Raw genomic sequence first — 115,343 nt, 5'->3', positions numbered from 1 at the left:
GTTCCGGAGCATATTGCAGGCTGTTTCGATGTAGCCACAGAAATGGTTAAAGCCTGCGGCTTTACTCACTATGCAAAGTTCAGTCAAAGAAAGCAGGAGTTCATCAAACTCTAAGTCCTAAAGCTTTGTTATGAAGTACTCCTCTGCCATCTCAGTTTCTTTCTCATAGAGCATGTCCTGTAGCTGTATCAGATGCAGGCTCTTTGGGAAAGTAAGCTGTTTCTGCGCTGTGCCAAGAACTTTCAATCTTTTCTTTATTTTCCCGCACATTACCACATACCTGTATACAAAAATACCTGCCGGTATCAGTAATGCCACAATCACCGCGTATAATATCATCATGTCACCTCTTTTTGACATTATACTGTAAAACATCTATTACATGCATGATTTTCCGAATAATTTAAAATATCTTTAGCAATAGTTAATGGTTTCGCATTTTCATTAAACTGCCTATCCTTTATAATATTTAAATAAGAAAATATGCTATTATCGGCTTTTGAAGGGAGCGCAAATGCCTTACAAACGCAGCATGATAAAAAAAATACGACTCGCCAAGATCATAATGATGGCGATTTTAATAATACTTAGCATCTCATATCTTCTGATCCTGATTTTAAATTCCGAATTCAGGGCTTCTGTCACAGGCGACATAATCTTTATGATCACATTCATAATCACATGGCTATGCCTTATAATCGGCTTCCTTGCGATTCTAATGGATTTTATTTTGATGAAGAAAAATATAGATTTTGTAAAAGACTTAAGTGACCTGTCCTTCCTTGATAAGCTCACCAGTCTCCCCAACAGATTCAGTATCGACAGAATCTCATCAAAATACGATTCTCCGGAAAAGCTTCTTCACCTTGGCTGTGTGCTGATGCAACTTGATAACCTGAAGGAGCTGAACGACAAAAACGGACGCGCAGGCGGTGATAAAGCAATCTCCACCTTCTGCACCATACTTGAATCCGTTGGTATGCAGTATGGTCTTATAGGCAGAAACAGCGGTAATGAATTCATAGTTGTTATTGAAAACTGCACCCAGACTTCCATCGATTCATTTTTGGAATTACTGGGCAAAAGACTTCACAACCACAATACCCTAAATTCCGAGATTCCCATTCGCCTGAGATATTCACAGATTCTTGGGGATGAGATCTCTCCTGAGCATTTCTATGTGCTCATCGCAGCAGTTTACAGAAAATACGAATCAGACTCAAAGGTTCTTGACTAGGAGCATTTTATGTTTAGCAAAGACCATTCCGGAGAATTACAAAAGCTCGTAATGGACATGTGGAATGACGATACCGAGAGCTTTGCAAAGCTCTACTGTCTCACCGTGGATGACACCTTCAATTACTGCAGGCATGTTTTCGGTGATGACAAGGAAGCCCTTGAAGCCGTTACGGAAATATATGAAAATGTCTTAAATGACATATTATCATTAAAGGATCCTTCTTTATTCAGCGCATGGCTTCGAAGGATATCCTTTGATGTATGCTACAGGAAAACCATGAACGGCTGCAGCAGCGAAGTCTATGAGCTGTTCAATCCCGATGATTTTTCATCCCTTCCCTTTTTAGAACAACAGATTATTTTTTTATATGACATAAGAGAGCTTGATGAAAAAGCTATAGCAAATGCTCTCGGAGTCAGCAAAAACCTTGTAAAAACCCATCTTTTATCAGCAAGGAATCATATACTACAGCTTCACGAAGCAGATAATGGCACAGAATGAAATATGAGAAAAATCGCAAACACAAATTTCATATAAAAGAAGAAGACGTCATCGGCGCCCTTGCGGAGGTGATAGGCTCCCAGGGGAAGGATACTCACTTCCTGCTTTCCTTTGACGGCGCAGTGTATGACACATCTCTAAAATCCAGAATGGATACTATGGATTTTTGTATCTGCTTATGCCTTTCCATGCTGATACTTATCCTCACTTCACCAATCCTGCTTTTTGCTCTTCCTGAAGGACACGCCATTGATGTGGACAGGAAGCACGCAGCTGAGGTAATGGCGGATTCCACTAATTACGATACATCGCTACTGGTAAAGGGAAGCCGTGACAATACTCCGCTATGTCTTGTTCCAACAGCTGATGGCAAGGAAGTCTACGAGAATCAATATGCTCATGTAGATGCATCCAACACTAATCAGGGCTACGTAATCATTCATTACACCGGAGAATCAGGAAAAGTTAAGCTTAGGATCACGGGCCCGGATGAGATCACCTACACCTACGATATGGCGACGGATGGCGGAAAAGATGAGGTATTCCCTCTTCAGGCAGGTAACGGAACCTATCTGATATCAGTATTTGAGAACATCGAAGGTCTCCAGTACGCAACCGTATTTACCCAGGAGATAGAGGCTACGCTGGATGATGAATTTTTACCCTTCCTCTATCCCAATCAGTACGTAACCTTTAATGCGGACAATCAGGCTATAGATTATGCCGAGTACCTGGCTTATAGCGCCAATACCGATCTCGATGTGGTGTCCAATGTTTATAACGCACTTATCACCAGCATGACCTACGACTATCACGAAGCAGAAACCGTTGAAAGCGGATATCTTCCTAAGATCGACGAAGTTCTCACCACAGGAAAAGGAATCTGTATCGACTACGCAGTTCTGATGACAGCCATGTTAAGGAGCCAGAAAATCCCCACCAGAATGGAGGTCGGTTATGCAGGTACCGCATATCACGCATGGCTCAGCACTTATATAAAGGATATAGGCTGGATAAACGGAATGATCCAATTTGACGGTAAAGAGTGGTCTCTTATGGATCCCACCTTTGCTTCAACCACAGACACCAAGAAACTGGCCAACTTCATCGGCGATGGAGAAAATTACAAGACAAAATATATTTATTAGGGAGACACGATATGAAAGCCTCTTCAAAACAATTCTCAGAATATGAAATATCAGTTTTTTGCAGACAGATGGCTCTTCTTATAAAAGCAGGAATAGCCCCTGCAGAAAGCATCGAGATCATGCTTCAGGACTTTAAGTTTGAGGGTGATGATGCAATTCTTAAGACCATTTTGCAGATACTTCATTCAGGAGAAAAATTCCACATCGCTTTGCAGATGTCGGGAGCTTTCCCGGGCTATGTTATTCACATGGTCACGATAGGCGAAGAGTCCGGAGATCTTGATCTTGTCATGGACTCCCTTGCAGATTACTACGAGCGTGAAGATACCATCAGACAGAACATCATAGGAGCAATCTCCTATCCTCTTATCATGATCGGTATGATGCTTGTGGTTATCATTGTTCTGATCACCCGTGTACTCCCTGTATTCGGTCAGGTTTTTGCGCAGCTTGGAACCAGCATGAACAGTTTTTCCAACTCCCTTCTCAGTATCGGAGTTACCCTAAAAAACTATTCCGCTGTTTTCATAATCGTTCTGGCATTAAATGCAGCCCTGTGCGTATTCTTTGTTAAAACCAATAAGGGCCGCGAAGTTTTCCATAAAATAGGAATGCATATACCGCCCATCAGAAAACTCTATGAGGAGGTGGCAACCACAAGATTTGCCAACGGCATGGTTTTGACTCTTTCCAGCGGCATGGATACCTACGAAGGCTTAAGGCTTGTAAGTAACCTTGTTGATTCTGAGTCAATGAGCGCCAAAATAGATACCTGCCGTTCCCTCATAGCAAACGGCAGCAGCTTCCCTGAGGCACTGCAGGCATCCGGAATCCTTAACCGCTTCTACTCCAGAATGGTTTCCATCGGTTTTACCACCGGCTCCATGGACGTCGTAATGAAGCAGATTGCCAACCGCTATGCCGAGGAAACACAGCGCAAAATGTATGCTTTTATTGCAGTACTTGAGCCCACTCTCGTAATCATTCTCTCATTGGTAGTTGGAATGATACTGTTATCGGTAATTCTTCCTCTTATGGGAATCATGTCATCTATAGGTTAAGATAGGAAATTAAATGGAAGAGATTTATATCGGAAAACGAGCCAACAGAATATCCGGAGCCGTCTCAAAGATTGGTTATACTCTTATAATCGTCGTTCTTATTTTCATATTCTGGAACGGCGTAAATGAGCTTAGCACCTCCAATATCGACAAGCAGGAAACCAGCCTGTCCGAGGCTATAGATAGGGACATAATCCAGTGCTACTGCCTTGAAGGAGTCTATCCTCCAAGTCTTGATTACCTTGAGCAGCACTATGGTCTTATCTACGACAAGGAGCTGTTCTTTGTGGACTACAGGCCCATAGGTGCAAATATCTACCCTGATGTCACAATCATCCGCATACAGGGTGATGCAAAGAAGGATTTGTAATTATTTATGAAAAAGGAAAGCCACGAAAGACACATAATCGATATGATCTTCGTCGTAGCTCTGCTGTTTTTGTTTGCCATGAGCGCTCTCATGCTGATCGCCATCGGCTCAAGCATTTACAGCAGGGGTGTTTCCGTCATGCAAAAAAACTATGACAGAAGAACCGCTTATGCTTATATCACAGAAAAACTAAGACAGAACGATTCAGAGGGCAATGTTTCAACAGATACCTTCAACAAATCAGGTGCCATCCGCATCGACAGTACGGAAGGCGGAAAAGACTATGTAACCTATATCTATGACTACGATGGCGCTCTTATGGAAATAAAAGCCAGAGCCGACGTAGAAAATCTCATGCCGGAAACCGGTCAGAAAATTATGGATATCGACAGCCTTGAGATTGATACCTTAGGAGGCGGAATTCTCCGCATAACTGTGGTATTAACCGATGGCGAAGAAATAACCTTTGTAACTTCCAAAAGGTCTGAAAAAGGACAAGTAGACGCATGAACAGTAATCAGCACAACAAAACAAGTCTCTTTCTTATGGAGCTCATAATAGCCATTTTGTTTTTTGCTGTTTCCAGCACTATTTGCGTGCGCCTTTTTGTGTCTGCCCATCTCCTGTCTCAGGAATCAATCGGCATAAACAATTCTGTATTGTGGGTTCAGAATCTGGCAGAGGTATTCAATGGCAAAAAAGGGAATCTTCGTGATATAGCTGACTTTTACTCAGAATCATCCGTAATCCTTGTTTCCTTTGAAGAGAATCCAGAAATCGGGACTCTGGTTATGTTTTTTGATGAAGACTGGGAAATCATTGAACTTCCCCTGAGCGATGGTGCTCCGGAGGGGGCAAAATATGAGCTTTTGCTGACAGTTTCACAGCTCCCCGCTTCAGAAGTTTACAGCGACTGCGGTGGCAGCACAACTGAATATAAAGGCAACGCCCTTAAGGGAGATATTTACATTCTAAATTTCCCGGGTGATGAGATAATCGCTGAAGCTCCTTCTCTTTCAGATCCATTACTTATTATGTCCAGGAGCGTTGACTACTACATAGGAGATATGGAGGCAGAAACAGATGGGCCGTAATTCAATAAATTCAACACATATAGGCGCAGCTTCCATAATGCTGATTTTCATGGTTCTGGGCCTTATATCCTTTGCCACCCTGACTCTTGTTAATTCCAGGGCGGATTTTGTTCTTAGCAGTAAAATGAAGCAGCGCTGTAACAGCTACTATGATGCCTGTCATGAAGCCAATGCCTTCATAGCAAGAACAGGATCATCCTTAACCAACAGTTATATGCTCTCATCTTCAGAGGATGCCTTCTACAACATGGTTGGCGCAGAAAGCTTCTCAGAGAGCTTCCCCATAAACGATACTCAGACTCTGGATATCACAATAATACCCACTTATCCGGATTCCATGGATGAGCCCGCATACAAGGTCACATCCTATCGCGTTGTCACCCATGATGACCGCATTGAGCTTGATCAAAGACTTCCTGTAATGAAATGATCAACCCTCTAATTCTCCAAAACTAAAAGCCTCTGTACCTTTAGGATATTTTCCTTAAGGCACAGAGGCTTTAATTTTGCTATTCTTTTTTATACTCGGGCTTTAAGCTGTAACCATCTCAGGCTTGTTACCGGTGTAAAGCTGATAGTAACGCTGCTTTTTAGCGATAAGCTCGTCGTGGTTACCCATTTCTACGATGCGGCCCTGCTCAAGTACCACGATAACATCACTGTTCTTTACGGTGGACAGACGGTGAGCAATGACAAAGGTTGTTCTGTTACTCATGAGCTTGTCCATACCGTCCTGAACGATTTTCTCTGTACGGGTATCAATTGAGCTTGTAGCTTCATCAAGAATAAGTACAGGGGGATTGGCAATAGCCGCTCTTGCAATTGCAAGGAGCTGTCTCTGACCCTGTGAAAGATTTGCGCCGTCACCTGTAAGCATGGTATCGTAACCTTCCGGCAGTCGCTTTATGAAGCTGTGGGCGTTTGCAAGCTTTGCAGCTGCAACTACCTCTTCATGGGTGGCATCAAGCTTACCGTAGCGGATATTCTCCTCAACAGTACCTGTGAAAAGATGTGTATCCTGAAGTACTATGCCAAGAGATTTTCTAAGGTCAGGCTTCTTGATCTTGTTGATATTGATATTGTCATATCTGATCTTACCATCCTGAATATCGTAGAAACGGTTGATCAGATTAGTAATTGTGGTCTTACCTGCACCGGTAGATCCGACAAGTGCTATCTTCTGTCCGGGCTTAGCATGAAGCACGATGTTGTGAAGAACCATCTTTTCATCGGTATAACCAAAGTCCACATCGTTAAATGTAACATCACCTTCCATGGGCTGATATGTGGTTGTCCCTTCAGCCTTGTGGTAATGCTTCCATGCCCAGTGTCCTGTGAATTCATCAGACTCTACGATCTTGCCATCTACCATCTTGGAATTAACCAGCATTACGTAGCCTTCATCTGTCTCAGGCTTTTCATCAAGAAGAGCGAAAATTCTCTCAGCACCCGCAAGAGCCATGATTATACTGTTAAACTGCATGGACACCTGGTTTATAGGCATTGAGAAGTTCTTATTAAATGTCAAAAAGCTTGCAAGTCCGCCAACTGTGAATCCAAGATACTGATTAAGAGCAATGGCGCCACCCACAATAGCACATACTACATAGCTCAGGTTACCCAGCTGAGTATTTATAGGGCCAAGGATATTTGAAAATACGTTAGCCTTGTATGCACTCTGGAAAAGTTCTTCGTTAAGTTCGTCAAACTTCTCTATAGCCTGCTGCTCATGACAGAATACCTTAACTACCTTCTGTCCAGTCATCATCTCTTCAATATATCCGTTAAGTGTACCCAGGTTCTTCTGCTGTGCTACGAAGTTTTTACCTGAAGCGCCCGTTGCTTTTGCAGTTACAAAAAGCATGATGGCAACCATCAAGATAGTTACTATCGTAAGTGGAACACTGAGGATTACCATTGAGATAAACACGCTGACAATAGTGATGGCACTATTGAGCATCTGAGGAATACTCATAGAGATCATCTGTCTCAGGGTATCAATATCGTTGGTGTAGATTGACATGATATCGCCGTGAGCGTGAGTATCAAAGTATTTGATTGGAAGTGATTCCATGTGTTCAAAAAGCTCAAGTCTGAGATTCTTGAGGGTTCCCTGGCCCACATAGATCATCAGTCTGGCCTGAACAAATGCTGCAATTACGCCAAGTGCGTAGAATATTACTACCCTGCCGATAGCTCCTGCAAGAGGTCCGAAATCAGGATTCTCCTGCCCTATCATAGGGGTAATGTAGCTGTCGATAAGGGTCTTTGTGAACATAGTTCCCTGTACACTTGCAACAACCGTAAGGATGATGCAGACAACTACCAGTATCATGTGAATGCCGTAGTCTTTAAATACATAAGACATCAGCCTTTTAAACAATTTTCCTGGATTTTTTATCTTGGGTCTTGGTCCCATTCCGCGTCTTGCGCCGGGGCCTCGTACCTCTTTTACCTTCTCTTCTGCCATGTGGAAATTCCTCCTATGTAAACAATGAAGTAATGATTATCTTGCAGGTTCCTATCAGTTTGGCTCATCAAAATCCGCATCGCCGCTGCTGCCAACCTGGGATTCATAAACTTCCTTGTAAATCTCATTGTTCTTAACAAGCTCATCATGTGTTCCGAATCCGTTAACCTTACCATCATCCATAACAATGATTCGGTCGCACTCCTGAACACTGGAAATTCTCTGTGCGATAATAAGCTTGGTTGTACCGGGGATTTCCTCCGCAAAAGCCTTTCTTATCTTGGCATCTGTAGCTGTATCAACAGCACTTGTAGAATCATCCAGGATAAGGATCTTGGGCTTTTTAAGAAGAGCTCTTGCTATACAAAGTCTCTGTCTCTGTCCACCTGATACGTTTGTTCCGCCCTGTTCTATAACTGTGTTGTAACCGTCAGGGAATCTCTCTATAAACTCATCTGCGCAGGCAAGCTTGCAGGCTCTCTTAATCTCTTCCTCGCTTGCATTTGCATCGCCCCAGCGAAGGTTATCGTAGATTGTTCCGCTAAAGAGAACGTTTTTCTGAAGAACTACGGAAACCTGATTTCTAAGAGCTTCCATATCGTAGTCTCTTACGTCAACTCCGCCTACCTTGATGCTTCCCTTGGTGACATCGTAAAGTCTGCTTATAAGGTTAACCAGAGATGATTTTGCAGAACCTGTTCCGCCGATGATTCCGATGGTCTCACCTGATTTGATACTTATGTTTATATCCTTAAGTACAGGCTCCTCTGAATCGCTTGAATATGCAAAATCAACATGCTCAAAGTCAATGCTTCCATCCTTAACTTCCGTAATGGGATCAGAAGGATTGCCAAGGCTTGTCTTTTCATCTATAACCTCTGCAATTCTCTTGGCACTTGCCTGTGACATGGTAACCATTACGAAGATCATGGACAGCATCATAAGACTCATTAGGATGTTCATACAGTAGGTAAGAAGACTCATCATCTCACCTGTAGTAAGCTCTCCTGCAACTATCATGTGTGCACCAACCCAGCTGATAAGAAGGATGCAGGCATATACGGTACCTGTCATGATAGGGCTGTTCAGTGTAACGATCTTCTCTGCTCTTACAAACATCTCGTAGATATTAAGAGCAGCTATCTTGAATTTATTGTTTTCATACTCTTCACGAACGTATGCCTTAACTACTCTGATGGCTGATACGTTCTCCTGAACGCTTTCATTAAGGCTGTCATATTTTTCAAATACCTGCTTGAAGTACTTGGTGGCATTATTCATGATAAACACGATCACTATGGCAAGAAAAATAACAGCAACCAGATAAATGCTTGCAAGCTTTGCGCTGATGATAAATGACATCACCATAGCTACGATCATGGAAGCTGGTGCTCTCATTGCCATACGAAGTATCATCTGGAATGCGTTCTGAATGTTCGTAACATCTGTTGTAAGTCTTGTTACAAGACCTGAAGATGAGAATTTATCGATATTTGCAAAAGAAAATGTCTGAACGTTATCAAACATTTTTTTACGAAGGTTGCGGGCAAAGCCTGTGGATGCCTTTGCTCCGAATACCGCACCGCCTATACCGGATAAAAGGCCAAACAGCGCAACAAGAATCATTATGACACCCGTCTTTACGATGTATGCCATATCCCCGCCGTTTATTCCCAGATCTACCATTCTTCCCATGAGTACAGGGATGATCATCTCTGCGATAACCTCACCTATCATACAAATGGGAGTAAGAATACTGGGAAGCTTAAATTCATGTAATTCCCCTAAAAGTTTTTTTACCATACTCAAGTCCTCTCTTTACTGTCCCTGAAGAATCGTCCTTACGTTAATGCCATTTACCTCGATATGGTCATCTACTGCAATAACAAGGCACTGTCTTCCATCTATTATTCTGGACTCCACCAGATCTGTCCTGTCGGGATTGACCTTGATCACAACATCCGGTGCCTTGATGTCGAATTTCCTTGTGTTTGCAATATTTGATGCAAGAAGAGGCATCTCAATCTCACCGGCGATCTTCTCGTAATTCTGATCAAAATATTCCATGCGCTCTTCTGATACACCGCTGTCCTTGAGAAGATGCTTAACATCCTCTTTTCCCAGTTCGAAGGGCTCATCATCGTCCTCATGATCCTCCATCATGGATGCAAGATTCTCGTGGACATTACGCATCACATCATAATCTGCCTGATCCCCGATGGTCTCCTCAACAAGTGAATTGAAAAGATCCTTCTGCTGCGGAGCAGACATAGGTGATCTGCCGCCAAAAAGGGCCTCCACAAATTCCGGCTGAAGGTCCTCGGGCTTTTTGGTAAAGTAAAGCATATTGTGGATATCAGCATTTCTCTCAATAAATGCAGGGAAAAGGAATCCCTTTGTAGGGCCGTCTACAACCCAGTCACGGAATCTGTCCTCTATCTCATTTGTCTTTTCGTTGTAGCCAAGAGCAGCCTTGGACAGGTTAACAGGACAGATGCTGCAAAGGATGTAGTCATAGATATTATCAGAGGAATCCTCCATCTCTATTCCATCCTTAGTGATACCCGGAATATCATAAATCGCATGTACAAGGATTATTAAATAATTCTCGCCGTAGAAATAATTAGCTATTATTTTGTCGTAGAATTCATCAATGAGTGAATCATCCTCAAGATGGCTGTCACGAAGGCGCAGTAAAAACTCCTGTGTTCCACCTTCAACCTCCTGATCAACCGGGAATTCAAGACCTATAAGACTTCTTCCGAAGACACCTGAAAGAGTATGCTTGAAGATATCAAGATATTTAAACATCTCCTCTTCCGGAATAGAACCAAACGCCTTTTTGAAAACAAGACGCTTATTTTTCTCGTAATCAACATAACACCCGCAGATGTGATCGATCGTGCATCTGTCGGGTGTGAATTGTTTACGTATTTCAAGTACTTCTGCTTTGTTCATTAAAATCAACTCTCCGCTTCATTTGCCATAAATTTCGCGCACATCTCACGGGCAAACTGAACCGGATAAAGCTGAACCATAACTGAATCTATAAGATCTCCGATAGTAATTCTGAAAGCTATTTTTACAAAATACTCATATTCCGTTTCAAAACTCTTTTCAAAAATCTTAACACTGTCTACATCAATCTTATTTACAATAGGCGTGCTGATGTCGGTAGGAACACCAAGCATCATTGAAAGAGATGTGGCACTTGCTCCCATCATCTGATTCATCGCTTCAGAAGCTGCACTAAGGTGAAGTTCTGAAATATCACCGGCGGTATTGGTACCGTCTCCGCCCATCATCAGATCTGTCATTACTTTGACATCATTTTCTTTCAAAATGAGAACGTTATTACCTGTAAGTCCCTTTACATAATGAATCTGAACAAACACACAGGTCTTCGCATAATCATCAAGTGATTCACTTCTTTTTATGACAGAAACGTTAGGTGTCGTAATATCAACCTTACGATTAACCATCATACTAAGGGTAGTCGCAGAATTACCCATACTGATATTGGCGATTTCTCCAATAGTATCGATTTGTTCATTAGACAATGCCTGATCCATATAATACCCCTCTATTTTAGTTTCTGTTTTCGATTCAGAACCGCGTAAGAACTCGCGTATACATATATTTTAGTCTACCGACTAAAAAGTGTAAAGAAAGTTTCGGGATATTAAATATAAATTTTCTATTACCTAATCGGGCGAAAAAGTTCATATTTATGCCCTTATTTGGACCTTCACTGTTCAAAAAGCTGCTTAAGTTCTAAGAGATTATTCATCTTCTTATAATAAAGCCCGCCAATTGCCGCTTCGTCATCATTGGTATCAGGTATATAAATGGTTCTGATGCCTGCTGCCGCCGCAGATTTTACACCGTTTGGCGCATCCTCAACGGCTATGCACTCATCCTTTGAAAAGCCTACCTGCTCAGCTGCATACAAATACAGCTCAGGGGAAGGTTTGCCCTCTTTTACCTGTGTAGCACAGCAAATCTTATCAAAATAGTCAAGAAGTCCCACCTTTGTAAGATACCTGGTGGTGCGCTCCTCGTCTGTAGCTGTGGCGGTGGAAATCATCACTCCGCGCTCCTTAAGGTACTTAAGGATTTCCTCCGCGTAGGGCTTTAACTTAAGGCCTTCCCTTGCAATCAGCTCTTCGAAAAGCGCCTTCCTGTAGGCCCTTACTTCATCGTAATTAAAGCTGTCACCATACCACTCTTTAAACTGTCTTGGTGCAAAGGGTCTTCCAAGGCTTCTTAGCATAAGTGCCTGCTCCCTTGTCATCTCAAAGCCAAAGTGGGCTACTGCCTTGGGCCAGACTATCTGATAACATCTCTCTGTATCTATAAGTGTTCCGTCAAGGTCAAATAATACTGCTTTTATACTCATTACTTACCGCCTTATTTTTTCTTAAAGCATCATTCTGCCCTCGAGCAGCTCGTAATTTATATCGTACTGCGCTTTATTTGAGACTCCGTCTGCTAAAGTTATGCTTACAGATCCGTAAGCTCCTGTCATGTCCTTGTCTGAGTATACGATCTCCTTTATAGGGAAAAGCTCATCCTCACCAAAATCTTCATGGCTCTCTTTTGTGATGGTCTGTGAGATCAGTACATAATCCTCCGAGCTGTCATAGAGGTTTTTCTTATAATACTTTCCATATATAATAACAGATTTTTCACTGTCGGGATTGGTGCCGGTGCTCTTTATGATTTCAAGATCATAGAAGCCGGTATAAACAGTCATGGCAAGCTGCTTCTCTCTGCCCTGACTATCATGCCCCTTAAGGATTATTGCCTTTGCCGTTATTTCCTTTGCTTCGCCTGTTATGCCTGATGATATCTTAACCTTCTTTTCTCTGCGTATCGCCTGTGTGCTTCCATTATCAGGAAAACCGTATGCTCCAAGAGTTATTGTCACATCCGGTCTGAAAAGCCTTAGCTTGTCTGCTCTTATAATGCCGTAGTTTACAGGAAAATCTGCAAGATTAACCGCATTAAACCAGTGGCACTCAGTCTCAAGCCTGTAATTGAAGAACTGTCTTCTATATAAAACTCCGTCCTTTTCACCACCCCAGAATGTCACATTGCATCTGTCCATATCTCCCGTTGTGCCATCGGTAAGCACATACTGCATGGACTCTACATCCTCAGCAGGAGCAGACTCCCAGGGATATTTTGAATTAAAGGAAAGCTTACTGTAATTCCACATTCCGTGGATGTCGCTTCCATCCTTAACAACCTTGCCTGTTCTTAAGATTGTTGTCTTGTTTTTAGGATGATTTGAAAAGCTAAGGGCAGGGCCATCAAGGGTAGTTACTTTAACACTGTCTTTATCCCAGTCACCGTTATTTTCTTTTGCCGTCCAGAAAGGATGATCTGCTGGCAGATGCAGGCAAAGGAACGCTTTTCCAATCCAGTAAACGGACTCTGCGCAGGAATATCCCTGTACAAGAGGAGTAAACTGCCCATAAAAACCAAGGGCAGGAACCATGTTCTCCAAAAAGTCATCCCTTGTGAGGAACTGCAAAAGTGAACCCGATGAGATTCTTCTTGCTCTTCCGGGATCTGCCTTAGGGTTCTTCAGAAGGAAATTTGCATCAAGAGGACTTACTGCCGCAAAGCGGTAAATACAGCTTCTTCCCCACATCATGGTATAGCCATCCCCGTCAAAGAAGTCGGGATAGGTCTCCATCAGCTTATTTGAAGCTTCTTCAAATTTCTCAGCGATATAGGGCTCATTTTCATAGCCATACCATAGATTCCATATAGGCGCATATACATTAAATGCCCAGCAGGAATAGTAATCAAAGCTGTGGCCATCCCTAAACCAGCCATCCCTTACATAATAGGAAAGAATTGCCTGTGCATGCTCTCTCATCACATGCTCGTCGATCTCATATCCTTCCATATAAAGGAATGCCATATCCAGCATATTGAAAAGACGCCAGTTCTGAGGAACGGTTGCAGCATGGGCATAGCCTTTAAGAAAAGTTGCTATAGAATCTCTTTCTTCCTTAGAATATCTGTCCCAGATTTCTTCCTTGCAGGCCCAAAGACCTATTACCAGAGCACAGGTCTCAACAGTCTGCTGGAAACAGTTTGTGGGATCTTTACTTCCCGTTATGGCCATAAGCTCCTCATAGGTGCTCACATATTCATCACTGTCCTTAATTGTAAGCGCACGAAGAATATGCTCACTGTAGTAATCCCTGAGCTTTATTCCGCCAATCTCGATTTCAGGATTTTCATGAATAAGTACAGAGCCTATGAAAAAAGTACGGGTAAGTCCCTCGAAAATCTCAGCTCTTCTCTCAGCATCGCGCCTTCCTTCATCTGAGTTCAGGTGAGGATATGTCACCTCTGTTTCCGTTCTTGGCACAACAGGTGCATCGTCTATACTCTTTAGATTTTCAAAAAGTCCTCTTAAAAGATAGACTCCTGCATCTATCCAGTGCTTTCTTGTAACTCCCGTATAGGGGCTCAGCTCATAATCAGGCTCTTTTACCTGAAATACTTCTTTGGAATTCATGTTCAAATCTTCAGTCATAATTCTCCTCCGGGTAATCTATGCAAGCTCTAAGTCACCACAAATACTCGCCTCTTCCCAAAAGATAAAGAAGGGCTTCTATATAGTAGTAGTCACCGTAAATGATGGGGAAATGATGCTCCTTGTCATGGTAAGCCGCTGTACAGTTAATAAGAAGCTCATCATGTTCAGGATCAAAATCGCAGCGTTTCTCTGTAAGAGTCTTAAGTATTTTTATGGCTGCATCGCTGTATTTTACCCCGTGAGCGTTTTTGATCATTTCAGGAAGCTCTGAACTATCTGCACTTTCTAAAGCTTTTGAAAGCTCATCTGCAAGATGCATTAGTCCGCAGGCACCTATTGCAGCAGCTGTCGAATCCTCATAGGCAGGTTCCGCCGGTTGCAGGAAATCAACAGGGATCAGCCCGCTTTCAGGAATATGCGCTACAAAGAAATCAGCCACATTCATTGCAGTCTCAAGATATCTGAAATCACCTGTATGAATATAGCTCATTACAAAGCCATAAATTGCCCAGGTCTGACCTCTTGTCCAGGCTGTACCTTCAGCGTAGCCCTGACCTCCATGCTCTCTGACAAAACCTTCGCCGTTTAAACCAAACTCAACGATGTGTCTTGATGAACCATCCTCTCTGATAAACCAGTCCATGGCAGTGTCAGCATGTCTTACGGCTATCTGTCTGAATCTCGGATCATCCACCGTATCGCTTGCCCAATAAAGAAGCGGTAAATTCATCATACAGTCAATTATGGCGTAGCCCCTCGTATCCCTGTCATCGCCCCAGTCATTCCAGGCGCGGATAAACTCTCCTTCTACATTAAAACGACCTGCCAGATTTGCTGCAGCAAGAAGTCCTCTGTTTTTTGACTGCTCATTTCCTGTAAACCTGTAATTGGCAACAGCTGTAAGGAGCCACTTAAAGCCGCTGTCATGATCCATTCCGTTGTACTGAAGGAAATTGGCATCAAGCTTTTCCTCAATCCTCTTAGCTGCTCTCTCATATTCCTCATCACCGGTTTCCCTAAATAGCTGCCACAGCATTCCACCATAGAAACCATTGGTCCACCAGCACACGTTATCCTCTGATTTATCATCAAAAACGTGGTTTTTAGCAGTGTAAGGAAGCTTATCATAATTTCTTCCTACCACCTGCTTTTCTTTTTTAATCACCTTTGAAAGGGCATCTTCAGCCCAGGTAAGATTTCCCATTTTTGTACTCCTTCTCTAATGTAAAAAGTTCATGCCTACCTCATTGTATATTTTAAATGTTTTAAAACCTTAATGTATAGAAAAAGCTTTCACTATTATCGATTATTTTGTCCTGAGTTAATTTTGAGCGTTAGTGATTATTTATAATCTTTTCTGATAATTTTGGTTATTTTTATTCGCGTATATTGATTTTCTTTGATTGACTTTGATTATTTGTGATGCTATTCTGATTTCAGAGTATGAATATTGAATAGGGGATGATCAAAAATGCTCACAGAAGAAAGACGAAACGAAATCGTAGCTTATATAGAAAAGCATAATGCTGCTACCGTTCAGGAACTGGTTGATGCTCTTGATGCATCTGCAGCAACCATACGCAGAGATTTGTCAGTACTTCATGATGAACGCAGGATTATCAAGGTTTTCGGGGGTGCTACTTCTCTTAAGGCCAAGGATGTCAACACCGTTGAACCTACCGTTGCTGAAAAGGCAAGCCGCAACACTCAGGAAAAGGATCTGATTTCAGAGTATGCCGCATCACTCATACAGGACAACGACTTTGTCTACATTGATTCCGGTACCACTACTCTGCATCTTATCGATCACATCACCAATAAAAATGCAAAGTACATAACAAACGGAATCGTACATGCAAAGAGAATGCTTGAGCTAGGACTTTCAACCATGATAATAGGCGGACGAATCAAGCCCGTTACAGAGGCGGTTATCGGTCCTGACTGCGTGGAGGCACTTTCAAGATTCCATTTTACCAAGTCATTTATGGGCACTAACGGAATCTCCGTTCCTGCAGGTTTTACCACACCTGATGTGGACGAGGCACTGGTCAAGGCTGAGGCAATCAAGCACACCTACCTCTCCTACGTCCTGGCAGATCACACCAAGTTTGGTGTTGTAAGCTCCGTTACTTTTTCAGATCTTCGAAGCTGCTGCATCATCACCGACACTGCTCCAAGCAAAAAGTATTCTGACCAGACAATCATAAAAGCTGTCATTCAGAAATAAACTTCATTTAAAACCATAAGGAGGTTCAAATGATTTACACTGTAACTTTTAATCCGGCAATCGACTATATTGTTCGCATGGACAAGCCGCTTGATCCCGGGATGACCAACAGATCCGTATCCGAGGATTGCTTCTTTGGCGGTAAGGGAATAAATGTCTCCACTGTCCTTAAGAACCTTGGAATCGAGAATACAGCCCTTGGCTTTGCTGCTGGTTTCACCGGAGAAGCAATAGTTGAAAGCGTTGTAAAAAAAGGTATTATTGCAGACTTTATCATGCTTAAGGAAGGAATTTCCAGAATCAATGTAAAGATCAAGTCCGATGAAGAGACCGAGATCAACGCTCAGGGTCCTGCAATCAGCCAGGATGCATTGGATGAGCTTTTACTTAAGCTTGATAAGCTTGAAAAGGATGACATTCTCATTCTTGCAGGAAGTATTCCAAGCACTCTTCCGAGCAATGTCTACGAGATAATTCTTGAGAGACTTGAAAGCAAAGGCGTTATTTTCGTAGTTGATGCTACAAAGGATCTTCTTATGAATGTCCTTAAGTATAAGCCCTTCCTCATTAAGCCCAACAATCACGAGCTTGGTGAGATGTTCGGTACAGTTCTTAAAACTGACGATGAAATCGAGGAGCATGCCAAGAAGCTTCAGGCTATGGGTGCAAGAAACGTACTTATTTCCATGGCTGGTGACGGAGCAATGCTCATAACAGAAGACGGAGAAAGATTCCGCGTAGGTGTTCCAAAGGGAACAGTTAAAAACTCAGTTGGCGCAGGTGATTCAATGGTAGCAGGCTTTGTTGCAGGCTACATGAAAACAAAGGATTACCGCACAGCTCTCAATATGGGAACTGCAGCAGGCAGTGCCACTGCTTTTTCCGATGATCTCGCAACAGGCGAGCTTATCAACAGTATTTACGAAACTCTGTAGGTATTTCACCGGGTAGTTTCGTCAATATATAAGACACAGGTTATTGGGGATGACCTCAAAATTCAAATGCGCTAAGCGTAGAAAGGGAGAAAACATGAAAATCACAGATTTACTCAAAAAAGAAGGGGTAAGCCTGAATCAGACAGTTGCTGATCAGAACGCAGCAATTGACCTGATGGTGGCTCTTCATGACAAGGTAGGCAACTTAAACGACAAGGCTGCTTTCAAGGCAGCTATCGAGGCAAGAGAAGCAAAAGGCTCAACTGCGGTTGGTATGGGGATAGCCGTTCCGCACGCAAAGTCTGCTGCAGTTAAGCAGCCGGGTCTCGTAGCAATCACAGTTCCTTCAGGCGTTGATTACAAGTCACTGGACGGAAAAGAAAGCAATCTACTTTTCATGATCGCTGCACCTGAAGGCGCTGCTGACACACACCTTGAAGTTCTTTCAAAGCTTATGACCATGCTTATGGATGTAAACTTCACAAAGTCACTTGTTGAAGCAAAAACCGCAGATGAGTTCTTATCACTCATTGACAAGCAGGAAGCTGAAAGAGACAAGAAGGAAGCTGAAAAAGAAGCCGGAAAGGCTCCTGCTGCTTCAGCTGCACCTGCTAAAAAGACCTGCAACATTCTTGCAGTTACAGCATGTCCTACAGGTATCGCTCATACCTACATGGCTGCTGAAGCACTTGAGCAGAGCGCAAATGACAATGGCATTTCAATCAAGGTTGAGACTGATGGATCAGGCGGTGCCAAGAATGTTCTCACAGATGCTGAGATCAAGGCAGCTGACATCATTATCGTTGCAGCTGATAAGAATGTAGAGATGGCTCGTTTCAACGGCAAGAAGGTTATCAAGGCTTCCACAGCCGATGCAATTCATCACTCAGCCGATCTCATCAATCGTGCTATCGCAGGGGATGCTGCTGTTTATCAGCACTCAGGTCCTGTTGAAGCAGGTGCATCATTCGACAATGAGAGCGCAGGAAGAAAAGCATACAAGCACCTTATGAATGGTGTATCACACATGCTTCCCTTCGTTATCGGCGGCGGTATCCTTATAGCAATTGCATTCCTTTTGGATGACTATTCAATCGATCCCGGCAATTTCGGTTCAAATACACCTATTGCTGCATGGTTTAAGTCAATCGGCGGAACAGCATTCGGATTCATGCTTCCTATCCTTGCTGGATTCATTGCTCAGAGTATTGCTGACCGTCCTGGTCTTGCAGTCGGTTTCGTAGGTGGTGCTCTCGCTGCATCAGGCGCAACTTTTGCAGCTCCCGGCGGAAATGTTCCTTCTGCTTTCCTTGGAGCTCTTGTAGCTGGTTTTGCAGCAGGTTACCTCGTAAATGGTCTTAAGAAGATTACAGCAGGACTTCCTGCAGCCCTTGAGGGAATTAAGCCCGTTCTTATCTACCCTCTCTGCGGTATCCTCATCATTGGCCTTGTAATGTGTGCAATCAACCCTATCGTTGGTGCTCTTAACAACTGGATTTATGACATCCTCGAGGGAATGGGCACAGGATCAACACTTATCCTTGGTGCACTTCTTGGTGCAATGATGGCAACTGACATGGGTGGCCCTCTCAACAAAGCAGCTTATGCATTCGGTCTTGCTTCACTTGCAGCACAGAATGAGACAGGATTCATGATCATGGCAGCAATCATGGTTGGTGGTATGGTTCCTCCCATCGCAATTGCACTTGCAACTATCTTCTTTAAGAAAAAGTTCACAGTAGCTGAGAGAAAGTCAGGTCCCGTTAACTTCATCATGGGTCTTAGCTTTATCACAGAGGGTGCAATCCCCTTCGCAGCAGCAGATCCTCTTCACGTAATCCCTTCACTTATGGTTGGATCAGCTGTTTCAGGTGCTCTGTCAATGCTCTTTAAGTGCTCACTCAGAGCTCCTCACGGCGGAATCTTTGTATTCCCTGTAGTAGGCAACGTTGCTATGTATCTCGTAGCACTCCTTGCAGGTTCTCTTGTTGGATGCTTTATGCTTGGTATCCTCAAAAAGGATGTAGAGCAGTAAAAAGAAAGGAAAAAATATGGTATCAAAGAATATTACAGTAAAAAACGAACAGGGTATGCACATGCGTCCCGCAAGTCTTCTTTCACAGAAGGCAACACCCTTTGAAAGCAGCGTAAAAATCATGTTCAACGGAAACAGCTATGACGCAAAGAGCGTTATGTTCCTTATGAGCGCTTGCATCAAATGCGGTTCAGAGATTGAACTTGTTTGCGATGGCCCCGATGAAGAGAAAGCTCTTGCAGAGATTTCAGAGTTCATCGAATCAGGAATGGGTGACTAAGCTGAGAGCCCCTGACGAATTACCATTTGTTCTGCTATCGCACTGAGTGCGATAGCAGAACTTCACTATTATAATCATTTGGAGGCATAAAATGTATAAAGGAATTGCAGCATCACGAGGAATCGGCATTGGAAGTATCTGCCGCATAATTGAACATGATCTTTCTTTTGAGGCAAAACAGGTAACTGACACAGCTGCTGAGAAGGAACGTTTTCACAAGGCTATTGCTGACTTCGTAGAAGAAACAAATGCCATGGCTGAAGATATCAAAAAACGCATAGGTCCCAAGGAAGCTGAAATTCTCATGGGTCATGCAGTTATGATCTCCGACCCTGCCATGTCAGGCGAAATGGATAAAATGATTGACTCAGGTCAGTGCGCAGAATCAGCTCTTACCGCTGTCTGCGATATGTTCATCGGAATGTTTTCCAAAATGGACGATGACATGATGCGTCAGAGAGCTTCAGATATCTCTGATGTAAAGGTAAGCGTACTTAAAAAGCTCCTTGGCATCGAGGACATCGATATAAGCAAGGTATCACCCGGAACTGTGCTTGTATGTAAGGATCTGACACCTTCCATGACATCACAGATAGTAAAAGAGAATGTAACAGGAATCATCACAGAAATCGGTGGCAAAACATCTCACTCTGCCATCCTCGCCAGGGCTCTTGAAATCCCTGCTGTCCTCTCCGTTCCCGGAATCGTGGACGAGGTTAAGGACAAGGATACAGCCATAATCGATGGCACAGAGGGCGATGTTTACATCAATCCCGACGGTGATATTCTGTCAAAATATATGTTAAAGCGCGAGGAGTTCATCAAAAAGCAGGCTGAACTTAAGACCTTTGTAGGCAAAGAAACCGTAAATGCAGATGGTACAAAGCTTGATCTTTTCTGCAACATAGGAACACCCAAGGATGCCAAAAAAGCTATGGAATGCGACGGCGAAGGTATCGGTCTTTTCCGCTCAGAATTCCTTTTTATGGACAATACACACCTTCCTACAGAGGACGAGCAGTTTGAAGCCTATAAAGAGGCTGTAGAGACCATGGAGGGCAAAACAGTCATTATAAGAACTCTGGATATCGGCGGTGATAAGGATATCCCTTATCTTGGACTTGAGAAGGAGGAAAATCCTTTCCTTGGTTACAGAGCTGTTAGATATTGCCTTGGCAATTCCGATATGTACAGAACTCAGCTCCGTGCCATTACAAGGGCAAGTGCCTTTGGTAAGGTTAAGATCATGATTCCTCTTGTAACCACAGTGGATGAAGTAAGAAGCGTAAAGAACCTTGTAGCTGAGATTAAGGACGAGCTCAAAAATGAAGGAATCGCTTTTGATAATGACATAGAAGTAGGCTGCATGATTGAGACTGCATCAGCATCACTTATAGCTGATCTTCTTGCAAAGGAAGCCGCATTCTTCTCAATCGGCACAAATGACCTCACACAGTACACCATGAGCGTAGACAGAGGAAATCCCAAGGTCGCATACCTCTATTCCTCTTTCCAACCCTCAGTATTAAGATCAATTAAGCACATTATAGAGTGTGCTAATGAAGCAGGAATTCCTGTTGGAATGTGCGGAGAAGCCGCAGCAGATCCTCTTATGATTCCTCTTCTTATGTCCTTTGGTCTTGATGAATACAGCGTAAATCCTGTGCTTGTTCTCACAGCCCGCTGCATCATCTCCAAATGGTCCAAGGAGGAAGCAGATGCCCTCACAGCCAAAGTCATGGCTATGGACACCGAGGAAGAGATCGTAGCAGCCCTTAAAGAGGCAGCAAAAGAATAATATACTATTAAAGGGTAGGTAGCGTCTCCTCCGCTGCTTACCCTTTTCAATTGGATTTTTAATGAAATATGCGCCATTAGGCGCAAAAAAGCCCGTACGAACTAATTCGTACGGGCAATTATTTTAACATTTAATACCTGCTATCAGGCATTCTGAATGCTTTTTAACATCTCAATAGCTGTTCTACCCTCAGCGACTGTAATCGTGGTAGTATTGCTATCATACTTACCAAGTAATCTGCTACGCATCTCCTCGGGGTGATTGTACAGCTGGTCCATGATGCGATCAAAAGCTTTTTTCCATTCCATAATTCTCTCCTTGCTAATCTGAAGGTCCCCGCCATCAGATCTTGAAACACGCGTCAGTATCTCCTCCCAATAAAGATATCGCTTTTTTCAAGTGCAGTGTTTATATTAAAGCAAGAAAAGGCTTAAATCAAGGGAAAAAGATTAAGAAAATCTTAAAATTCTGTGATTTATCTATGTTGTACAACATCTAGTGTAAGCCCTGTTTTTCTCTATACTAAATGCACTATTGAAAAAATTTTGTTTCTTCCGGATGACGCCAAAATGGAGAAAAATTTTATGATTTTGGTTAAAATGCTTCTTCTAAATTTCGCATCAATGTATTCAAAATTTCATCAACCAAATTTATTTTTCTTTTGCTCCAAAGGTCTTAACCAGCAACAGACAAACTACCATAAGCGCAATTGAAACAGGCAGGCATACAAGCCAGTTCCTTACCCAACCTGCAATCACATAAGCAACTACTGAAACTGCTGCAGCTGTGATAGCGTAAGGGAGCTGAGTTGATACGTGCTTGATGTGATTACACTGTGCACCTGCACTGGCCATGATGGTGGTATCAGAAATAGGTGAGCAGTGATCTCCGCAAACAGCACCTGCCATGCAGGCAGAGATAGCGATGATCATAAGCTCATTGTTCATATCTGATCCAAATACCTTGGCAACTATAGGAATAAGAATACCAAAGGTTCCCCAGGATGTACCTGTTGCAAATGCAAGGAAAGCACCGATAATGAACACGATTGCGGGAAGCAGACTCATAAGCGCGTTATTGTCTGCAATATTAGCCACAAGACCGCCTACATAATCTGCTGCGCCAAGGGAATCTGTCATTGATTTAAGTGTCCATGCAAAGGTAAGAATAAGGATTGCAGGCACCATGCTCTTAAAGCCCTCAGGAATAGCATTCATGCACTCATTAAAGCTAAGAACCTTTGTAGCCACCATAAATATAACTGTTACAACCAAAGCCACTACAGAGCCATATACGAGGCCTACAGAGGCATCTGAATTTGCAAAGGCATCTACAAAGCTTTCGCCTTCAAAGAATCCACCTGTGTAGATCATTCCTATTACGCAGAAAAGAATAAGTGAAATGATAGGCAGTACAAGGTGTATAACCTTACCTTTTCCAGAAACAGGAGGATTAGGCTGATCCTCAGCACCTGTCATACTTGAATGACCTGTCACCTCATCTACCTTAGCTGACTTTGAGCTCTTCATGGCATCTTCTGCTTTTCTCATGGGGCCATAATCAAGACCCGTGAAGGTCAGTGTCAGCATCATTACGATAGTAAGAAGTGCATAGAAGTTATAAGGGATAGCTCTTACGAAAAGTGTAAGACCATTAGCTCCGTCAACAAAGCCTGTTACAGCAGCAGCCCATGAAGATATGGGAGCGATGATACAAACAGGAGCAGCTGTGGCATCAATAAGGTATGCCAGCTTTTCTCTTGATATCTTATGTTTGTCGGTAACCGGCCTCATAACAGAACCTACTGTAAGGCAGTTAAAATAGTCATCTATGAAAATAAGGCATCCAAGAACAATTGTCGCAACCTGCGCACCTGCCTTGGTCTTAACATGCTCTACTGCCCATCTTCCAAAAGCAGCAGAACCACCCGCTCTGTTCATGAGCATGACCATACTTCCCAAAATAACCAGGAATATCAGAATACCTACATTCCAGCTGTCAGAAAGCTGTCCAATCATGCCATCAACAAAAACATGCTGCATAGTTCCTGTGAAGCTAAAATTAGTGTAGAGAAGCCCTCCCACAACAATTCCGATAAACAGGGATGAATAGACCTCTTTTGTGATCAGCGCCAGAGCTATCGCGATAATAGCCGGAACCAGTGCCCAAAAACTGTTAGCAAACATAGAATTCCCCTCCTAAACTTTTTTCTTATTAAAGGAATACCGCACCAGGTAGTACTGATGCGGTATTAGTTTTAAACATTATACTATATTACGTTAAAGTAATAAACTAAATTCTAATTTAGTCAGATTTGTAATTCAAGACTCGCAAGCGAGTCTTGAGCGCCGGATTCGGGTCTGCAATGGCAGACATATTCCTATCCGAATCCGTGCGCATCCTTGCGGAGCATGTAACTTAGTTGGAGTTAGATCTCCAACTAAGTTACACAATACCCTGAGCCTTCATAGCCTCTGCAACCTTAAGGAAGCCTGCGATGTTAGCACCTGCAACATAGTTGCCTTCCATGCCGTACTTTCTGGCAGCATCATCAATGTTGTGATAGATGTTAACCATGATCTGCTGAAGCTTAGCGTCTACTTCTTCGAAGGACCAGCTAAGTCTCTCAGAGTTCTGGCTCATCTCAAGAGCTGATGTAGCAACACCACCTGCGTTTGCAGCCTTACCACCTACGAACATAACCTTGTTAGCCTGTAAGTACTCTGTAGCCTCGATTGTTGTAGGCATGTTAGCACCTTCACATACAGCCTGAACGCCGTTAGCAACGAGCTGCTTAGCATCCTCAAGATCAAGCTCGTTCTGAGTTGCGCAAGGAAGAGCAACATCACACTTGATGCTCCATACGCCTCTGCCCTCATGGTATTCAGCTGACTTTCTAGCTGCTGCATACTCTGTAAGACGTGCTCTCTTAACTTCCTTAACCTCTTTAAGAAGTGCAACATCGATTCCTTCGGGATCATAGATCCAACCTGTAGAATCAGAACATGTAACAGGCTTTGCACCAAGCTGCTGAGCCTTCTCGATAGCGTAGATAGCAACGTTACCTGCACCTGAAACAACTACTGTCTTGCCCTTAATGTCAGAGCCGTTGCACTTAAGAAGCTCCTGTGTAAGGTAAAGAAGACCATATCCTGTAGCCTGTGTACGAGCAAGTGATCCACCGTATGTAAGACCCTTTCCTGTAAGAACGCCTTCATATGAATCACGGATTCTCTTGTACTGACCAAACATATAACCAATCTCACGTCCGCCTACACCGATATCACCTGCAGGTACATCAGTATCAGCACCGATGTGTCTGTAAAGCTCATTCATGAAGCTCTGGCAGAATGCCATTACTTCTCTGTCAGACTTGCCCTTAGGATCGAAGTCTGAACCACCCTTACCACCGCCGATAGGAAGGCTTGTAAGTGAGTTCTTGAAGATCTGCTCGAAGCCAAGGAACTTGATGATACCAAGGTTTACTGAAGGATGGAAACGCAGTCCTCCCTTGTAAGGTCCGATTGCTGAGTTAAACTGTACACGGAAACCGTTGTTAACCTGTACCTGTCCCTTATCATCTACCCAAGGAACTCTGAAAAGGATCTGTCTCTCAGGTGTTACAAGTCTCTCAAGAAGAGCGTCTTTTCTGTACTCCTCCTCGTTAGCCTCGATAACAACTCTAAGTGAATCAAGTACCTCCTTAACTGCCTGGTGGAATTCCGGCTGAGCGGGATTCTTCTCTACTACATAGTTGTAGACTTCATCAACGTAAGACATTTTTCTTTCCTCCTGTTTTTAAAAAAAGTGTACAAATAGGATTATGCTTGCAGAATCCTCGCGCGCGAGCAGAATTGCGAAGCAATTATCTTCGTTTCTGCGAGCTGCGCATCCTGCGGAGCACTTTTTTATTACCCAAAATTATTTTTGGGTAATAAAAAAGAGCGTAAAGATATAAAGGTCTTTACGCTCCCTTGCGCAGACACCACTGTCTGTCAAGTATTATTCCACATACCTCAAAAATCGTCAAGCACTTTATTGCTTTAAATCGAAAAAATTTTATTCTTCAGACTTTTCCTCTGCTTCGTCACCGGAGTTTTCGGTGTTCTCAGCCTCTGCAACTACTTCATCAGAATTATCTGTAACGCCTTCTCTTTCTGCTTCGTCATTGGAATCATTTTCTACTGAGCTGTCCTCAGACACTTCCTCAGAGAGATTCTCTGTTACTTCATCAATGATCTCTTCGACTGTTTCAGCAGTTTCTGCCGTGTCATTACTCTCTGATGTCTCGGTCTGATCTTCATCAAGATTATCATCATCCTGAGGGAATTTAACGTCTATCTGCTCTCTGATGAAATCCATCATCTTCATGATCTCAAGAGACTGAGCCTTAGGCATCTCAGGGCATTCCTTCCAATTCTCGTTAAGAGAATTGATAGCAGACATAACCTCATACTCATAGCCGGTTATCTGCTTCTCCTTCTTGTAGTAGCCCTCTTTAATACCGGCGTTGTTATATACCGTAATGCTCTCAAAATTATTGATATTCTCAACCTCGATATGACCATTAGTACCAAAGATGAAGCCCTTACCGCTTCCGCAGGAAATAGCTGAGCATGTAATAACGGCAATCTGACCGTCTCTGTAGCTGAGAGTAATGCTATCCTGCATATCCATGCCACCGTCACCCTTCTTGGAAACTGCGGAGATATTAACAACATCATTACCCAAAACCATGGATGCGAAATTCAGTCCATAGACACCCAGATCAAGAAGTGCACCGCCACCAAGGGAAGCATCGGTTATTCTCTGCTTCCATGCAATATTATAACTAAGGTCGGCAGTAACCATCATTATATCGCCGATCTTATTGCTGGAGAGAATCTCCTTAAGCTTACCCGCAAGAGGTATAAATCTTGTCCACATAGCTTCAGCAAGGAACAGATCCTTCTCAGCTGCCATTTTAAACATCTCAGCTGCCTGCTTCTCATTTAATGCAAAAGCCTTCTCACAAAGAACAGGCTTGCCATATTCAAGAGCAAGACAGGTATTCTCAAAATGAGCAGAATGGGGCGTAGCTACATATATGAGATCCACCTTGGAATCCATGCACATCTCCTGATATGAGCCATAGGCACGCTTCACCTTGTTTTCCTTGGCAAAAGCCTCTGCCTTCTCATATGTCCTTGATGCTACCGCATAGCAGGTTACTCCCTTCATTCCCTTGAGAGTCCTTGCCATAGTTCCGGCAATACTACCGGTGCCCATTATACCTACTCTTTTTGAATTAAACATACAGCTCCTTACTCGGTAAGATACTCAGCCATAATATAGCCTGTATCACCCTTATATTCTACTTTTGCCCATCCGTTAGCGTACTGCTGCTTAACATCTACTGTATCACCGGCATAGATTGTATGAAGAATATCTGAATCAGTACTCTGAGACTTACGAAGTCTTACTGTCTCCGATACTCTCATCTTACCGGTTGCACTGGAATCAACCTTGGACTTATTCTCGGTATTCTCAGCGGTTTCAGTCTGAGTCTCCTCTGTATTCTCCTCGGTGGTCTCTTCTGTAGTTTCTTCTGTCTCAGCGGTATCGCCCTCTTCTGCTACTTCTTCGAAATACTCGGTTTTAACAAAAGCGGTGCCGCCATTGTACTCGATCTTACTCCATCCGTTTGCACGTGCTTCAAGCTGTGTGTAAACATCGCCAATCTCTGTCTTGGCAAGCTTATCAGCTGTTTCTGAATCAGAGCTTCTGATGTTTACTACATCTTTTGCTTTTATCTTAATTACAGCAGGAGTACTCTCTTCTTCTGCAGTCTCCTCTGTGGTTTCAGCCTCTGCAGCATCAGTCTCCTGAGCCTCTGCTGTCTCCTCAGTAGTCTCTTCTGCAGACTCGCCTTCCTGTGCTTCTCCTTCTTCAGAAACTGTCTCAGCTGCAGGTACTTCACCTGACTCAATTGCTGCCAGGGCTTCTCCAACAGATACTTGGATATTGGCACTCATGTCTGAAAGGAATGTGGCAAGATTCTCATGCGCTGCGATAATGTCGTTGTACTGCGCAGCTACAGAATTATTAAGATCAACCACATCCGCCTGCAATGAAATGTTACTGATATAATCTGTCACACGGTCATCAACCACATCTCCATTAATATAGAGATTACCTGCTTCATTGGTGCAAACATACATAGTCTGCATTCCGGGAAGCGCGGTTGTATAGCCTTCAAACAGGACCTCTGTGTAAACATAAGCCACATAACTTCCCTCTACAGGACCGGGCTTAGTATAAACATCAACAACAGGAATACTTGAGATATACTTGGAAACCTCGCTTAATCTAAGCTCCTCGGTACTCTCCAGGCCCTGATAAATGGACTTGAGAGTATCCATATCACCTGAAGCATAGGCACTAAAATACGTATTCATAAGCGAATTAACATCATCATACGCATTCTTCTCAAGCTCTACCTCAGGAACTATATAGCTTCCATCCTCAGCTACTGATGTAACTGCATTCTCAGGCTCAGTAGCCACGTCACTCTTGTTTGCCTTGAGGGCAAGTACAATGGTAAGAACCACTGCCACCACGAGAACAAGCGGCATTACCAGCTTTTTATTATCTGAGATGTACTCAAAAAAAGTCCTCTTATCCTGTGCTGCGAACGGATTAGACTCCTTCTTATTACCTTTAAAGTTCATTTTCTTAAAATTCATTTCCTAATTCCTTATCCACCGCCACATTTTCGTAAAATATGCACCCGACAGGAATCGAACCTGCATTAAAGGCGTCGGAGGCCTCCGTTCTATCCATTAGACTACGGGTGCGGAAAATGTTACGGATTTATTACGTACCCGATTATAATACCATAGCCCCACTTGCTTGTTCAACCTTTTTCACATTATTTTCATCTTCTCTATCATAGTAATAGACGCTGTTTGAAAGAAAATCCTCATCCGGAACACAGCTGTTATTTACCTCTCTGATCATGCTTCTGAGATCTTCTATTCCGGGAGCAAATCGCTCCGGTAAAAGTATAGTCTCATGAATGGAACTGGGAATAATATAGAAGTTACTGTTATACTTCTCTGCAACTTCCTTAAGGAGTCCCGGATAGAGAATTACCGCTGAACCCTGAATCTTCCTGTTGTTGGTTGCAACAATAAATCCGTCATCCGGAAGGTGTGCCCAAAACTCATCATCACACTCATACTCATAACCGATCCTGGTATCTTCTGTGCCACTCTTTGCAAGCTTTGCACAGAACTCCCACATCGAATAGCATGCCGCAGGAAAAAGCCTTGGAGTATTGTCCATGGCTGCTTCATAGAGATCCTCCTCGGACACATCCCACATATCTGCATGCTCATTGGTGATAAGGACAGAGCCACTCTCTCCTGCAACTTCAAGTGACACCATATAGACCACGGCTATATCTCCCATCATGCGATGCGGCAATTCCTGAAGTCTCTCTGCATTCCTCTCTCCGGAAATAAGCTTAAAGCAAATCTTTGGAAGCACCTTTTCTATATCCTCAAAGAAGGAGACATCCACTTCTTTATCAACAAGATGTTCATTAAAAATACCAATCGCCGCATTGGCCATAGCCTCTACATTCTCATCACCCATATAGTTCTGATACAGATCATCCAAATATATTGTAGGAGCGCAGTTACTACCGCTCTTCCTTACGCAGAGGCCATACTTCTTAAGTCCGTTGTTCTTACACACTTCATGTGCAGAAACATCTGCGCTGTCACCATAATATGCGCTAATGCGCTCAAATACCTTTTCAAAAAATTCTTCTTTTTTCATGCCTAAAATTCTCCTTTTTCTAAAAAATAACGACAAAAAAGGCAATGAAAAAATTAAATTCTTCATTGCCTTACAAGTCTATACATTATGTTTCAGAAAAAACGGTAAATTAAACTCTGGAGAGATATTCTCCTGATCTTGTGTCGATCTTGATCACGTCACCCTCGTTAACGAAGAGAGGAACCTGAACAACTGCACCTGTCTCAACAGTAGCAGGCTTTGTAGCACCTGTAGCTGTATCACCCTTGAAGCCGGGCTCTGTCTCAGTAATAGCGAGCTCTACGAAAAGCGGAGGCTCAACAGCGAATACGTTGCCATTGTAAGAATGAATCTGAACTGTCTCATTCTCCTTAACATATTTCATTGAATCGCCAACCTGATCCTGTGTAAGAGAGATCTGCTCATAAGTCTCATTATCCATGAAGTTGAAAAGATCTCCATCAGCATAAAGATACTGCATATCCTTACGATCAATACGTGCAGCAGGGAACTTCTCAGTAGGACGGAAAGTTGTTTCCTTAACACCACCATTGATGATGTCCTTAAGCTTTGTTCTTACGAAAGCTGCTCCCTTACCGGGCTTAACATGCTGGAATTCGATTATCTGACATACATTACCATCTATTTCGATAGTCATACCGTTTCTGAAATCACTTGCAGAAATCATAAAAATCCTCCTAATAATTACAAATCAAACAACTACATAATATTATACTAATGTTTTCTTTTTTTCAATACCCTTTTTTCAAAGCTTTATCATTTTTTAATGATATCAGCTATATAATCCATGGCCATAAGATATCCGTCAAGTCCATGTCCATAAATCTGTTTATCGCAGGCAGGGGCTGTAACTGAATTAGCTCTGAAAGCCTCTCTGTTTGTAATATCCGATATATGAACCTCCACCTTTATGATGTTCTCAAGACTCTTAAGAGCATCATGTATGGCGTAGCTGTAATGGGTATAGGCTCCGGGATTTATTACGATTCCATCGGTGCCGTTAAAATATGCCTCCTGAAGCTTATCTATAATAGCTCCCTCGTGATTGGACTGCCAGCTTTCCACCTCTGCTCCAAGCTCGTTTGCCTTATCGCTTATCATCTTAAGCAGATAATCATAATCCTGATTTCCATAGACAGCTTTCTCTCTGATACCAAGGAAATTCAGATTTGGTCCGTTTATTACAAGTATCTTCATAAGTCGCATCTCCCCAAATGATATTTACAGAACAGTCTCTGCCACCTCTACCGCTACTCTTCTTATATTTTTTCCATCGGTCGAAACCACCACATCTGCGGCAGCCTCATAAATATCTTTCCTTGAATCAAGGAGTTCCCTGATCCTTGTAAGCTTATCATCAGTATTAAGAAGTGGTCTTGAGGTATCCCTCTTTACTCTTTTATATACTGTCTCAGGAGTAGCCTTCAGATAAACAACAGTGCCTATCTTTTTAAGAAGCTCTCTGTTCTTTGCTCTTAAAGGGAGCCCGCCGCCTACAGCCAGCACCATGTTCCTTCTGCCGGATTCTATGAGCTTTTCAAGATACCTGGTCTCTGTGTCCCTGAAGTATTCCTCGCCGTCTGTTGCAAAAATTTCTTTGATCTTTCTGCCCTGTTCCTTCTCAATAGCTGCATCGGAGTCAATTTTCTCATAGCCAAAAAACTTGGATACAGCTCTTGAAACAGCACTTTTGCCGCTTCCCATAAATCCCACAAGAATGATATTCTCGCCATTAAGCAGCGTCTTCAGAAGGGTTCTGTAAACCTCCTCGCAGTCCTTCTCGGAGATCTGAGTGTCATTCCAAAGTTCATAGGCACAAATGCCCTGATAAAGCAAAGTCCTTAGTCCTGTTATTACGTAGGATCCCGCTTCCTCACAGCAGCGAAGGAATTTGGTCTTAAAGGGTCTGTAAACCGCATCATATCCAACCTCGATCAGGCTGTAAAAATCAGGATCTTCAATGACAGCCTTATCAGAATCGGGCATAAGTCCCACAGATGTCATTTGAAAACAAATATATGTCCTGTCGGAAGGGAGCTTTTTATAATCTGAAAGCTCCATGGCTTTGCAAAGCTCTTTACCGGCAAAATCGTTCACATCACTGCACACCTTCTCTGCGTTTGCCAGGGTTCTGTTAAGAATAAACACCTCTTTAGCCCCCTCCTTAGCGCAAAGATATGCTGCAGGCTTACTGATGCCGCCTGCCCCAAGGATTATGACTGACTTATTCTTTAACTTAACCTTCTCATGTTCAAAGGATTTCTTGATGCCATAGTAATCGGTATTGTATCCCTTATAACCACTGCCGTCCTTTGTCCTGACCAGCGTATTAACAGCGCCGATTCTCTCAGCCACAGGATCGATATCAGAAAGGTATGGAATAACAGCGCTCTTATGGGGAACAGTCACATTAAGCCCCAAAATATCAAGGGCCAGCGCTCCCTTAACTGCATCTCCCACCTTATCGTTTTGAACCTCAAAAGGAACATATACCAGATCCGTTCCTGTTTTTGCCGCAAGAGTATTGTGAATATCCGGCGAAATTGTGTGATGAACAGGGTTACCTATAAGACCGCAAACCCTGGTGGTTCCCAAGATGTCTCTTCTCATTTTATCCTCCCACCGGTTCCCTGATGCTTTCTCTTCTTTTCAGCTCTCTTCTGTTTATGAAGATGAAGCTTGTAAAATACCAGGACCACAGCCTCTATTTTTCTCTTCAGAACTATCTGGATCTCTTCCTTCTTATCGATCTGGTTCACAAGATATGTGCGGATTCCCACTCTGTTAGCGCCCCACACATCTGTAAAAATCTGATCTCCCACAAAAAGTGTATTGGAAGGCTCCGTGTTCATGCGCTCCATAGCCCTCATGTAGCCCTTTTTCATAGGCTTATTGGCCTTGTAGATATACTTTGATTCCACATCATCAGCAAAAGAGCTTACTCTTGGCTCTTTGTTGTTGGATAAAAGCACAGTATCATAGCCTATCTGGTGGAGTCTCTTAAAAAACAGCACAGCTCTCTCATCAGCCGGTGCTCCGTGAGGAACCAGAGTGTTATCAATATCGAAAATAACTCCTCTGTAACCTTTTTCATAAAGTTCTTCAAATGGAATTTCAAAAGTTGAATCCGAGGTATCACTCGGGAATAGTAAATGTCTCATGGGACAAATTTTACAATATATGCATAAAAAAATCGAGCAGGAAGTTGAATCCTGCTCGAAAAAGTTTCTGAATTTATTTTCTTATAACTGTACCATCCTCATCGCTGAGAATAACGTCAGTGTTCTTACCTGTAGTCAAAGCTCCGTTTCCTACGAAGTACTGATACTCGTGAAGAACTGAATCCTTCTGCATCGTGGAAACTGCCTTTTTCATAACTCCAGACTGAATGCCCCCAATGTTGCCAAGTCCAACTAAAGAATTGTCTCTGTTACCAAGTGTTATCTGAATATTATCAAGCGAAGCATTTCTACGCTGAGTTTTCTGTTCAGGCTCCTTCACAGCATCTGAAACAGGTTTCTTATCGCCCTGTTCAGGCTGATATGAAGGTGCATCATATCTTGGAGATCCAACATTCCCGGGGGAAGCTATTGATTTATCATAAGATGTATTCAGATATGCGTTCTCTGCCTTATAACCGTCTAAACGCATGGCCCCCTCCTTTCTTCATACCATTATATTCTATCTTAAAATATGGTATGATTCAATAACTGACCCGCATCTATAAGCTATATCGGCAAGAATGTTTCAAAGCTTAATAGCTAAAATGAAATTTAACATCATTTTCTGATTCCGGCTGCTCGCAAAAGTTCTTTGGTGTACTCGGAAGAAGGATTTTTGTAGACACTTTTGGTCTCTCCGTACTCCTGAATAACTCCGCCCTTCATTACGGCAACGTGGTCACATATCTGATAAATAACCCTAAGATCGTGAGATATGAAAAGAATGGTTATACCCATATCCCTGTGAAGCTGCTGCAAAAGCTCAAGTATCTGGGCCTGGATCGTAACATCCAATGCAGAAACAGGCTCATCTGCCACAAGTACCTTGGGATTTCTCATAAGGGCAACTCCTATGCTGATACGCTGCCTCTGTCCGCCGGATAACTGTGACGGATATCTGTCCAGCATATTTTCCGTAAGACCTACTGCCTTGATAATCTCTTTTACGCGCTTTTCGCGCTCCTCTTTGGTCCATTTATACTTCTTATCGCATTTAAGCGGTTCCTCTAAAAGCCAGCCAATCTTCTTACTGGGATTAAGAGATGAATATGGATCCTGGAAAACCATCTGTGGATCAGAATATTTCTGACTCAGCTCACCGTCATAAATCTTGTTCATGCCAACAATAGTCTTGGCAAGGGTCGATTTACCGCATCCTGATTCACCGGCAAGACCCAAAATCTCACCCTCGTACACGTCCAGGTCAACCCCTTTTAAAACATGATTCATCCTGTCTTTACTAAAAGGCGTCTTTTTATGATTTTTGTAATAAACATTCAGATTCCTGATCTGAATCACTCTTTTCTGTTCCATACTATTTCCTGTATACAAAAATCTCACAGATCAATCTGCGGTATTGCTGCTATAAGCTTCCTTGTATAACTCATTTTGGGAGCTCTGAATATCTCCTCAACATTTCCGGTCTCAACTATATTGCCGGACTGCATTACTATTACCCTCTGACAGAGCTGTCTGATAAGCGACAGATCATGGGATATGAAAATAATAGCTGTCCCTTTTTCTTTATTAAGCTTCCTGAGAAGATCAACTATCTGAGCCTGTATCGTCACATCAAGAGCTGTTGTAGGCTCATCAGCTATAAGTATCCTTGGCTCTGCTATCATTGCTGCCGCGATCATAACCCTCTGCCTCATACCGCCTGACAGTTCATGGGGATACATGTCATACACCTTCTCAGGCTCACGAAGGCCCACGGCATCCATCATCTCAATAGCTTTCTTTTTCCTGGTAGCCTTATCAATCTCCTTGTGATGGATTCTAAGGGATTCCTCAACCTGCCAGCCAATCTTCTTAACAGGATTAAGGGATGTCATAGGCTCCTGGAAAATAATGGAAATCTCATCTCCCTGATATGACCTTAATATCTTACGATCACAGGTAAGAAGGTCATGACCGTCAAACATAATCCTTCCGTTTTTGGTAAGGGCATGTCTCTTAAGAAGTCCCGCGATGGCAAGGGCACTCATGCTCTTACCCGAGCCGGACTCGCCTACTATACCGACGATCTCGCCCTTTTCAAGCATGAGATCAAAGTCCTCAACAACAGTCTCAGGCTTATCATGATCATGAAACTCAATATGAAGATCTGTTACATCCAAAATAACTTCCATGAAAATCTCCCTAAAATACAGGTATAAATCAATAATTTGAAATTCTCTTTATTCCTTCGCTGAGGAATGAAAAGCCCAAAACCATAATTACTATTACAACGCCTATGCCGATAACATAGCTTGGTCTGTTGAAAAGATAACTCTGTGCATCCGAAAGCATATTTCCAAGACTTGCGTATGGCGGTTGCGCTCCAATTCCAAGGAAACTAAGTCCCGCTTCAGCAAGTACCGCATTGTTGAAGCCGATCATAATAGATGACATAAGGACACCAACAGTGTTGGGCAATATATGTACAAAAATGATTCGAAGGTCTGATACGCCCTGAAGCCTTGCCACCTCTACGTAATCCATGTTCTTACTTCTAAGGAACTCGCCCCTTACAATTCTTGCAAAGCTTGGAACAAAGGAAATACCAAGAGCTACCGCCACCTGATATGTACCTGTTCCAAAAAGGCTGACAAACACCAATGACAACAGGATACTTGGGAAAGCAAGCATGGCGTCGATGATTCTCATGCTGATCTCATCAAATATTCCGCCAAAATATCCCGTAAGAGCCCCAATGATAGTGCCGAGTCCGGCGCCGATAACAATGGTGGATGCCGCAATTGCAAGAGTCACTCTGCTTCCGTACATAACTCTGCTAAGAACATCTCTTCCCATGTGATCGGTTCCCATCCAATGCTTAAATGAAAAGCCCTGAAGCTTGGAGGACGCATCCATCTTGGTGGGTGAATACGGCATATAAAAAAGTCCTATTAAAACCATGAGCAGGATCACACCTGTAAATATGCATCCCAAAATCAGGTATGAATTCCTTTTGCCGGTGGCTTTGTTTTTTCTGAAAAGTGCTAAAAATCTTTTCATTACTCCTCCACCTCGATTCTGGGATCTATTATCCTGTAAATGATATCTACCAAAAGATTTATAACAAGAACCATTATCGCTATGCCCATTATAATGGCTTCGACAACGGGATAATCTCTATTGTTTATGGACGTGAGCAAAATCCTGCTGATACCGGGAATACCAAAAACCTGCTCGATAACAATACTTCCTGCAACCATGTCTGCAAGAGCCATACCCATAAAAGTAACTACAGGTATCATGGCATTCTTAAGCACGTGGAGGTACAGCACCGCATTAGTGGTATTCCCTCTGCTATAAGCAGTTCTTGTGTAATCCTTGCCTGCTTCCTCAATAACCGAGCCTCTGAGAAGCTTGGTAGCCATAGCAGCCTTAGGAAGAGCAATGGCAACCGCAGGAAGAATCAAATACTTAATAAATGCTCCAAAATCCTTTGTATATGAAACGAAACCGCCGGGCTTAAATACTCTCAAAATAACTCCGAAAAAGAAGGTTATGAGAATACCTGAAAAGAAAGGCGGGATCGCCATTATTATCTGATTTAATATTGAAATAATGTGATCCATGATTCCGTTTTCATGCTTGGCAATATATATTCCAAGAGGAATTGAAATAAGAACCATGATTACGAATGACATAATCGCCAAAGTAAGAGTGATCGGTATCTTCTCAGCTATCATTCCTGCTACAGGAATCTTGTAATCATAAGAAGTACCCATGTCTCCCTGAATAAAAGAAGTAAACCATCTGAAATATCTCACAAGAAGCGGGTCGTTAAGTCCCATCTTCTCTCTGTACTGAGCTATAAGCTCCGGAGTTGCCTCTGTTCCGAACATTCTTGTTACGGGATCTCCGGGGATAAGGCTGAAAGCTAAAAACACGCACAGAGATACAACGAACAAAGTAAGCACCATGCTTAAAACCTTTTTCAATATATATCTCATATGCGTGTTCCTCTTTTTTACAAAATTATTGAATCCCTGCTCTTATTAAGCAGTCATTACTGTGCAGGCTTGATCTTTGCAAAATCCTGCGCATAAAGCGGATAGAATGTATATCCTGTGTAATTCTTATTGAGAACTACGAATTCAGGAAGGTCCTGAATGTATACGTTTGCAGCCTTCTCGGAAAGGATCTTCTCACATTCCTTATACTTAGCTGTTTTCTCAGCGTCATCAGTTGCCTTAACTGCTGCTGCAAGAGCTGCATCATAATCAGCATCGCTGAAGTTGATGAAGTTGTTATGTGCATCTGAACCATATCTGGAAAGAAGCGCATAAGCTGTAAGTGTAGATGCATCAACACCTACTACTGTTGACTGGAAGTTACGGTTAGTATAAACATCATCAAGCCATGTATTCCATTCAACTTCCTGGATAGTAGCGTTTACACCAATCTCCTTAAACTGCTCAACAAGCACCTGAGCTGTATCAACGTGCTGTGTGTAGTTGGAAGGAACAGTGATTGTGAAATCAAAACCGTTAGGATATCCTGCTTCTGCAAGAAGCTCCTTAGCCTTAGCTATATCCTGGTTATATGTGTCGTTAAGACTCTCATCAAAGTACTTACCGAATGAAGGGAACATACTACTTCCGATCTCTGTACCCTTACCATCTGAAACAAAGTCCATGATTGTCTGAGGATCAATTGCATAGCAGAGAGCCTGACGTACCTGAACATTGTTAAATGGCTCCTTTGCATTGTTGAGGTAAAGAGCCTGTACCAGGTTCATGGTTCCTTCGTAAACATCAAACTTATCGGAAAGCTGTGATACCTGAGCACTTGTTACACGTGCATACATATCAAGTGAGCCGCCCTCTAACTCCATTACGATTGAATCTGAGTTAGCTACAACCTTGAGAGTGATATCCTTGATGTAAGCTGCATCACCCCAGTAATCATCAAACTTCGTGAGAATGACATTCTCCTGAGGAGAACGGGATACAAACTTGTAAGGGCCTGTTCCGATAGGATTACCCTCAGGATCCTCATTAGATGCAGGTATGATAGATACTATCATATATGCAAGGAACTCTGTGTTTGCTTCCTTAAGTGTCAGTACAATAGTGGACTCATCCGGTGTCTCAACGCTTTCAATATTAGAAAAAGCCGATATCAACGGATCACTTCCATCGGTACCGGCATTACGCTCAATCGAATATTTTACATCCTCTACCGTAACCGTGGATCCATCATGGAACTTAACTCCATCTCTCAGTGTGAAAGTGTAAGTCTTTCCATCATCTGAAATTGTGTAGTCACTGGCTATGGCAGGCTGAAGATTACCATCTGCATCGGGCTTTACCAGTCCTTCATAAACATTGAACAGTATCTCTCTGGTTCCCGCTGATTTTGCAAGATGCGGGTCCATACTGTCAATATCCTGAGGAATACCGATAGTAATCTGTGAAAGATCTTCCGCTGATACAGTGCCATCTTCGCTACCTGCTTCACCGTTCACCTCTGAACTGGCATCTGCAGTCTGTCCGTTCGCATCTGTACTGGAATCGTCTGCCTTTTTACTTGAGCATCCGCCCAATGTAAGAGTCAGTGTCGTCAACACAACTAAGAGAATAGAAAGGCCTCTTTTCCTCTCAATCTTTTTCTTCATCATGTTACAATCCTTCTTTCTGTATTAAATTTTTCCGAGTATTCAGGCACCTGGTTTAAGCACCTTTTACCCACGCCTATAAACTATACGGAAAGATAGGTCACGTGTCAAGGGCACTATTATTCTTTTTTAAGAAGCGGTGTGCTTTTATCAGTTGCGTCAGTGATAACGCCTTCCTCTTCCTTCTCAAGAACAATCTTGAGCTCATCCATGAAGGTGTTAACATCCTTGAACTCACGATAAACAGATGCAAATCTTACATAAGCAACAGGATCGAGATTCTTCATCTTTTCCATGCAAAGCTCACCGATAATACGGCTGGGTATCTCCTTCTGTTCAAGGTTAAATACTTCTGTCTCAACAGCATCAACAATCTGGGTAATCTGTTCAGCACTGACAGGTCTCTTATGGCAAGCTCTCAAAACACCGGCCTCAATCTTGGCACGATTATAAGGCTCGCGGTTATTATCCTTCTTGATAACAATAAGAGGAATAGTCTCGACCTTCTCATAGGTGGTAAATCTCTTACCACATGAATCGCAGACACGTCTGCGTCTGATGGAAGTATTCTCATCAGCAGGTCTGGAATCAATTACCCGAGTGTTGTCTTTACCGCAAAAGGGACATTTCATAACACTAACCTTTCTGTGTATTGCACACAACCAATGTCAATATTTGGGGCTCGCAAAATTCACCCACACAAGTTATTGTAACACCATTTTTCGTAATAATCCACACAAAATATCATGCAGAAAGGTGTAAAAAAAGAACAACTGCAGGTTTGCAGTTGTTCTTATATATTAATTAAACACTATCTATTATTTCTTCTGTAAGAAATCCGGAATTGTAAGACTTCTGGGAGCTACACTGCTGCGTACCTCAGGTGTAGATCTAAGACCTGATGTAGGCTTAGCTGCCTGCTGAGTAGGTGCCGGTGTAGGAGCAGTCTTGGGTGCTGTCACTTCCTGAGCTGTATGAGCATTCTCAAGAGTACTGATTGTGGGCTGCACAGTTGTCTGAGGAGTTACTGTCTGAGCTGTGGGCTGCTGTGCTGCTGTCTGTACAGGAGCTGCCTGTGTTGCTGTAGGCTGTGCTACTCCCTGAGGACGAGTTGTAACCTTGGGTAAAGGTCCGTTGTTCTTATCCTCGATACCTGTAGCGATAACAGTTACGTTACAGGAATCAGACATAGTCTCATCATACATAGCACCGAAGATGATATTAGCATCATCACCTGCAAGATTACGGATGTAATCAGCTGCAATGGAACCATCCATAAGAGAGATATCACCGGATACATTGATGATAACATTGGACGCACCATTGATCTTGGTCTCAAGAAGAGGTGACTCAACTGCCATCTTAACAGCGTCTGTAGCCTTGTCATCACCCTTACCGGATCCGATACCGATATGAGCAATACCCTTATCCTTCATGACTGTCTGTACGTCAGCGAAATCAAGGTTGATTGCTGCAGGAACATTGATAAGATCAGTGATTCCCTGAACAGCCTGCTGAAGTACTTCGTCAGCCTTCTTAAGAGCATCAGGCATAGTAGTACGTCTGTCTACAATCTGAAGTAACTTATCGTTGGGAATAACGATAAGAGTATCAACATTATTCTTGATGGTATTGATACCATTAAGTGCGTTCTGCATACGAACTCTTGCCTCGAAAGCAAAAGGCTTCGTTACTACACCTACAGTAAGAATACCCATATCCTTTGCAAGCTTGGCAACAACAGGAGCTGCACCGGTACCGGTACCGCCACCCATACCACAGGTAACGAATACCATGTCTGCTCCCTTAAGAGCTTCGGTAATCTCCTCCTGACTCTCTTCAGCTGCTTTCTGACCGATTTCAGGCTTGGCTCCCGCACCAAGGCCCTTGGTCAACTTCTCTCCGATCTGCAAAAGCTTAGGTGCTTTGCAAAGCTGAAGCGCCTGCTTATCTGTATTAATTCCGATAAATTCTACACCGGAAATACTTTCTTCCACCATTCTGTTAACAGCGTTATTTCCTGCACCGCCAACCCCAACAACTATGATCTTGGCACCGGATTCTGCCTCGTTTGACTTTATTTCAAGCAAGATAGTGCTCCTCCTTCATAACTAAAACTCCTAAACTATATTATAATTTTTTTAGAAATTTTACAACATAGAATTTTTATTTTTTCTCTTCAAAAGTTATGTTCTGAGTATTTGCGTCGTAATCTGACATTTCTAATATGCCGCTTTTTCCTTCAAGTTTTGGCAAAATGTACTGTAGCTGTATGATTTTCTCATCAATATTTTCATTAGTTCCCAGGCTCACCTCTACCGAGTCAAAATAAATATAAATGTGAAATTCACTGTCAAAAAATATTTTGTCGGCATCCAGATTGTATTTGGTCAAAACCTGTGTAACATCGAGAATTTCTGCAAAAATATTGTCATCTGCAACAGGAAGCTTCTCATGGAGCACCACGTAGTCAAAATCAAGGCCCAAAACCAGCGGAACGCCTTCTGAAGGTTCGCTGGAGGTCTCAACCACTATTCCGTCCCTGTCAAAATAAATATATCTGTCGAGATACTTAACATAACCCGCAACAGCCTTCTCATACACATTTATCTTGATGGTGTCAGGTGAAACGACCTCAACATCCATTTTTTCAACAAAAGGGATACCTGTAATGGCTTTATCTCTGTATTTAAAGGACAGGTAGATGGAGTTATGACCAAATCTGCCATCCATGACCATATCCATTATTTCCTGGTCGGTATAATGCGTATTTCCGTCAACATATGTATTTACAACCGTATAATTTTTATAAATATATATGGCGGCAGACAAAATCGCTATCAGAAGAATAATGACAAAAGCGCCAAGAATGAAAAGACTTTTGTGTAACATAAACAGCTCCCCAAAGCTCATTCGGGGAGCCTTTTCCCTATATCTTTTTACACGCCTTCGTCTTTTTACCATCTTTTTGTTCTACTCAAAGTTCAATATTTCTCGCCACGTTAAACACTATTCCTATTTCGACCAGCAAAAATACCGTCGCACTACCACCATAACTGATGAAAGGCAGAGTAATACCCGTGTTGGGAATAGTATTGGTCACAACCGCCACATTCAGGATAACCTGCAGCGCGATATGACCTATTACGCCTATAACAAGGAGAGCCCCGTACATATCCGGTGCATTATTGGCTACAATGACCATTCTCCATATAAGCAGCGCAAACATGAAAAGAACCGCAATGGCGCCTAAAAGCCCCAATTCTTCGCATATAATAGAGAATATCATATCATTTTGAGCTTCAGGAATAAAGCCCAGCTTCTGCATACTTTCCCCCAGGCCTTTTCCAAAAATTCCGCCGGAGCCGATGGCATAAAGAGCCTGAAGGGTCTGATACCCCTTATCGTTTACATAGGCTTCCGGATCAAGCCATGCAAGAATTCGCACAAATCTGAAGTTTAGTTCACTGTTATATCCGGCCTTGGCAATGGCGAATACGATTATCGCCGCAAGGCCTACCGCTCCCGTAGCAATCAGGATAAATCGTCGATATCCCGGAGTTGAAACAAAGAGCATCAAAAACGTAATTCCGTAAATTATTATGGCTGAACTTAGATTCTCAGTTATCTGCCACACCATAATACTGATTGGAGCAGGGATCAAAAACGTGGTCCAAAAGCCTCTGGTCGTGGCTATTTTCCTGTTGGCTGCAGCGATAAACGAAGCCATAACGATGATCATACACAGCTTAGCAACCTCTGCGGGCTGAATACCCAAAGGTCCGAATCTGAGCCATCTCCTGGCACCGTTTACCTCTTTTCCAAGACTTGTTTTTACAAGAAGTACCATAACCGCTGCAAATGCATACATAAAAACCGCAAACTTTTTGTAAATACGATATGGAACTCTTGAAACAACAGCCATTACACCTATTCCGAATATGGTAAAGCCTAGCTGTTTCTTGAAATAGTACGCCGAATCATGATAATCGATCGACGCTTCGTATGAACTTGTTGAATATAGCATGATCAGACCAAAAGCAAGCAGAAACAGTACGATAAATATCATACTGTAATCTACGTACAGCTCTCTCTTTGGTCTGTCGATGGTTCTGGCTGCCTGCATAAATCTCCCCTCAAAGGTTTATTTAAGGCTATTTACATAGTCTTTGAACTGTTTACCTCTCACTTCATAACTGGGGAACATATCCCAGCTTGCACATGCGGGCGAAAGTAAAACCGCATCTCCCGAAACAGCATTATCGCTGCAATATTTAAGCGCTTCCTTAAAAGAATTCATGAAAACATAGTCATGGAAACCGTTTTTATCGGCACACTGCGCTATCTTCTCCTTTGTTGCTCCGATAAGAACAAGCTTTTTCACTTTTCCGTCAAAAGCATTTATCCATTCATCATACTCGCTGCCCTTGTCGTAGCCTCCTCCGATAAGGTATGTGGGTCTGCACATTGCCTTGATACCCTGGATGGCAGCATCGGGATTTGTACCCTTGGAATCATTGTAGTAGGTCACACCGTTCTTGGTTGCCACAAACTCGATTCTGTGCTCAACCGCCTTGAAATCATGGACCGCCTTAAGAATCGTCTCCATAGGCACGCCCATGGCTCTGCCCATAGCGATAGCCGCCATGACATTCTCATAATTGCAGGTGCCCACAAGATTCATGTCATGAACATTCATAACAAAGGTTGAACTTCCGTTTTCTGCATACATGATCTCGTCATCCGCAAGATAATAGCCATTTTCAAGCTTTGATGCAGATGAGAAAAATACAACCTTAGCAGGACATCTGTCTGCAAAAGCCCTTGTATATTCGTTATCATAATTAAGGACACAGGTGTCCTCTTTTGTCTGATTATTGGTAATATTCTCCTTCATGGATGCATAGCATTCCATGGTGTGATGTCTGTTCAAATGATCCGGTGTGATGTTGAGAATCGCAGAAACGGATGCATGGAAATTCTCAACAGCTTCAAGCTGGAAGCTGCTTATCTCGCCTATTGATACTGTGTCGTCTGTCATCTCAAGAGCACGCTCTGCATAGGAATATCCAATATTTCCAACCACATAAGTGGATGCAAAATGAGCAGCCATTATCTCGCCCACAAGTGTTGTTGTGGTGGTTTTTCCATTTGTTCCTGTGATCGCAATCATTCTGCCCTTTGCAAAATTGTAAGCAAGTTCGATCTCGCTCCATACCGGGATTCCTGCTTCTTTAAGTCTGAGCATTATAGGTGAGTCCATGGGTACAGCAGGGCTTGGTACCACAAGAACGATTTCCTTTATTTTTTCATCGGGAAGCTGACCGATTATTATCTCCGGCTCTTCTCCGGTGTATCCCTCAAGCTTTGTCCTTACTTCTCTCTCATATACCTTGGTATTTTCATCAAGGATAACAGGAACAGCTCCGGCTTTTCCAAGAAGCTTCGCGCTTCCGATACCCGAAATACCTGTTCCGATTATAAGTACCTTGTTACCTTTTAAATCCTGTGCTTTCATAACAATATTTCCCCTTTTACTCACCAAAATCAGGAAGCGGATCTCCGCCGATCATATGTCCGTCTTCCGGATCTATAAATCCGCCTGTTTCCGGGTCAATATAATACCCCGTTTCTGGATCCATTTCAAATGACTTCCAAATAGGTTCCTTGTTTTCATCCTCGGCTTCGCCTGCATTTTCAGGTTTTTCTTCGCCCTCAGGAATTTTTTCCCAGATTCCGTCGCCGCCATCGGCATCATCACCTTCTACTGTGCCTTCTTCGCCTTCGGCATTCTCGCCTGTAGCCTCTTCTGCACCTTCAGCAGCTTCGCCTTCTTCGCCGTCTTCGGATTCCACAACCTCTGCTTCCTGGGCAGCACTCATCATGATTTCTTTTTCTCTGAGTGCTTCAAGCTCTGCCTGCTCTTCCTCTGTAACAGGTTCTGTCATAGGGAAGTTAAGGTAAGGAAGCGCTTCTGTAAGGACCGCTCTTACTATTCTTGTAGCAAACTTTGCATCGTCCTGCTCAACTGTATTTGGTCTGTCTACTACAACATAGATTGCAATCTGAGGATCATTTGCAGGAGCATAGCCCATGAAAGAAACGACATACTGTCTGTTTCCACGGGGTACTGTCTGAGCGGTTCCTGTTTTGCCACCGATCATATATCCTGCAGGTCTTGCAGTTTTACCTGTACCTTCATCCCCGGCTACAACCTGGTTACAATACTCAATTATTTTATCTGAGGTAGACTCAGAAACTGTCTGTCTTAAGATTCTTGGCTCGATGCTCTTAACAGTAGCACCGGATGAATTCTGAATTTTGCTTACAATGTGAGGCTCGTAAAAATTGCCGCCATTTACAAGTGAGCTGAAAGCAGAGATCATCTCGATCATATCGACGTTAAAGCCCTGTCCGAAGGTACCTGTTGCCAGTTCTGTGGATCCCATGTTTTCAGCCGTGTAGGTAAGGCCTTCTGTTCTGGCCTCTCCCGCAAGATCAATGTTTGTCTTAAGACCGAAGCCAAACTGCTTCTGGAATTTACAGAAAGTATCCTGGCCGATAACCTGACCGATTTTCATCATGGCAACGTTACAGGAAATCTCTATACCTCTTTCAACAGAAACAGCGCCGTCACCGTATCTGTTGTGGCAGTGGATTTTGTATCCGCCGATTTCGAGATAACCGTTACAGTCATATACTTCATTACCTGTTATTTTGCCTGCTTCAAGTCCTGTTGCCACAGTAAAAGGCTTTGCTACAGAACCGGGCTCATAAGTATCGGAAATACAGAAATTCCTCCATAGAGCGTTGAGGTTCCACATTTTCTCCTCATCGCTCATTTCATCAAGCATTTCCTGAGTGATGTACACACCGGAATCATATATACTTTCTCCGGCAACTTTGTTTCCGTTTTCATCAACTCGCGGCATACCGATAAGATTATCTGTATTCTTGGTATCATTCAGATCAAAAGTAGGATAGCTGGCCATAGCAAGGATATCTCCTGTATGGATATCCATCATGATACAGCCTACATTATTTGCAGCGTTTCCTTCACGGGCACTGTCTTTATATGTCTCGTTGAACTCACGAAGATGCTTCTCAACTATGGACTGGAGATTGCCATCAATTGTGGAAACTATGGTGTTTCCGTCAATTGCAGGAATTGTTGTTCTCTCAAGGTTGGAATCCTCGTCAAGATAGCCGTAAATTCTGCCGTTTGATCCGCTAAGCTCATCGTTGTAATATTCTTCAAGTCCGAAAATTCCGTTGTTATCGCTTGTGGTGAAGCCTACAACATCGGCTGCCATTGAGCCGTTTGGATATTTTCTGATGTAGTTTTCTTCAAACCACACACCCTGGATAAGCTTATTATAGTTATCAGTACCGTAGGTTATCATGGACTGAAATTCACTGATCTCATCATAAGAAAGCTGCTTGGCCAGTGTGTAATACTGGGATGAAGGATTATCCTTGATGTACTGTCTAAGCTCACCCTCATCAAAGCCAAAATGTGAAACCAGCGCTTCAACTGTAGGTTCTAAGAACTTTTCATCAGAAAGAATGATCTTGGCATCCAGGATTACGTTGTAAACCTTCTCACTGTAAGCAAGAACCGTTCCGTTTGCATCCACAATCTCGCCTCTTCTGAAGGGAATTGTTGATGAGTCATATTTTTGCTGGGATAAAACCTGCTTTTCATATTCTTTCCCGTTATCTCTGGTTATAACAAAAAGCCTGACTCCAAGCAGTACAAAAGCTAGCAGTACAATTGCAAAAAGTACTGCCAGCTTCTTTTTCATTGCCAATGTGAATTTTTGGGTGTTCTTTTTCTTACTCATAACTTACTTCCGGGCATTCCTCTTAATTTCCATCCGGTATCGGTGCAACCTGTCTTACATAGTCGTTTCCGCCGCCACCGGAATAAGTAACAATCTGTCCTTCAGTAGCATAAGTCATACCATATTCGCCTATGGCGATTCTTTTTATTTCCTCAAGATCAAGATTGCTAACCGCTTTATTATAAGCCTCATCATTGTCTTGTTTCAAACTATTTAATCTGGCCTCCATGGTTGATATGGTTTTTACACTGGATTTAATATCAGCCTGAAGTGTTATATACATAGAAAGTACGCCGCCCGCAAGTACTACTGCAAGTGAAAGTCCAAGCAGTGTAGGGAGACTCATTCTGTGCGCTCTTTTTCTGGCCTGTGCTCTCTTCTGAACGTGAAGCGGCACTTCCCTTTCCTGTCTTCTGACAGGCTCATTCTGTTTTCTTACGGTGTTACCGTAAACGTAATTTCTCTCCATAATATACCCCTCGTAAATCCCCTAAAAATTAGCGCAATGGGATTTAACGTCTAGTCATTTTGTTGTTCCCCCATAAGAAATGATCGGCTCTTACGCCTCTTCTCTTCTCTCGAATACGCGAAGCTTTGCACTGGCGCTTCTGCTATTCTCTTCAAGTTCCTGCTCCGAAGGCAGGATAGGCTTTCGTGTAATTACTTTGCCTTTTGATTTTTTGCCACATACACATATCGGAATTTCCGGAGGGCATGTGCATGGGTTCTCGTTTTTCCTGAAATTGTTCTTAACAATTCGGTCCTCAAGCGAATGGAAGGTTATTACACATATCCTTCCGCCGGGAGCGAGAAAATCTATCATTCCATCCAGAGAGTTTTCGAGGACGTCGAGTTCTCTGTTGCAAGCTATTCTGAGAGCCTGAAAAGTTCTCTTTGAGGGGTGTCCTCCCTTTTCTCTCATTCTCGCAGGAATGGCAGCCTTTATGATGTCATTTAGTTCAAAAGTAGTCTCAATCGGCTTCTCGCTTCGTCTGGCAACTATGTGCTTGGCGATATTTTTGGCGAATTTATCCTCGCCGTAATTCTTGATAATATGAAAAATCTCCATTTCAGAGAATTCATTTACTATTGTTCCGGCTGTGAGTTCCTGTCTTCTGTCCATTCTCATGTCGAGCGGAGTATCGAATCTGTAGGTAAAACCTCTTTCTTCGTTATCAAGCTGGAATGAAGAGACTCCAAGATCAAGCAGAATCCCGTCAACGCTGTCTATTCCAAGCTCTTTTATTCTGCTTACTGCATTCTCGTAATTATCGCGGATGATGGTCACTCTGTCGCCGAAGGGCTTAAGTCTCTCACTGGCGGCTTTGATAGCATCCTCATCCTGATCTATACCGATAAGCCTTCCTTTATCAGAGAGTTTCTCGGCAATATGGCTGGAATGTCCGGCACCGCCCAGTGTTCCATCTACATATATGCCATCAGGCTTTATATTCAGATTATCTATTACTTCATTAAGAAGTACTGAGTAATGCTTGAATTCCATTTGTTCTCTTCCCTTGTACCGGGCGCAATGCTCCGGACTCAAAAGCTGCGGTTTAGATGCTCAAACCGTACTCGCTCATCTTGGCTGCAATACTGTCAATATCATCAAAAGTAGTAGCTTCCTCCCACTTGTCCTTGCTCCAGATTTCGACACGATTGCCGACACCTGCAACAACAGCTTCTTTATCTATGGAAGCGTGGGTCAGCCAGTTGGATTTAAGAAGGATTCTTCCCTGCTTATCCAGTTCAACATCATCTGCTCCTGCCATGAAGAATCTTCCAAGCTGTCTGGCTCCGGGTATATCCATGGGCAAAGCTTTAAGCTTCTCTTCAAAAGCGTCCCAGCCTTCCTGATCAAACGCAAAAAGACATCCATCAAAGCCTTTTGTTACAACGAACTGTTCTCCGAGCAGGTCGCGAAACTTGGCCGGGATGATCAGTCGCCCTTTTGCATCGATTGAATGGCTATATTCGCCCTTGTACGCCTTTCCCATTATTCTCTACCACATTTCACCACTTTGTGACACTTTTTACCACCTACATGTATAATAAACCATTTTTTTTCATTTAACAACCTTGCGAAAAGCTCATTTTGTCTGATTTTGGGCACAAAAAAGCCCCTCACCGTCCGGTGGGAGGCTCGCCCATACAAGATATTGTATTTGTCGACATTTTGCCGACATATATTGTGCCAGTGATATTTTTTGTAAATTGCTAAATTTTTATAAACTTTTATGCCGGAACTTTCATGCGGATGTATTTGTTCGTTTTATCAAAACTCAGACTGTTTTTCCTTACTGCTCGCATACCTTGATTTAAATACAAGTCCGGCCACAATAAATAACGGGAGCCCTGCCAGAAGGCCATTTGGTGCAGGTCCTAAAAGTCTGAAGCTTCCGGTATCCGGCACGCATAGCGCTATCGGAATTGTTGCAGCTGCATTTATTGACCCATGCAAAATCGCAGGAAACCATATACATCCGCTTTTTTCATAAACCATCTCACATAAGATACCCATGGCAATTGTGAATACACAAAACAGCAGCATTCCGGTAACAGGATATCCAAAGTAGTTGGAGCCGTATTCATATCCAATAAGCCCTATAATCGGCCAGTGCCACATGCCCCAGATTATTCCGCCTATTATGATTCCCTTTGTTCTGCCGAATTTCTCATTAAGCACCGGCTGCATATATCCTCTCCAGCCTGCTTCCTCACCGATTGCAGCAAACATATTCAGAAAAGGCGCATACAGCGAAGCGCTGGCAGATGTGATCAGAATATACTGAAAATAGGAAATACCCTGATTATCCAGTTCCTTCAGAGCAGCCGTTCCGGCATCTCCCGATGCAGAGAGTATATACTGTCCGGTCAGATCAAGATGTTTTGAAAAAATCAGGAAGTATATTACCGCGCCAATTGCTGTGAGCACTGTCGGTGCAAACCATGCAAAAAGGAGCGTTCCTATATTGCCTTTTAATTTGGGTTTCCAGCCCATTCCATTAAGTTTTTCTCCGGAAATAAGAACCGCAATCAATGGAACATACATCATAACAGCCATAAGAAGCTGCCCTTCAGACCTTCCTCCATTCTGATATAGCATCCATACGGCAACCTGCATTGTCCATGCAATGATAAATACCCAGCGAAGGTATTTCATTAAATTAGAGTCTGTGTTTTTTGTAGTGTTCATAATATACCTCTTTCTTTGGGATTAAATAATCTAAAAGAAGGTACCAATCGGCAATCTGTCTTGCATTGGTACCTTCGATATTTTGCTGCTATGCTTTAAATTATCACACGTTGAATCTGAACAGGATCACGTCTCCGTCCTGTACTACATATTCCTTACCTTCCATGCGGACAAGGCCTTTCTCCTTTGCTGCTGCAATGGAACCCTCACGAAGAAGGTCTTCGTAATTGATAACCTCAGCCTTGATGAAACCACGCTCAAAGTCTGTGTGAATCTTACCTGCTGCCTGAGGAGCCTTTGTTCCGATCTTGATGGTCCATGCTCTGGTCTCATCCTCTCCGGATGTAAGGAAGCTCATAAGACCGAGAGTTCTGTAGCTTGCTGCGATGAGCTTATCAAGACCTGACTCTTTAAGACCAAGGCTCTCAAGGAACTCTGCCTTCTCATCAGCTTCAAGCTCTGAAATCTCAGCTTCAATCTGAGCACTGATCACAAATACTTCACTTCCTGACTTTGCAGCAAGCTCACGAACTGCTGCCACATACTGGTTAGAAGCACCATCATCTGCAAGATCATCATCCTTAACGTTTGCTGCATAAATTACAGGCTTCCATGTAAGAAGATCATAAGAATTCATAAGAGCCTTCTCATCTTCATCATCCAGCTCAAGTTCCCTTGCCATCTTGCCGGCTTCAAGAACTTCCTTAATCTTATTAAGAAGCTCAAGCTCTTTTGCTGCACTCTTATCCATTCTTGCAGCCTTGGTGGTCTTGGCAATTCTTCTCTCAAGAACTTCAAGATCAGCAAATACAAGCTCTAAGTTGATTGTCTCAATATCTCTTGCAGGATCAACATTTCCATCAACGTGAACAACGTTGGGATCTTCGAAACATCTTACAACATGTACGATTGCATCTGTCTCACGGATGTTAGCAAGGAACTGGTTTCCAAGTCCTTCACCCTTGGATGCACCCTTAACAAGTCCCGCAATATCAACGAACTCGATTGTTGCAGGTGTAACCTTCTTGGAATTATAAAGGTCGCCAAGAAGCTTTAGTCTCTTATCCGGCACTGCTACGATTCCCACATTGGGATCAATTGTTGCAAAAGGATAGTTTGCAGCAAGTGCTCCTGCATTTGTAAGTGAATTAAAAAGGGTACTCTTTCCGACGTTCGGAAGCCCCACGATTCCTAGTTTCATTTTTTATATTTCTCCTTCTATAAATGCTTTATTTAAGCCATTTGTTATCTCAGCTTGTTGTACCAAGCACCACGCCGGGCACCATTTTTGTATTAATTATGCGTTATGACACATTGTGACATAAAAATAGTCCTGACACAGCGAGTATATATTACCATGTCAGGACGGATTTGTAAAAACATGCAGTGACTTTTCCGACACAGCGCTGCATTAATTAACGCGGAATTTTCCGCTATACTCCTCTTCAGGAGTAAATACGGCGGCAGGTTATGACTCCTGCTTTACAATCGCCCTAAGGCTACGCCGCAATTTTTTATAAAATAGTTACCATTGAATCAATTGGATTCCTTTTTTTATCGCTAGATACACCTTTGAAATCGCTAGCGCGAAATCCCAAATCCAGGAAACAAATAGGATAGATGTTTTCTGGCAGGTCAAAAACCTTCTGTGTTTTAAGAACATCATTCACTCCAGCCCAACATGTATCCAATCCTATATCTGTTGCTGCCAGCATCATATGTGTTGCTGCAATAACACCATCTGTCAAATAGCTATTTCCACCCTGAAAATTACTTGCAGCATTTTTATCGGAACATACTAGAATTACCATCGGTGCTCCATAACGGCATGGATGAACACTGTCCATCCTCTGAAGAGCTTCTCCACTTTTTAGTATATACACTCGTTGTGGTTGTTTATTAAAAGCTGTTGGTGCTAAGCGCCCCGCTTCTAGAATATATTTCACTTGATCTTCTGTTGGCTTTGTATCGCTGTACTTACGAACAGACTCTCTCTTCTGAATAACTTTATTAAATTCCATATCTATAATCTCCTTTGCTACATTGATTCTGTTATTTAAAAGATATGTCAGTTATTCAAAAAATCCAAAACTCCACAGTAACATAGCAAATTTCATGAATCTCGTTCCTCCGGCGAATTTACTAAGTATAAGTTAAATAACTCATCCTCAATTATACGGGATGAATTTTAAAAATGTCAGTGAAAAATTTCTTACTTTATGCACGAAGATGATGAATTCTTTGATGAGGTAGACTGATAATAATACTCTGCATACCTCCGCTTTGCATGGCCCGGTCTTGTCCGGGCCTTTAATTCAAGGTTGCGCCGACAAGGCGCAATTTCCTCGTATTAAAAAAAAGACTGTGCCCTCTTTTTTAGAAGGCACAGTCTTTTGACACTCACATCTTTTTAATTATTTAGAAGACGATTAATCTCATCAACCATGTCATTGATTGCACTAGCCTGCTGTGCAACATGCTCAGTATTTGTAGCATTATTTCCAGCCATGGTACTGATAGCCACAAACTGCTCGTTCTCACTTCTGATACTCTCTGCGATATTCTGGTTAATCTCAACAGTTTTTTTGATGATTTCTGACTGGCGTTTATGTGCCTCATTCATCTCTTCAATTGCATTAACCGAATCATTCAGCATTGTAGTCATTTCACTTATGTCGCCAAATACTGTCTTAAACTGTTCATTCTGTTCAGCAAGCTTATTGGCATTTATCTCAACCTGTCCTGTAATCTCTTCTACGTTCTTCTGAACTCTTTCAATTATTGCACCAACGTCCTTAAGTGAGCTCTGCGTGTTTTCTGCAAGCTTACCAACTTCAGTTGCTACAACAGCAAATCCCTTTCCAGCATCACCCGCTCTTGCGGCCTCAATTGAAGCATTAAGAGCAAGAAGGCTTGTTGATGACGAAATTCCCTGAATAAGTTCAAGCGTTGTTCCAATTTCTTCTACTGCCTTTAGAAGTCTGTCTGCAATATCTGTTGTAACTGCCATAGAATCAGAAACTTCAGAATTTATCCCCTGAAGATCATTTAATGATTTCTCATTTTCTTTTGACTTCTTAAGAAGGTTGTCAGATGTCTTCTCAACAGTCTCAACATTTTCTTCTACAATGCTTGCGCAATCATTAAGCTCTGACAAGTTTGCCATACTCTCATCTGCTTTATTACCAAGAATATTACTGTTTTTAACAAGCTCATCACTTGTTGCTGATAGCTCTTCTGCTGAAGCGCTCTCACTTGATGAGATATCCAAAAGAGTTGCTCCTGCAGTTACCATCTTGGAAGATATTGAACGAACAGCATCCATAACACCTGTAACACGCCTGTTGTTCTCTTCAAGCTCATCCTTTTTGGCAGTAATCAAAAAGTGTGAAACAAAGAATAAGAACATTACAAGGCCGGCTAACGAAAGCACAAGGCCTACAACACACATGATTACATCTGTAATAAAGAGTTCGTCTTTTACTGGCAAAAGAGCTGTGCCTCTGACAAACCATGCAATAAACATAGAAACAATACAAATACTGCCGGTAACGGACAGTAGCTTAATATCCATAAAGAATCCGATAAGTATCAGGAAGAAACATAAAAATCCCCAGAATGTTCTGGTCGGAACCATGTAAATAATGTAGTTCCACTGAAGGATAAGAACAACTGAGCAGAAAATCTTTCCTATTTGAAGTTTTCCATCTTTTAAATATCCATCTTCATCAAATGAAGACTTAAGAATCAGCATTCCTGTAATAAAGAAACACACATCCATGATACCGAAAATTATTACTGCGATCCAAGGGATAACCTGATAAAAGCCAATTGTCTTTTCTACTATGAACATTGCTGTAGCAAACATACAGGCCGATACCAGTGCAGTAATACCCCATTTAAAAACCGCAGACAGGTATACTTCAAAAGCAGATTTTTTATTCATTGATAATTACCTCCTGAGATAAATGGTTTATGTTAACTAGATTACCACAACCATTTTACTAAATTCCGCAAATTCCCATAAGAAAATATCTCTGAAATTATTATTAAAAAACTCTGCGTTGAAATGAATTATTTATTTCACCTTCCCCTTTTGCCCACCCACTTTGTAGATTACGACTATTGTAAGCTCCGCTAAATACCATCCCATGGTATATAAAACAAGCGATTCGCTATAGTCCTTTGTAGTAAGATCTACCGAGCATCCCACGCCCGAAACCTGCACCTCATACTCTACCTTCATACTCTATACTTCATCCATGTCATACCCTTCATATACCTACCTTCATCCAAAAACTGCGCAAGTTTTCGGACTACTCTCCTTTCTAAAAATAAAAATATGGTTGATAGTTTCGTTATACCCTTTTCCATGTGCACCTGATTTTGGACATAAAAATAGACCAGTAAGTATCGGACGTCTCCGACTTTTGCTGGTCTATGTAATGATATTTTTCAGTTTTCTATAATGTAATTATTCTATTCTTTACCGTTACTTCTATACTCTCCTGAGAAGATATATATATGTCATCATCAACAACACTCTTCTTCTCTACAAAGAATGATCTAGGATAATAGAAAGATGTTCCTTTATCATAATCTATACCTAAATGTATTATTGCATTATCCTTTTCAACTTTACTATAAAATACAATCTCGCTATTTATAGATGTACCACCAATTACTTTCAAATTATCAAAAAGAACAGCATTTGGCTTTTCGGCAAGTTTTGGTAGCAAATAGAAATATACAAACTTTGCTTTAACACTTCTAAATTTATTACCATTCAAAGCCTTAAGATCAGATAATTCATAATCCCCATTTCTTATACTGTCCCATCCAATATCACCTTTATATGCTTGAAGTTCTTTGTTGCTAACATGCCCCCTGGCAATTGATTCAATACCAAGAAGATGACAAAAATTCTTCTTTTCAAAACTAAGCTTGAGTGTCTTTTTCTCTCCTGAGTCAGCAGATATATTATATTCATAAATAAATGGATACAAATAATTCTGATAGTATTGTGATAAACAATCCAAAGAAATATCATTAATCTTTGGCTTGATAGTTAATTCTTTTAATTCATCCCAACTAAACATTTTCCACCTTTTTGCATAATTAAAGGGTTCTGTCGCCAGAACCCTTTAATTATGCAGCTATATTTATTCTGCTCATATTTAACGTCTCCGCAGCGGAGAAGCCAGGAGCTGCGCCCGACATAACTTTTCTATTCATATATAGTATAATGCTATTCATTATTCCCGTCAACGAATCACACACAAATATTTTAACGTATCCTTTTTTTCGTTGAATAGCTTATTTCCTGATAATACTATACTTCCACAACATAATACAAGTCATCATCCTTAAGCGACATCTTGGGATTGAGATTCTTCACAATATCATATGCGTTCTTAGGATCATACTCTGCTGTCTCCTTATAATGTGGATGCTGGGTTACATCATATTTATCAGAGAAAAACGGTCTCACGCCTCGAAGCTGCAGAATACATTTTCCCCCATCCATTACTGCAATCTCATCCATGGTCATAAGATCTTTTCCGGTCTTCTGATAGTTCATGGAATACGAAGGATTATTACCCTTACTCTCACCGGTATTGTACATATCGATGGTTTCCTTGCCCAAAATCTGATTCAGATCCTTGAGCGTAGTCTGCTCAGTACCACCAAGAAACAATTGCGAATCCATATTACCGACAATGGTATCTGCATTATCTTTGTATATAGCTTTTAGCTGTGACTTTCCATCCTCATATTCCTCATAAAGTTTTGTGATATTGCGGTTTACCCCGATGATGCTATCCTCGGGTTTAACTGTGAGCGCATCATAAGTCTCATTCATCTTCTCTACTGTTCTTGTTTAAACAGTAACCTCGGAGCCTGATCTAGCCTCCATCTGTTCCTTAACATCATTTGCAAGATTTTCCTTGAACTCTTCGTAGTTCATTCTGTGTCCTCCTGTGAATTGAATATAGTTGCACCCGTTTTGGGGCATAGAAAAAGAGCAATTGTTCTGTTTCACGAACAACTGCCCTTTATGTAAATCAATATTCAATTATTCTGCGTGATGATGTCCGGTTAACAGTTCATACACCAGCGCTACACCAGGCTTACACCAATTGTCATTTTCTAATGTGAATTTATGTAGCGAAACGTGTAATTATAGTTTCCAAACAATCGCGAAATAACGGTTCGCGTGACCTTATGTAACTAAACGTGATAAAGGAGAAGTCTTTCGATTCCTAGTTTCATTTTTTATATTTCTCCTTCTAAAAAAGCTCTTTTTTAAGCCATTTGTAACATATACCTGTCTATACAGGCACCAATCGAGTGCCACATCGAGTACCATTTTATCATATAAAAATAGCCCTAACACGGCAGAATATATATTACCATGTTAGGGCGGATTTGTAAAAAGCATTAAACTTTAAGCAAGTTCATAACCAAAGCTGTCATAATCTCCTTCTCTTCCGGATTGGACTCTGCAATCATAAGAGTAATAGCAACAAGCGCGCCATCACTGATAACCTTGTGTCCGTCTCTGAACAATGCTTTGTTTCTGCTAAGGAACTCCAGGAATAATGACGCAGCTATTCGCTTGCAGCCAACATTTTAGACTGAATCTCGACAGTTTTCTGAAGTGCAGTAAGTCTTTTCTCATTGATAGCATAACCATTTATAATATACTGCTTTAACACTGAATTGGCCCATTGCCTAAATTCAGTGCCTCGCTGAGATTTAACCCTATATCCAACAGAAATGATCACATCAAGATTATAATGCTTTGTTCTGTAATTTTTTCCATCGGAAGCAGTTGTCAAGAAATCCTTTACAACTGAATTCTTATCCAATCCGCGTCTGGTATATGGTAGAAAAGAAAAGACTCATAAACCTTATAGTTTATACGCCCTATCTTAAGCTCATCTTCAGATTACTATTGTTGCCTTTCGGAAATCCATTTTGAAGTCTATTCTCTTGTTTTAAAGGAAATTATTAATTTTTGAAACTAGATATCCAAAATTTCAGATAAGTTCTGTATTTTAAACTCTGCTCCCTCACACTCCGCAGCAGGGCCTATTCCGACACTGTGAAAGCCCGCTGCATTTGCCGCGTCTATGCCGGAGACAGCATCTTCTATCACAAGGCACTCACCGTTTTTAAGCCCCAGGATACCAGCTGCCTTTATGAACACCTCGGGATCGGGCTTAGACCTGGAGATCATGTTGCCGTCGCTGATTCCGTCAAAGGCATCAGTAAGGCCTGTCCTCTCCAGGATAAACCTGGTGTTCTTAGAGGAAGAGCCAATGGATAGACCATATCCCTTTTCTCTAAGTTTCCTTAAGGTGCTTCTCACTTCCTCAGTGACGTCCCTGGGCCCCATATTCTTTAGAAGTTCTCTGTAGATATTGTTCTTTTTTTTCATGAGAGCAGCCTTTTGCTCCGGGCTGTATGAAGCAGTCGCTCTCTCAAGTATGATCTCAAGGCTTTCAGCCCTTGAGACTCCCCGGAGTCTTTCATTTATATTCCTGTCGAAATATATGCCTTCTTCATCCGCGATGGATTTCCACGCCTGATAGTGATACTCATCGGTGCTGCAGATGACTCCGTCCAGGTCAAAGATTATCCCTTTTATATTCATTTTGCCCATCCTTTCGCCTATCTTTATATGTAATCCTTTCCGCAGAAGGGATCTATGGGGCTTACTCCCTCAAACTTAGATCTTCCCATGATTTTTTCAATCACAGCATTGCAGAAGTCTTCATTGCCGCTGTAAGCATTGATATAGGTTCCGATCATGGGTGCATCGAAAAGATGATAGGGGTATGCGGTGGAGATCATTATCATCGGTATCTCTTTTGCATGCCAGGGAGCATCATCACCGAGGCCAAAAAGCACATTCCAGTTAAGACGCAGGGTGGTGTTATTGGATGCATTCTCCATGTTGCAGACATAGATATACAGATCGTAATCCTTCTTCATCTCGGAAACGCTTCTGTACATTTCATTCAAAAGAGCCTTCTTCTTGTCCGGGAGGTTTTCAACATCCATGAAATCCATGGGCGTTATCCGCGTTCTCCTGTCCCTTACGGTAACTTCGAACCCTTCCTTCTCAAGCTTTTCCTTCCACATCAGCGCAAAATCGCTGCAGGGATTCATCTCTTTGTCTATAACATTAAGGTATATTCTCTTATACTTACCCGGATTTACAGGCAAAAGAGCCTTCTCATCCCTGACAAGGGTAATGGCCTTATCAGCCACCTCTTTTGCGAAGGATTTATGCTCACTGCAGCCCACTATGCCTATGGCATCCTCTGAGGGGACAAGCCTTCCTTCCCTCTGCTTTACATGAAGCCCCAGTGAGGCCTTTGTGGCAAGGATGCGAAGAACCGCCTCATCCAGGCGCTCATTTGTAAGAAGACCGCTTTTCAGTCCATCTTTCAAAATGCCGATGTCCTCGGAAAGATCCTTGTTAAAGAGGATCATATCGCAGCCGCTCATAATTGCCGTAGGGATGGCCCTGCTCCTTGGCATTGCCGAGGTAAAGCCCACCATCGGGGTCGCATCAGTTATGATAAGACCGTTAAAGCCAAGTTTGTCTCTAAGCAGCCCCTTCAGAAGCTCCTTTGAAAGAGAGGCGGGGCGGAGCATCTCCTCTTTTGTGGCATCCTTGTTAATCTCCTTTACATAGGCAGGCTGAGCGATATGTCCAACCATCACGGTCTTTGCTCCCTTGCCTATAAGCGATCCGTAGATATAGCCAAAGCTTTCATCCCACTCCCTGACGCCAAGTGAGTTAACACTTGTAACGATGTGCTGGTCCCTCTCATCTATGCCGTCTCCGGGAAAGTGCTTGATTGATACCGCTACGCCGCATTCATCGGCTCCATCCATGTATCTTGAGGCAAAGGCTTCGATTTTCTTCGGGTCATCTCCGAAGGTCCTTACATTGGTTATGGGATTGTGAAATTCCCAGTTGATATCCACGATAGGGGCAAAGGACCAGTTAAGCCCAAGAGCTGCGCCTTCTTTGCAGGCAACATATCCCATCCGGTATCCGTTTTCCGGATCGTTTGTTGCAGCTACCGCCATTGGTTTTCCAAAACTCGTCCCCTCAAAGGAGAGTCCGTCTCCTCCGGCCTCTGTATTGGCAGCGATAAGAAGAGGAATCTTTGCCATGTCCTGAATCTTCTTGTGGGTAGCTCTCAGCTCTTTTGCCGGGCCGCTTCTGTACATCATTCCGCCCACAGCTGCGCCTTCAACTATGCCCCGAAGAACATTTTCGTCATTAGAAAAACCCATGGGGCAGAATACCTGCCCGCACTTCTCATCTTCTGTCATAGAGGCAAAGGTATCCTCTACCCACTTTATCGCCTCATCATCAAGACAGAACGGGTTTGCTTTATAATCAATCTTTATGCTCATTTACAGTTCATCCTTTGTATCATTAAAATAGGTTCTCAAAAAATATGCCGGTCCACAGCTCCATGCATGGCAGTAGCTGTTCACAATTGTGCCCCCGTAGGGCGACTCGTTGGGATTTTCCGGATTATACAGTTCCCAGAAGGTATCGGCGGAATTTGCCACCATCCCTCCCCAGTACTTTGACATTTTCCTGTGAGCCACATCTTTTTTTCCAATTTTAATAAGTGCATCTATGTAGTTATGGTACATGTAGGGAGTCACCATGGTCACTGCTTCAGGGCAGGCCTCCATTCTGTCAAAGAGCCGCTCTGCTGCCTTACCTTCCATTGCTCCTCCAAGCACCATCCATATCTGCGAGGCAAATGAGATCTGACTTTCTGCTCCGCTTACATAGAGCTTCTTCTCAACATCATAAAGGAATCTGTTGGAAGCTTCCTTGAGCTTGAGATAAAGCTGCGCATATTCCTCTTCCGCAAGAACGTCTCCGACGCACTGGGCAAGCTCGATGGCTGCCTCAAGGGCATACATGAAGATTCCCTGAGCGGAGGCCTGCTTATTGAGGGCAAGATTCCAGTCCACAAAGCACCAGCCAAGACCATCCGAGTCCCTTACCACAAAGCGCTCATCCAGGCATTGCCTAGCCAGCTCAATCTGTCTTTTGCATACATCAAAAAGATCCAGCACAGCTTTTTTATCCCCGGTCCTTTTGTAGTAATCCCGAAGAATCACGATAAAGAACAGGGAATAGTCAAACATATTCGTGTCATCAACTTCAGGCTTCGGATCAAGGAAGATACAGGCTCCCACCCGTCCGTCTTCCTGAGTCAGAGCCCCGAACAGATAAAGATTTGACTTTACCATGTCATTCATGTTGTAGGTGACATAATTCACCAGAGCCTGAATTCGCAGGTCTCCGATCCATAGTCTTCTGTCCCTTTTGGGCCCATCCTCAAAGACTGTCTGCATACAGTCATGGAGTGTTTTTACAGCCACCCTGTCAATTTCCATGTCCAGCTCATCACTGCTGTAGTAGGGCAAAAGAGCTTCATCCGGGGCAGAGGATACTGCTGTGAGGGATGCATCATTTACCCTTAAAGAGAATCTGGAGCTGATATCAACCACCTCTATCCTGACGTATCTGAAGGAGTATCTCCTGTCCAGTTCCACAACTGAGGGCACTATGTCCACATGGATAAGCTCCTCCTCAATCCAGGCCGGTGAGACCCAGCCCTTATACTCTGAGGCATCCTCAAAAAGCTCGATCTCTCTTTCCGCAAAACGGATTCTCAGAAGTACCGGAGAGTCAGGATGAGCCCCTTCATAGCCAAGGTCCAGGGTCAGGTACCCCACATAGTGGTCCTCAAAATCCAGGATGATGGAGTCGTCTTTTTTCAGTGCGATAGACCTATATGCCGGACGGGGATCTCTTTTTATGACATCCCCATCCTTCTTTAAGTCGATACACTTACATTCGTTTATCTTATTTTTCTTTATTTCAGGGAAAAGAGCTGTCGCTTCCCGTAATAATTTCTCGTTATACATGTGCAAATATTCTCTTGATCAAATGATTATTGTTTAAATAGATTAAGAAGATCACCAGCAGTACTGCATTTATGATCGACTGAGTCGTGGCATTTATCTGGTTTGAGAAAACCGCAAAGGTGGAATTCAGAAGTGACATACACAGGGCAGAAAGCAAAAAGCCCACCTTCTCGTTTCCGAACCTTCCGATATAGCCTGCAATGAACATCGGAAGGAAGGCCGTGAACATAATGGCTATACTTCCGAAATTCAGCTGTCCTCCGTTTATAGTGGTATTTCTTGCGGCATTCAGCATACCCACAAGTCCCATAAGGCCGCCGCAGATCGTGTAACAGATAAGGGCGTTTTTAACCTCATTGATACCGGTGGCTACAGCTACCTTCTGCCCTGACTTAAGGGCGTTGTAATCATAGCCGAAGGAGGTCCGCTCAAAGACAATGATCATAAAGATAAGAACCGCCGCAATAATAACAGCTGCGTAAAGCCAGGTTCCAACAAAGCCTGACATGGATCTGTTCTGAACCTCACTCATAAGGTATTTGCCGCCTGTTATGGTATACATTATTCCCTCGTATACCAGGGTCACACCAAGAGAGACGATAATGGGCGGAAGCCTCAAAGCGCAGTACACGGTTCCCGATATAAGTCCCAGCAGTGCTCCCGCAAGAACCGTTATTATCAGCATAAGAAGTGCAGAACCAGAGCCCCCTTTAAGAAAACCGTATGTGATCTTCGCACCTATCACAGATGAAAGTCCTGCCATTGCCCCCAGGGAAAAATCAAATCTTCCGCTGTTTAAGTTTATGGAGAGCGCCATGGTGGTGATCATAACGATGGCTGTATACACCACAAAGTTATCAAAGCTCTTTGCTCCCGATATGATGGTCTGCCCATTTGCAAGGCAGATTCCTTCCAATACCACTGCCACAGCCGCAGGGATTGCCAATGTTTTTAAAATCTTCTTAAGGGTGCTCATGAACTGCCTCCATTCATCACTTACTCTCGATAAGTGCCTTTACATCATCATAGGTAACATCCTGACCGATAATGCCATCAAGACTTGCCTTGTCAAAAATAGGTGTATCACCGTTGTCGTTTACATAGTACTGGTCAAAGGATTCTGCATCTGTTGCCACAAGATAGCCCTGTGTGAAGGAGACAGCATTTCCCTCGGGATCTCTAATAACATTTCCGTCAATCGCATCCATTACAAGAGCGAATACAGGTCCGATGGAAGATGAATATTTGCCGGCGAGATACTCAAGAGAGCCATTCTTCATTGATTCGCTGTTCATGGCTGTAAAGGAGTCGATATCTGAAAAAGGAATGTTCTCCTGACTAAGTGTCTGAGCAAAGAAGGTTGTTGCCATTCCCACTGAGATAAATGCCTCAGGTGCTTTCTGGATCGCTGCATTGAGCTCGTCGGTGGTTGTGTCGCCATATCCCTGAAGGTAAGCTACCACCTCAACATCTCCAGAAACCTTTGTAAGGTCAACACCCTGATCCTGGAATATCTGTCCGATCATACCGTTCATATCATCTGTTCCGCCGTAGGTATCACCAAGTCCGGCGATCACACCTGCTGCGCGGTATACGTGCATAGGATTGGGGATAAACGCTCCGTAGATGGCAACGCTCTTTACGCCCTTATCCTTAAAATACTTGCCCATCTCCTTGCCGGCTTCAAACTCTGTCTCGTTTGAAGGTCCAACCTGGCCGACAAAATGCTCATAAGTCTTGTAGGTCTCATACTGACTCTCATCAAGCACGCCGGATGCAATCGCATAGTAGATGCCATACTCTTCACAGGTCTCGATCTGCTGAGCTCTGTCACTGCTGGAGAGCGAGATAACGGCGTCATATCCCTTTGATGCAAACTTCTCGATGGCTGCCTTCTCATCCTCAGCACTTGCAAGAGCATCTGTATAATCAAAGGTTACATTGTAGTTGTTCTGAATATATTTCTCGTAGTAGTTTCTGAATCCAAGTGCTTCCTCGCCGCTGACGTCTGCAACAAGTACACCAATCTTACGAGTTTCACCCTGATCTGCGGAAGCTTCACTTGTAACCGCATTATCAGCGCTGTTATCTGTTGTGTCTGAAACCGCAGCAGGTGCGCTGCTGCCGCATCCTGTCATTACGGTCATGGCTGCTGCCATGGCAAGTCCGAGTACCTTTGTTACTTTCCTGTTCATATTTGTTCCTCCGTTTTCATAAGTTCTTTATCTTGGCAATAGTGCGGTTTTGTAATTCATTCCTGTGATATAGACCACTATCAGGAAGAAAACTGCGCTGATCACCTGTGTTATTCCGTATGCTGCACTGGAATCTATCACTATCTCCAAAATGTCGTTAAGCAGCATATATGAGAAACCTCCAACCAGTGCGGCGTATATCCTGGATCTTGCGCCTCCCGATATGGGCATTCCACCAAATACTATGGCTATAAAGATATTCATTCCTATACTTGAAGCCGTTGTCGTAGTGACCGAAGGGGTATATACAAGAGTAAGGAATGCTCCGAGCCCTATACCGATACCTGCCATCACAAAAGCCAATATCGTGTACTTGTCGGCTTTGATGCCGGTAAGATAGGCGCAGAGAGGATTCCCTCCCACAAACTTCATCCTTCTTCCTGCCTTTGTGAACTCGAATACAAAGACTGAGATTGCAAAGAGCAGCAAAAGAACCGCTATCTTGAAGGGCATATTGTCAAAGGGCTTTACTACGCTGCTGGGAATGTTTATCCCGCCCAGCGCTCCTCCGTTCACCGTAATTATCTGCGCTGATACAGCTGACAGTACTGACATCATCGCGACCGTGGTTACAAAGGCCGGTATATGGAAGATTGAGGCCAGCACCGAATTGAGCAGCGAGCACACAATTCCCGTAAGTAGTATCACCGCCATCATCAGCGCTATATTCTCTGTTTTGTTGTAGACCATTACTCCGAGAGTTGCCGAAAACAGCGTGGAAGCGCCAAGACTGATATCAAAGGTTCCAAGGGTATAGATGAAGGTTGCTCCCGTCGCTACGATCGCCAGAACCAGCGCCTCATTGAACACGATCTTCAGATACATATCAAGTCTGTAACCCTTTGCATTCACCACGATGCAAAAGACCAAAAAGAGCACCGCCAGCGCCGCCAGGGGCAAAAGAGCTATGATATTCTGCCTGTTTATGTTTTTCTTTATATTCATTTCTTTTGCCTCCTAGATCATGCATCCTATGATGTCGCTCTCGGACAGATCTTTACTTCGCTTAAATTCTCCTGTTATTTCACCGTTCTTCATAATAAGGACCCTGTCGCTCATCCCAATGAGTTCAGGAAGTTCTTCGCTTATCATGAGAATAGCTTTTCCTTCGCTCTTAAGCTTTGACATAAGCTGATACATTGCCTGTTTGACACCGATGTCCACACCTCTCGTGGGACAATCCAGTATCAGGATCTCACTGCCGCAGCCTATCCATTTTCCAAAGACTACCTTTTGCTTGTTGCCGCCGGAAAGCTGTGCTACTACCTGATCTCTCCCCGAGCATTTGATCCTCAGGGCATCTATCTGCTCGTCTACATATTTCCTTTCCGCGGACCTGGTTATTAGTCCCGCCCCGGATTTGAATATGTTCATTCCCGCAACTGCGATATTGTCCTTGATGCTGGCCTCAAGACAAAGGGATTTTCTGTCTCTGTCCTTGGATACATAGCCTATCTTGTCAGTCATTGCGTTGTGGGGAGACTTTATCTGCCTTCCTCTTGGGGATATGACAGCTCCGCTCTCGGGTTTAAGCGCTCCGAATATAGCCTCTCCAAGCTCATGCATCCCGCAGTCCGCAAGTCCTCCAATTCCCAGGATCTCTCCCCGGTGAAGTGTCAAAGACACATCCTTAAGCTTGTCATTAAAACACAGATTCTTTACCACAATGGCTTCTTCATCAAGGAAGCTGCAATTAAAGTCCGGTCTGTAGTAATCACCCTCTATCTCTCTTCCTATCATGCTAGTCCTTATAAGATCTTCATCAAATTCCTCTTTAGCGAAGGTCCTTATAAGATTACCGTCTCTAAGGACTGTCAGAGTGTCGCAGACCTCCATTATTTCCTCCAGATCATGGGAGATAAAAATAACTGATCCGCCTTCTTCCTTCATCTTTTTCATGATGCCGTACATGATCTGTCTTCCGTCATGAGATAGTGCCGTGCTGGTTTCATCTATCACCAGGATCCGGGGCTTTTTTAGTATGACCTTTGCGATTTCCACCAGCTTCCTCTCCTGGAAGGAAAGGCTGTCCATCATATCCCTTCCGGAAATGGAGGTTATTCCTATATTGGAAAGGGCTCTGTCCGCTTCCTCAAAGAGTCTTTTTCTATCCACAAGAAGCCCCTTCTTAAACTTCTTCATCTCTGCCAGAAAAATATTTTCCGCAACGGTGATCCCCGTTATAGTTCCGCTCTCCTGGACCACCATTCCTATACCTTTGTTCAGAGCATCGATCATGCTCTCGGGCTCCCAGGCCTTTCCTTCATACAACATCTGTCCCGAGGTTGCCTTCTGCATTCCCGCCGCGATGGATGATATGGTGGATTTGCCCGAACCGTTCTCACCTATGAGACCTCTTATCTCTCCAGGGTAAACCTCAAGGTTTACTCCGTTTAGAGCAGTCACACTTCCGAATTTTTTTGTTATGTTTTTCATTTCCAGAATCGGAGTATTCATAACCAATGAATCCTTTCTGTCTGAGACATTGCTTGTTTATGGATTCATTATATTGAGTAAATGGCTTTTACATAATTCACATAATCGCTCAATTTTATTGACTTATTATGATGTAAATATACTTTTTCGGATATTAATATGAACTTTTTTGACATTCTCCTTCATTAGGGGTATTATTTAGCTGTTTTAATCAGACGTTCATTTCAGATATATAAGGGACTTAAGGATATGGATCATACAGCGGTAAAGCAGCACATATACGACATTACCGAAGTTGAGAAATTTTACAGAGACTACTATTTTGCCAGGATGGACAAAGACAGCCTGAAGGCTTTTCTTAATGGTCTTGATATGAAGTTTGTTCTAGACAGACACCTTCTGGTTCTGGAAAAGCCCGAGACAATACCAGAGGTATTCGAAGATTCCTTCTTTTTCGATCTGTCAAATAATGACAGTATAGTGGTACAAAAACATGAGAGGTATTCACCGGCCATTGAGCACAGTCATACCTTTTTTGAGCTGAGCTACGTCTATGACGGCAAGTGCTCCCAGACCATCTCCGGAAGAACCATAGAGATGCGTACGGGAGATTTTTGCGTTATTCCTCCCGGGATCAAACATTCCATCAGCGTGTTTGACGACACCATAGTCATAAACATAATGCTTAGAAGGGATACTTTACATTCCATGTTCTATTCCTTCCTGAACACCCCGAATATACTCAGCTCTTTTTTCCTGAACAATATATATGCCAAGAAGGCCAACGACTACATCATGTTCCATACAGGCTCCGATGATGGTATAGCTACTTCCTTTATCTGGATGCTGACAGAATCCCTCAACAGACAGGAGTACCATTACCAGGCCATTACAAATACCCTGCTTCTTGATTTTTATCTGATAATAAGGAGCTACTCGGAATCCGTTCAGATGCCGCTGTTTGACAGCCGCATAGATGTACAGCGATATGCTCTTATCCAGTATATTCAGGAGAATTACAAGGAGGTAACTCTCTCTGACCTCTCTGAGAAATTCCATTATTCCAACGAGTACACCTCAAGACTGATAAAAGAGCTTACGGGAATGACCTACACCGAGATCCTCAGGACCGTGCGAATAGAGCGAAGTCAGGATCTTCTTGCAAACTCCACCATGAGTGTTGCCACCATAGCTGAAGCTGTGGGATATGACACCACGGAGCACTATATCCGTCAGTTTAAAAAGCACACAAAAATGACTCCTTCCGCTTATCGAAAGGAGTCTGCATCCAGTAGGAACAGGTAAAAGACTTACAGGAATGCTCTATATATAATACAATTCAAAACGAGTAAACCTAACACCAAAAACAAAAATTGAGTGCAGTTTTTTTACCGCACTCAAATCTTATATCGCAAATCAATTTATCATTCTTGGCATTTGTTATTTTCCCACATCACAGATACAACAGTCAGATTGAAAATCTGATGCAAGGGAATTGGGGGAAGTTCCCTCAACAAGTCGCATATGTAATACATATGCCCCACTTGCCACTTGTTGGAGGCGTAACGCCCCAAAACCTCTCCCGCTTCCTTAAAGCGTAACGGCGTCCTGTAGACTTATGCTCAATCCATGTCCCCAAACTCGGCTTCAATCTCTTCAATAGTTGGCATACTTCCCTTGAATTCTTCCGGTACCAACTTTGAAAGTTCGTAACTGGATACTCCAATAGGTTGGCTGCTTGATTCCAATGCATATTGAGCCTCTACTTTATCAAGGTCCTTGCATATCAATAAGCCAACTGTAGGGTTATCTTCCTCTGATTTAATCTGATGATTTACTGCTACAACATATGTGCCAAGCTGTCCCGCATACGAAGAATCAAACTTGCCCGTTTTCACTTCCAAAACTACATAGCAGTGTCGCTTGGTGTTGTAAAAGAGCATATCAATAAACTTCTCAGTATCACCTACTTCAATCCTGACTTCTCGACCCATATATGCAAAGCCTGTACCAAGTTCCATAAGGAACTTCTCGGCCTTGTTTATAAGCGCATCCTTAAGCTCTTTCTCATCATACTTTTCTCTCAATGTTAAAAAATCAAATCTATATGGATCCTTCGTCATAGCCTGCGCAAGATCACTCTGCTCTGCCGGTAATGTTAATGCAAAATTTGTTACCGCCTTACCTTGTCTCTCATACAGATCAGTATCAAGGAAGTTCAAAAGAACATCCCTTGACCAATTGTTTTCCAATGTTTTCTTCACATAGAACAGTGCCTTTGCGGAATCTCCTTTACACTTATCTATGATAACTTTGTTATGCCCCCAAGGAATAAAAAATATTGCATTTTCCAAATCGTCCCCAGCCTGGGGACGATTTAATTCATTTTCAGAATCGTCCCCAAGTTGAGGACGATTTAATATTTCCGGATACATCTCATAAAAATATCTCATATATTTAAGATTTGTAGGCGAAAACGATTTAATATCTGGAAAGATGTCTTTAAGATCCTCACTAATTGTTTTATAAAAGCCAGAACCGTAATTATTCTTCTCGCTCATTCCAACAATATCTCTGCCAAGAGACCAATAGAATCTAAGCATATCGCTATTAGTCTTCACAGCAGCTTTTAGCTGGGTCTGTCTAAAACGCTTTGATACTTCTGTAATCCAGTTTTTATATTCATTATCAAATTTAATAAGGTTGCTCATATCTCGCCTCCAACTATTTCTATCAAGCAAATTCAATTATACAGTATTGACTATATCATGTGTAAAAAAGACAGCTACTCTAATCGACATTTTTGCGGATTCCGCATTTTTGTTCGATACAGATCAAATTTTCCGACACTGTTGGGGAAATCTCAGAAACACAATGTACTCTTCGCGCTTTTATGAGTGACTTTTTGTTTCTATACACATTTTTATGCAAAAAGACCTCGCCACATCACTGCAGCATGTTCAAAAATAATTAAAAATGACTTCGTGCCAATTTGACACGAAGTCATTTTATGCTCACTATAAAGTTTCAATTTGTCTTATTTCAGCTATAAATGAAATTGCTTACGATAAACGCTTCTTCCGCAATAAAAAGGATTGCTAAGCATTCTATTGATGTACCCAGACTGCCATCTGGTAAGCCCTGTTGCAGTCTTTCGACCCTCCTGCTCCATGATGTCCTGAATTTTACGAACACCATTACTGCTGATTAGCCTCTATAAGCTCTTTCAGTGTGATATGAACATTTCTGTATCGGGCTTCCGGGTTGGGCTCATTTACTGTGGCAAACTGCAGGGCTTTTGTAGGGCAGGCCTGGATGCATGCCATACAGTTTATACAATTCGTGTAATTATAGTCCGGGCGATTGTTTTCCAACCGGATACATCCTCGTGGACAGATATGGCTGCAGGTACCGCAGCCGACGCAGCGTTCATTTACGCGGTAAAGCGGGAAGGAATACATTGGGCCGGCTTGTTCTTTGAAGTGCATGTAGCCATTATAAAAATCCGTTTCTTCCTTTGACGCAGCCTGAATATAGTGCTTTTCTGTATCGATGTCAGCTTTGATCAGTGCAAGATGCTCGTCAACTTTCTTTTCACCTTCGATTTGTCTCTGCTGATTCATATCAAATACTATAATTGCGTTGTCATGCATGATAATGGTATTGATATAATTCGCTTCTTTCCCGATAGATGAAAGAAATTCCTGGGTACGGCCGGCAACCCCACCGTGATGGCAGCCGTAGGTCACAACCAGATAAAAATATTCTGTTTCAAATTCTGAATCACGGATGAAATCCTTCACCATAGGCGGGATCTCAAACTCAAAAAGCGGGCAGACAATCCCGATCTTATCGGCAGTATAATGCCGGTTTGTCTTTTTCATTTCCTGGGGAATGCTGACAAGTTCCTGATCCAGCTGCTTCGCTGCATAGAGACTGTTTCCGGTTGCTGAAAAAAATAAGATCATCTCAGATTTCCTTTCCTTTTCTTTACTTGATGAATACATTATAACTCCTCCAATGATCCATGCAAAATAACAATTTCAAATAGTCTGTCATACAAAAATCAAATATCAGACTGGTGATAAACCGCTCACTTTGCTATACTTGTATCACTATAGAGAAAGCATGGGGACATATGCATGGATATGATAAGTCTTGAGATCTTTATGATGGCAGCAGAAGAAAGAAATATCACAAAGGCAGCGAAACTGCTGCATCTGTCTCAGCCAACAGTCTCCAGAAGGATCAAGGAACTGGAAGATGAGCTTGGCCGACAGCTGTTCTTGAGGACGAACAGATTTGTAACTCTGACTGATGAAGGCAGGCAGTTCAGGGAAACAGCATCGGATATACTGAGAATCTACAGAAAAGCAGTTAACCGGGAAAAGGATCAGAAATTTCTAAAAGGTGATATATACATCGGATCAGGAGAGATCCCGGCTTTTTCAAAGCTTTCGGAACAGATCCGGGACTTCCGCCGCCTGCAGCCCGGAATCTGTTTTCATATTCAGTCTGGAAATGCCGAGGAAATCCGTGAGGATGTGGAAAAGGGAGTCCTTGATCTGGGGCTACTGACCCGATCCGTCAGTACAGAGCCCTTCGAAAGCCTGGAGTACCCGGGAAAAACATGCTGGGGTGTTCTAGTAAAGAATGACCATCCTCTTGCATCGCGGGAACAGATCAGAGCCGAAGACCTTGAAAAGGAATCCCTGATCATTCCGGAAAACCAGGTATATTACAGGGAATTGACCGGCTGGTTTTCCAAAAGTCCGGACATAGCCGCTGTCTATACCCTGGCACATAATGCCATCCAGCTTGTAAAGCAGGGGCTTGGCCCCATGCTGTGCTTCGAAGATCCGGACCTCCTGAGGGAAGGACTCACGTTCGTTGCGATTGCTCCCTGCAAATGGGCTACGCCTCTGCTGATCTGGAAGAAACGAGAAGCACAGTCAGATGCAGTCAATGCATTTCTGAAATTTATCGAAGAAACAATGAACTGACCTGATGCAAGTCATTTATGCATGAGAAAGACTAAGGCCATTTGCCATACCTGTTACTTCTGCTGTCAGCAACAAGCTTCTGATAGCAGGGAAAGCAAAACGTTCTGCCATTACCATAAGGACAAGGATGACTGCAATTGCAAGGTGTAACTGGACCAAGCTTAGGTGCAATACTGTGTGGCACCCTTGAAATGCCATTTCAAATTTATCGGTTTCACAGCCAAAGTGCTGTAACCTTCATTTTCATTCATCCCAAAGCCACATCAAGGGCCATCATGAGGGTAAATCCCAAAGCAAACATCAATACTCCGATATTTGAGTGTTCTCCCTCAGACATTTCTGGAATAAGTTCCTCTACAACCACATACATCATTGCTCCGGCTGCAAAGGAAAGCAGATAAGGCATCACCGGCACAATCAATCCGGCAGCCAAAACTGTAAGAAGCGCTCCAAGAGGCTCAACAGCTCCTGACAAAGCACCTCCCATAAAAGCCTTGAACCTACTCTGGCCCTGAGCATGAAGAGGCATCGAAATGATAGCTCCCTCCGGGAAGTTCTGAATAGCTATACCAAGAGCCAGTGCCAGTGCACCTCCTGCCGTAACCGCAGCAGAGCCTGCACGTAGTCCGGCAAAAACCGCTCCAACTGCCATTCCTTCCGGAATATTGTGAAGAGTAACCGCAAGAACCATCATTGTTGTTTTCTTTAGGTTTGCCTTTGGTCCCTCTGCTTTCTCAGCATTCATGTGAAGGTGAGGAATCACACTATCGAGAAACAGCAGGAACAGAATACCTAACCAGAATCCTATTACCGCAGGAAGAAAAGAGAGCTTTCCCATAGATTCCGATTGTTCCAGAGCAGGAACAATAAGACTCCATATGGAGGCCGCCACCATTACTCCGCTGGCAAAGCCCGTAAGTGCACGCTGAACCTTATCATCCAGCTCTTTTTTCATAAAGAAAACTCCGGCTGAGCCCAGGGCTGTCCCGGCAAATGGGATTAGTAATCCTAAAACCGTCTCCATTCGATTACCCTCCTTTCTCTGCACATCGATAATGAACCCTTCGATCATATGTCCGGTTACATAATCATGAAAACATATCTAATACTTAATCTGAAAACTGCTTTCATCCTCAGGTGGTATGGTCGCCTTTGTCATATCAAGCACTTCTATAAAACGTCCATCCTTTACCTTTTGAATAAACATATCTATGGTGTCCGGATATCCCTGAACCTCCACAGTTACAGAGCCGTTCCACTCATTTTTCACCCATCCGGTAAGTCCGTACATGGTTGCTGTGTGGTATGCGGTATATCTAAAACCTACACCCTGCACATAACCTTTAAAATTCAGATGAGCTCTAATAATTTCTGACATGAATTACCGTTCCTTTGCATATTGATGTTATAGGATAATACTATGCTGCATTAGCATCAGCCTCAGGCTCCACATACTGTATGTCAGATCTTTTTATAGTATCAGGATAGATCTTAAGGAAATCATTTTTCATGGAAATCGGAACATATCCCTGCTCCCTGTAGCCTGCGGATTTTTCTTCCCAGTCTTGAGTTCCCCACTCACGAACATCATCATCTGCAACTATCATATATGCTGCTGAAGGATAGGGATTTCTGCTATCCAGTGCATAGTTCATCATACTGGTATCGCTGCCGCTGTTTCCAAAGGCCAGAACCGGATACTGTCCGATCTCACGTTCAATCCAGATCGTCTTATTCGCGTTAAGGTTTTTCTGAATGAATTCGCCTGTAAAAACAAGCTCATCGCCATCGGCATACTTAAAGTCCATATTGGAGGAGACATCCTCGTTCCCCTTTACCTTAACCTCAAACTCTGTGCCTATCACATGGGCAGGAGATACATATTCACTGATTGGAGAATTTGCAACGATTGCCCTGGTCGTGGTGCGCTCAGTACCGCTTACCACATAAATTGTAAAACCATTGTCATAAAGATATTTTACCACTTCCACCATAGGAAGATAAAATCCGTCAATGTAGCGCATATTCTCAAAGCTGTCTGTCTGCTTCTGACCGAATTCCACAGCATAATCATACAGCTCCTTTACAGTCATTCCTGCGTAGGCCTTGGCAAAATTCCTAGCAAGTTCTTCTCCTGCCGTATATCCCGGCATAATCTCCGCAGCCGCTGCCTTAAGCTCATCTGAGACTCTTTCCGGATGATCTGTCAGGCAAAAGTTTATAAACATCATGGTGTCATAATAGGTATAGAAGGTCTCACAGGTTAGTGTACCGTCCATATCAAAGACAGCTATACGATCCTCCTGGGGTATAAAATTCTCAGCATCATTTTTATTCGTAACCTTTGCCACATAACTGCGAAGGCTTTCTGCTGCCTCAGAATCCGCGGACCAATATTCACCTAAAGCCTTGGTATTACTCTTTCCGCAAGCTGCACAGATTAGGCAGACGGTCATTACTACAACTAATATGCTTCCTAATATTCTTCTTTTCATAGTTCCCCCTTATAAAAAAGCTAAGTGCAGGATGAAATAACCCTGCACTTAAATTATACATTTATGTCGTCAATATACTATTAAATGAACATAAAATGTCAGTTTATTGTTATTTTATATTTAATAAATCCCGCCTGCCCAGCAAAATCCTCCTTACTCATGTGAGGATCCACGATCTCCATTTCTTCAAGCATCTCCATATTCTCTTCCAATTCTTTAAGGGCTTCCTCTCCGAATTCAGAAACCATCTCGTTCAAATCTGCAAGCGCCTCATCGGATAAAGTTTTCCCGCTTTCTTCCATGCTATCGATCACATCGCTCAGCATTTCTTCCCGTGCTTCAAAAATCTCATCCTCCTGCTCTGTAAGCTTCTCCTCTGCTGCTTCTATCAGCGCATTTTTAATGCTAACCAAAAGCTGAGAAAACTTTACATGAAAACACCCCCGGATATTTGAATATCCAAGGGTGCATAAATCATTTAAGAAGACCTGCCATTACGAATACAAGAGGTGAATTCCAGTAAATAGTAATCTCATTTAATGAATAGCAGTCAATGTGATCTAAATAGCATTTCATTGGAGGCAGATCCTTGGGAAGTGTCTGCGCTCTTTCATCCTGAAGTCCCACATTGGGACCACCTGAAACCAACCCCGGCCAGGGCTCTTCGATATCGTCGATTGCTGTGGGACGAAGATGAGGATTCTTGTAAGCCTTCTCTCCGTTTCCTGTCACATAACTCACATCCATGCTGTTGCAACCAAGAAGATAATCAAGACCTGAAGTTATCACATTTTTATATTTTTCCTGAGGATCAAGGCAGTTCGCAACCGTAGCTACCATCATATATTTTAGAAGCTCCATGTTGCTGCCCCAGATAAAGTCGCCCTTCAGCATGCAAAGGTTAAAAGCGTTTTTCCCTGCATTTTCACATAATCTGTCAGCTTCCCGGATGATGCTGTCCTTTGCCAGTTTTTTGAGCTCGTTATCTTCTTTCATTAATAGAAGAGAAAGCGAACCAAAACCAGCCACATCTGTCCATCCAAAGCATGTAAAGATATTGCCCTGATAGAACTTAAAGGAATCTTCCTTATCGTAAGCGATGACCTTTTCCTTCAATATAAGAGCATCATCATAGTACTTCTTTTCACCTGTTGCTTCATATAAAGAGCAGGCTGCCCAATATCTGTTGGAAAAATCCTCCGGCTCAGGATACTCCCCTGTATTAGAGCCTTCAGCATTCTTGAAAAGAAGAGGCTCCGGATTGGCCTTGAGCCACTCGTATGCCTTAATTGCTTTTTCTAACAAAAGCTTAGCATATTCGCTGTCATAGTCCTTGTAGACTGTGTAAGCAAGCGCAAATACACCGGCAATATCAGCTGTAGCAAGAGAAGATACGCTGAACAGGAAAAGCTCGTTCTTATCATCCTCCGGCATAATAAAGTCAGCATGATTAAAGGTAGTAACCTTGTGCCACACAGAACCGTTTTCCCTCTGCATCTTCATAAGGAAATCAAGCTCAACCTTTACCTCAGCTAAAATATTGGGATACTGACCCTTTTCACATTTCTCGGAAGGGATTTCAAAATTAATATTAAGAAGATTCTCAAAAAATCTAACACCATAAAGAAGATGGGCAACAGCTGTAGCTCCTGCTGTGGAGTATCTTCCATAATCTCCTGCATCATGCCAGCCGCCGCAAACATCAACAGGCTCTACATCCTCACCATAAACCGTAGCCTTTGTAAGATGGCAGGGCTCATGATAGTACTCACCTGCAAACTCCTTGCTAAGACCATGTCCGCATCTAAGATAGTAGAAACACTTACAAATATCATGCATCAGCTTATCGTATGCCTTGTCGGAAATATCAAAGCATGTGCTTTTTACATCTCCTGCTTCTACCTTATATCTGCCCTGACCTGCGAAATCAGAAAAATCAGCAACATAGGTATCTTCACCTGAAATATCATCAGTTCCAAAATGACTTGTTTTTCCCTCAAAAACAGTCTGATCATTTTCGTCAACAAGCTTAAACTCAGGACTGTCAAAATTTAGAACAGCCTTTTTCTCACCTTCCGGCAAAAATCCAACCTGATTAATAAAAATTTTCTCCATGTTTTAGTCCCCTTCACAAACTTTACCCTGCAAAAATCTGACGGAATAATAATACACGAAATAATCCAAGAAAAGAATACTTTATTACATCTAAAATACGAAAATATTACGAAAATATTTTCGAAGAATTCCCTGATAAAACCGAAAAAAATCCCATGCTCATAACTGAGCATGGGACTAAAAAATCAGTTTTCGTTTTATAATTTTGCAGCTAAATTACTGTACTTCTACAAGCTCGATCTCAAAGTTCAATTCCTTACCTGCCATCTCGTGGTTAGCATCGAATGTGATTGTCTTCTCGTCCTTGGCTACAACCTTCACAGGGATCGGTCTTCCGTACATATCCTGAAGATAAACCTGCTGATCTACTGTAAGATCCTCGGAGCCCGGCATCTCAGCGATTTCTACTGTAAAGATGGCTTCAGGATCAGCCTCGCCGTAAGCTTCCTCAGGCATAAGGTGTACGTTAATCTTCTCTCCAACCTCCATATTGGCAACAGCCTTATCAAAGCCAAGAATCATCATACCTGCGCCGCATACAAACTGAAGAGGCTCTCCTCTGTCATAGGATGAATCAAACTGGGTACCATCGTTAAAAGTACCTCTGTAGTGTGTTTTACAGATCTTACCAACATTCTTTCCCTCAAACTGAGGAGCAGATGAATGACATCCGCTGCAACCGCCGCAGCCGCCTTCATGACCGCAACCTTCTTCATCATGACCACAATGGCCTTCCTCATCATGATGATCTGAGCAGCTGTGTCCCTCGCCGTGATGATCACAGTTAACACCTGTATTTACAAGCTCGCCTCTAAGGTATGCTGCTACTGCTTCATCAGCATCACCCTCAGCACCTGCGCAGAGCTCAATACCCTTTTCATCAAGTGCAGTCTTGGCACCACCACCGATACCACCACAGATAAGCACATCAATGCTGTTGTTATCAAGAAGACCTGCAAGAGCACCATGGCCCTGTCCATCAGATCCGATGATCTCAGAGGACTTCACCTCTCCATCCTCTACCTCATAAATCTTGAAATTCTCTGTATGTCCAAAGTGCTGAAACACCTGACCATTTTCATAAGTTACTGCAATTCTCATTTTATTTACCTCCAATGCACATGTTTTATCATTATATCAGCATCTTCGAATAATTGCTATTGCTGTTTGCCAAATTGTAAATGGGCAAAACCCTACAATTATTGCTGTCCTTTTATGTGCAATGCTCCGAAAAAGCAGAAGGGCACTGACTTTCCTTGACATAGTCAAATTGCATTCTATATCATAAAATCATGCTAAATAATTGTTTAAAATAAAATAAAGGAGAAAACAGTATGAAAGGTTTTGCAATGCTCAAAATCGGCGAAGTCGGCTGGATTGAAAAAGAGCGCCCTGTCTGCGGACCCCTGGACGCTATTTGTAAGCCACTGGCTATTGCCATCTGTACATCAGACGTGCACACCGTTTGGGAAGGTGCTGTAGGCGATCGCCACAACATGATTCTTGGACACGAGGGATGCGCAGAAGTTGTTGAAGTTGGTTCAGAAGTTAAGGATTTCAAGCCCGGTGATAAGGTTCTCGTACCTGCTATCACACCTGACTGGAACTCTCTTGAAGCTCAGAGCGGATTCTCAATGCACTCCGGCGGAATGCTGGCAGGCTGGAAGTTCTCTAACTTCAAGGATGGTCTTGATTCTGAATTCTTCCATGTAAACGATGCTGACGGTAACCTTGCTCACATGCCTGAGGGTATGAGCCTTGAGGACGCATGTATGCTTTCCGATATGGTTCCTACCGGATTCCACGGCGTAGAGCTGGCTGATGTTCAATTTGGTGATACTGTTCTTGTAATCGGTATCGGACCTGTAGGTCTCATGTCTGTTGCCGGCACCCATATGCGTGGTGCTTCCCGCATCCTGGCAGTTGGCACACGTCCTAAATGCATCGAAGCAGCCAAATTCTATGGTGCTGACGAATTCATCAGCTATAAGAACGGCTCTATCGAAGATCAGGTTATGGAGCTTACAAACGGCAAGGGTGTTGACCGCGTTGTTATGGCAGGCGGTAGCGTTAAGACCTTTGAGTCAGCTGTTAAGTCTCTTAAGCCCGGCGGAAAAATCGGTAACGTTAACTACCTTGGTAGCGGCGACTACATCACTATCCCCCGCGTAGAATGGGGCGTAGGTATGGGTCACAAGCAGATCAACGGTGGTCTGATGCCCGGCGGACGTCTCCGTATGGAGAAGCTCGGTGCTCTTGTTTCATCAGGCAAACTTGATGTAAGCAAGCTTTCCACACATGTATTCCACGGTTGGGAGCATATTCCGGAAGCATTACAGCTTATGAAGGATAAGCCCGCTGATCTTATCAAGCCCGTTGTTATTCTTGATAACAATCCGTGATAAAAAATAAAAACAAACGGAAATGGAGCGGCTTTTTGGCCGCTCCTTCTATTAGTCATCAAAAATATATAAAAACAGTAATTGGTAAACATTGGTACATTATGAATATTCTTATTGTATCCGGCTTTTTGGGTGCCGGAAAAACCACTTTTATAAAAGAACTCATCCGCCGCACAGGCACTACTCCTGTAGTACTAGAGAATGAATACGGCGATAACAGTATAGATGCACAGGAACTTCGTAGTGCTGATACAAGTGAAGAAAAGCTCGAAATAATGGAATTTATGGAAGGCTGCGTCTGCTGTACCATGAAGGACAGCTTTGTTAACTCTGTCCTTACGATTTTTTCAGGACTTGCACCGGAATATCTGATTGTTGAGCCTACAGGTGTAGGCAGGCTAAGCAGTATCATAAGTAATCTTCAGCCAATCCTTCACGGTAATATATCAATCCTGAACCCTATAGTAGTTCTCTCTCCCAGAAGCTACAGGCAGAATATGAGTCAGTGGAAAGAGCTATACACAGATCAGATTGCAAATGCAGGCATCGTAGTCTTCTCAAAATGTGAAAATGATTCTCCTGATCTCCTTGCAGAGACTGAAAATGTTGTCCGCGGCATCAACCCTACGGCTCAGATCATAAGCAGTCACTACACCGGGCAGGAGGATTCCTGGTGGAACAGTCTTATGGCACTTCCCGGAAAAGAAGTGACCGTAACCGAAGCATCAGATGAGCAGACCTCCTTTTCTCAGATTACTATTAACGATGCAAAGCTCACCAATCCCGGCGAGCTTATAACACTGCTTGAGGATTGCCTTAGAGGAGAGCTTGGTCACATAGCAAGAGCAAAAGGTACTATCCTTGTCGGAAGCGAAACTCTCCGCTTTGATCTTGCCGATGGCCTATACTCCATAACAGATTCACCTCAAACTGAGAATCAATGTGTTTTCATAGGGGAGGCTTTGGATAAAGCCGGTATATGCAGACGTGTAGGAAGCCGGCTCCTTTCGCAACCGGCTTCGTTATCCATCTCAGATATAAAACGAAAATCAGGAAAACAGCTAAAGGTTACGCATTTTTAATTTTCTTGATCCACTTTCCACTTCTTAATCGAATTACGCAAACAATACACTTAATAAACTGATCGATCCTAAGCATTATATATACCCAGAATCCCGGCCACTTAAATACAAGTCCTGCCAGGGCTCCAAGAGGAATTGAACATATCCAGAGAAAAATAATATCGGCAACCATAAGAAACTTTGTATCTCCGCCGCCTCTGAGTGTACCCTTTGTAAGAATACTGTTGGCAGCCTGGAACCAGATTACAAGCGCAACCGCATGCATTAAATCCTTAGCAAGCACTGCTGTCTCAGGCTCAATTTTGTATGCTCCTACGATCAAATTGGAAATAGCCAGAATCAGAACACATCCAAAACCACCGATTATAAAGCCAAGCGCTGCAAAAGTATAGCCCTGAGCTCTTGCCTTCTCAACTTCGCCTTTTCCGAGAGTAATTCCAGTGATTGTACAGCTGGCCTGGCTGATACCCTGAATGACAACTGTGGCAAGAGACATTACGACCGTAGTTATGGAGTTGGCTGCAACAAAGCTTGCACCGATGTGTCCCATTACAACAGCGACCGCACTGTTACCAAGTCCCAGCAGTGTATCAGACACAAGAACAGGGATTGAGATTCTGATATACTCTCCGATCAGATCTTTTACGGAAAGAGTAAGGTCCTTAATACGAAGTCCGATGTTGGTATCCTTAAAGAAAAGGAATCCCATAATTATAGTAAACTCAACAACTCTGGCAATCAGTGTTCCAAGAGCCGCACCGTTTACTCCCATAGCAGGTGCACCAAGTTTTCCGAAGATGAATACCCAGTTAAAAAAAATGTTTATGAAAAAAGAACAGCAGCTTGAAATAAGCGGGATATTAGCTTTTCCTACACTTCTAAGCATTATGCTTGATGTAACTGCATAGCCGTTTAAATAATAGCAGGGGATGGAAATCAGAAGGTACCCCGTACCTTGACGAATAACCTCTTCCTCCGTTGTAAACAGATTCATGATACCTGCAGGAAAAAGAGCTGTTACTATTGAAAAACTCGTAGCTACAATAAAGAGCATTCTGAACATGATATTTACAGACTTTTTCATGCTGATTCTGTCATCCATTCCAAAGAATCTGCTGACAAGAACACTGGCTCCCATTCCAAGTCCCATGCACATAATCTGGAAAATGGTGATGAAATTGTTGGCAAGAGTTGCACCGCTCATGGGTGCCTCACCGAGCTGTCCCAGCATGATATTGTCGGCCATATTTACGCCCACGGTTATAAGCTGCTGAAGCGCAATAGGCAGTGCGAATGCCACCAGCATTTTGTAGAACTGTTTATCTTTAACAAATACCTTCATTTTAACTCCCAATACTTAAGGTCCGGCCCCATAATCCCAACCTGTTTTTATTTCACAATACAATTTTTATATTTCTATCTGCGTAAGAACGATGGCGCCAAATATCAGCCCGCAACCAATTAGTTCTCTCACTGACATTACCTGTCCCAAAATCAGCCATCCAAAGATAGCGGCAAAAACAGACTCCATACTCATGATAAGAGATGCAACAGCAGGATGAAGTTTTCTCTGACTTACTGTCTGTAGCGTGTATCCCACAGCACTTGAAAGGATTCCCGTATAGAGAATTGATATCCATACAGTGGGTGTCGTAAGTGACGCAATAAAGCCCTGCTTATCCGGCAGAAAATCAAAGAAGAAGCCGCATATAAGTGATAATACGCCGCTGACCATAAACTCTGTGCAGGTAAGCGTAATCGGATGCATTCTTGGAGAATATCTGTCAATGCATATAATCTGGATTGAAAAAAGAAATGCACATCCAAGAAGCAAAAGATCTGTCCATGAGAAAATATTTCTAAGAAACCCTACCAAAACAGCAATACCGAAGCCTCCTGCCGCAGCTTCATTCCCCACATCAGAGAAACAAAGAAGGTACAATCCCACCATGGTAATGCCGGCTGCCACCCATATTTTCGCGGGGCACTTTTTACCAAGGAAGATACCCAGAATCGGAACCATTATGATATAGCAGGCCGTAAGAAATCCTGCTTCTCCTGCATCAGCTCCAAGTGCTATTCCCGCCTGCTGACACGTGGATGCAAGAAAAAGAGCAATACCGCAAACCGCCGCTCCGATAATGTTTTCCTTTGCCCCCGCAAGGTTACTTAACTTGTGCCTTGGCATCATAGGAAGGATACATAAGCCGCCTATGATAAATCTTATTCCGTTAAAGGTAAAAGTCCCAATCTCAGCTCCTGCAAGGGACTGAGCAACAAAAGCTCCTCCCCATACAACTGCAGCAAGGAGGAGTAACAACGCACTTATCAGTTTTTTGTCATGTGAAAAGGAGTCATTCTTTTCTGAAGACTCCTTTTCAAAAATCTTATTATCTGTCATTTAATTTACAATACCGTTCCCATATATAAAGTTCAGCCGGGTTACATAGCACCCTTATAAATCTTGTAAACAGCCTCTGCATCCAAAGGACGGATTCTAGAAAGCTTAACACTGTCATTCATTGTAGCATCCATTGCAAGAGCTCTCAAATCATCATCAGTAGGATCAATATCAAATCCCTTAAGATCAATTGGCATACCGATTGACTTAAAGAAAAGAACTGTGCTCTCGATACCTTTTTCAGCTGCTCTCACATCATCTGCTTCCTCGATACCCCATACACTTCTGGCAAAGCGTGCAAACCTCGGAACAGCATCCTTATAAAGAGTATTCGCCCAGGAACCCCATACTGCTGAAAGAGATGCTCCGTGGGTCACATCATATTTTGCAGAAAGTGCATGACCAAGCTTGTGCACTGAGAAATCCTTACCTCTTCCGCACTCTGTAAGATTATTATGTGAAAGGGATGATGCCCAGAAAACTTCTGCCATAGCATCGTAGTCTCCGGGATTCTCGAGAACCTTCTTACCATTTTTTACAACGCATCTGATAAGCCCTTCAGCAATCTCATCAGTCATATCGCAGGTGATACCCGGAATAAAATATCTCTCCATGGTATGCATCATGATATCTGTGATTCCTGCTGCCAACTGATACTTAGGGAGTGTACTTCCAAGAGCAGGGTTAACAATCGCAAAACGACAACGGTTAAAATCAGTGTTGATACCGGCTTTTTTGCCAATCTCTTCATTGGTCAGAACAGCTGAATCACTCATCTCACTGCCTGCAGCAGCCATAGTAAGAACCGCTCCAACGGGAAGTGACTTAGTAAGTTCTACCTTTCTGGTCCAAAGCTCCCAAAGCTTCTCTGAAGGATTAGCTGCGCCATGGGCTATAGCCTTTGCTGTATCGATGGCACTTCCGCCTCCTACGCCGATGATCATATCAGCACCAAAATCAAGGGCCTTCTGAACACCCTCTTCAGCATGAGCCAGTGTGGGATTGGGCTTAGCACCTCCGAAATCCTCATAGCTTATACCGGCATCCGCAAGTGATTTCTGAACACGGGAAAGGAGTCCGGACTTTACCACACTTTCTTTTCCATAAACAAGGAGAGCCTTTTTACCATACTTCGCAGCAGTCTCTCCGGTCTTATTCTCTACGTCTTTTCCAAATACTACTTCTGTAGGTGCATAATATCTAAACTCATTCATGTACCAGCCCTCCGTATATATCTTGCATACAATTTATGTTTCAATATATAATATACTACTCTTCTCACATCTATAAAGACTATTTTTCAGCGCTTTCTGTGGTCGAATTTATTTGAAATCTTTGTTCCGATATTCTGTATGATCTGGAAAATAATAATAAGCAGAATTACAGTGATCAGCATGATATCTGTCTGCCATCTGTAGTAACCATATCTAACTGCAATATCACCAAGTCCGCCACCGCCGACTGTTCCTGACATTGCTGAATATCCAAGAAGCAGGCCTGTTGTAATGGTAAAGCCCATCATAAGAGATGTTCTTGCTTCCACAAGAAGCACCTTGGTAATGATCTGGAAATTGCTGGCACCCATTGATCTTGCTGCCTCAATAACTCCTGCGTCAACCTCCATAAGTGAGGATTCCACAACTCTGGCAATATAAGGTGCCGCGCATATTACAAGTGGAACAATAGTTGCTGTTGAACCATAGCTTTGTCCAACAACAAATCTTGTGAAGGGAATAAGAAGTATCAGCAAAATAAGGAAAGGGATACTTCTTATAATATTGATAATAAAATCAAGAGTTCTGTAAACTATGGGATTGGGCTTAAGTCCCTTTTTACCTGTGACATAAAGTAGTATTCCAAGAGGAAGACCAAGGATGTAACCAATGATAACTGAACCCATGGTCATATAAAGGGTCTCACCTATACCCTGTATGATCATCTCTACAACCTTTTCATTCATTGTAATCTACCTCCGTTACTATAAGTCTTGCATTTTTAAGCTCTGTAATAATAGCTTCCTGCTTCTCTACATCATCGGGAAGACCAAGAATCATCTCTCCCACAGCTCTGCCGCCGATATCCTTTGTATCTGCTTTCAAAATGTTGATAGGTGCCTGAACCTTAAGAATCACGTTTGCAATAACAGGTTCGTATGCTGTATTCTCCTTGAATACAATTCTTATTCTGCGATCAGCAATAAGCTCCTTCATAGGTGTGTAGCTTATCTTCTTACCGGAAATAAGTTCCTTGGCGGCATCGGTCCTTGGATGTTCAAATATTGTCTCAACAAGACCTTCCTCCACAAGGTTACCGCCGTCAATAATAGCAACTCTCTTACAAACGGTTGTTACAACCGACATCTGATGAGTGATGATTACAACAGTGATACCAAGAGTCTCATTGATATTTTTTATAAGCTCCAGAATAGATGCTGTTGTCTGGGGATCAAGTGCACTTGTGGCCTCATCACAAAGAAGAATCTCGGGATTGGTGGCAAGTGCTCTTGCTATAGCAACTCTCTGCTTCTGTCCGCCAGAAAGCTGAGAAGGGAATGCTTTTTCTTTTTCCTCAAGCTTAACAAGCTCTAAAAGCTCCTTGGCACGACGCTTTGCATCTGCTCTTTTTACGCCACGGATCTCAAGAGGAAAACAGATATTGTCTATTACATTTTTCTGCTCAAGAAGATGGAAATTCTGGAAGATCATTCCGATATTGCTTCTGGTCTTACGAAGCTCCTTCTCTGAAAGCTTGCCCAGATTCACACCATCAACATAAACCGATCCTTCGGAAGGCTTTTCAAGATAATTGATGGATCTTACCAGAGTAGACTTACCCGCTCCGGACATACCGATTATTCCAAAAATATCGCCCTTTTCAATATTAAGATTAATATTGTTAAGGGCTACGACGGTATTCCCGTCAATCTCAAACTTTTTCGTCAGATTCTTGATTTCAATAACACTCATACATGCTCCCCAATACTAAATATGAAAATATAATTTCGCTAGCGAAATAAAAAAGAGGGAAAGTCGTATGCTTTCCCTCACTTAATCTTAATCCTCAAAGAAAATTACTGCACCGTCATAGGTATCTTCAATAAATTTCTTTATATCATCTGATTTCAATACAGAAACCAGAGCCTTAATCTTATCCTGGTTCTCATTTCCTTCGTATACTGTAATGATGTTTACGTATGTCTTAGCTGCTACTGAATCACTTGATTCATAAGCGATAGAATCCTTTGCTACTGAATAGCCTGCCTCTAATGCGTAGTTACCGTTAAGTACCACAAACTCAACTTCCTTAGTAACTCTGGCAACCTGTGCTGCTTCAAGCTCAACGAACTCGATGTTGTATGTGTTCTCCTCGATGTCATTAACAGTAGCTGTAAGATCCGCACCATCCTTTAACTTAATGATTCCATTGTCCTGTAAAAGAAGAAGTGCTCTTGCCTCATTAGTAGTATCGTTAGGGATTGCAATGCGGTCGCCGTCTGCAATTTCATCAAGACTGCTCTTTGTTCCGGGATAAACTCCGAAGGGCTCATAGTGGATTCCGCCTGCACTCACCAGATGAGTACCCTGCTCCTCATTGAAGCTGTTAAGGTACGGAATATGTTCCATGTAGTTTGCATCAAATTCGCCGGACTCTACAACCAGGTTGGGCTGTACATAATCCTCAAATTCTACTACTTCAAGCTCATAGCCATATTCCTTAAGAATTTCAGCAGCCTTCTCCAAAATCTGTGCGTGAGGGATAGGCGATGCTGCTATCTTAATAGTTTCGCCGTTTCCGGGAACAATGTCAAGTGCTGAGTCTGATGAAGTTGTTGTTTCATCGCTGCCTGCTTCTTCTGTGCCTGCATCAGCTACTTCAGTGCTCTCTGCTGCTTCTGTAGCTCCGCCTGCTTCAGTGCTCTCTGCTGCTTCTGTAGCTCCGCCTGCTTCAGTGCCTGCGTCTGACTTGCCGCATCCTGCAAGAGAAGCAACACCAAGTCCAAGTGTCAGTGTTCCGGCTAATAATTTCCCAAAAAATTTCTTTTTCATAAGGTCTCCTCTCATAAATCGTATAAACGATAAAATATGTTTACTATTTTATATTTGCTCCCCGGACAAATCAAGATTTTCTTACATATTAAATGCCCGGAGTGGTTTCCCCCGGGCATCGGTAAATTCGAATCTGAAATGACAGATTACTGAATACGATTGCCTGACAAATGAGCCAGGTAATCAACCGCATTACATGCCCGGGAGTTCAACATTCGACAACACATTTTCATTTGATTTTTTATACATGTCTTTGTCATCATCTGTTTCCTCCTTCGTTTCTGTTGGGTTAATACTATCATCCCAATGCTCATTTGAAAATTTAGATGATTTTATAGTCAGTGATAATTTTTACTTATCCCCCTTAGATTTTCAAATCGGGGTTGTTTAGACTTCTCTATCGCTTATCCTTATCTATGTTTTCCAAAATAATAACCGTGATCACAACATAAGCAAGGGCCCATATAATCAGAGACATCCAGTTGTCGAGCACAATATTACTGTCAAAAGCATAATTGGGATTCTGGTTTTGCTCCGCTGACTTAAGAAGGAGATCCTCTCTCATATTATTTTCTTCTATATATTGAAGAGCCTCCTTAAAGGGCTTTTCACCTTCAACCTCAACATTTTTCATTTTTAAGGCACTGTTCCAGATAGATACCATTGGAAGTGAATTATAATCGCCCTGTGCGCAAAGTGATGTGTGACCGAATTTCGTCACAGTCAGATTGGTTAATGGCATTGCCTGCTCGGGAAGATTGAAAAATCCGCCTGAAAACAGGAGCTGAACTATCAGCATAAAGGGCATGATAGTCATGGCTGCCGTTGTGGTTTTTGCAAAGGATGATATCAAAAGCGCCAGCATATCTGCGGCGTATGTAATAAGAAAAAGTGTTATTCCAAAATCTACAATGGGATATGGCGTAACCAGAGGCGCACTTGGTAGCGTAACCTTCATGGCATTACATACAAATATGGTTATCACCACCTGAGCAATACACAAGGTCGCCTGATAAATCATATGAGCCAAAACATAAGAAGATATATGTAGTCCCGACCTGTGCTCTCTTTTTACAATGGCTCTCTCCCTGCAGATTGACTGAATGGAATTAAAAAATCCATTCCATACGCAGATACAGGAAAGCGCAAAGGCTCCCATCATGGTTCCTTCCATTGTCTTGTAGAGATTTCCTCCAACAGCAAAGCACACTAGTCCTGCTATAATTGCGGACATAGGAAGCACCTTCCAGTCATTCTGGAAAAGAAACATCCTGAAAAGCTTACCAAGATAGATAATGGTCTGTGAAAAACGTCCTCTTCGTCTAATTTTCTTTTTCATAGTTTCTCACCCCATTTCCGCTCTCATATAGTCAGCATATTTTTCGATAAATTCGTCGGCTCTGCCCTCTCCGCCTTCATCCTTTTGATTTATGGAAAGAAGAATCTCCTCCATGGAGTTTTTGCCAAAGAATTCGTATGCCTTTTCCACGGGACCATACCATGCGAGTCTTCCCGTTCTTCCGGCATCCTTGGCAAGAACTATAACATCATCAAAAAGATCTATTACTCTGTCAGGAGTATGGGTGATAACAACAACTATTTTCCCTTCATTTGCTATGCTGCGAAGCTTCTCAAAAAGTGAGCGTGCCACGACGCCGTCCAGTCCTGAATCAGGCTCATCAAGAATAAAAAGTGTGGGATTTGAAATGAACTCCATGGCTATTGAAAGCCTTTTTCTCTGACCTCCGGAAAGCTTCTCAACAAGATTATCCTTAACTGTGGTAAGTCCAAACTGATCAAGCACTTCTGCAACACGCTTTTTCCTTTCCGCCATTGAAACGCTTGAAGGAAGTCTTAAGGTTGCTGCATCCGATAAGGTAAGAGCTACCGTATCGTTTCCTCGCATGAGATCCTGCTGAGGAACAAATCCGATATCATACATCATCTTGTCGTAATCAAAATAAACATCATCTTCGCCAAGTGTTATTCTGGCATCAGCTTTTTCATAGCCCGTGACCGCATTCAGATATGTGGTTTTGCCGGCACCTGATCCTCCAAGAAGCAGCACCATGTGCCCCTTGGGAATACACATATGGATATCCTTAAGGAGAACTTTTTTCTTAAAGAAATCAATTACAGATCTCTCATTGATATTGACGGTAAGTCCATCAAGAATGCTCTGAACATCTGCACCAAGGAGCTTTGTTTCAGCCTCTATCTCTTTCTCCGTAGCCTTCTTCATAGGCATATATTCAGGTGACAGTCCCCAATAAATAAGAACCGGGCCCTCGAAAAGCACCAATAGCAAAACCCACTTTCTGGATTTTCCAAAGACCTTAACAAGGGCTGTAAAAATTCTTACTGAATACAGGACCTGTGCAATTCGGATGGCCGCATGAACAACCAGAAACAATGCCCAGATTGCATAGACCTTTTGCCCGATGAGGTTCATTATACCTGACATAACCGCACCTGCTATGGCAAGTCCAAAGTAAACTCGGCCCTCGTGTTCCTTATCAGCACACACGCCCAGCAGATATTCTCTTATAAAAGGTATAAACGCCAGTCTTCTTTTAATTCCGCACTTGTAAAAAATCAAAGCACTTCCAATTGCAGGTAAAAGATAACCAAATACTACTTGAAAAGCAGCGCTCATAATAAAGTCATAATGCTCCATACATGAATCCCCCACATAAGATTTCTTATATAACCTATTATAATGTATGGAATGAAAAAGCGAGATTATATAAGCGTTTTTTAGAAAACTTTAATCTTTTATTCCAGATATGCACCCTTCATGGGACTTACTGCATGATCTGCAAAAAGCTTAAGAACTCCTCTTTTGTATTTTCTGATAGCAGGCTTCCAAAGGGCTTTCCTCTCCTCCAGAATCTTATCTATTTCCCCGGGAGTTTTTCGTTCGCCTTTTACGCCCACAATATTGAGCTTCCTGGCCATTACATCCAGCTCTATCAAATCTCCCTCTTCAACAAGGGCAATAGGACCGCCGGCTGCTGCCTCAGGAGAACAATGACCGATTACAGGCCCTGTTGATGCTCCTGAAAAACGACCGTCAGTTATGAGTGCGATTGTTTTGCCAAGCTCCTTATCTGAGCTTATTGCTTCCGATGTATAGAACATCTCGGGCATACCGCTTCCCTTTGGACCTTCATACCTTATGAAAACAGCGTCATTTTTCTCTACTTTATGATGGAGCACAGCATCAAGACATTCCTCCTCACTGTCAAAGGGTCTTGCATTAAGAACAGCCTTCATCATTTCCTTAGGACATGCCGTATGCTTTATTACAGCGCCTTCAGGAGCAAGGTTACCTTTTAGCACGATAACGCTGCCATCTGTACCGATTGCTTTGTCATAGGGACGTATAATGTCTTCCTTTGTAGCCTTGACGTTGTATCTGTTGTTAAACTCCTTAAGGCCTTCTGCACACTTCTCGTAGTAGCCGCTTTCTTTTAGCTCCTTAAGATTCTCACCCAGAGTCTTACCTGTAACCGTCATCACATCAAGATGCAGGTGCTCCTTAATCTCCTCCATTACAGCAGGCACTCCCCCGGCATAGTAGAAGCATTCTGCCGGCCATTTTCCTGCAGGGCGGATATCAAGAAGGTAATGTGCTCCGCGGTGAAGTCTGTCGAATGTATCACCATCTATCTCTATTCCGAGCTCATGAGCTATTGCAGGCAGATGCATAAGACAGTTGGTAGAACCTGATATAGCAGCATGAACCAGAATTGCATTCTCAAAGCTTTCAAGACTCAGAAGCTTGGATGGTCGCATATCATCATCCCCTGCCATCTCTACTACCCGCTGTCCTGACCTGTATGCATTCTCCATAATGGCATCTCCCTGTGCAGGCAAAAGCGCACTTCCAGGGAGAGCCAATCCCAGCGCCTCAGCCATTATCTGCATGGTGGAAGCTGTACCTATAAATGAGCAGGCACCGCAGCCGGGACATGCATTTTGCTTTGCCCAGTCAAGCTTATCCTGCCCGATCTCTCCTCGCTCAAATCTTGCGCTGTACATTCCAAGCTGCTCCAGGGTCAGCATGTCAGGGCCTGCCTTCATAACGCCTCCGGGAACAAATACGGAAGGTATATCTACCCTGAGCATTCCCATCAGATTACCCGGAACGGATTTATCGCAGCTTGCAAGAAATACGCCCCCGTCAAAGGGCGTGGCATTCGCCTGTATCTCGATCATTCCTGCCATAATTTCACGACTTGCAAGACTATAATTTATACCATCTGTGCCCTGGCTTTCACCGTCGCACATATCTGTACAAAAGTACTCCGCGCCGTGTCCGCCTGCGCTTTCAATTCCTCTTAAGACCTCATCGGAAAGTCTTTTAAGATGAACACTTCCCGGATGACTGTCACCAAAGCTGCTTTCAACATATATCTGAGTTTTTGCAAGATCCTCTTTTTTCCAACCTGTACCAAGACGCAGCGGATCCTGCTCCGGTGCCTTTTCTCTCATCTGCTGACTGACTAAATCTGCCTTACCACTCATGTTACGTTTCCTCCAATCTCTGAATATATCTGCTATATTTATCCCATATACTTTTAAATTATACTATTTGGTTTTAAAATAAAGTATATAATTGTTTTCTTATGAGGTAGAAAATATGGATAAAGAAATAAGACGCAGGCAAAGTATTCTGACAATAACAGGGCAGGGTGTCATCGCTTTTGGTCTGTGGGAAGTGATCAAGATAAACCTCTACTTTTTGCTTGGCAGGGGTTATGTTTTTGATGCAATGGGAATGACCGGCACTGAATTTGAAGCCCGTTTTGTTCTGATTTTTTCATGGCTCTTTCTCATGATTTTTGGAGTTACAAATCTCCTTATTAAAATCTACATAGGCAGAGCCGCTATTTTCGAAGCAAATAACTATCACAAAGACAATATTTTCTATTGTTTAGCCATAATAATGACAATAATCAATGCACTAACTCTTTTTAGCTCCGTCCTAAATGTGAAAATCGACGAACATATTCTGGATTTTGTTGCATCCTTCCTCGTAGATTCAACTTCACTTTACATGATGATAGAGCTTATTTCATCCACCAGGAAGCTCCGAATTCTTCGAGGTGAAAAGCACGCGGTAAAACATAAAAAGACTATGTGAGGTATTGTCATGCAAATAGATTTTCACTACTATGCGACATATTGCGCAGCATTTCTTGCAGGCTATTCGCACGAAGAATGCATGGATATATGCTACAGCGCTCAATTTGTGGATCTGTGTACAGAGACTTTTTTATCAAGACTGGGAGCTCCTCTCTCTGCTGCAACAACTCAGCTGCAGCTTGAGCTGGCGGATGCGTCATCAGATATAATCAGCCTCCAGAACATCACCAGGATTTGGTCCTCCTTTCATTTTCTTCCGGGAGATCTTTATGCCAAAAAGAAAGGCTGCTCAAAAAGATATCTGAATAAGTACAGACTGATCTGTAATCCAAACGGCGAGCTCCTTGTAAACACAGTCAAACGTGCAAAAAACAATTCGCTTCAGGCTGTGGGCATAACTATGCACGTTCTTGCTGACACCTGGGCACACCGCTACTTTGCAGGAACTCCGTCTCTTGTTATAAATAATACAGACAGGTATTTCTTTGAACTCATTCCTGACGGTGACAGATGCTTTGAGCGTCGCATAACCTTCAAACCAAATCCGTCCATGACTGATAATCTTAATGAGTCCATATACGTCAACAGCCTTTATCAGAATAAAGAAAGCTCAATTATGAATCTTGGACACGGCAGGGCAGGCCACCTTCCGGACTACAGCTTTATCAGGTATAAATATCTTCCTGCCTGGGGTGACTACGATGAGATAATAAAAGATAATCCTTCAGATTACCTTCACGCCTTCACTCAGATGATAGAAGCCATGAAATATCTGCGTGGAGAGCGGGAAGATTTTGTGGCAGACACCTATGATTTTGACGCCATAGCTCCTTACAGGGAAAAGATTGAAGCTATTATAAAAAAACGGCAGCTTGATTCCAGCAGAGACTGGAAAGCCTTTGGCGAAAAGCTTTCCGGCTGTTCCATAGAGTTCTTCAATGTGAACAAGTACCTGAAAGAATACAATATGGCCACACCAAAAGAAATCGATGATACCTTTATCGGCAGATTTATAATAGCTGCTCTTGGTCAAAAGAGTATGGTCACAAACGCAATCTATAAATCAGGAAACAGACTGGCAGGCTTTTCAGTTGATTATGCCCAAAAAGGTTTTAAGGGAATTGCTGATTACAGAAAGCTTTTAGATCAGTTAAGGAGGGCGGACGATGACAGCCTTTCAAAGAATTAAAAATATTTTTATAGCCTTTATAATGATCATTGGCAGTATAAGCATAGTATGGATCCCTAAAAATGGCATACCGTTGATAGTGCTTATACTGAGTATATCGCTGACTTTATATGGACTTAAAAATATATTCTACTACTTCTCCATGGCAAAACACATGGTAGGCGGCAGGAGTATTCTGTATACCGGCGTCATAATATTTGATCTTGGGATTTTTTCACTAACCGTAGCGGATAACTCTAATAGCTTTGTTATTTTGTATATGCTTATAATCCACATGTTTTCAGGGGTTGTTGACATCCTGCGAGCTCTTGAATCAAAGCGTATGTCCTCTTCCTGGAGATTCAAATTCACCTCCGGTGCCATAAATATAGCTATTGCCATTGCAGCATTTGTTGCAGGCTATATGCTTAAGTCCCTGTCTGTGATTGTTTACATCTACAGCGCAGGACTTATATATTCCGCGATATCAAGGATAATCACAGCCTTTAGAAAAACAGCCATCGTGTACATACAATAATGCCAAAAATAATGGCGCTCACACTTTTGTGTGGACGCCATTTTTCTATCTTCTGTTTATTTAGCTGCTTTTTGACTAACCTTTGGAATCTTTTCTCCCGTTGCAAGGAACATGGTAACAGTTCCGATTATTGCAAGAGCTGCTCCAAGAACTGTAACCGCCTTTACTGATACAAACTCCAGCATATAGCCGCCGATAATGTTTGATGCGATTCCAACAACTCCTGTGATTCCGACAGCCAGAATACCCTGGGCTTTTACGGCATCGGAATCATCCACTATGGAATTTGCAAAATACACTGATGAAACCATATACATTCCGGAGTAGAAAAAGTGTATCAGCATCAGCGCAATAAACACCTTTATATCAGTAATGAAGATCATTGAAATGAACTTTATTGAAGCTGCTATAGCTGTGACCTTCAGAAGTTTTTGTGCTGTGAATTTCCTTAAGAAAAACATTCCAAAAGCAACTGCCGGCATCTCGGCAAATGCGGTTACAGATAATACCGTACCCATCTCCGCTTCTGCGCCGCCATAGCTTTTTACAAAATATATCATGTAGGTTCCAAGTATCATCTGCATGAAATAAATAAGCATTACACTTACAAGAAAAACATCATATCTCGGATACTTTCTGAAAAACTCTATGATTCCGCTGGGCTTTTCAGGCTTCTCCATTTTATCGTTATTGTTATCAGCCTTTCTCATGGACAGTAGTGTAAACATCAAAAGAACATAAACCACGCAGAAAATCGGAAGTATGATATTTGCTCCAAATTTCTCTGTGACTTGACCCATTACAAAGCCTGCTGCCGCATATCCAAAGGAACCAAGGCTTCTTGCTATACCAAAGTCCACACCGTAGCCCGCATAGTTATACTGAAGGCAAAGTGCTGTAAGCAGCGGCGATATGGAGCTGGTCACACCAAAGGCTGTAAACATACCTATAAAGGTTGCCACATGAGACGATGGCACAAGCCAGACTATTCCTGCTGCCAGAAAAGCCATGGCAATCATAAGCCCCAATATCTGCTTCAAAGTGATCTTCTTGGATTTGTCAGCAAGAGATGATAAATAGGTCTGAAGAAATATTGCCATAACAGAGCCCATGGTTGTTACATAACCTATCTCAGAGGCCTTGAAGCCTCGCGACATCAAAAGAACAGCTGCGAAGGATGATATTAAAAGATAGTCCACCCAATACCCAAGCTGCAAAAAAGAATACTGTACCGTCAAAATTCTGGTTGCTTTTTTCATATAATCCCTCTGCATTTACTTAAAGTTTTCGCTAATTATACATCATCTTAATCGCCCATTAAATACTTATTTTGCGCAATTAGATAACAAAAAATATTATGTGATGGAATGTTGTTTCATCGCCATTTAAAGTTACCTATTGCTAACATAATTACAATAGGTTATAATTTCGTTAGCAATTGCTAACGCTTTACTAAAATTTTTTTCGGAGGAGCCATAATAATGCCTGATAATATCATAGTTGAGAATTGCTCACCCACATTAGCAGGAATTAAAACGGGAAACATTTTTACAATAGACAGAAGTCTTATATCAGATATAAAGGAAGAACTTTGTGAATTAAATCAGTGCTTTACGGAAAAGGGTCTTCGTGCCATTCCGCTTAAGATAACAGAGAAAAATGTTCTGCTCTACCTATACCGCCCGGACAAGCTAAAAGCTGACCTTTCATCAAAAGAAGCCAGGGACATTCTTCTTGAAAAGGGATATAGCTGTAACTCCATAGAAAGTGATATTGTTCACCTCATTCACCACATTCATAATGATGGATCCTTCCCCCATGAGATTGGTCTTTTCCTGGGTTATCCTCCTGTAGATGTTAAAGGCTTCATGGAGGACACAAGAAAGGGCGTTAAATGCGTTGGCTATTGGAAAGTTTATGGTGATAAGGAAAAAGCAGAAAAGACTTTTTCGAGCTACAGAAAATGTACTGAAATCTACAAAAAGTGCCTGTCAGGAGGCAGATGCTTATCTCAGATGGTAGTAAATACAGCCCGCAGCAGATCAGCTGCATCATAAAGGAAGGCCTTGATGAGTAATGAATATGTAATATCTCTATTAAAGGATAATGGTTTTAGAATAACCAAACAAAGAAAGCTCATACTGGATATAATCCTCAGCAGTGACGGTGCCTCCTGCAAGGAAATCTACCACAAGGTAGTTTCCAAGGACAGCACCGTCGGAACTGCTACAGTTTACCGTATGATAAGACTGCTTGAAGATGTTGGAATCTTAAAGCATATAGATATGATTTCTCTGTCAGGGGGAGTTTCCAGCAACTACTGAATTTGGTTTTCATCAATAACTCCGGTAACCTTGGCCACTACCTTACATACATTTTCTTTCATCTTTTTGTTCCTTTCATGATTTTGGATAAAAAAAGAACCGCAACGGATTTGGTATTTATCAAATCAATCACGGTTCTGCTTATATTACTTATTAACAGCAAGTGTCACAGAGCTGTAAGATAATCCAGTATTCTGCCGTTAAAATCCTTAGCCTGCTCATAGACTCCATGACTGTATCCTTCGTACATATATAACGTACTGCCATTTATTTTATCGTGCATTTCAATGGATGCTTCTCCGCCCAGCACAAGATCTTTATCTGCACCTACTATGAAGGTGGGACAACTTATCTCCTGGAGCATGTCATACACATCATGAGAAAGACACGATCTGCACAAAGTAATGAACCTGGAATAATCCTTGGGCTTCATTTTCGCTAAAAGACTGTTCATCTTTATTCCGCGCTCAAGATATTTTCCGGTGTATGACCTCTTTGCAGTATCCAGCATTATTCCGGCATAGTCATCACTCTCAGCCATCTTTATCCAGGATTCCAGAGCTTCTTTCATAAGCTCATTTGGCCTCGAGGCAGTAACTGCAAGAACAAGCTTCTTTACTCTTTCAGGATGTCTTATGGCAAGCTGCTGTGAAATCATGCCACCCTGCGATACACCAAAAACACTGGCACTTTTTATACCGATCATATCCATGATCTTATCGATATCATCAGCCATGTCAGCAGTAGAAAAATCTTCCGGAAGGACATTTCTCCTACTGAAAACATAAACTTTAAAGTTTTGAGCAAATCCGGAATACATAAAAGCAAAAGGCACTGCGATACCCCTTGCTGTCTTAAAACCGTCTCCCACTCCGGGAAGCATTATAAGATTCTCTTTTCCTGTTCCAAAACTAATATAATCGCAGTCAGTACCATCCAGTTGGATATTTTCATTTTTGGCATTATAGAACATTTTAGGCTTCTCCTCTAAATTCTATTTGGTCATATAACTCCGTCCCCACCGGGTCCTTTAAAGCATTTCCTACCGTAATTACGCCGGTGCCAACCTTTTCCTGAAATCTCACATCATGCTCAACAAGAAGCATGGTTGGCTTGTATTCCAGGATAAGCTTTTCAATCTGCATACGGGAGAATACATCTATAAAATTGAGAGGCTCATCCCATATGTATAAATGCGCCGGTGTTATCAGGCTTGCTGCAATAAGGACCTTCTTTTTCTGGCCTTCTGAAAAATCTTCCATGTTCTTTACAAACTGCTCACGTCCAAAATCAAGCTGTCTTAGAATTGCAAGGAATAAGCTTTCGTTAAGTCCCTTTTTCTCACAAAACTTCCTAAGAGAGCCGGATAAAAATGATGTATCCTGGCTTACATACGAAACTGTCATACCGGCAGCAACACTAAGCTCACCGGCTACAGACAATCCCAAATCATGGTTGTATTCTCCGTCATTAATTCTCTGTAATACAGCTTTTAATATACTGGACTTCCCGCACCCGTTTTCTCCTGAAAGGATTATTCTATCTCCTCTCTTTACCTGAAAACGAAGGTCAGAGAACAACTCATTTTCAGCATCATCATATTTCAGGGACAGGTCAATTGCATTTACCAACACTTCTTTATGGAATGTCAAAGGTTCCAGCTTCAGATCCGTAACCTTCTCAATATCCTGAAGCAATCCCTCTTTTTCCTCAATTTCATGATCTATGCGCTTTTCTACAGCCTTTACCCTGGACTGCATCTTTTTTGTTTTCGCACCGATAAATGACCTGGTACTTATGCTTCTGTCATGCTCCTTGATGGGATCGAATCCTATCTTTGTATTTTCATTTTTTTCTGCCCACCTGCTGTTTCTGTCAGCAGCAACCTTAAGCTTACTGATTTCCTTAAGATGCTTTTCATTTTCCGCCTTGGCAAAAATATCCTTCTTTTCTTTATTTTCCCACCATGTCGTAAAATTGCCTGCCTGGACCTCTATCGTGGACCGGTTCATTACAAGCACATGATCGCATACACCATCAAGCAAATCTCGATCATGGGATACCAGAATAAAGCCCTTTTTAGAGGAAAGATAGTCTTTTACAATATCCCGTGCCCTGCTATCAAGATGATTAGTGGGCTCGTCAATCAAAAGAAACTCGTTCTCTGCTGCAAACAGTACCGCAAGCATGACCCTTGTACGCTCACCAAAGCTAAGCGTTCCAAACGGCCTATATAGACATTCCGAATCCATCTGCAGCTCGTTCATCTGAATCATCACCTGCCATTGCTCAATCTGCGGTTTCCATTTTTCCAAAAGGTCTATGGTATTCCGAGAATAATCAGATTCGTCTACCTTGTAAGGAAAATAATCGAAACGGGTACCGGCTTTAATACTTCCTCTGTACTCATATCTTCCCATGAAAAGATTAAGCAGCGTAGTTTTACCTTTTCCATTTCTGCCAATAAGTCCAAGCTTCCAATTTGTATCAATGCTAAATGAAATATCCTGAAGTACATCATCTGCACTTCCATCATAAGAAAAAGTCAGGTCTATCACCTGTATCTGTGCCATACACACCACCTCCGTTATAAAAAATGGCACAAAAAAATCTGCTTCATGCCGAAAGCAGATTATACGTACAAATGAAGACCCGATATATGCCAAAAAGAGCATCCCTGTGGGCGGCTTCAAAACGAATACGATAATCTAATTCGGCATACACAAACAAACCCCTCTGGGCCATTCAAATTCTTCGTTCGCGTTAACCAAATCAAATTATCAATATCTCATTTCTTCACCTACACGCAAGATGCGTGCCTTTCTTTTTTACTAATCATTAGGCTATCACTTTTGGGAAGTAAAAACAATACTTTTTAATCTGGTATTAATAAAATAATCAAAACTGACTATTTTAATGATACCAATTTTTGGAATATATTCTTTATCATAGCAAAGCGATAAAGGAGCAAATAATTATGAAAGTAGCTGCAATAAACGATCTTTCCGGATTTGGAAAATGTTCCTTGGTGGTGGATATGACTGTTTTATCTGCAATGGGAATCCAATGCTGTCCCGTTCCTACTGCAGTACTTAGCGCTCAAACAGGCTATCCTTCTTTTTATAGCAAGGATCTGACAGGCATAATACCTGAATATACAAGGGAATGGAAAAAGCAGTCAGAAACCTTCGAGGGGATAATAACAGGCTTCATGATGAGCCAAACGCAGGCACTTAACTCTTTAGATTTTATAAGGCAGTTCAAGACAGATAACACTACTGTACTTGTAGATCCGGTGCTTGGCGACGATGGGAAAACATATAAGAATTTCTCCGTGGATCTGCTTCATACGATACGTGAAATGACAAAAGAAGCTGACATAATCACTCCAAACCTAACGGAGCTGATACTCCTTGCAGGTGAAGACCCGGAAACCATAATGAAGCTAAAGAGCGAAAAGCTGATCAGCGAGATTAGCAGATTATCTATGTTGATTGGCGGCGATCAGGGAAAAATTATTACAGTTACAGGTATTCCCATGGAAGATGATGACGAAGTTGGTAACTATATTTTGGAAAATGGTGTCAGCCGGCTCATTTCCTCCAAAAGTAACAGAGTTCATTATTCAGGTACAGGAGATCTTTTTGCTGCGGTATTTCTTGGAGCTTTTATATCAGGGAAAAGCGCTTTCGATGCGGCTGATCTTGCAAGCAGATTTATATACACTTCTGTAAAAGATACATCCCCGGCTACGTCACCTAATGCCGGTGTTGAATACGAGAAAAATTTAAAAATGCTCATATTGTAAAGAGGAGGACTAACTATGAAAAACAGAAACAGCAGAATTTACAATCATGTTTGGATTTGAAGCAGCTCTTCTATCCGGCTTCACGGGAGGCCTGGTGCAATCCGGTGGCAGTATGATCTTTTTCCTGCTTCTTGGACAGACTCTTGACAGAGTTAAAATGAAATCAAAGGTGGTGGCAGTAAATGGCTGATATTATCTATACATACAAAGATTCCGTGTATGCCAATATAACTAACAAATGTAATTGCAGGTGCACTTTTTGCATCAGATTTGTAAAAGACGGTGTTGGTGATGCAGACACATTGTGGCATCAGGTTAATCCCTCAAAAGAAGAGGTTCTAGACGCAATTAAAAATTTTGATTTTACAGGATATAAGGAACTGGTCTTTTGCGGCTACGGTGAACCCACCTGCCAGCTTGATATTCTTCTTGATGCTGCTGCCTATGCCAAAAAAGAAAAAGGTCTTAAAACCAGGCTCAATACTAATGGCCAGGGCTCAGCAGAGAACGGTCGCGACATAGTCCCTGAACTAGCTAAAGTCATCGACAGCGTCTCTGTAAGTCTTAACGCGCCTTCAAAAAAGGAATATGAGGAGGTAACAAGACCTACCCTCGATAATGGTTATGAAAACATGCTCGAATTCACAAAAAGGGCCCGCGAAGTTATCGGCGATGTCCGCTGGTCTATCGTAGATGTTCTTCCGGAAGAGGAAAAAGACAGGTGCATTGCCCTGTCCAAAGAACATGATATTCCACTTAGGATAAGAAAGTATAGCAGTAACTGAATATCACTATTTCCCTAATCTATTATTTTCTTGGGCCAGCTGCATATTCCGACCTCAAGTGCACGTTCTTCTTTGAGATGGAAATCTGCATATTTGCAGTACCAGCAGCCCTGTATTGAAGGAATGGCATCTTCCCTGGGTGTATATGCCGGGCAGATGTCATCCGGCCATACACTTCCATCTCTTTTGGGTATTTCATATCTATTTGCCTTTTTTTCCATAAACCTCTCTTTCCTCCTGGCATTTAATACTTTTCTATATATTTACTCTATCATGCAATAAAAAACAGACCTTATCGTGCACCGAATCTGGTCTGTTTTTCACTGTATTCGTAAATTCGGTTTCCCGAAAAAGAGGGCTATTGACGTATTGTATTTCGTGATACTTCCTGCACTCTGGCAGCTGCTTCCTCCGGAGTGATAGTACCTTTAGCAAGATCCTCCAAAGCATCCCTGACAGCAAGACTCAGATCTTCATATTTTATTATTCGGGGGCCTGCGACATTTGTCTTTCCGTTTTCAATTATGTTTTCAAGATTCTTTTGTCCATCCTCATTTAATCCCTGAACATTTAATGTCATATCCGAGCGGGATGGCATGTATTCCAGATACTGATTTACCAGTAGTTCCTGGCCCTCGTTAACCAAATAATCCATCCATTTGAATGCCGCTTCCTTAACCTTGGACTCAGGATTAAGGCAAAGAATTACATCAACAGCAGCTGTTACCGGAGACACTCTTCCATCGTCATTCCAATCGATCAGGAAAATATCATGGTCTGCTCCCTGGCTGTTGAAATTTTTCTGGGTCTTTTCATCGCTAATTGTATACATGTTCATAGCCCAGGAACCATTTGCAAACATCGGAATACTTCCCTCTTTCTGGAACATGTCATTAACGGTATCGTACAGTGGCATTTTTATGGCTTTGTCCTGAAATACTCCGTTAGTGAAGCTGTCCTGCCAAATCCTGAAGGATTCAATAATGGGCTCCGTCTCAAAGCTGCCCCTGCCTTCTATGGCATCATATAATGCGTCCCTGTCGCAATCAGCGGCTATGGACATCCACACATCATGACTAAGCCATGCATCTTTGGCGCCGATCGCCATGGGATATTGACCGTTTTCCCGAAGCTTTAAACATGTTTCCTGCATTTCTTTGTAGCTTCTTGGAACTGCGCAGCCATACTCTTTTAGCATGTTTACGTCAGCCCATAAATACCCGGCGTAGGTCTGCCCAAGAGGCAGTCCGTATATATCCCCATGCTCATCACTTACCGCTGTGATGCATGAATCAAAGAATTTGCTCTGCCAGTCAGATCCCCAGGCTTCCTCACAGTAGGGCGTCAGCTCTTCTTCAAAGACCTTTGATGTATCAAAAAATACTCCCGAAGGAATTCCAAATACATCCGGTCCGTTATTTCCCATCAGCTCTACGCGAAGATGATCCTGATAATCTCCAAAGCCTACAAAAACATAATTAATTTTAATATCAGGATTTTCTTTTTCAAAAGAATCTATGATCTTATAAATCGGACTGTCTGGTCCTGTGTCCGCCGGATTCCAGGTCTGGAAGGTTACAGTAGTAACATCTCTCTGCTTTTGCATCCCGCATCCTGACATAATAATCGGACACATGATCATAGTAAGAAGAAACAATATTCCTCGTTTCATTATCCAGTCTCCCCGGAACATTTATAGTTCCTCAACCAACCATCATTCGTACTTTAAATTTATTATCTTCTGCAATATATCTTATCTCACTGTTTGACTTCTTCACAAAATCAAGAACGCTGCGGGTTCCGATGCCATGCCCTACTTCAGATGTCACGGGATATCCCTCCTCGTTAAGCTCTGTTTTTCCATCACAGGAATTAACAATCTCAAACAGAAGCTGCTGCTTGAACTTAGCAGTGATCTCAATAAAGCGCTCGGCTTCCGGAACTTTTTCGCAAGCATGTATTGCGTTCTCAAACAGATTACTGATCGCAATTGCAAGCTGCATCTCATCGACTCCGGGCTTAAATGGAATATTAGCCAACACTTTTACATTTATATTATTTCGCTCAGCCACGGTTACATAATGCATTATAGCCGCATTAACTGTGGGATTTTCACAGTATCTTAAGCCCGTGCGGGGTTCCTGTGATAAGCGCTCTTCAAGGCACTCCCTTGCTTCGTCCACCTTTCCATCCTGAATCAGAGATAAAACCAGAGCCTCAAAATGTCTGCGGTCATGTCTCATGGTTCTGTCCTGGCTTAATATCTCTTCCGTTGCATGGAGGCGCTCCTTCATACTGTCAGCAGCCATTTCCAGCATAGCTGCATCAGCTTTTAGTTTATACTCCTTTTGCTTTAAAACTGTGGTATCCACAAGAGCATACAGTTTACCGATAACTTCACCTTCTGCATAAAGTTCTTTTTCCTCAGGTGAAAAAAATCTGTCCCCGATTTCTAGAGTACTGCCCTTCACAATAGCCTCACGAAGCTGCTTTACTACCCCCTCCGGATCGTTTACAATCTCAGGATAAAGCTCCTTTGCATGCTCGTTGTAGTAGGAAAGCCTGTCATCTGCATCCACGGCAATAACGCCTTCGGAAAGTCTGTCAACTATGTATTCCCTTGCCATATCTATGATTCCAAGCAGATTGAATCTGAATATAGCGATGAACATGGAAATTGTAACCGCCACATTTCCAAATACAGAAATATCAAAGAAATATGTAACAAAGAATGCATGTGTAATCTGGCAGATAAAAAGAACGGACTCAACAACAAAGCCCGCAATAATTATCATCGCACGCTTTTTTGCTATCTTGCCTTTATATCTTCTAAGCTCTTTAAACAGCCAGTAAAAGTTAATGAGAATAACTATGGCCTGAACCTGCATATAGATTGAATGAACAATTCCATTTCTATGCAAAAGAACCGGGAAAAGTCCGTCCTTGTCAAACCACATCTTGGAATAATAAAGATTATGATTTTCCAGCGTAAACACCAGTACATAAGTAAATGTATTAAAGAGAATGAATGCTCTGATAAAAAAACTTGGAACCTTTACATGACAAAACTCTACCGTAAACAGAAAAAGAGAGAATACTATCCATACTCTCCCGGCGTAAGAAAACTTCAGCGCTGCAATATATTCATCTTCTGTTTTTGATAGGAGCTGCAAAAGATAGCCTATATTATTTACAAGCATCACAATGCAGTTAAGAAAAAGATATGCATGAAGCTTGTTCTTGAGGTTTTTGAAAATGATATAGCCCTCAAAGAACATACCAAATATACTGATAATGATCGCATACAAAAGAAAGTCATGCATTAGTTGTCACCTCTATAGTCTGAAATCCATATATCTGTCCGCAACCTCGGTATATCTGCTCTTTGATACGGGAATAAGCTCTTTATTTCTCAGCGTAATGTCTGTCTTTGTCAATTTATCTATAGCTTCGAGATTAACGCTGATTGATTCATGGCATCTGATAAAATCCTGATCAGAATGATTTTCATCCATATATTCGGAAAATCCTATTCTAAGTGTGGGTGTTGATACGACCTCCCCATTTGCCATGTGATAAGTAACCACATGATTGCGGTAATCGATGTACATTATATCATCGAGTCTCAACGTGCACATACCGCCTTTTATCTTGACCATAACGGATTTCCTGTCATCAGTCTGAATTCTGGACAAAGCAAGATCCAATGTGGAAAAAAGCTTCTCTTTATCTACTGGTTTTACAATATAGTTTATTGGGTTTACGTCAAAGGATTCCAACGCAAATGAACTCTCAGATGTGGCAAAAATAATCTGTGCATCAGGCTGATTCCATCGCAGTTCTCTCGCTGCCTGGATACCGGTTACCATAGGCATTACAATATCAAGAATATATACCTGTGGTCTGAAGCTCTCGCACTCCTGAATCAATTTATCAGGATGATCGAATACCCTTACCTCTGCCTGTGTGTTTTTTATTTCAAGATACTCAGTAACAAATCTATGAATACGCTCTCTATCCGATCTGTCGTCATCACATATTGCTATACGAAGCATTGTAATTTCCCCCTACATTTACAAATAGAATATTTCTGCCTTTTTCACACATAAATATTCTATCACTATTCACCAAGTCTACAAAGGTCAAAGGATCCCAAATGCCATATCATACATATCTCTTGCATCAACTGTATTTCTGATGTAAGTGGGATCATCTTCTTCATATCTGACATATTTTTCCACTTCTTCAATTAGCGCAAGGTAGCAAACCGCCAGCGCATATCTGATCTCTGTTTCTTTAGTCAGCCGAATCTTCTCTTTTGCCATACCATTATAAATATCAAGTTCCTTCTGCTTATCAGAAAGCGGCGACTTCTGTCCGGGGCCAAGTGTGATAAAATCCGCAACAGGATCACCCCAAAAACCGCGCTCAGGATCTATCCAGCAGATTTTTCCTATCCCAGCATTATATAAAACATTGCTATCCCAGAGATCAAAATTCACCATTCTGCAAGGTACTTCTCTGAGGAGCTTTTCATATTTATCAATAAGGCTTAAAAACTTCTCCCCATCAGGAGTGTCTTTTCCAAGTTCTTTGCAGTCATTAACCAGGCTAAATGCCATGTACTTAAGGGCTTCATACCATGAATCCATAAGTCCCATCTGCATGTAGCCAAATCTGTCGTTTGTAATTCTATGAATTTTGGAGAGCATGCCGATCTTCTGCCTTTGAACATTTTCGTATTCTTTTTCTGAAAAATTCATGGCCCACAAGGGCTCACCTTCCATCATCTCCATGATAAAGCAGTTGCTTTTTATAACCTTCTTTGAAAAATCAAAGGCATAAACTTTAGGACAGATAATATCAGTCTTTTCGTGCATTTGCGTATACCAAAAGACCTCGGATTCCATCATGTTTATTTCATAGCTAAGAACCTTTGAGCCCTCTTTGGGAGCTATCTTTAAAGCGTAGCTTACGCCATCATCACAGGTAACCTTATAGGCTGCATTAAATTCACCATCTCCAAGAGTAGCAATTTCTGTTACGTTACCAACTTTATGTAAAGAAAACAGTTCCTTAATCTCCGCTTCCGAAGCTTCATATTTTGTCTTACTTACTACCATTTTCCTGCCTCCTACAATACTCATTCCTTAACTTTCTCATAATCATATTATTTCACAACGCACAAAAACAGGCCTGGGTTTGCACTGATAAAGACCTGTTTTACACGCATTTGCTTTTCTTTATTTGTTCCATTCTTTTTTCAAAAGTCTGTACTCCAGGCGAGTTCTCATCTGTCCATCATGCCACTCATAATCGATATGCTCTGCCTCTTTTATCATACCGTTCTTTTGCATGACTCTCTCAGAGCGGACATTCTCTTTAAGGCATCCTGTGGTAACTCTGTACACATTATTCTCGGTAAATGCAAATTCCAGAAGTTTCCTCAGCGCCTCTGAAATATATCCATTCCCCCAGAATTTTGGATAAGTAAAATATCCAAGATGAACAATCTTTCCCACAGGTGTATCGTCCACTAATGTATAACCTATGCTGCCCACCTGTTCATGAGTATCTTTTAATTCAACATGAAGAAAATAAAATTTCCTATGTTCACTCTCCATGTCCGCAAGCACATCCTCAAACTCAGCCCTGGCTGACTCGCGATCAACAAGCTTGATATCCTGCATATAGTACATAGTCTCTTCATCGGTTTTCAATTTGTAATATGCCTCAAAGTCAGCTTCTTCGTAGTCTCTAAGGTATAATCTTTCTGTTTCAAGTTTGATCATTTTTTATTCCTGATTCCCTTTACTTTATTCATCTTTCCAATACAAATCTGATGACCTTAACATTTCCATCCATTTCTTCGGACCGAATACCAAAGCCACATTTTTCTGTATAAAATTTGACATTTTGTGTTTTGTCCACCGGTGTTACCAACGTGAACTGCTTCCAATCGGAATAGAACGATTTTGCAAATTCCATTGCAGCGGTTCCTATCCCTCTTCCCTGAAACTCCGGAATAACGCATAAACATCCGACTTCATATTTTCCGGTTTCCAACTCTTTACATGAAATGCAGCCAACCGGTTTGTTATCAAAAATGATCAGGAATTTAGGATAATCAATTATTGACTGCTCCATCATTTCTTTTGTTCTTCCATATGCCGGACATTCGCCATATTTTACGTAATCATCAAAAAACGAAGAGTTATATATGTCTACCAGCACCTCTGCATCAGTCACTTCAGCTTTTCTGAACGTGGTCATTTACCGTCCCCTCCTTTTGCCGCAGTATGTATTATCGCATCAGCATCACTTTCACATACCAAATGCTTAATATCATCTTCGGACATTCCTCTCAGGGACGGCGCTGCAATAACGTCCCTACACATTTCCATAATCTTATGTCCGACAAATCCTGATGCTCCTGTTACAAGTATCATGTTTTTACTCCTTGAATTGTACGTGTCAAAATAGGCCAATATATCCCAAATAGCATAGTTCTGCATATCTATCCGAGCAGCCATAGAGCCTTTGCTTTAATTTTTTCAGATTCGTTAGCAAGAAGCGATGACACATACGGAATGTTTTCTTCCCACCTGCTCTTATCCTTTGTTAAAACTCCGAGTTCCTTATAGAGCTCTGCTTCGTTCAAACCTTCTTATCACTATATCAATCTTTATTCGCTATACTCTGATAAATCATAGAATATAGTGATATAGAAAAAGCAGGAATTGTCGCTTCCCACCTTTTGAATAAGGAATACTATCTACGATGAAAATTCCGGATTTGCTTTACGTACCTCGTATTGCTCAAGAAGCTCGTCAAAGGCCTTTCGTACATCGGGCGGGATGTCCTCATGTGCAATATATCCCTTTCCTCTGGGGCCATAACCTTTTTCATCATCCATAAGCCTCGGAATCTCTCCCATGATAAGGCTGATATACCGATCCATATCCCACATGCCTTTTATGTCCGATGAAAAAGAAATATCTCCATTTTTCCGGACCACCTCCGCCCGGTAGGTTGCGTAATTGATGATCTGAAGCTCCGGTCTGTACTTTCTCATCACGGCAGACATCCTCCGCTGCATGGTCGCATCCTGCGAAAGGATAATGCTCTTGCATGGTATATTGTTTTTTTCGAGAAGCTCCAGCAGATTAGTGATATTATTACCACAGTTGGTTGACGCAGTTTCAAGATAATCTGCGCTAAGTCCGAATTTTCTATTCAGATAGATATTGAATAATTCCGCTTCCTGCATATTGTATGCATCAACATCCGGAAAAAGAGCTTTCATTGTTTCCTGCAGGGTAGAAGTGGTATGTCCAAAGCCTCCGACGATTATATATGTCTTAGCGACATTCTCCCTCATCGCCTCAGCCATTACATCACCACCGCACAGGATGGTACCTCCAAACAGCGCCATCACATCAGCCTGATGGATATTGTATTTTCTGTAAAGTGCCTCCTCTGTAAGTTCCTCGACATCGCGCCCCCCACAGAAGGCGCCTATTATATTTATGTTCTCAGCTGTATTCATCAGTTCTCCTTTTTTTGTTGAGCAGAAACGGTTCGTAGATAAGTATTATAACAGAGCCTTATCCGTCAGACATTATATATCCTTCATAAAGACATGAGAGTAACTGCACGGAAATGAATCAGCAAAAAGAATTTTATTTTAAACTAAACTGCTCTACTATTTTCCATAATAGTCATTCAGCCTTACCACCTGTATATCAGTAGTCAGAACTGTTGAAAATTCATATCAAAAAGGATTCCACCAGAAATCCCCATTTCAGGGGATTTCTACCGAACCCCTTTATTTTATGCTTTTCCGGGTATTTTATTTTGCCATCTTTGTCAGCAGTACCACAGTCTCAACATGCGTAATCATCTATGTTTGCATGTACATATACGGACTAATACTGTATACCCCTTTGGAAAAAATAGCGATTATGGGTGTTAAAAATTCAAGCAAATACATTTTTCTGATTTTTACTATATTGGCTACATCTTCCTTTGTACATTCAGATGTATTCTCACCCCAAGCATGTGCTAAAACCAGAACCTGTCTGCGTTTTCATTAAAGATTTATGCAATGCGTAGGGATTTATGTTCCCCTAACGTTACTCCCCACCGAAGACTTCATCATAAGACATTGATTTAGCCTCCCCGGTTGCCATCTTGTGAGCATCATCCAACATTTTCTCAACTGCAAGCTTTACTTTCGCCTGTCTATTCTGAAGTTCTTTTTTCAGTTCCTGTCCAGAATATCCCTCTTTGATAAGATCTGCTAGGATTTCTTCTGAAAACTCACCATTAGTATCAGTCATAATAATCCCCCTCTAATCCACCTATTCTTTCGCAATCATCATCTTTAATTACCTCGAATTCGAGGCAATTGTGCAAGCGGACTTGCATATCACTTTTCTCCCAACATTTTCTTAACAGTTTTATCAAAATCTGATTCTATCGGCTGTGTCTTGTTATATATCTCATATTCTGCATTTGCCTTGTCCATCGCCTGCTTATGAGAAATTCTTCCGTTGTCCTTAAGAATCTTATACTGACGAAATTCGAGAAAAGCATTTACACTCTCTTCAAATTCCTTCATTGTGAAGACATTTTCTCTTTCTATCAAATCTTCAATATAATCAAAGTATCCCGTAACAGCTCGTTCCAACTGACGAATTTGCTTTTCTTCCAAATAGTTCTTGGCAACAGAAACATCAGATTTTAGAATTCTTCCGTCAGGAGCATACTTCCAAGTTGTGAGGCCCATATGCTCTTTCTCATGATCAGCTGATTCATATACAATTTCCGCTGCAGTGTGGTTTGTAATTGCATAATGAAACTTATTCTGAATTGTTGAATAAAAATGATAAGCAATCTCCGAATCTTTAGTGTAATCAATACTACACTCAGCAAATATATCAGTTATTTGCTGCCAAATACGGCGTTCACTGGCACGAATTGATCGTACTCTTTCCAACAATTCACGGAAGTAGTCTTTTCCAAAAGCTGTCTTCCCCTGCTTAAGGCGTTCATCATCAAGAACAAAGCCCTTAGTCATATACTCTTTCAGGACTTTAGTTGCCCATATACGAAAGTTCGTAGCTTTGATAGAGTTCACACGGTAACCGACTGAAATGATAGCGTCAAGATTATAAAAAATAGGTCTTCGCTTTACTTGCCGTCCGCCTTCATTTTGAACTATTTCCATTTTGGAAATAGTTGCCTCCTTACTTAACTCACCTTCTTCATAAATATTTGTTAGATGTTTAGAAATATCAGGAGTCTGCACCCCAAACAACTCTGCCATGGACTTTTGTGTAATCCATATGCTTTCATCTTTTATATAAGCATCAACTGCCACATCGCCTTCTTCAGTTTGATATAGCACCATTTCCATCTGCTTATTGAAATCCGTCACGTTTATTTCCTCCAACCTTTTTATTCTCCTGTAGATATTTCAGCAATACGTTGGTCTTCTTTAATATTACTCCTATTTTGAGCAACCCCACTTGCACTATTTATAAATACTAGTATATCACTGCTTTCCAGGTTATTTTTTATCAAATAATTACATATCGACCAATCATCAAATTTGAATCTGTCGGAATTCCCGACAGGTTGGATATGCTTACAATTTCCCATCTGCATTTGCGCAATAAATCTCTTTTGCAAGTGTAGGCATATTTTGCCCATACTGATTATATCAATTCCCCCATAAGCCCAACCTGGTATATATTTCTATAAACCTTATCCGGATAGAATTGGAGATACTTTTTGACAATTGAAAAATCAACACCCGCTGTTTTCACATACTTTACCAGCCTCTTAGACAGCTCTTTCCCTTTGATCTCACTGTACTTGTCGATATTTGTCATAAGATCAAGAAACTGTAGTGATGCTCTATTCTTCTCATCTATGGTATCTACCGGCTTATAAACAATAATGGAATTTCCATCCAAATCCTGTTTTCTCTGCTTGGTCGTAGCCTCATTGCTACATATCTCATAGCATGAAGGATTCTGAGTAGTAAAACCATATTGATTAGCCAATTGAAGTCCTGTAATGTACCCTGATACTCTCCCACCTGCATTCAAATACTTCTTATCCAAGTATTTTTCTATAGAGATTTTCCCTTTTGTTCCAAGAATTGTAGTGTATGGCAGATAATATAATCCGTTATACAAGCGCTCAAGCCTGCCTTCATCAACAAGCTTTTTCATTTCCTGCCTGAGATAATCCTTAGACCTGCATGGAAGCTCCTCCAAAAAAATAGGCTCACCGTCCGTATAATTTTCTATAATATAATCAATTACCATAACACCACTCTCATATTTATGAAACATTTATTTTCGTTTTTATAATACAGCTGTATCAATACGTTTTCAAGCAAATAAAAACTCAGCATCGGGGCTATCCCACAATGCTGAGAAAAACAGTCATACACTTATTGTTAAGTATTTTCGTCAGATATATTGTATAGTTTATCTGACGAGTTATGTCACGATTATTGTATAGTTATCGTGACATATGAGTAATAAAAACAACAAACAACAATCAACGAATTATATAAAACAATCCCTTACTTCCCTCCTATGGCGCTTACTGGCGCCATTAGTATCTTAAACGGAAGTATAACCATCTTGATTATAAGAAGTGGTATTAAAAGTATCATCTTAAACATAAGCGCTAAGAATAACAATATAAGTGTTATCATACTGCCTCCTTTCGGCTTATTTGCTCTTATATCTGTTACAGTATTCCCTGATAACGCATTTTTCACAACGCGGAGATGATGTACAGATTTCTCCTTTATCAGTAGCACAGTACAGCCAGAAAAGATAATCTATCTCAGCCATCCAAAGGCCAGTCTCTTTTGACAGCTTTTCAACTGCATCAAGGACCTCATCATCTGTTGCTTCAATTTTTGTCGATACCCCAAGCCTTTCGCTACCAAGAATTCTCTTCATATGTACATCAGGCTTTGCACCATCTATACCAACATTTCTTAGGTATTCCCATGTGAGTGCAGGGCCAAACTGTTTGATTTTATATTTTGAACCATTGGAGGACATTAACTTAACCACGTCTCTCTGTGGACGTGATGTAACAAAAGCGTCCATGCTACCATATTCGCTTATTATTTTCTCCACTGTAGCAATGTTCTCATGCAGAGCTTTCATCTGCGCATTTGTTAATCGGCTACCACACCCTAGTCTTTTTAATCCCATTACAAAATATGTGTAGTCATGCTTCTTTATTTCATCTTTGTCGTAATAGAAGAACAGCCTGTCAATCCCGGCAAAATTCCTCTCAATATTAGCCCAAACAGTCTGCGCAGATAAAAGGGAATATGTCATTCCCTGCAGATGTTCTTCGGTAGAAAAAACTTTTCCTTCTGCTCTGAGCTGCATTTTTGATTGCTCATTATCAATATCTGCTATGCCTTTATTCTTAAGATATTCTTTAATGTTATACACAATCTGCTTATCCATTGTTACCATCCATTCCTTAATGCCAGTGGGCATTAGTATACTTACCATATTTGCCGTTTCTTCCCCTAACAATCTGATCCTGATAGGCTTTTAACAGCTCAACCATTTCCAGCGACCATCTCAATGGCTTTCCCTTTTGGTTTTCGAGCTTAATTGGCTGTGGTAGATAGTTATCTGTAACTGCTTTATTGGTGATCTCTTTCCTCTCCCACCTGTACCAGTTTTCAAGAGTAAAAGATGTTATCCCCAAAATTGAACAAACATCGTTCTTTGAATACCTATATACTGCTTCTGCCATATTTTTCTCCTTATCCGAAGAGCGCTTCTATCTCTTGATTGCACACATTGATCTGCCTATTGCACTCTTCTAAAGTCTGAACAAGTTCCTTTGCTTGTCTGTTTAATTCTTTCTGTGTTTTCCCTTCATAAATAGGAATCTCTATCCTCAATAAATTTGAAACACTAATTATCGGGGTTGCAGCTCCAGTTGCATACTTTCCCATTTCTTTTTGTCCCATCTCACTACTAAGGAAGCATTTTAAATAATCAGGATCTATCTTTTTGTTATCAATGTTTAAAATGTAAGTGTTCCCTATTACAAGATAGTTATCGCGAGCCACAGCCACGGAGAATGGATTGCCTGTCTTACTTACAAGAACGTCACCATATCTCGCTTCGTTCTTTCCCTGTTTTCTTATATCCCCGTGATAATAAAGATCGGATGTGACAATGCCATTAGCTATATTGGAAGGAAGTATGACTTTTTTTTCTGACACTTCTGCTGCTATGCTCTGATCCATATCTTTTGCTGCCAGCGTCATTCCTCTTTTAATTTCAATAACAGCATCTTCAAGTTTTATGGTTTTTACGCCCTGATCATTAATTCTTCTGTATCTCATAGGCGATAAAATGTAATCATTTTCTTTTATTTCTTCCAACTCAACATCTATCGCATTATCACCCTTTTTATAGCTCTTCAGGATAGCGTCAATGTTTTCTGCTGAAAGCTTATTGATCCTTTTACCTTTTTTCCTACTTGGAACATATGCATCTCTCACATCCAAGAAGCGTATTTTCTTATTATCTGCTCCAATGATTATCAAATATGGATTCACCCAGGTATCAGAGTACATTTTATCCGGTAAGGCTATTACTCCTTCAATAAATCCTTTATCACAAAAATATTTCCTTGCTTCTTTACACCTATTTACTGTAAGTTGCCCACCACTCATTATGGCTACAATCTTTCCATCTTTATTCATGTGACATAAAGCATAAGCACACATATTCCATTCATTTGATAATTCAGTTGGAAAATCTTCCCATGCCTCTTCCAGTTCAGCTTTTGCATCTGATGTTAATACTCTGTCCGAGGATTCCATAGCGTTATTGATCATTATCTTGTCATAACTTTCAGCTTCAATATCGCTTCTAAAACTCATTTCAGAATATCCCATAACATCAGCAAGGATCGAAACTAAGGTGAGCATAGGATAATCATCCTCATCGAAAACCTCGTACTTTGCAGCGTCGTTTCTCTCCTGAGACTCTAGTGGATAAGAAGAAGCAAAGATATCAAGAACCTTCTCATTAGCTTTGATATTCAATATTGAATCTGCAAGTTCGCCTATCTCAGCCGGAAGATTAGCGAAATACTTTTCATATACTTCTTCCTCTATGAACTCTGTATTCATAATGGCTGACACAAGCTCTTCTGTTGAGTATTTGTTAGCAGTTTCCAGTAGTCTATTCCACTCATATTCATTTTCATAAAACAGTCCCAGACAATCATCCTGAATCATTGTTACATAATGATTCTTTTCTCTAAAACATCCTTTAGAGTTTAGATCATTGGGAGTTTTTATCTTTGGATTTGTTTTTAACTTCCATAAAAAGTAACAAATTACTGTTTCATGAAGCTTGCTATCCTCATAATCATCTTTAAATCCCTCTATGGTGTTCATATAGGAAATAAGCTCTTCTTTCACGACCTCTGCTCTTTCTTTTGACACTAAATTGAATATATCCTGTTTCATAGTAACAGCCTCCTCGGTTTTTGTTTTTCTTTATTTGGTTTTTGCTTTCCAATTTTCTTTTGTTGAGCTTATCCTATCACCACAGAATTATCATGTCAATACTTTTTTGGTTTTTATTTTCCAAATTTCATTGCCATATAATAAAACTGCACAGTAATGATTCCACTACCATGCAGTATTGATAGAGTTCTTCATCTTCACTCCCATAATAATGTGTTTTTATAGTCACATCTAACATAAACTTATTTCCCCGTTCAAGGCTTCTCTTTACTGTCCAAAGAAAACTATTGGATTCTCCAGACCACAAGATACTGAAACTCTCAGGCACCTCATCATAAAACTGATCGTAGTATTCTGGAGAATGCGTTTCACCCGGGGCTTCTATTTCAGTCATAAAGTCACCCTGTCCTGGATCTATCAGTATTCCTTCGCACAGATTAGTATATGCTACATCATTGTGCGTATTATCATATGTGTTGTAGTCATGACTAAGGCAGCACAGCCATTCAAGTAGCTCATTCAATTCATATGTCACGAATATATCTGTCGTTATAAGGTATATTTCTTTGCCGTCGACAGTAAGAACATAGTCTTCCCATCCACCACCTACTACCTTGAAATCAAACTTGACCTTGCTGTCTTTCTTTCCAAAAAGCATAGGACCACCTCCGATTATAAAATGATAAACAACAAAGTTACAAAAGCAAATACCGCTAATACACAAAAACCAACTGCAAACAGACAGATCCTTGCAATGATAACATCAAACTTTGTTAATGGTAGATTGCTCCTTCCATAGTGAAGTGAATAATGTTTGGACATCTTAGTACCTCCTTATAAATAATGCCCTTCAATACTTTTTCCCTCTGTCCCCTCTTTAAGTTCACCTCTTTTCTTACAATCCTATTATACTCACAACATATGGGCGATAATCTGGACAGCATAAAAACATGCTGTAAACATGCTATAAAGGCAAAAACTGCAGGCCAAAGCCTACAGTTCCAAAATAACTTATTATCCGTTATTAAATCATTTTTGAAGAATACTCTTCCCAGTACTGATCTTGATTTGACCATTCATGACAATACACATACATGAGAATACACTCTATTTCCTGCTTCTTTCCTTTAACAAAAGGCTTCTTAGGCATTTCTCTATATAGCGTATCTAGCCCGAATAGATTACTTTTTTGCCTGAAATCATAATCATACAGAACAGATTTAGAAACTTTATACTTTAAGTCTGACTTACTATATTCGTCATAGTACACAGAGTGCCTTTTGTGAGTCTTAGGCCATCTGTCTGGATCATCCATAAACTCAAATAAGTATTCAGAGCAGAAATTATACATATTTACTCCGTACTTAAGGTATGTTTTGCTGATCCACTCATCAATACTGTCTGTAATATGTGGTGTCTCAAATTCTTCTGAAATTATACTTCTTGCACGATGTTCATCCTTTATGAAACGAAACAACATCTCCGACTGTGATTTCATAAAGCCATATTTCTTTATAACTTTCGGATATAGTTCATATGATAATGACCTAAACTCTGCTTCTGAATCATATAATAAAAAATACTTATCCTTGATGAGCCTTGGTATCGTCTGATTTAAATACCTTCCATAAGAAGAATACATATCCACAAGCCACTCTTGTATCTCTTCTGAGTATCTACCCAAAGTACGTGCGTACCTCTCAATCTTTTCATTATGCAAGAATGTCTTTTCCTCTCCAGCTGTTGTCTCAAGATAATTATTAAAGTACTCAAACACATAGTTTACACAGGTTCTTGTGTTCTCAGCTCTTTTATCCTTATCAAATTCATTGATACCATCTTCCTTTTTTCTCTTAAGAATGTATTCTTCAAGTCTCATATTCTTTATTCCTCAACATGCACGAATAAATGTGAACCATCGCTTTTTCTCATTTACTAATTATACTATAGTATCTTTCCAACAAAAAAACTGCAGACCAAAGCCTACAGTTTTCAATCCATTTCATTGTCCGCCAATATCTATGCCTTCCTCTGATACCTCTCCGCGGAGTTATCTGTCCCCAAAGCCATCAAGATACATCCTGGCGTACTATGTAAAATCCTTATATATATATGCGTACAAAAACATTGTCCGCAGATAGGTCTTTTTTCCTATCCCCCAAATGTACATTGTACGCCGAAAGTCACTTGTTTCGTCCCACCACTTTTTCACAAGGAAGTTCCGCTCTCGTGTGAAGCCCACCACTTTTTCACAAGGTAGTTCTGCTCTCGCATGCAAGCATGCGAGCCAGAACAACAGTCGTCTCTAAACTCAGGCTTCCTTTACAGTTGCCTTCGTTAAGAGGACGACAGTTTCAACATGGCAGCCAGCAGCTCTAAAGCACGATAAACACTGGCTTTGAACACATTTCACCTTTTAACGATAGGCCTTAAAATGAACCCTGTTTTGAAAACACCATAATGTTCCGTTTCTTCAATATCTCTCGAAGGCGGCTCCACACCTTCCGGAATGAATATGGCTTCATATAAAAAGTCTTTGAGAAGGCCGAGTTCGTTTTCCCGAATACAACGGATCTCTATTGCGTTCTTCATACCATCTTTACACCTTATTTGGAATAGTTCTCAAAGCACCATTTTGCGATCCTTATGATCAGTGCTTCCGGTAAAGGCTGATCATAGGGGATCCGTATCGTGCCCTTGCTTACGTCATAATCGGAGAGTTCCTCCGTAAATACAGCTGTAGCCTCATCACCGGGATAAATGCTCAGATGTTTCTTTGATGCTGCGAAATGAATGATATTACGACCTTTCCAATAAGTGGGCATCGACCAGGAGATCCGTTCCTCCGCGTCCGGCAGTGCATCACGAAGGATCTCCCGGATCTCCATTAATCTGGGCTTATATTTCTCATCCTGGGCAGCAATGTATTCATCAATATTCTGCGGTTTCACACAGTAATGGTCCTGGTTTTGTCTGCTGAACTCTCTGCCGCATTTCGGACATTTCCATGCCATGGCTTCACCTCTTCAAATCTCGATTGAACAAAATCGCTGCGCGATGGCCTGCCTAGGCTGTGTGCAGTGATTTTCTTTTTATCAAAAAGGCAGTAGAAAGTAAGTCCTAATAGTAGTATTGTTGTAGTCGCGAAACTTAACAATCAAACAGGATCATTACTAACACTGCCATGAAAAGAATATCATTCGCTTGTGCAAAGTACAAGCATCATTTTGATGTACATGCACCTCCGAAGTTTTAGTTGTTCCTATCAATGACTATACTTTCGGAGGTTTTACTATGTATGATGAATATTTGAAAAAACTTGATGAAGCAGGAAAAATACGTAATCTTAAGGAACGTTCTATATCCTGCTATCATAACT

Annotated in this window: 118 protein-coding genes, 1 tRNA gene and 1 pseudogene (1 of these 120 running past the window's edge); 26 read left to right on the top strand and 94 right to left on the bottom strand. The window is 42.0% G+C overall.

Going from position 1 to position 115,343, the window contains the following annotated elements:
• Positions 1-114 carry the end of a histidinol-phosphatase HisJ family protein gene (locus G603_RS0102290; protein ID WP_026669188.1) on the top strand. It extends 717 nt beyond the left edge of the window, so 114 of the gene's 831 nt are visible here — the last part of the coding sequence; its start codon lies beyond the left edge, outside the window; its stop codon occupies positions 112-114.
• Positions 115-117: 3 nt separating this feature from the next.
• Here G603_RS0102290 and G603_RS0102285 read toward each other — a convergent pair whose 3' ends face one another.
• The gene (locus G603_RS0102285) at positions 118-342 is read right to left on the bottom strand and encodes a hypothetical protein (RefSeq protein ID WP_155832602.1); all 225 of its coding nucleotides are present in this window, start codon (positions 340-342) and stop codon (positions 118-120) included.
• A gap of 172 nt (positions 343-514) precedes the next feature.
• Between G603_RS0102285 and G603_RS0102280 the strand changes: the two genes are divergently transcribed.
• The 8 genes from G603_RS0102280 to G603_RS0102245 are packed head-to-tail and all read left to right on the top strand — an operon-like array spanning position 515 to position 5,844.
• Positions 515-1,237 carry a GGDEF domain-containing protein gene (locus tag G603_RS0102280; protein ID WP_026524106.1) on the top strand — a complete coding sequence of 241 codons (723 nt, stop codon included), beginning with the start codon at positions 515-517 and terminating at the stop codon, positions 1,235-1,237.
• Positions 1,238-1,246: 9 nt separating this feature from the next.
• Positions 1,247-1,741 (top strand): RNA polymerase sigma factor, encoded by a 495-nt coding sequence (locus G603_RS0102275; RefSeq protein ID WP_026669186.1) that lies wholly within the window; start codon positions 1,247-1,249, stop codon positions 1,739-1,741.
• On the top strand, positions 1,738-2,889 hold the full coding sequence (locus G603_RS0102270) for a transglutaminase-like domain-containing protein (RefSeq protein WP_051207380.1): 1,152 nt from the start codon (positions 1,738-1,740) through the stop codon (positions 2,887-2,889). Before G603_RS0102275 ends, G603_RS0102270 begins: the two co-directional genes overlap by 4 nt.
• Positions 2,890-2,900: 11 nt before the next feature.
• Positions 2,901-3,950, top strand: coding sequence for a type II secretion system F family protein (locus G603_RS0102265; protein ID WP_026669184.1), 1,050 nt, complete (start codon positions 2,901-2,903; stop codon positions 3,948-3,950).
• A 13-nt stretch (positions 3,951-3,963) separates the two neighbouring features.
• Positions 3,964-4,320: a hypothetical protein gene (locus G603_RS0102260; RefSeq protein WP_051207378.1), complete on the top strand. Its 357-nt coding sequence runs from the start codon at positions 3,964-3,966 to the stop codon at positions 4,318-4,320.
• A 6-nt stretch (positions 4,321-4,326) separates the two neighbouring features.
• Positions 4,327-4,830 carry a DUF4860 domain-containing protein gene (locus G603_RS0102255; RefSeq protein WP_026524111.1) on the top strand — a complete coding sequence of 168 codons (504 nt, stop codon included), beginning with the start codon at positions 4,327-4,329 and terminating at the stop codon, positions 4,828-4,830.
• The gene (locus G603_RS0102250) at positions 4,827-5,414 is read left to right on the top strand and encodes a hypothetical protein (protein WP_026669182.1); all 588 of its coding nucleotides are present in this window, start codon (positions 4,827-4,829) and stop codon (positions 5,412-5,414) included. The genes G603_RS0102255 and G603_RS0102250 overlap by 4 nt, the downstream gene beginning before the upstream one ends.
• Positions 5,404-5,844 carry a hypothetical protein gene (locus G603_RS0102245; protein ID WP_026524113.1) on the top strand — a complete coding sequence of 147 codons (441 nt, stop codon included), beginning with the start codon at positions 5,404-5,406 and terminating at the stop codon, positions 5,842-5,844. Before G603_RS0102250 ends, G603_RS0102245 begins: the two co-directional genes overlap by 11 nt.
• 102 nt (positions 5,845-5,946) lie before the next feature.
• On the opposite strand, the gene G603_RS0102240 is transcribed toward G603_RS0102245, so the two are convergent.
• From G603_RS0102240 to G603_RS0102210, 7 genes are all read right to left on the bottom strand, one after another.
• Positions 5,947-7,884, bottom strand: a complete 1,938-nt coding sequence (locus tag G603_RS0102240; protein ID WP_026524114.1) for an ABC transporter ATP-binding protein — start codon at positions 7,882-7,884, stop codon at positions 5,947-5,949.
• Between the two features lie 54 nt (positions 7,885-7,938).
• Positions 7,939-9,687, bottom strand: coding sequence for an ABC transporter ATP-binding protein (locus G603_RS0102235; protein ID WP_026669181.1), 1,749 nt, complete (start codon positions 9,685-9,687; stop codon positions 7,939-7,941).
• A 15-nt stretch (positions 9,688-9,702) separates the two neighbouring features.
• Positions 9,703-10,842: a DUF4317 domain-containing protein gene (locus G603_RS18940; protein WP_035791718.1), complete on the bottom strand. Its 1,140-nt coding sequence runs from the start codon at positions 10,840-10,842 to the stop codon at positions 9,703-9,705.
• Positions 10,843-10,847: 5 nt separating this feature from the next.
• Positions 10,848-11,516 (bottom strand): flagellar motor switch phosphatase FliY, encoded by a 669-nt coding sequence (gene fliY, locus G603_RS0102225; RefSeq protein WP_081667270.1) that lies wholly within the window; start codon positions 11,514-11,516, stop codon positions 10,848-10,850.
• 116 nt (positions 11,517-11,632) lie between these two features.
• Positions 11,633-12,283, bottom strand: coding sequence for an HAD family hydrolase (locus tag G603_RS0102220; protein WP_026669179.1), 651 nt, complete (start codon positions 12,281-12,283; stop codon positions 11,633-11,635).
• 21 nt (positions 12,284-12,304) lie between these two features.
• Positions 12,305-14,443 carry a DUF2264 domain-containing protein gene (locus tag G603_RS0102215; RefSeq protein WP_242834825.1) on the bottom strand — a complete coding sequence of 713 codons (2,139 nt, stop codon included), beginning with the start codon at positions 14,441-14,443 and terminating at the stop codon, positions 12,305-12,307.
• A 34-nt stretch (positions 14,444-14,477) separates the two neighbouring features.
• Positions 14,478-15,650: a glycoside hydrolase family 88 protein gene (locus G603_RS0102210; protein WP_026524119.1), complete on the bottom strand. Its 1,173-nt coding sequence runs from the start codon at positions 15,648-15,650 to the stop codon at positions 14,478-14,480.
• Between the two features lie 267 nt (positions 15,651-15,917).
• Between G603_RS0102210 and G603_RS0102205 the strand changes: the two genes are divergently transcribed.
• The 5 genes from G603_RS0102205 (at position 15,918) to ptsP (ending at position 21,721) form a co-directional block, all read left to right on the top strand.
• Positions 15,918-16,673, top strand: a complete 756-nt coding sequence (locus G603_RS0102205) for a DeoR/GlpR family DNA-binding transcription regulator (protein WP_026524120.1) — start codon at positions 15,918-15,920, stop codon at positions 16,671-16,673.
• A 29-nt stretch (positions 16,674-16,702) separates the two neighbouring features.
• On the top strand, positions 16,703-17,608 hold the full coding sequence (pfkB, locus tag G603_RS0102200; protein WP_026524121.1) for a 1-phosphofructokinase: 906 nt from the start codon (positions 16,703-16,705) through the stop codon (positions 17,606-17,608).
• Positions 17,609-17,702: 94 nt separating this feature from the next.
• On the top strand, positions 17,703-19,643 hold the full coding sequence (locus tag G603_RS0102195; RefSeq protein ID WP_026669177.1) for a PTS fructose transporter subunit IIABC: 1,941 nt from the start codon (positions 17,703-17,705) through the stop codon (positions 19,641-19,643).
• 16 nt (positions 19,644-19,659) lie between these two features.
• On the top strand, positions 19,660-19,923 hold the full coding sequence (locus G603_RS0102190; RefSeq protein WP_026524123.1) for an HPr family phosphocarrier protein: 264 nt from the start codon (positions 19,660-19,662) through the stop codon (positions 19,921-19,923).
• Positions 19,924-20,014: 91 nt separating this feature from the next.
• Positions 20,015-21,721 carry a phosphoenolpyruvate--protein phosphotransferase gene (gene ptsP / locus G603_RS0102185; RefSeq protein WP_026669176.1) on the top strand — a complete coding sequence of 569 codons (1,707 nt, stop codon included), beginning with the start codon at positions 20,015-20,017 and terminating at the stop codon, positions 21,719-21,721.
• A 143-nt stretch (positions 21,722-21,864) separates the two neighbouring features.
• On the opposite strand, the gene G603_RS22220 is transcribed toward ptsP, so the two are convergent.
• The 43 genes and pseudogenes from G603_RS22220 to G603_RS0101965 all read right to left on the bottom strand — a co-directional run bounded on the left by G603_RS22220 (position 21,865) and on the right by G603_RS0101965 (position 65,115).
• Entirely contained in the window at positions 21,865-22,029 is a 165-nt protein-coding gene (locus tag G603_RS22220; protein ID WP_155830974.1) for a hypothetical protein, read from the bottom strand.
• 342 nt (positions 22,030-22,371) lie between these two features.
• Positions 22,372-23,907: a Na+/H+ antiporter NhaC family protein gene (locus G603_RS18935; protein WP_035791717.1), complete on the bottom strand. Its 1,536-nt coding sequence runs from the start codon at positions 23,905-23,907 to the stop codon at positions 22,372-22,374.
• A 259-nt stretch (positions 23,908-24,166) separates the two neighbouring features.
• Positions 24,167-25,501 (bottom strand): NADP-specific glutamate dehydrogenase, encoded by a 1,335-nt coding sequence (gene gdhA, locus G603_RS0102170; protein ID WP_026524125.1) that lies wholly within the window; start codon positions 25,499-25,501, stop codon positions 24,167-24,169.
• A gap of 279 nt (positions 25,502-25,780) precedes the next feature.
• Positions 25,781-27,016, bottom strand: coding sequence for a Gfo/Idh/MocA family protein (locus G603_RS18930; RefSeq protein ID WP_081669791.1), 1,236 nt, complete (start codon positions 27,014-27,016; stop codon positions 25,781-25,783).
• A gap of 8 nt (positions 27,017-27,024) precedes the next feature.
• Complete coding sequence (locus G603_RS0102160) at positions 27,025-28,446, bottom strand: SH3 domain-containing protein (protein WP_026669175.1); 1,422 nt, start codon at positions 28,444-28,446, stop codon at positions 27,025-27,027.
• 39 nt (positions 28,447-28,485) lie between these two features.
• Positions 28,486-28,557: transfer RNA gene (locus G603_RS0102155), tRNA-Arg, on the bottom strand.
• A 31-nt stretch (positions 28,558-28,588) separates the two neighbouring features.
• Positions 28,589-29,545 (bottom strand): DUF5688 family protein, encoded by a 957-nt coding sequence (locus tag G603_RS0102150; protein WP_026669174.1) that lies wholly within the window; start codon positions 29,543-29,545, stop codon positions 28,589-28,591.
• Between the two features lie 109 nt (positions 29,546-29,654).
• Positions 29,655-30,212, bottom strand: a complete 558-nt coding sequence (gene efp / locus G603_RS0102145) for an elongation factor P (protein WP_026497156.1) — start codon at positions 30,210-30,212, stop codon at positions 29,655-29,657.
• 89 nt (positions 30,213-30,301) lie between these two features.
• Positions 30,302-30,742, bottom strand: coding sequence for a type II 3-dehydroquinate dehydratase (locus G603_RS0102140; RefSeq protein WP_026669173.1), 441 nt, complete (start codon positions 30,740-30,742; stop codon positions 30,302-30,304).
• Between the two features lie 24 nt (positions 30,743-30,766).
• On the bottom strand, positions 30,767-32,155 hold the full coding sequence (locus tag G603_RS0102135; RefSeq protein ID WP_051207376.1) for a shikimate kinase: 1,389 nt from the start codon (positions 32,153-32,155) through the stop codon (positions 30,767-30,769).
• Complete coding sequence (locus tag G603_RS0102130; RefSeq protein WP_026669171.1) at positions 32,152-32,706, bottom strand: YqeG family HAD IIIA-type phosphatase; 555 nt, start codon at positions 32,704-32,706, stop codon at positions 32,152-32,154. The genes G603_RS0102135 and G603_RS0102130 overlap by 4 nt, the downstream gene beginning before the upstream one ends.
• 73 nt (positions 32,707-32,779) lie before the next feature.
• Positions 32,780-33,196: a hypothetical protein gene (locus G603_RS0102125; protein ID WP_026669170.1), complete on the bottom strand. Its 417-nt coding sequence runs from the start codon at positions 33,194-33,196 to the stop codon at positions 32,780-32,782.
• Positions 33,197-33,324: 128 nt separating this feature from the next.
• Positions 33,325-34,080 (bottom strand): ABC transporter ATP-binding protein, encoded by a 756-nt coding sequence (locus tag G603_RS0102120; protein ID WP_026669169.1) that lies wholly within the window; start codon positions 34,078-34,080, stop codon positions 33,325-33,327.
• 23 nt (positions 34,081-34,103) lie between these two features.
• Positions 34,104-34,898 carry an ABC transporter ATP-binding protein gene (locus tag G603_RS18925; RefSeq protein ID WP_051207373.1) on the bottom strand — a complete coding sequence of 265 codons (795 nt, stop codon included), beginning with the start codon at positions 34,896-34,898 and terminating at the stop codon, positions 34,104-34,106.
• A 28-nt stretch (positions 34,899-34,926) separates the two neighbouring features.
• A complete protein-coding gene (locus tag G603_RS0102110) occupies positions 34,927-35,766 on the bottom strand; it encodes an ABC transporter permease (protein ID WP_026669168.1) in 840 nt (279 codons plus the stop codon).
• On the bottom strand, positions 35,766-36,710 hold the full coding sequence (locus G603_RS0102105; RefSeq protein ID WP_026669167.1) for an ABC transporter permease: 945 nt from the start codon (positions 36,708-36,710) through the stop codon (positions 35,766-35,768). Before G603_RS0102105 ends, G603_RS0102110 begins: the two co-directional genes overlap by 1 nt.
• Before the next feature lie 56 nt (positions 36,711-36,766).
• Entirely contained in the window at positions 36,767-38,380 is a 1,614-nt protein-coding gene (locus G603_RS0102100; protein ID WP_051197736.1) for an ABC transporter substrate-binding protein, read from the bottom strand.
• Between the two features lie 116 nt (positions 38,381-38,496).
• Positions 38,497-39,009 (bottom strand): transcriptional regulator NrdR, encoded by a 513-nt coding sequence (nrdR, locus tag G603_RS18920; RefSeq protein WP_026524136.1) that lies wholly within the window; start codon positions 39,007-39,009, stop codon positions 38,497-38,499.
• A 186-nt stretch (positions 39,010-39,195) separates the two neighbouring features.
• Positions 39,196-40,467 carry a cell division protein FtsZ gene (gene ftsZ, locus G603_RS0102090; protein ID WP_026669166.1) on the bottom strand — a complete coding sequence of 424 codons (1,272 nt, stop codon included), beginning with the start codon at positions 40,465-40,467 and terminating at the stop codon, positions 39,196-39,198.
• A gap of 76 nt (positions 40,468-40,543) precedes the next feature.
• The gene (locus G603_RS0102085; protein WP_242834824.1) at positions 40,544-41,269 is read right to left on the bottom strand and encodes a cell division protein FtsQ/DivIB; all 726 of its coding nucleotides are present in this window, start codon (positions 41,267-41,269) and stop codon (positions 40,544-40,546) included.
• An 85-nt stretch (positions 41,270-41,354) separates the two neighbouring features.
• Positions 41,355-42,503, bottom strand: coding sequence for an FtsW/RodA/SpoVE family cell cycle protein (locus G603_RS0102080; protein ID WP_026669164.1), 1,149 nt, complete (start codon positions 42,501-42,503; stop codon positions 41,355-41,357).
• An 18-nt stretch (positions 42,504-42,521) separates the two neighbouring features.
• Positions 42,522-43,895, bottom strand: a complete 1,374-nt coding sequence (gene murD, locus G603_RS0102075; RefSeq protein WP_026524140.1) for a UDP-N-acetylmuramoyl-L-alanine--D-glutamate ligase — start codon at positions 43,893-43,895, stop codon at positions 42,522-42,524.
• A 16-nt stretch (positions 43,896-43,911) separates the two neighbouring features.
• Positions 43,912-46,221 carry a penicillin-binding transpeptidase domain-containing protein gene (locus G603_RS18915; RefSeq protein WP_051197738.1) on the bottom strand — a complete coding sequence of 770 codons (2,310 nt, stop codon included), beginning with the start codon at positions 46,219-46,221 and terminating at the stop codon, positions 43,912-43,914.
• A 22-nt stretch (positions 46,222-46,243) separates the two neighbouring features.
• On the bottom strand, positions 46,244-46,690 hold the full coding sequence (locus G603_RS0102065) for a hypothetical protein (RefSeq protein ID WP_026524141.1): 447 nt from the start codon (positions 46,688-46,690) through the stop codon (positions 46,244-46,246).
• A 90-nt stretch (positions 46,691-46,780) separates the two neighbouring features.
• Positions 46,781-47,725: a 16S rRNA (cytosine(1402)-N(4))-methyltransferase RsmH gene (gene rsmH / locus G603_RS0102060; protein WP_026524142.1), complete on the bottom strand. Its 945-nt coding sequence runs from the start codon at positions 47,723-47,725 to the stop codon at positions 46,781-46,783.
• Positions 47,726-47,777: 52 nt separating this feature from the next.
• On the bottom strand, positions 47,778-48,218 hold the full coding sequence (gene mraZ, locus G603_RS0102055; protein ID WP_026524143.1) for a division/cell wall cluster transcriptional repressor MraZ: 441 nt from the start codon (positions 48,216-48,218) through the stop codon (positions 47,778-47,780).
• 278 nt (positions 48,219-48,496) lie between these two features.
• The gene (locus G603_RS18910) at positions 48,497-49,417 is read right to left on the bottom strand and encodes a CPBP family intramembrane glutamic endopeptidase (protein ID WP_051197739.1); all 921 of its coding nucleotides are present in this window, start codon (positions 49,415-49,417) and stop codon (positions 48,497-48,499) included.
• Positions 49,418-49,520: 103 nt separating this feature from the next.
• On the bottom strand, positions 49,521-50,618 hold the full coding sequence (ychF, locus tag G603_RS0102045) for a redox-regulated ATPase YchF (RefSeq protein WP_026524144.1): 1,098 nt from the start codon (positions 50,616-50,618) through the stop codon (positions 49,521-49,523).
• 313 nt (positions 50,619-50,931) lie between these two features.
• Entirely contained in the window at positions 50,932-51,438 is a 507-nt protein-coding gene (locus G603_RS0102040) for a nitroreductase family protein (protein WP_026490262.1), read from the bottom strand.
• A gap of 389 nt (positions 51,439-51,827) precedes the next feature.
• Positions 51,828-53,363, bottom strand: a complete 1,536-nt coding sequence (locus G603_RS0102035) for a methyl-accepting chemotaxis protein (protein WP_026524154.1) — start codon at positions 53,361-53,363, stop codon at positions 51,828-51,830.
• Positions 53,364-53,495: 132 nt separating this feature from the next.
• Positions 53,496-53,663, bottom strand: a complete 168-nt coding sequence (locus tag G603_RS22215) for a hypothetical protein (protein ID WP_155832600.1) — start codon at positions 53,661-53,663, stop codon at positions 53,496-53,498.
• Between the two features lie 217 nt (positions 53,664-53,880).
• Positions 53,881-54,516, bottom strand: coding sequence for a PBECR4 domain-containing protein (locus G603_RS0102020; RefSeq protein ID WP_026524155.1), 636 nt, complete (start codon positions 54,514-54,516; stop codon positions 53,881-53,883).
• 233 nt (positions 54,517-54,749) lie between these two features.
• A pseudogene (locus tag G603_RS18905) lies at positions 54,750-55,181 on the bottom strand (TraM recognition domain-containing protein); the annotation flags it as partial.
• A 117-nt stretch (positions 55,182-55,298) separates the two neighbouring features.
• Positions 55,299-55,460: a hypothetical protein gene (locus G603_RS22210; protein WP_155830976.1), complete on the bottom strand. Its 162-nt coding sequence runs from the start codon at positions 55,458-55,460 to the stop codon at positions 55,299-55,301.
• Positions 55,461-55,858: 398 nt separating this feature from the next.
• Positions 55,859-55,987, bottom strand: coding sequence for a hypothetical protein (locus G603_RS23095; protein ID WP_330367496.1), 129 nt, complete (start codon positions 55,985-55,987; stop codon positions 55,859-55,861).
• Between the two features lie 41 nt (positions 55,988-56,028).
• The gene (rhuM, locus tag G603_RS23090) at positions 56,029-56,289 is read right to left on the bottom strand and encodes a RhuM family protein (protein ID WP_051207368.1); all 261 of its coding nucleotides are present in this window, start codon (positions 56,287-56,289) and stop codon (positions 56,029-56,031) included.
• A 155-nt stretch (positions 56,290-56,444) separates the two neighbouring features.
• Positions 56,445-57,077 carry a beta-phosphoglucomutase gene (gene pgmB, locus G603_RS0101995; RefSeq protein WP_026669162.1) on the bottom strand — a complete coding sequence of 211 codons (633 nt, stop codon included), beginning with the start codon at positions 57,075-57,077 and terminating at the stop codon, positions 56,445-56,447.
• Between the two features lie 23 nt (positions 57,078-57,100).
• Positions 57,101-58,861 (bottom strand): glycoside hydrolase family 3 protein, encoded by a 1,761-nt coding sequence (locus tag G603_RS0101990; RefSeq protein WP_026669161.1) that lies wholly within the window; start codon positions 58,859-58,861, stop codon positions 57,101-57,103.
• Positions 58,862-60,403, bottom strand: a complete 1,542-nt coding sequence (locus G603_RS0101985; protein WP_051207367.1) for an alpha-L-rhamnosidase-related protein — start codon at positions 60,401-60,403, stop codon at positions 58,862-58,864.
• Positions 60,396-61,379, bottom strand: coding sequence for an ABC transporter permease (locus tag G603_RS0101980; protein WP_026669159.1), 984 nt, complete (start codon positions 61,377-61,379; stop codon positions 60,396-60,398). Before G603_RS0101980 ends, G603_RS0101985 begins: the two co-directional genes overlap by 8 nt.
• Before the next feature lie 16 nt (positions 61,380-61,395).
• Entirely contained in the window at positions 61,396-62,598 is a 1,203-nt protein-coding gene (locus G603_RS0101975) for a substrate-binding domain-containing protein (protein WP_026669158.1), read from the bottom strand.
• Positions 62,599-62,625: 27 nt separating this feature from the next.
• A complete protein-coding gene (locus tag G603_RS0101970; protein WP_026669157.1) occupies positions 62,626-63,603 on the bottom strand; it encodes an ABC transporter permease subunit in 978 nt (325 codons plus the stop codon).
• 12 nt (positions 63,604-63,615) lie between these two features.
• The gene (locus G603_RS0101965) at positions 63,616-65,115 is read right to left on the bottom strand and encodes a sugar ABC transporter ATP-binding protein (RefSeq protein ID WP_026669156.1); all 1,500 of its coding nucleotides are present in this window, start codon (positions 65,113-65,115) and stop codon (positions 63,616-63,618) included.
• Positions 65,116-65,343: 228 nt separating this feature from the next.
• Here G603_RS0101965 and G603_RS0101960 point away from each other — a divergent pair, with 228 nt between their 5' ends.
• Positions 65,344-66,399, top strand: a complete 1,056-nt coding sequence (locus tag G603_RS0101960; protein WP_026669155.1) for an AraC family transcriptional regulator — start codon at positions 65,344-65,346, stop codon at positions 66,397-66,399.
• Between the two features lie 317 nt (positions 66,400-66,716).
• On the opposite strand, the gene G603_RS0101955 is transcribed toward G603_RS0101960, so the two are convergent.
• The 3 genes from G603_RS0101955 to G603_RS0101945 all read right to left on the bottom strand — a co-directional run bounded on the left by G603_RS0101955 (position 66,717) and on the right by G603_RS0101945 (position 69,101).
• Positions 66,717-67,805 (bottom strand): PDDEXK nuclease domain-containing protein, encoded by a 1,089-nt coding sequence (locus tag G603_RS0101955; RefSeq protein ID WP_026669154.1) that lies wholly within the window; start codon positions 67,803-67,805, stop codon positions 66,717-66,719.
• A 335-nt stretch (positions 67,806-68,140) separates the two neighbouring features.
• Positions 68,141-68,266, bottom strand: coding sequence for a recombinase family protein (locus tag G603_RS23210; protein WP_242834823.1), 126 nt, complete (start codon positions 68,264-68,266; stop codon positions 68,141-68,143).
• 25 nt (positions 68,267-68,291) lie between these two features.
• Positions 68,292-69,101, bottom strand: coding sequence for an EFR1 family ferrodoxin (locus G603_RS0101945; protein ID WP_196808031.1), 810 nt, complete (start codon positions 69,099-69,101; stop codon positions 68,292-68,294).
• Positions 69,102-69,236: 135 nt separating this feature from the next.
• On the opposite strand from G603_RS0101945, the gene G603_RS0101940 reads away from it, so the two are divergent.
• Complete coding sequence (locus G603_RS0101940) at positions 69,237-70,097, top strand: LysR family transcriptional regulator (RefSeq protein WP_026669152.1); 861 nt, start codon at positions 69,237-69,239, stop codon at positions 70,095-70,097.
• 15 nt (positions 70,098-70,112) lie between these two features.
• On the opposite strand, the gene G603_RS22205 is transcribed toward G603_RS0101940, so the two are convergent.
• From G603_RS22205 to G603_RS0101910, 7 genes are all read right to left on the bottom strand, one after another.
• Entirely contained in the window at positions 70,113-70,268 is a 156-nt protein-coding gene (locus G603_RS22205) for a hypothetical protein (RefSeq protein ID WP_155832599.1), read from the bottom strand.
• Between the two features lie 76 nt (positions 70,269-70,344).
• The gene (locus tag G603_RS0101935) at positions 70,345-71,121 is read right to left on the bottom strand and encodes a ZIP family metal transporter (RefSeq protein ID WP_026669151.1); all 777 of its coding nucleotides are present in this window, start codon (positions 71,119-71,121) and stop codon (positions 70,345-70,347) included.
• Between the two features lie 78 nt (positions 71,122-71,199).
• Positions 71,200-71,475, bottom strand: coding sequence for an acylphosphatase (locus G603_RS0101930; protein ID WP_026669150.1), 276 nt, complete (start codon positions 71,473-71,475; stop codon positions 71,200-71,202).
• 40 nt (positions 71,476-71,515) lie between these two features.
• Positions 71,516-72,592 carry an HAD family hydrolase gene (locus G603_RS18895; protein WP_051207365.1) on the bottom strand — a complete coding sequence of 359 codons (1,077 nt, stop codon included), beginning with the start codon at positions 72,590-72,592 and terminating at the stop codon, positions 71,516-71,518.
• Between the two features lie 98 nt (positions 72,593-72,690).
• On the bottom strand, positions 72,691-73,005 hold the full coding sequence (locus G603_RS0101920; RefSeq protein ID WP_026669149.1) for a hypothetical protein: 315 nt from the start codon (positions 73,003-73,005) through the stop codon (positions 72,691-72,693).
• Positions 73,006-73,066: 61 nt separating this feature from the next.
• The gene (locus G603_RS0101915; protein WP_026669148.1) at positions 73,067-74,707 is read right to left on the bottom strand and encodes a glycoside hydrolase family 9 protein; all 1,641 of its coding nucleotides are present in this window, start codon (positions 74,705-74,707) and stop codon (positions 73,067-73,069) included.
• Between the two features lie 216 nt (positions 74,708-74,923).
• Positions 74,924-75,808 (bottom strand): FKBP-type peptidyl-prolyl cis-trans isomerase, encoded by an 885-nt coding sequence (locus G603_RS0101910; RefSeq protein ID WP_026669147.1) that lies wholly within the window; start codon positions 75,806-75,808, stop codon positions 74,924-74,926.
• 233 nt (positions 75,809-76,041) lie between these two features.
• On the opposite strand from G603_RS0101910, the gene G603_RS0101905 reads away from it, so the two are divergent.
• Both G603_RS0101905 and G603_RS18890 read left to right on the top strand, forming a co-directional pair.
• A complete protein-coding gene (locus G603_RS0101905) occupies positions 76,042-77,109 on the top strand; it encodes an NAD(P)-dependent alcohol dehydrogenase (protein WP_026669146.1) in 1,068 nt (355 codons plus the stop codon).
• Positions 77,110-77,210: 101 nt separating this feature from the next.
• Positions 77,211-78,191, top strand: coding sequence for a GTP-binding protein (locus tag G603_RS18890; protein ID WP_155832598.1), 981 nt, complete (start codon positions 77,211-77,213; stop codon positions 78,189-78,191).
• On the opposite strand, the gene G603_RS0101895 is transcribed toward G603_RS18890, so the two are convergent.
• The 9 genes from G603_RS0101895 to ilvD form a co-directional block, all read right to left on the bottom strand.
• Positions 78,178-79,533, bottom strand: a complete 1,356-nt coding sequence (locus G603_RS0101895) for an MATE family efflux transporter (protein ID WP_026669145.1) — start codon at positions 79,531-79,533, stop codon at positions 78,178-78,180. The genes G603_RS18890 and G603_RS0101895 overlap by 14 nt on opposite strands.
• Before the next feature lie 66 nt (positions 79,534-79,599).
• Entirely contained in the window at positions 79,600-80,592 is a 993-nt protein-coding gene (locus G603_RS0101890; protein WP_051207362.1) for a DMT family transporter, read from the bottom strand.
• Between the two features lie 41 nt (positions 80,593-80,633).
• Positions 80,634-81,806: an iron-containing alcohol dehydrogenase gene (locus tag G603_RS0101885; protein ID WP_026669143.1), complete on the bottom strand. Its 1,173-nt coding sequence runs from the start codon at positions 81,804-81,806 to the stop codon at positions 80,634-80,636.
• Between the two features lie 86 nt (positions 81,807-81,892).
• Positions 81,893-82,552 carry a methionine ABC transporter permease gene (locus tag G603_RS0101880; RefSeq protein ID WP_035791708.1) on the bottom strand — a complete coding sequence of 220 codons (660 nt, stop codon included), beginning with the start codon at positions 82,550-82,552 and terminating at the stop codon, positions 81,893-81,895.
• On the bottom strand, positions 82,545-83,558 hold the full coding sequence (locus G603_RS0101875; protein ID WP_026524171.1) for a methionine ABC transporter ATP-binding protein: 1,014 nt from the start codon (positions 83,556-83,558) through the stop codon (positions 82,545-82,547). Before G603_RS0101875 ends, G603_RS0101880 begins: the two co-directional genes overlap by 8 nt.
• 87 nt (positions 83,559-83,645) lie before the next feature.
• Positions 83,646-84,638 carry a MetQ/NlpA family ABC transporter substrate-binding protein gene (locus G603_RS0101870; protein WP_026669142.1) on the bottom strand — a complete coding sequence of 331 codons (993 nt, stop codon included), beginning with the start codon at positions 84,636-84,638 and terminating at the stop codon, positions 83,646-83,648.
• 397 nt (positions 84,639-85,035) lie between these two features.
• A complete protein-coding gene (locus G603_RS0101865; protein ID WP_026669141.1) occupies positions 85,036-85,977 on the bottom strand; it encodes an ABC transporter permease in 942 nt (313 codons plus the stop codon).
• Between the two features lie 6 nt (positions 85,978-85,983).
• On the bottom strand, positions 85,984-87,315 hold the full coding sequence (locus G603_RS0101860) for an ATP-binding cassette domain-containing protein (RefSeq protein WP_242834822.1): 1,332 nt from the start codon (positions 87,313-87,315) through the stop codon (positions 85,984-85,986).
• Between the two features lie 98 nt (positions 87,316-87,413).
• Entirely contained in the window at positions 87,414-89,168 is a 1,755-nt protein-coding gene (ilvD, locus tag G603_RS0101855; RefSeq protein ID WP_035791705.1) for a dihydroxy-acid dehydratase, read from the bottom strand.
• A 115-nt stretch (positions 89,169-89,283) separates the two neighbouring features.
• Between ilvD and G603_RS0101850 the strand changes: the two genes are divergently transcribed.
• From G603_RS0101850 to G603_RS0101840, 3 genes are read left to right on the top strand one after another with little or no spacing between them, the layout of a single operon-like run.
• On the top strand, positions 89,284-89,787 hold the full coding sequence (locus G603_RS0101850; protein WP_026669138.1) for a hypothetical protein: 504 nt from the start codon (positions 89,284-89,286) through the stop codon (positions 89,785-89,787).
• A 9-nt stretch (positions 89,788-89,796) separates the two neighbouring features.
• On the top strand, positions 89,797-90,978 hold the full coding sequence (locus tag G603_RS0101845) for a DUF6765 family protein (protein ID WP_026669137.1): 1,182 nt from the start codon (positions 89,797-89,799) through the stop codon (positions 90,976-90,978).
• Positions 90,956-91,495, top strand: coding sequence for a DUF308 domain-containing protein (locus G603_RS0101840; RefSeq protein ID WP_026669136.1), 540 nt, complete (start codon positions 90,956-90,958; stop codon positions 91,493-91,495). Before G603_RS0101845 ends, G603_RS0101840 begins: the two co-directional genes overlap by 23 nt.
• A 56-nt stretch (positions 91,496-91,551) precedes the next feature.
• Here G603_RS0101840 and G603_RS0101835 read toward each other — a convergent pair whose 3' ends face one another.
• Positions 91,552-92,754, bottom strand: coding sequence for an MFS transporter (locus G603_RS0101835; protein ID WP_026669135.1), 1,203 nt, complete (start codon positions 92,752-92,754; stop codon positions 91,552-91,554).
• Between the two features lie 222 nt (positions 92,755-92,976).
• Here G603_RS0101835 and G603_RS0101830 point away from each other — a divergent pair, with 222 nt between their 5' ends.
• Positions 92,977-93,552, top strand: coding sequence for a DUF3793 family protein (locus G603_RS0101830; protein WP_026669134.1), 576 nt, complete (start codon positions 92,977-92,979; stop codon positions 93,550-93,552).
• 12 nt (positions 93,553-93,564) lie between these two features.
• The gene (locus G603_RS0101825) at positions 93,565-93,819 is read left to right on the top strand and encodes a Fur family transcriptional regulator (protein ID WP_026669133.1); all 255 of its coding nucleotides are present in this window, start codon (positions 93,565-93,567) and stop codon (positions 93,817-93,819) included.
• A 166-nt stretch (positions 93,820-93,985) separates the two neighbouring features.
• On the opposite strand, the gene G603_RS0101815 is transcribed toward G603_RS0101825, so the two are convergent.
• Positions 93,986-94,792 carry an alpha/beta fold hydrolase gene (locus G603_RS0101815; protein ID WP_026669131.1) on the bottom strand — a complete coding sequence of 269 codons (807 nt, stop codon included), beginning with the start codon at positions 94,790-94,792 and terminating at the stop codon, positions 93,986-93,988.
• 1 nt (position 94,793) lies between these two features.
• Complete coding sequence (gene abc-f, locus G603_RS18885) at positions 94,794-96,392, bottom strand: ribosomal protection-like ABC-F family protein (protein ID WP_051207360.1); 1,599 nt, start codon at positions 96,390-96,392, stop codon at positions 94,794-94,796.
• 404 nt (positions 96,393-96,796) lie between these two features.
• Here abc-f and G603_RS0101805 point away from each other — a divergent pair, with 404 nt between their 5' ends.
• Genes G603_RS0101805 through G603_RS0101795 form a run of 3 tightly spaced genes read left to right on the top strand, consistent with a single transcriptional unit; the run spans position 96,797 to position 98,412 of the window.
• Positions 96,797-97,627: a bifunctional hydroxymethylpyrimidine kinase/phosphomethylpyrimidine kinase gene (locus tag G603_RS0101805; protein WP_035791702.1), complete on the top strand. Its 831-nt coding sequence runs from the start codon at positions 96,797-96,799 to the stop codon at positions 97,625-97,627.
• A gap of 46 nt (positions 97,628-97,673) precedes the next feature.
• Positions 97,674-97,817, top strand: a complete 144-nt coding sequence (locus G603_RS22200; RefSeq protein ID WP_155830978.1) for a hypothetical protein — start codon at positions 97,674-97,676, stop codon at positions 97,815-97,817.
• Positions 97,810-98,412 (top strand): TatD family nuclease-associated radical SAM protein, encoded by a 603-nt coding sequence (locus G603_RS0101795; RefSeq protein WP_026669129.1) that lies wholly within the window; start codon positions 97,810-97,812, stop codon positions 98,410-98,412. The genes G603_RS22200 and G603_RS0101795 overlap by 8 nt, the downstream gene beginning before the upstream one ends.
• A gap of 14 nt (positions 98,413-98,426) precedes the next feature.
• Here the strand turns inward: G603_RS0101795 and G603_RS0101790 are convergent, their stop codons facing one another.
• The 21 genes from G603_RS0101790 to G603_RS0101675 form a co-directional block, all read right to left on the bottom strand.
• Positions 98,427-98,633, bottom strand: coding sequence for a hypothetical protein (locus G603_RS0101790; RefSeq protein WP_026524183.1), 207 nt, complete (start codon positions 98,631-98,633; stop codon positions 98,427-98,429).
• A gap of 137 nt (positions 98,634-98,770) precedes the next feature.
• The gene (locus G603_RS18880) at positions 98,771-100,084 is read right to left on the bottom strand and encodes an ABC transporter substrate-binding protein (RefSeq protein WP_051207358.1); all 1,314 of its coding nucleotides are present in this window, start codon (positions 100,082-100,084) and stop codon (positions 98,771-98,773) included.
• 31 nt (positions 100,085-100,115) lie between these two features.
• A complete protein-coding gene (locus G603_RS0101780) occupies positions 100,116-101,735 on the bottom strand; it encodes an ATP-binding protein (protein WP_026669128.1) in 1,620 nt (539 codons plus the stop codon).
• 12 nt (positions 101,736-101,747) lie between these two features.
• Positions 101,748-102,467 carry a LytR/AlgR family response regulator transcription factor gene (locus tag G603_RS0101775; protein WP_026524185.1) on the bottom strand — a complete coding sequence of 240 codons (720 nt, stop codon included), beginning with the start codon at positions 102,465-102,467 and terminating at the stop codon, positions 101,748-101,750.
• Positions 102,468-102,554: 87 nt separating this feature from the next.
• Positions 102,555-103,535, bottom strand: a complete 981-nt coding sequence (locus G603_RS0101770; RefSeq protein WP_026669127.1) for a phosphotransferase family protein — start codon at positions 103,533-103,535, stop codon at positions 102,555-102,557.
• Between the two features lie 120 nt (positions 103,536-103,655).
• On the bottom strand, positions 103,656-104,204 hold the full coding sequence (locus G603_RS18875) for a GNAT family N-acetyltransferase (RefSeq protein ID WP_035791753.1): 549 nt from the start codon (positions 104,202-104,204) through the stop codon (positions 103,656-103,658).
• A 28-nt stretch (positions 104,205-104,232) separates the two neighbouring features.
• Complete coding sequence (locus G603_RS0101760) at positions 104,233-104,685, bottom strand: GNAT family N-acetyltransferase (protein ID WP_026669126.1); 453 nt, start codon at positions 104,683-104,685, stop codon at positions 104,233-104,235.
• Positions 104,682-104,861: a hypothetical protein gene (locus G603_RS0101755; RefSeq protein ID WP_026669125.1), complete on the bottom strand. Its 180-nt coding sequence runs from the start codon at positions 104,859-104,861 to the stop codon at positions 104,682-104,684. The genes G603_RS0101760 and G603_RS0101755 overlap by 4 nt, the downstream gene beginning before the upstream one ends.
• A gap of 68 nt (positions 104,862-104,929) precedes the next feature.
• Complete coding sequence (locus G603_RS22195; RefSeq protein ID WP_196808030.1) at positions 104,930-105,073, bottom strand: hypothetical protein; 144 nt, start codon at positions 105,071-105,073, stop codon at positions 104,930-104,932.
• Positions 105,074-105,187: 114 nt separating this feature from the next.
• Positions 105,188-105,961, bottom strand: coding sequence for an ElyC/SanA/YdcF family protein (locus tag G603_RS0101745; protein WP_035791697.1), 774 nt, complete (start codon positions 105,959-105,961; stop codon positions 105,188-105,190).
• 586 nt (positions 105,962-106,547) lie between these two features.
• Positions 106,548-106,754: a hypothetical protein gene (locus G603_RS18870; RefSeq protein ID WP_051207356.1), complete on the bottom strand. Its 207-nt coding sequence runs from the start codon at positions 106,752-106,754 to the stop codon at positions 106,548-106,550.
• Positions 106,755-106,843: 89 nt separating this feature from the next.
• A complete protein-coding gene (locus G603_RS0101730) occupies positions 106,844-107,833 on the bottom strand; it encodes a virulence RhuM family protein (RefSeq protein ID WP_035791740.1) in 990 nt (329 codons plus the stop codon).
• A gap of 301 nt (positions 107,834-108,134) precedes the next feature.
• Entirely contained in the window at positions 108,135-108,752 is a 618-nt protein-coding gene (locus G603_RS0101720) for a hypothetical protein (protein WP_026669121.1), read from the bottom strand.
• Between the two features lie 414 nt (positions 108,753-109,166).
• Positions 109,167-109,976, bottom strand: coding sequence for a hypothetical protein (locus G603_RS0101710; protein WP_155832597.1), 810 nt, complete (start codon positions 109,974-109,976; stop codon positions 109,167-109,169).
• Entirely contained in the window at positions 109,945-110,226 is a 282-nt protein-coding gene (locus tag G603_RS0101705; RefSeq protein ID WP_026669119.1) for a hypothetical protein, read from the bottom strand. Before G603_RS0101705 ends, G603_RS0101710 begins: the two co-directional genes overlap by 32 nt.
• 10 nt (positions 110,227-110,236) lie before the next feature.
• Complete coding sequence (locus G603_RS0101700) at positions 110,237-111,964, bottom strand: N-6 DNA methylase (RefSeq protein ID WP_026669118.1); 1,728 nt, start codon at positions 111,962-111,964, stop codon at positions 110,237-110,239.
• Between the two features lie 127 nt (positions 111,965-112,091).
• Entirely contained in the window at positions 112,092-112,622 is a 531-nt protein-coding gene (locus G603_RS0101695; RefSeq protein ID WP_026669117.1) for a hypothetical protein, read from the bottom strand.
• A 14-nt stretch (positions 112,623-112,636) separates the two neighbouring features.
• Positions 112,637-112,786, bottom strand: coding sequence for a hypothetical protein (locus tag G603_RS22690; RefSeq protein ID WP_207637054.1), 150 nt, complete (start codon positions 112,784-112,786; stop codon positions 112,637-112,639).
• Between the two features lie 202 nt (positions 112,787-112,988).
• On the bottom strand, positions 112,989-113,843 hold the full coding sequence (locus G603_RS0101685; protein ID WP_035791694.1) for a hypothetical protein: 855 nt from the start codon (positions 113,841-113,843) through the stop codon (positions 112,989-112,991).
• Positions 113,844-114,373: 530 nt separating this feature from the next.
• The gene (locus G603_RS22190) at positions 114,374-114,556 is read right to left on the bottom strand and encodes a hypothetical protein (RefSeq protein WP_026669115.1); all 183 of its coding nucleotides are present in this window, start codon (positions 114,554-114,556) and stop codon (positions 114,374-114,376) included.
• A gap of 14 nt (positions 114,557-114,570) precedes the next feature.
• A complete protein-coding gene (locus G603_RS0101675) occupies positions 114,571-114,978 on the bottom strand; it encodes an iron chaperone (RefSeq protein ID WP_026669114.1) in 408 nt (135 codons plus the stop codon).
• Positions 114,979-115,343: the final 365 nt, after the last annotated feature.

Origin of the sequence: Butyrivibrio sp. AE3006 (genome assembly GCF_000424165.1) — a bacterium.
Lineage (GTDB): Bacteria > Bacillota > Clostridia > Lachnospirales > Lachnospiraceae > Butyrivibrio.
The sequence above is the reverse complement of the archived record's forward strand: the minus strand, read 5'-3'. Positions and strand labels throughout refer to the sequence as shown.

What these genes read in the sequence shown, in the direction of transcription:
- G603_RS18925 (WP_051207373.1), bottom strand. Translation starts at nt 34,898, where the DNA reads ATGGAAGTTATTTTGGATGTAACAGATCTTCATATTGAGTTTCATGAT.
- G603_RS22200 (WP_155830978.1), top strand. Translation starts at nt 97,674, where the DNA reads ATGTTTGGATTTGAAGCAGCTCTTCTATCCGGCTTCACGGGAGGCCTG.
- rsmH (WP_026524142.1), bottom strand. Translation starts at nt 47,725, where the DNA reads ATGGAATTCAAGCATTACTCAGTACTTCTTAATGAAGTAATAGATAAT.
- G603_RS18930 (WP_081669791.1), bottom strand. Translation starts at nt 27,016, where the DNA reads ATGTTTAATTCAAAAAGAGTAGGTATAATGGGCACCGGTAGTATTGCC.
- G603_RS18915 (WP_051197738.1), bottom strand. Translation starts at nt 46,221, where the DNA reads ATGAGTAAGAAAAAGAACACCCAAAAATTCACATTGGCAATGAAAAAG.
- G603_RS0101890 (WP_051207362.1), bottom strand. Translation starts at nt 80,592, where the DNA reads ATGACAGATAATAAGATTTTTGAAAAGGAGTCTTCAGAAAAGAATGAC.
- G603_RS0102215 (WP_242834825.1), bottom strand. Translation starts at nt 14,443, where the DNA reads ATGACTGAAGATTTGAACATGAATTCCAAAGAAGTATTTCAGGTAAAA.
- G603_RS0102150 (WP_026669174.1), bottom strand. Translation starts at nt 29,545, where the DNA reads ATGAAAAAAGAAGAATTTTTTGAAAAGGTATTTGAGCGCATTAGCGCA.
- G603_RS22190 (WP_026669115.1), bottom strand. Translation starts at nt 114,556, where the DNA reads ATGAAGAACGCAATAGAGATCCGTTGTATTCGGGAAAACGAACTCGGC.
- G603_RS0102135 (WP_051207376.1), bottom strand. Translation starts at nt 32,155, where the DNA reads ATGAGAAGAGACATCTTGGGAACCACCAGGGTTTGCGGTCTTATAGGT.
- G603_RS18875 (WP_035791753.1), bottom strand. Translation starts at nt 104,204, where the DNA reads ATGATCAAACTTGAAACAGAAAGATTATACCTTAGAGACTACGAAGAA.
- G603_RS0102120 (WP_026669169.1), bottom strand. Translation starts at nt 34,080, where the DNA reads ATGGAACAGAAAAGAGTGATTCAGATCAGGAATCTGAATGTTTATTAC.
- G603_RS0101870 (WP_026669142.1), bottom strand. Translation starts at nt 84,638, where the DNA reads ATGAAAAAGAAATTTTTTGGGAAATTATTAGCCGGAACACTGACACTT.
- G603_RS0101985 (WP_051207367.1), bottom strand. Translation starts at nt 60,403, where the DNA reads ATGTATAACGAGAAATTATTACGGGAAGCGACAGCTCTTTTCCCTGAA.
- G603_RS0101770 (WP_026669127.1), bottom strand. Translation starts at nt 103,535, where the DNA reads ATGGTAGTAAGTAAGACAAAATATGAAGCTTCGGAAGCGGAGATTAAG.
- G603_RS0102085 (WP_242834824.1), bottom strand. Translation starts at nt 41,269, where the DNA reads ATGTTACACAAAAGTCTTTTCATTCTTGGCGCTTTTGTCATTATTCTT.
- G603_RS0101805 (WP_035791702.1), top strand. Translation starts at nt 96,797, where the DNA reads ATGAAAGTAGCTGCAATAAACGATCTTTCCGGATTTGGAAAATGTTCC.
- G603_RS0102140 (WP_026669173.1), bottom strand. Translation starts at nt 30,742, where the DNA reads ATGAAGATACTTGTAATAAACGGACCAAATCTGAATTTCCTTGGTATC.
- G603_RS0102080 (WP_026669164.1), bottom strand. Translation starts at nt 42,503, where the DNA reads ATGCAGGCAGCCAGAACCATCGACAGACCAAAGAGAGAGCTGTACGTA.
- G603_RS0101710 (WP_155832597.1), bottom strand. Translation starts at nt 109,976, where the DNA reads ATGGTAAGTATACTAATGCCCACTGGCATTAAGGAATGGATGGTAACA.
- G603_RS0101705 (WP_026669119.1), bottom strand. Translation starts at nt 110,226, where the DNA reads ATGGCAGAAGCAGTATATAGGTATTCAAAGAACGATGTTTGTTCAATT.
- G603_RS0101905 (WP_026669146.1), top strand. Translation starts at nt 76,042, where the DNA reads ATGAAAGGTTTTGCAATGCTCAAAATCGGCGAAGTCGGCTGGATTGAA.
- G603_RS0102255 (WP_026524111.1), top strand. Translation starts at nt 4,327, where the DNA reads ATGAAAAAGGAAAGCCACGAAAGACACATAATCGATATGATCTTCGTC.
- G603_RS0102160 (WP_026669175.1), bottom strand. Translation starts at nt 28,446, where the DNA reads ATGAATTTTAAGAAAATGAACTTTAAAGGTAATAAGAAGGAGTCTAAT.
- G603_RS0102220 (WP_026669179.1), bottom strand. Translation starts at nt 12,283, where the DNA reads ATGAGTATAAAAGCAGTATTATTTGACCTTGACGGAACACTTATAGAT.
- G603_RS0102035 (WP_026524154.1), bottom strand. Translation starts at nt 53,363, where the DNA reads ATGAATAAAAAATCTGCTTTTGAAGTATACCTGTCTGCGGTTTTTAAA.
- G603_RS0101945 (WP_196808031.1), bottom strand. Translation starts at nt 69,101, where the DNA reads ATGTATTCATCAAGTAAAGAAAAGGAAAGGAAATCTGAGATGATCTTA.
- G603_RS0101840 (WP_026669136.1), top strand. Translation starts at nt 90,956, where the DNA reads ATGACAGCCTTTCAAAGAATTAAAAATATTTTTATAGCCTTTATAATG.
- G603_RS0101935 (WP_026669151.1), bottom strand. Translation starts at nt 71,121, where the DNA reads ATGGAGACGGTTTTAGGATTACTAATCCCATTTGCCGGGACAGCCCTG.
- G603_RS0101895 (WP_026669145.1), bottom strand. Translation starts at nt 79,533, where the DNA reads ATGAAGGTATTTGTTAAAGATAAACAGTTCTACAAAATGCTGGTGGCA.
- G603_RS0102100 (WP_051197736.1), bottom strand. Translation starts at nt 38,380, where the DNA reads ATGATGAAGAAAAAGATTGAGAGGAAAAGAGGCCTTTCTATTCTCTTA.
- G603_RS0101940 (WP_026669152.1), top strand. Translation starts at nt 69,237, where the DNA reads ATGGATATGATAAGTCTTGAGATCTTTATGATGGCAGCAGAAGAAAGA.
- G603_RS18870 (WP_051207356.1), bottom strand. Translation starts at nt 106,754, where the DNA reads ATGACTGATACTAATGGTGAGTTTTCAGAAGAAATCCTAGCAGATCTT.
- ptsP (WP_026669176.1), top strand. Translation starts at nt 20,015, where the DNA reads ATGTATAAAGGAATTGCAGCATCACGAGGAATCGGCATTGGAAGTATC.
- pgmB (WP_026669162.1), bottom strand. Translation starts at nt 57,077, where the DNA reads ATGAATATAAAAGGGATAATCTTTGACCTGGACGGAGTCATCTGCAGC.
- gdhA (WP_026524125.1), bottom strand. Translation starts at nt 25,501, where the DNA reads ATGTCTTACGTTGATGAAGTCTACAACTATGTAGTAGAGAAGAATCCC.
- G603_RS0101775 (WP_026524185.1), bottom strand. Translation starts at nt 102,467, where the DNA reads ATGCTTCGTATAGCAATATGTGATGACGACAGATCGGATAGAGAGCGT.
- G603_RS18895 (WP_051207365.1), bottom strand. Translation starts at nt 72,592, where the DNA reads ATGAAAAGAAGAATATTAGGAAGCATATTAGTTGTAGTAATGACCGTC.
- G603_RS0102245 (WP_026524113.1), top strand. Translation starts at nt 5,404, where the DNA reads ATGGGCCGTAATTCAATAAATTCAACACATATAGGCGCAGCTTCCATA.
- G603_RS0101760 (WP_026669126.1), bottom strand. Translation starts at nt 104,685, where the DNA reads ATGACCACGTTCAGAAAAGCTGAAGTGACTGATGCAGAGGTGCTGGTA.
- G603_RS0101795 (WP_026669129.1), top strand. Translation starts at nt 97,810, where the DNA reads ATGGCTGATATTATCTATACATACAAAGATTCCGTGTATGCCAATATA.
- murD (WP_026524140.1), bottom strand. Translation starts at nt 43,895, where the DNA reads ATGAAAGCACAGGATTTAAAAGGTAACAAGGTACTTATAATCGGAACA.
- G603_RS0102285 (WP_155832602.1), bottom strand. Translation starts at nt 342, where the DNA reads ATGATGATATTATACGCGGTGATTGTGGCATTACTGATACCGGCAGGT.
- G603_RS0101910 (WP_026669147.1), bottom strand. Translation starts at nt 75,808, where the DNA reads ATGAGAATTGCAGTAACTTATGAAAATGGTCAGGTGTTTCAGCACTTT.
- G603_RS0101695 (WP_026669117.1), bottom strand. Translation starts at nt 112,622, where the DNA reads ATGCTTTTTGGAAAGAAAGACAGCAAGGTCAAGTTTGATTTCAAGGTA.
- G603_RS0101960 (WP_026669155.1), top strand. Translation starts at nt 65,344, where the DNA reads ATGGATCATACAGCGGTAAAGCAGCACATATACGACATTACCGAAGTT.
- G603_RS0102260 (WP_051207378.1), top strand. Translation starts at nt 3,964, where the DNA reads ATGGAAGAGATTTATATCGGAAAACGAGCCAACAGAATATCCGGAGCC.
- G603_RS18940 (WP_035791718.1), bottom strand. Translation starts at nt 10,842, where the DNA reads ATGAACAAAGCAGAAGTACTTGAAATACGTAAACAATTCACACCCGAC.
- G603_RS0101790 (WP_026524183.1), bottom strand. Translation starts at nt 98,633, where the DNA reads ATGGAAAAAAAGGCAAATAGATATGAAATACCCAAAAGAGATGGAAGT.
- nrdR (WP_026524136.1), bottom strand. Translation starts at nt 39,009, where the DNA reads ATGAAATGTCCCTTTTGCGGTAAAGACAACACTCGGGTAATTGATTCC.
- G603_RS0101915 (WP_026669148.1), bottom strand. Translation starts at nt 74,707, where the DNA reads ATGGAGAAAATTTTTATTAATCAGGTTGGATTTTTGCCGGAAGGTGAG.
- G603_RS0101720 (WP_026669121.1), bottom strand. Translation starts at nt 108,752, where the DNA reads ATGGTAATTGATTATATTATAGAAAATTATACGGACGGTGAGCCTATT.
- G603_RS0101850 (WP_026669138.1), top strand. Translation starts at nt 89,284, where the DNA reads ATGGATAAAGAAATAAGACGCAGGCAAAGTATTCTGACAATAACAGGG.
- G603_RS0101830 (WP_026669134.1), top strand. Translation starts at nt 92,977, where the DNA reads ATGCCTGATAATATCATAGTTGAGAATTGCTCACCCACATTAGCAGGA.
- G603_RS0101835 (WP_026669135.1), bottom strand. Translation starts at nt 92,754, where the DNA reads ATGAAAAAAGCAACCAGAATTTTGACGGTACAGTATTCTTTTTTGCAG.
- efp (WP_026497156.1), bottom strand. Translation starts at nt 30,212, where the DNA reads ATGATTTCTGCAAGTGATTTCAGAAACGGTATGACTATCGAAATAGAT.
- mraZ (WP_026524143.1), bottom strand. Translation starts at nt 48,218, where the DNA reads ATGGGAAAGGCGTACAAGGGCGAATATAGCCATTCAATCGATGCAAAA.
- G603_RS22690 (WP_207637054.1), bottom strand. Translation starts at nt 112,786, where the DNA reads ATGTCCAAACATTATTCACTTCACTATGGAAGGAGCAATCTACCATTA.
- ilvD (WP_035791705.1), bottom strand. Translation starts at nt 89,168, where the DNA reads ATGAGTGGTAAGGCAGATTTAGTCAGTCAGCAGATGAGAGAAAAGGCA.
- G603_RS0102275 (WP_026669186.1), top strand. Translation starts at nt 1,247, where the DNA reads ATGTTTAGCAAAGACCATTCCGGAGAATTACAAAAGCTCGTAATGGAC.
- G603_RS18935 (WP_035791717.1), bottom strand. Translation starts at nt 23,907, where the DNA reads ATGTTTGCTAACAGTTTTTGGGCACTGGTTCCGGCTATTATCGCGATA.
- G603_RS0102110 (WP_026669168.1), bottom strand. Translation starts at nt 35,766, where the DNA reads ATGAAAAGATTTTTAGCACTTTTCAGAAAAAACAAAGCCACCGGCAAA.
- G603_RS0102270 (WP_051207380.1), top strand. Translation starts at nt 1,738, where the DNA reads ATGAAATATGAGAAAAATCGCAAACACAAATTTCATATAAAAGAAGAA.
- G603_RS0102265 (WP_026669184.1), top strand. Translation starts at nt 2,901, where the DNA reads ATGAAAGCCTCTTCAAAACAATTCTCAGAATATGAAATATCAGTTTTT.
- pfkB (WP_026524121.1), top strand. Translation starts at nt 16,703, where the DNA reads ATGATTTACACTGTAACTTTTAATCCGGCAATCGACTATATTGTTCGC.
- G603_RS0101990 (WP_026669161.1), bottom strand. Translation starts at nt 58,861, where the DNA reads ATGAGCATAAAGATTGATTATAAAGCAAACCCGTTCTGTCTTGATGAT.
- G603_RS0102250 (WP_026669182.1), top strand. Translation starts at nt 4,827, where the DNA reads ATGAACAGTAATCAGCACAACAAAACAAGTCTCTTTCTTATGGAGCTC.
- G603_RS0101865 (WP_026669141.1), bottom strand. Translation starts at nt 85,977, where the DNA reads ATGAAAAAGAAAATTAGACGAAGAGGACGTTTTTCACAGACCATTATC.
- G603_RS0101825 (WP_026669133.1), top strand. Translation starts at nt 93,565, where the DNA reads ATGAGTAATGAATATGTAATATCTCTATTAAAGGATAATGGTTTTAGA.
- G603_RS0101975 (WP_026669158.1), bottom strand. Translation starts at nt 62,598, where the DNA reads ATGAACAGGAAAGTAACAAAGGTACTCGGACTTGCCATGGCAGCAGCC.
- G603_RS0102235 (WP_026669181.1), bottom strand. Translation starts at nt 9,687, where the DNA reads ATGGTAAAAAAACTTTTAGGGGAATTACATGAATTTAAGCTTCCCAGT.
- G603_RS0102210 (WP_026524119.1), bottom strand. Translation starts at nt 15,650, where the DNA reads ATGGGAAATCTTACCTGGGCTGAAGATGCCCTTTCAAAGGTGATTAAA.
- G603_RS23210 (WP_242834823.1), bottom strand. Translation starts at nt 68,266, where the DNA reads ATGGAGCAGGAGGGTCGAAAGACTGCAACAGGGCTTACCAGATGGCAG.
- G603_RS18880 (WP_051207358.1), bottom strand. Translation starts at nt 100,084, where the DNA reads ATGAAACGAGGAATATTGTTTCTTCTTACTATGATCATGTGTCCGATT.
- G603_RS0102190 (WP_026524123.1), top strand. Translation starts at nt 19,660, where the DNA reads ATGGTATCAAAGAATATTACAGTAAAAAACGAACAGGGTATGCACATG.
- G603_RS0101755 (WP_026669125.1), bottom strand. Translation starts at nt 104,861, where the DNA reads ATGATACTTGTAACAGGAGCATCAGGATTTGTCGGACATAAGATTATG.
- G603_RS0102105 (WP_026669167.1), bottom strand. Translation starts at nt 36,710, where the DNA reads ATGAGATATATATTGAAAAAGGTTTTAAGCATGGTGCTTACTTTGTTC.
- G603_RS0102040 (WP_026490262.1), bottom strand. Translation starts at nt 51,438, where the DNA reads ATGGAATTTAATAAAGTTATTCAGAAGAGAGAGTCTGTTCGTAAGTAC.
- G603_RS0101700 (WP_026669118.1), bottom strand. Translation starts at nt 111,964, where the DNA reads ATGAAACAGGATATATTCAATTTAGTGTCAAAAGAAAGAGCAGAGGTC.
- G603_RS0102020 (WP_026524155.1), bottom strand. Translation starts at nt 54,516, where the DNA reads ATGTTTAGTTGGGATGAATTAAAAGAATTAACTATCAAGCCAAAGATT.
- G603_RS0101965 (WP_026669156.1), bottom strand. Translation starts at nt 65,115, where the DNA reads ATGAATACTCCGATTCTGGAAATGAAAAACATAACAAAAAAATTCGGA.
- G603_RS0101685 (WP_035791694.1), bottom strand. Translation starts at nt 113,843, where the DNA reads ATGAGACTTGAAGAATACATTCTTAAGAGAAAAAAGGAAGATGGTATC.
- G603_RS0101880 (WP_035791708.1), bottom strand. Translation starts at nt 82,552, where the DNA reads ATGAATGAAAAGGTTGTAGAGATGATCATACAGGGTATAGGTGAGACC.
- G603_RS0102205 (WP_026524120.1), top strand. Translation starts at nt 15,918, where the DNA reads ATGCTCACAGAAGAAAGACGAAACGAAATCGTAGCTTATATAGAAAAG.
- G603_RS0102280 (WP_026524106.1), top strand. Translation starts at nt 515, where the DNA reads ATGCCTTACAAACGCAGCATGATAAAAAAAATACGACTCGCCAAGATC.
- G603_RS0102130 (WP_026669171.1), bottom strand. Translation starts at nt 32,706, where the DNA reads ATGAGACATTTACTATTCCCGAGTGATACCTCGGATTCAACTTTTGAA.
- G603_RS0101845 (WP_026669137.1), top strand. Translation starts at nt 89,797, where the DNA reads ATGCAAATAGATTTTCACTACTATGCGACATATTGCGCAGCATTTCTT.
- G603_RS0101980 (WP_026669159.1), bottom strand. Translation starts at nt 61,379, where the DNA reads ATGAGCACCCTTAAGAAGATTTTAAAAACATTGGCAATCCCTGCGGCT.
- G603_RS0102065 (WP_026524141.1), bottom strand. Translation starts at nt 46,690, where the DNA reads ATGGAGAGAAATTACGTTTACGGTAACACCGTAAGAAAACAGAATGAG.
- G603_RS0101970 (WP_026669157.1), bottom strand. Translation starts at nt 63,603, where the DNA reads ATGAATATAAAGAAAAACATAAACAGGCAGAATATCATAGCTCTTTTG.
- G603_RS0101930 (WP_026669150.1), bottom strand. Translation starts at nt 71,475, where the DNA reads ATGTCAGAAATTATTAGAGCTCATCTGAATTTTAAAGGTTATGTGCAG.
- G603_RS0101875 (WP_026524171.1), bottom strand. Translation starts at nt 83,558, where the DNA reads ATGAGTGTTATTGAAATCAAGAATCTGACGAAAAAGTTTGAGATTGAC.
- G603_RS0101860 (WP_242834822.1), bottom strand. Translation starts at nt 87,315, where the DNA reads ATGGAGCATTATGACTTTATTATGAGCGCTGCTTTTCAAGTAGTATTT.
- G603_RS0102195 (WP_026669177.1), top strand. Translation starts at nt 17,703, where the DNA reads ATGAAAATCACAGATTTACTCAAAAAAGAAGGGGTAAGCCTGAATCAG.
- G603_RS0102125 (WP_026669170.1), bottom strand. Translation starts at nt 33,196, where the DNA reads ATGCGTTTAGACGGTTATAAGGCAGAGAACGCATATCTGAATACATCT.
- G603_RS18890 (WP_155832598.1), top strand. Translation starts at nt 77,211, where the DNA reads ATGAATATTCTTATTGTATCCGGCTTTTTGGGTGCCGGAAAAACCACT.
- G603_RS0101955 (WP_026669154.1), bottom strand. Translation starts at nt 67,805, where the DNA reads ATGAGCAACCTTATTAAATTTGATAATGAATATAAAAACTGGATTACA.
- G603_RS0101780 (WP_026669128.1), bottom strand. Translation starts at nt 101,735, where the DNA reads ATGCATGACTTTCTTTTGTATGCGATCATTATCAGTATATTTGGTATG.
- ychF (WP_026524144.1), bottom strand. Translation starts at nt 50,618, where the DNA reads ATGAAACTAGGAATCGTGGGGCTTCCGAACGTCGGAAAGAGTACCCTT.
- G603_RS0101885 (WP_026669143.1), bottom strand. Translation starts at nt 81,806, where the DNA reads ATGAATGAGTTTAGATATTATGCACCTACAGAAGTAGTATTTGGAAAA.
- G603_RS18910 (WP_051197739.1), bottom strand. Translation starts at nt 49,417, where the DNA reads ATGAACACTACAAAAAACACAGACTCTAATTTAATGAAATACCTTCGC.
- G603_RS0101675 (WP_026669114.1), bottom strand. Translation starts at nt 114,978, where the DNA reads ATGGCATGGAAATGTCCGAAATGCGGCAGAGAGTTCAGCAGACAAAAC.
- G603_RS22215 (WP_155832600.1), bottom strand. Translation starts at nt 53,663, where the DNA reads ATGAAGGTAGAGTATGAGGTGCAGGTTTCGGGCGTGGGATGCTCGGTA.
- G603_RS0102240 (WP_026524114.1), bottom strand. Translation starts at nt 7,884, where the DNA reads ATGGCAGAAGAGAAGGTAAAAGAGGTACGAGGCCCCGGCGCAAGACGC.
- abc-f (WP_051207360.1), bottom strand. Translation starts at nt 96,392, where the DNA reads ATGGCACAGATACAGGTGATAGACCTGACTTTTTCTTATGATGGAAGT.
- G603_RS0101815 (WP_026669131.1), bottom strand. Translation starts at nt 94,792, where the DNA reads ATGTTCTATAATGCCAAAAATGAAAATATCCAACTGGATGGTACTGAC.
- G603_RS0101745 (WP_035791697.1), bottom strand. Translation starts at nt 105,961, where the DNA reads ATGAATACAGCTGAGAACATAAATATAATAGGCGCCTTCTGTGGGGGG.
- G603_RS0101730 (WP_035791740.1), bottom strand. Translation starts at nt 107,833, where the DNA reads ATGGAAATGGTGCTATATCAAACTGAAGAAGGCGATGTGGCAGTTGAT.
- G603_RS22220 (WP_155830974.1), bottom strand. Translation starts at nt 22,029, where the DNA reads ATGGAATGGAAAAAAGCTTTTGATCGCATCATGGACCAGCTGTACAAT.